Here is a 115343-nt window from a genome sequence, read left to right as displayed (position 1 = left end):
AAAGCATGAGCACAGCTATCCGTTTTGCTGGAGATGCGACTCGCCGCTTCTTTATTACGCAAATGAAAGCTGGTTTATCCAAACGACGGCGTTAAAAGAACAGTTTTTGAAAAACAATGAAAGCGTAACGTGGTACCCGGATCATATCAAGCACGGCCGCTTTGGCAACTTTTTAGAAAATATGGTGGACTGGAACATCAGCAGAAAACGCTACTGGGGAACGCCGCTGAACGTATGGGAATGCGGGGGATGTCCGCATCAAGTAGCGCCAAAAAGCATCAAAGAGCTTCAGAAACATGCGTCTCATTCCTTTGATGACAGCATTGAACTGCATAAGCCTTATGTAGATGATGTGCAGCTGATGTGTCCGGTCTGCAGCGGAGAAATGAAGCGAACGCCGGAAGTCATTGACGTTTGGTTTGACAGCGGGTCAATGCCGTTTGCCCAGTATCACTATCCTTTTGAAAACAGCGAGCTGTTTCAAAAGCAGTTTCCAGCAGACGTTATCGCAGAAGGAATTGATCAAACGCGCGGCTGGTTTTACAGCTTGATGGCAGTTTCAACGCTGTTTACAGGAAAAGCACCGTATAAGCACGTTTTGTCTCTTGGCCACGTCTTAGATGAAAACGGTCAAAAGATGTCTAAAAGTAAAGGAAATGCGCTGGACCCGGTGGATCTTATTCATACATTTGGTGCCGATGCGCTTAGATGGGCGCTTTTAGCAGACAGTGCGCCTTGGAATCCGAAGAAATTTTCAGAGCGCGTCGTGCAAGAAGCGAAGTCAAAAGTGATTGATACGCTCGTGAACGTGTATGGTTTTTATGTGTTATACGCTAAGCTTGACGGCTATGACCGGGAGCAAACGTATGAATTGAAAAAAACAAAATTGGATGAGTGGATTCTTTCACGTTTGCATAGTACGGTTAAGCGTGCAACAGTACATCTTGAAGATTACGGGTTTACAAGCGCGGCTCGTGAAATCGCGGTATTCATTGAAGAGCTAAGCAACTGGTATGTACGACGTTCCCGCGACCGTTTTTGGTCAGAAGGGATGGACCGCGAAAAAGCAGCGGCTTACGATACGCTCCATGAAGTACTAGTGACGTTAAGTCAGCTGTTAGCACCGTTTACGCCGTTTGTTGCGGATGATATTCATGAAAATCTGACAGGAAAAAGCGTTCATTTGGCAGACTATCCTGTGTATGATCAAACCAAAGTGAATGAAAAGCTGGAAAAAGAAATGGCGGCGGTACTGAAAGTAGTTGAACTAGGCCGAAGCATCCGAAATACGCATGCGTTAAAAGTAAAGCAGCCTCTGCAAAGTCTTTCGCTTGTGGTAACGGAAGAAGATGTAGAGTGGGAAGCATACCATGATGTAATCAAAGATGAGCTTAATGTAAAGAACTTTAACGTAGAGCAAGACGACGACAAGCTTGTTTCGTACGTGTTAAAACTTGATTTTAAACAGGCTGGACCAAAGTTTGGAAAACAAGTAAATGAGGTCAATCAAGCGCTGAAAAACCTTTCAGAAGAGAAAGGAAAAGAGTTTGTTGAGCAAGGCAAGTTGAATGTAGCGCTTGCTTCAGGAGAAAACTTAACGCTTGAAACGGCAGACGTACTTGTTGAAAAAGTGCCAAAAGAAGGCTTTGCAGTTGCATCAAACGGCACGTACACCGCCGTGTTAGATACGGCGTTAACCGAAGAACTTGTGCAGGAAGGAGTCGCTCGTGAAGTAATTCGAGCGGTTCAAGACTATCGCAAAAAGCTGGATTTACCCGTGAATTTACGTATTGATTTGGAACTTAGCGGAGACGAGGAAGTGAAGGAAGCCGTCGCGAAGTTTGAAACATTGCTTCAAGAAAATCTTCTGCTGCACACTCTCAGTGTGAAAGAAACTATCAAAAACGGAGAGACGGTAAAAGTCGGAACAAAGCAAGTTACACTTCGCGTTTTAAATCAGAACTGATAAAGAGAGGCAAAGATAAGTTGAAGTAATGTACGAACGGTTTATTTGTTAACCGTTCGTTTTTTCTGTTTTTATAGTGAACGTAGTTGCTTCTAGCTGTGGATTGGAGGGCAAGACGAAGACTCCTGCGGGAAAAGCGGAACAGGTGAGACCCCGCAGGAGCGAAAGCGACGAGGAGGCTCACCGGCCGCCCGCGGAAAGCGAAGTCTTGCACGGAAATCAACAGCGGGGTAACAAGCAATTCATACTAATCATTCACCCGATTTGTTCGTCTTTAGGTGAGATGAATTTCGGTATTTTTAAATCTCTCTTTTTATCTTTAATCAAACTGCCCGAGAACATTCTTAAGGCTCGGCCAAACAATTTCAAAAGGAGCCGCTAACACATACTTTTTTCCGTTTTCATCTTTAAAGTGCTGAACAAAACGGTATTTTCCTACTTTGTAGTTAGGAGTTGAGATATCTTGTTTGAATGATTTCCCTGGCTTCAGCGAGACAGTTTTATCTGGAAACTCTAATCCGTTTAGCACAACTTTGTACCACTTGCCGTCTTTTAAGTGATCCGCCGTATTTTCGTAAGGAATCGTTAAGGTATGCGTCGAATTGTTTTGGATAACAAAAAAACCAAACTGCGTTTTATCGTATTTTTTACTCACAGCAGATAGCGTAATGGTCCCTGCTTTAGTGTTAATGGAAGAAGGAATGTTTTTTTCTTGTTTGGCTCCTAGCTCCATTTTTTGACCGTTATAATCGATATAGCCAAAGATACAAAACAATATAATAAAAATGCCTAGTATTAGTAAAAGTGTTCGTGCTATTTTCAAAAGTTTTACACCACCTTCTTTTTACTCTTCCATTATACGGAAAACTATCTATTGGAAATAGTATGAATTTCCATTCTTTATATCATCTTTTTGAAAGGAAGAATTGAAATGAGACAAATTATAGCCATGGGCGGCGGAGGGTTTTCGATGGAGCCGCGCTGCATTTTAAAGATGAGAAGCTATCCGTATCAGTTAGCTCAAGACCAACAGCAAAAGCGTATGCTGTTGATCGAAAAGAGGAGAAAGTAACTGAATGTGAGCTTCCGGTGACCTATTTAGGTAATCGTAAGCAATAAATGGCCCTTTCCATGTTTCTCTGTATAAAATGGAGCTTATTCGTACATACATAAGCAGAGACTCTATATAGGAGGTTACTTCAGTGAGTTATGAACGATACTGGGGAAACATACATGAACAAAGCGATAAGCTGCAGGAGTTATTATCGTCGTATTGGCATCAGTATTCAGATTTTGGAAACTGGCAGTTTTGGGTGGTGCTCGCTTCGCTCGTTCTTCCTCTTGTGTTGTTGTATTTTACCGTAGACCGGACGCGGATTTTTGAGGTGTTTTTCTTCGGTTACACAGTGCATATGCTTTGGGCATATATTGATATTGCACTTGGACGAAGCGGTTATTTGACGCATACATTTTTCTTAACGCCTCTGCTTCCGAACGCAACAAATATTACGGCTTCTATTTTGCCGGTAGGATTTCTGCTGATTTATCAATATTGTATAAATCATCAAAAGAATTTTTATCTGTATACAATTCTTTTGAGCGCCGTTTTTTCGTTTGGACTGGCGCCATTTGAACATCATTTTAAATTTATTGATTCAAGAAAAGGAATGAGTTTGTTTTATATTTTCCTTATTGATATAGGAATAACGCTAGTGGTGTACTGGGTTACAAGGCTGCTTGTCAAAGCAAAAGCCGCAGCATATCGTACAGCGGAAAAAGAACGCTGAAAAAATGTTTTAAAATGATTAATTAAGGGTATACATAACTTAAGACAAATCGAGGTGAAAAAATTGTATTACTATCGCATTTCAGAAGGACAAGACGAAATGTACTCTGAGACAATTGTTGTCCATGAAGAACAGTTTGATCAAGGTACATTCGAAGAAATGGTAAAAGAAGCGATGGTCGATAAGCCCGGCAAAATCGACCAGGTGGACATTGTGAAATATTTAATTGGACATTATCATTTCCAAGTTGCATATATTGAAGCAGCCTTTCATAGCACGTATATAGAGGAACAATAATGTTATGTATTCGTTAAGAAACCCCGTTGCATTGGCAGCGGGGTTTTTTTGTCTTTACCAATATCGATAGTGATAGGGGTTTTGAGGGGAGTAATAAGGATTCTGAGGCGGAGGATACGTATAAGGAGGCGCCTGGTGGTGAACGGGGCCTCCTTGGTTTTTCTTTTTATATTGTTCTTTTTCTTCGCATTCGTCCGTTGGTCCAATTACGATGGTTTGATTTTTTAATGGAGCCAGCGTTTTCTTTAGCTGCTCCGGATTTAAGCAGTACGTGTGAGCAAGTACTTCAATAGGCGTTTTATTTAAAATATCAGATCCAAAAATGTATTCCGGATACGGTGCGTCAAAAATGGCGAGTAAATGCGTATTGTCTTCAGACGCAATTTCCCAGTGCCACCAGCCTTGAGGGATATTAGCCACTTGACCTAGAGTAATCGGAATATTTGTGACTTCGTTGTTAAACGGATTGATTAATGAAACGACGGCTGAGCCTGAAATGCAGTAAACAAGCTCAGCGGCATTTTGATGGTAGTGGGGTTCGACCACACGGCTTTTGCTTAAGTAGATATCGAGTAACGATACGTTTCCAAGGGTATTTAGCACGTCTCTTCCTAGCCGATTGATATAGTTTTCATCATTGCGCGTATTAAGTCTGTTTTTATTCACATCAGAGAAGTATTGTACGTTCGGATTATTGTAATCCATATAGGACGTTGACAAGGGTCTCCAGCTCCTATCCTTGAATTTTTTATGATGCTGTATCGTATGTGAAGCGTTTTATTTCGTGACAGTAGCCTAGGAGGAAATGGAGGTAAAGGCCTCTTTTTGATAAGATGTACAATCATTTGACCGCTGATTTTCATACACTGTAACAGGTTCTTTTTTTATAGAGCCATGATCAATATCAGACGCATACGATAGATCATTTTAAGGAAAGTGAGTTGCAGAGCTGTTGCTTGATCAGTATGAGAAAATAAATAGTACGTATGAGAAGGTAGATGAACTTCAGCTGCCGTTTGACAAGCCGGTTTTAGTAGGAGTTGAGTGGAACGGAGTGCTGTTTGAGTTTTTAGTAAGGCTGAAAAAAGAGTCTTCTCATTTGCTTGTATTTGGCTCAGGAGGAGGGGCAAGTCAAGAAATGCCAGCAGGTCCTCCCTATTTTCAGCGGCATTCGTGGATGAATGAATTTGAAGATTCGATTATCTACTATAATGATCCCACGCTTTATCTAGGAAAGGTGTCGCTTGCGTGGGGACAAGGGACAAGCGACCGTTTTTATTTAAAAGATATTGCGGTTTTAATTGAAAAATTTATGAAAAAAGTGCAGGTGAATTCGTCTAACGTGCTGTTTTACGGATCTTCGGGCGGAGGGTTTATGTCAATGTTTTTAGCGGGGTACGTAAAAGGAGCAAAAGCGCTTGTCAATAATCCGCAGACGTGCTTGACAAAGTGGCTGAAAACGCCGGTTCGGCAAGTGTTTAATTTGTCTTATCCTAACCTGACGGAAGAGGAAGTGATAGCCTCATACGGTGAGCGAATTAACGTAGTGAAGTTTTTTCGCCATATTAACTACGTGCCAAAGGTGTATTATTTGCAAAACGGGGCGTTCCAATATGATATGAGCAATCACTTGCTGCCGTTTTTAACGGATTTGCAGGATATGCCAGACGACTGTGAAATTAATAATATAAAAGTGGAGCTCTATTATAACCCAAAGCTAAAGCATGCAGCTGTTAGTAAGCAAGAAACGATTGATTATGTGAATATGGCGAAGAAGATATAAGAAAAAAGGTAAGAGTTTATCCTTTAAGGAGCTCTTGCTTTTTTATGTCGAATTTTCTAACTCAATAGATACAAGTAGGAAGTTATGTTGCTTTTTCTTTTGAATATGATAGTGAAGATGAGGTGTAAGGAGGGAAAGTATGGCCGATCAAGATGAGAGAAAAAGATACTTGATGGAAGTTCAGACCTGGCTTGAACAAGTATGTGATCCTGTATTTGAAGAAGCCTTTACAGAAGTAGATATAACGTCATATATCACGCGCACGCAAGAAGACGTTCTTGAATATTTAAGCGAAGAAGATGTCAACGAATATACGTTAGAAGAAATCAATAATGCGGTGCGGCATATTGATAAAATCTTAAAAGAACGGCTTGGAGACGACGGCAGGGAGAGGGAATCGATAGCGCCGGGTCAGCACGAGCTGCCGCCGCTTGGCTATAGCTACTCAGCTCTTGAGCCGTATATTAACCGGGAAATTATGCGTCTTCACCACAGCAAGCATCATCAAAGCTATGTAGATGGATTAAATAAAGCAGAGCTCATGCTGCAGCAAGCCCGTAACACAAACAATTTTGACCTCATAAAACACTGGGAACGGGAAGCTTCTTTTCATGGCTCAGGTCATTACTTGCATACAATCTTTTGGGAAATTATGAGTCCAGAAGGAGGAGGAAAACCGAGACGACAGTTGCTGCAGCAGCTTCAAAAAGACTTTGGCAGCTATGAGAAATTTATGATGCACTTTTCTCAAGCTGCAAAAAAAGTGGAAGGTGTGGGCTGGGCTATCTTAGTATGGTCGCCGCGTTCGCGAAAGCTTGAAGTCTTGCAGGGTGAGCGCCATCAGCTTCTCACGCAGTGGGATACGATTCCGCTGCTCGTATTAGACGTATGGGAACACGCCTATTATTTGCAGTACAAAAATGAACGTGATCCGTACGTTGATAATTGGTGGAAAATAGTTTACTGGCCCAATGTAGAAAAAAGATTTGAGGCAGCCAGAATGCTTCAGTGGCAGCCATATTGACAATTAGTATAACCCTCATAATTTAAAGATAAAATAGGCTGAGACAAAAGTATTTAGTTGAAGAAAAATCCGGACGATGAATCGAGATTCTTGATAGAGAATCCAACTCGTTCGGATTTTTTCATTGTTATGGCAATTATGTATGTAGTGGCTTCTAGCTGTTGATTGGAGGGTAAGACGAAGACTCCTGCGGGAAAAGCGGAACAGATGAGACCCCGCAGGAGCGTAAGCGACGAGGAGGCTCATCGTCCGCCCGCGGAAAGCGAAGTCTTGCACGGAAATCAACAGCGCTGTAAAAAGTGATTTATATTAGATCCTTTATCTCATTTGTCCATTTTTTACATGAACTATGTTCTAAATAACTAATATGAAATAAAGTGTAAGCCTCTAGAACCAGTGAAATGTTACAAATGAAATAATCCAATATAAATGTGTGTAAAAGCACCGTTATATGCCTAAATATGTATGTTTTTGAAGAGTAAAGGTGATTAATTTACTAGTTTAAAAGGAAGAATCTTTATTTTTACTGTAACTAAACTATCAAACTATTGACATGCTACTGAAATATAACTGTAATATTCATGTGTTATTTTTTATGTATTGGTAGATAAAGGGGAAATCAATTACATGAAAAAGACAATGATTACGTTCAGTTTAGTTCTAATGTCACTGTTCGGAGTGGCAAGTGGTGCATCAGCTGCAACAAATACATATACAGTAAAAAGCGGAGATTCGCTATACAAAATTGCAAAGACATATAAAGTATCGGTTAGTCAGCTGAAACAGTGGAATAACTTAAAGTCAGACAGCATTCATCCGAAACAAGTATTAAAAGTATCTCAAACAAAATCAAGCACGCCTGCTAAAGCAGTGCCTGCGAAGTCTTCAAACGTTGTGAAAGAATTTAAAGTAACAGCAACAGCGTACACGGCGAACTGCAAAGGCTGCAGCGGAAAAACAGCGATTGGAATTGACTTGAAAAAGAATCCAAATCAAAAAGTGATTTCTGTCGATCCAAAAGTGATTAAACTTGGTTCAAAAGTATACGTAGAAGGTTACGGCACGGCAATTGCTGCTGATACAGGCGGCGCGATTAAAGGAAATAAAATTGACGTTCTTCTTCCTTCTCAAAAAGAAGCGTTAAAATGGGGAAGAAAAACAGTAAAAGTTCAAATCTTAAAATAAGTATTTCTTAAGGAAATGAGAGCCTTCGTTGAAGGGCTCTCATTTTTTTCTTCATTAAAGGGCATGCTACTTTATATATACTGATGGAAAAGTTTTACGAAAATGATCATATTTGTTGACAAATATTTCGGAAACGGATATATTTATCCGGTATATAATTAAGTTCATTAAATATTCGTGACATAAATTAATAGAATGAACACATAAAATATATTCTTAACCTGTTTGTCATCTGAAGATTTACATACAGATAATTTTAAAGGGAAAGGTCTTGTTAAAATGAATACACAAACACAACAGTCCGATCAAGCCCGAACTCGGTCTATTTTTGGCGTAATGATAATGGGAGCGCTCGTCGCTTTTTTAAATCAAACGCTGATTAACATTGCGCTTCCGCAAATGATGGATCATTTCCATGTAACGGCGGCTACGGGCAACTGGTTAACAACCATTTTTATGTTAGTAAACGGAATTGTTATTCCAATTACAGCATTTTTAATGAATCGATTTACTACAAGGCAGCTGTATATTACAGCAATGGGGCTGTTTACAGTAGGAACACTGCTTTGCGGTATCGCACCGACATTTTCCGTTATTTTAGTGGGACGCGTCGTGCAAGCAGCTGGAGCAGGGATTTTATTCCCGTTAATTACAAACGTTATTTTCACGCTATTTCCACCTGACCGACGCGGTTTTGCTATGGGGATTTTTGGTGTAGCGATGAACTTCGCACCGGCAGTAGGTCCGACGCTTTCTGGTTTAATAGTTGAGCACTACTCATGGCGCGTTTTATTCTTTATGATGTTTCCAATTGCACTTATTAACGTAATTGCGGCGATTATTTTAGTGAAAAACGTGACAGAAACAAGCCGACCAAAGCTAGACGTGCTTGGCGTTATTTTATCAACAATTGGATTTGGCGGCTTGCTGTATGCGTTCGCTACGGGCGGTACAAAGGGATGGACCAGTACCGAAGTATTAGCCATGTTCATTGTAGGCGGTATTTCAATTCTGTTCTTTATTTTCCGTCAGTTGAAAATCGATCAGCCGCTTCTTGAATTCCGTATTTTCCGTTATCGTATGTTCACTTTAACAACAATCATTAACGTTATTGTGACAATGGCAATGTTTTCAGGCATGATTTTAATGCCGATTTATATGCAAAACGTACGCGGTTTTTCACCGTTTCTTTCAGGCTTGCTGTTACTGCCAGGGGGAATTGTAATGGGGATTATGTCTCCGATTACAGGACGTCTGTTTGACAAGTTCGGCGCAAGATGGCTTGCTGTTATTGGTTTAGCGATTACCGTTGTGACAACATATGAATTAACAAAACTTGAAACGACAACAACATTTATGTATGTGATGATTGTCTATACTGTTCGTATGTTTGGTATGTCGCTGCTCATGATGCCAATCTTTACAGCAGGATTAAATGAGCTTGCGCTTAGTTTAAATAAATACGGAACGGCGATGGTTAATACGCTTCGAATGGTTGCCGGAGCTGTAGGAATGGCGTTCTTTGTATCTATTATGATGAATCAAGGTGAAAAACATCGTAACGAATCAGCAAATTTTGCCGACAGATAAAGGCAGTATGGCTGAAGCTGTGAATCAAGGTACGGCAATGGGCATTAACGATGCGTTTATGATTGCAACGATTTTAAGTGTGATCGCGTTTGTTTTAGCCTTCTTTATTCGCAAAACATCACCAAAAGAAGATACCATTACAAATCGTGTAAAAAAAGCAAGCTAATAAAAAATCCGTGCCTTTTGGTACGGATTTTTTTATGAGTTAAACTTGTCTTTTTTATAGTCAATATAAAGCGATCCGTCCCCGGTCGACCCGCGTATGCTGATGGATAGATCTAAAACGCTTACAGGCGGAGACTTATGGAACGTCCTTGTGTCATATGAAGAACGTAAAGTACGTTCACAGCAGCTGTTTGAGTGGATCAGTAAAGGTCAGCTTGTGCTAACCGATCCGTGGTGTTTGATTTAAAAGACGGAGCAAGTAAAAAAGCAGTATTCCGTTACCGTCCATTTTCGAAGTGATAAAAATAAAGTGCGAGAACTGCAAGAAGAATGGCATCAATATAAAGACAACGTACAGTTTGTAGAAGGAGATATAACGAATAAAGCAGATATTGAACATGTCGTTGCGCGAGCTACGGAGCGGTTTGGACGTATTGATGTTTTAATTAATAATGCAGGTCCGTATGTATTTGAAAGAAAAAAATTAATAGAGTACACAGACAGTGAATGGTATGAAATGCTGGAAGGGAATTTAAGCTCCGTTTTTCATTTTGTAAAAGCTGTTGTTCCAGTTATGAAAAAGCAGCATTTTGGAAGAATTATTACATACGGTTTTCAAGATGTAGAGCATACCCCTGGATGGATGCACCGCGCGGCTTTTAGTGCTGCTAAGTCAGGGCTGGCTTCTCTGACCAAATCGCTTGCTCTAGAAGTAGCCGAATACGGGATTACGGCCAATATGGTCTGTCCCGGAGATATTGTAGGAGACATGAAAGAAAGTGATATTATAAAAGCAAGATTACAAGAAGACAAGAAAACGCCTGTGGGCCGATCAGGTACGGGAGAAGACATTGCGCGTATTATTGAGTTTCTTTGTAATGAAAACTCAGATATGATTACAGGCAGCATTATATCTGCTTCGGGTGGAGTAGATGTTGTTCATAAAAGTAAAAAAACAAGCCCCTGACGTTGATGCAGGGGCTTGTACGTTACAGCAGTGATTCTCCGCCGTCGATAAACATTTCACTTCCGGTAATATGTTTGGACGCGTCAGAAGCTAAAAAGAAGATTAACTCTGCTACTTCTTCGGGCTTAGCTGAGCGATTAGCAAGCGGCTGGTTGCCATTTGGATATTCAATTGGAATTGCGACTTCTTTTAATTTGTCTTCTTGACGGAATGTATTGCTTTCAATATTTGTATCAACTGCTCCCGGACAAATGACGTTTACCCGTATTCCGTATGTAGAAAGTTCAAGAGCTGCCATTTTGCCGAAAGCCATTTGGCCAGCCTTTGAGGAACTGTATGCGCTCATGCCGATATTTGAAAATGTACGGTTGCCGTTAATCGAGCTAGTGATAATAATGCTTCCTCCCTGAGCTTTCAAATAAGGAATAGAATGCTTTACGGTTAAAAAAGTACTTGTTAAATTTGTATCAATTGTTTTTGTCCAATCTTCTGGTGATAGTTCTTCAATAGAAGAGAACGTACCGTTGATGCCTGCGTTAATAGAAACAATATGTAATTGACTCCATAAGCTGCTGATCGTTTCGATACTCTCTTTTATACTTTCAGAGTCAGATACGTCTGTTTTAATGGCTATACACTCTCCGCCGCTCGACATGATGGTCTCTTTTACTTCTTGTAATTTTTCTTCCTCTAAATCTAAAAGAGCAACGCGCGCTCCTTGTTCAGCTAATGTAATGGCTGAAGCGCGTCCAATTCCAGACGCCGCTCCCGTCACAAGTGCAACTTTCCCAGTTAATGCAATCATTTGTAACCCCTCCATATAAAAATGTTGTTTCCTTTCTTTAGCCTATACGAAGGAAATAAAAACCTCTTTTAAAATATTTGTAATTAAATTTGCTAAAAGATGCCAAAAGGAAAAGAGAAAACAGCGGCGAATTATTAATATGACGTCAGAACATGAAAAAGCTAATGTCAAATGGGCCTACTTGAGTAGCTAAAGATATACCCTGTCTTTTCAGAAGAATGTTTATATAAAATTTTACATCAGAGGGACTTGCAAATCGTTCCTTGAAAGCTTACACTAGTAAAGCACAGAAAAAGGACGGTGTTTTATGAAGAAGAAAGATAATGTGATTCCATTCCCGCAAAGAAGGGAAGCGGCTGCTTATGTTCCCGCTTCTATTAGCTTAGATAAGGATATTGTGGAATTTTTAGAAATTATGAATTTTGAAGATCGCAATGATTTTTTAAACGAAATGATTGATTCATTTTTTAAATATGTAAAAGGTGAAGAAGACGAAGTAAGATAAAAGATAACGTAAAGACATCCAAAGAGATGTTTTTTATTTTGTGACCAATTGCTTAAAAGGCATGCTTAAGTCTCGTATAGTTATTTATGGTATAGTATACATTAGATACTATCTAGCAGGTGCAAATGCGAGGAGTGATAAGATGAGTGGATTTAAAAAAGACATTCGTGCCGGATCTGAAGAAACACACTCACTAGAACAATTAAAGCATGAAATGGAGCAAAGCCTGTGGAATTTAAGAAAAGATTTGCGAAATGAAAATCGCTCGGAAACGGAAATGGCAATGATTAAAATTTCGCTGCTGTCACTATGTGAGGAACAGGCAAATAAATTGAGTGAAACTGAGCTCGTAGATTATTTTGCTGACTACCATAAAAGAGTCGAGCAGTTATTCGACAGGTATAGCTATAAATAAGACAAGCATCCTTGCGGGGATGCTTGTTTTTATTTGAGCAAAATTCGCTTGTATTCGTTGCGCTTCAGAGGTTTGGATACATATCCGTCAGCTTCTAGCTGATAAATAATGGTGGCAGCTGCATACACGCTAAAGGCATGATCAAGACCAAAGTAGTCTTGCAAAGCGGCGACGCTCACTTCCTCTTGAAAGATTTTACTGCGATTCGATAAGACAATAGGGTAGACGTTTTTAACGATTTGCTTTGAAATTTCGAGTGTTAACATATTAAATCCCTCCCGTGTGAGTGTACATAACTAAAGGTATTCAGCACGGTGTACATTCATGAAAAAGGGAGCGATTACATTTTAAAAGATAAAGAAAAGAGGAGTAAATGCCCACAAAATCAAATGTTTTATCTCTTTGTGGGCATGTTTGAAAAACGCAGTATTTTTAGTGTATGACAACCATTTTCAAAAGTTCTATGGAATTATTAGGAGCAATTTAACTAAATCCACATATCTTAAAGTATAGCAAATGGAGGTGAAACACATGGGATACTACGGAGGTTACGGATACGGTTGTGGTTATGGCGGCGGTGGCTTCGGCGGCGGTTTCGCTTTAATCATTGTACTTTTCATCTTATTAATCATCATCGGCGCTTCTTGCTTCGGCGGCGGCTGGTGCTAATTATTAAAAAATGATAACGATGCAACATCCACACTTTATTTCTTCAACTATTTCTTCCACAAAAGGTCTCTTCGGGATGAAGAGGCTTTTTTAGTTTATTATTTATAATAACGTGTACAAACTGCACGTTAAAAAGGTTTTATGCGTGGTTCTACATAAAAAAAAGACTCTGAAATCAGAGTCTTTTTCTACTTATGCTTTTTGAACGTTAGCAGCTTGAGGTCCGCGTTGACCTTCTTCAACGTCGAATGTTACAGCTTGACCTTCGTCTAAAGATTTGAATCCTTCGCTTTGGATTGCTGAGAAATGTACGAATACATCGTCGCCGTTTTCGCGCTCGATAAATCCGAAACCTTTTTCTGCGTTAAACCATTTTACTGTACCTTTTTCCATGAATGTTGCCTCCTCGTGTGCTATGCACACATTGTATTACTATCCTTGCTCATGATCAAAATCTTTAAGACGAAAGTATTCACCTATCGATTGTTGCCGAACAAAAATAATTCTTCTTATAGAATAGCAAAAGTTAATGATAATTGCAAGGAATGAAGAAAATTTAATGAAAGTAGTTCATTCGTTTAATGAAAGAAAACGAAAATTATACGAGTGAAAATAAGTAAGAAAGAGCGTATCAGGTCACACTATCTCTATATATAAGAAGAAAGGGGTCAGTCATATGTTTAAACAAAAAGCAGGGGAAAAACTGATTGAACTGTTAATTGAATGGGGCGTTGATCATATTTACGGCATGCCAGGAGACTCCATTAATTCAATTATTGAACCGCTTCGCAAAGCCCAGGATAAAATTAAATTTATTCAAGTGAGGCATGAAGAAGCGGGAGCTCTCGCAGCGGCTGCATATGCAAAGCTAACCGGTAAAATCGGTGTATGCACGGCTATTGCCGGACCGGGAGCGATTCATTTACTGAATGGTTTGTATGATGCAAAGTTAGACAAAGCTCCCGTGTTAGCACTTACAGGGCAAGTGGAGTCCGATCTCATCGGAAGCGATGCGTTTCAAGAGATTAATTTAGAGCGAATGTTCGATGACGTGGCTGTATATAATCAGCGAATCATGTCCGCTGAACAGCTTCCCACTGTTGTTAATCAAGCAATTCGAACAGCTTATGCTAAAAAAGGTGTGGCTGTGTTAACTATTCCCGATGATATCCCTCGTTTTGAAGTCGGATCAGAAGCACGAGAAACATCAAGCATAATCGTTAAACAAGACGTCTTTCCTCACAGAGAAGACCTTGAAAAAGCAAAAGATTTGATTGGTAAAGCAGAAAGTCCGGTTATTTTAGCTGGTCGAGGCACACATGAAATGAGAGAAGAACTGCTTGCGTTTGCCGAAAAAATCGCAGCACCTATTGTTCTTACGCTTCCTGGAAAAGGCGCAATACCGGATGAACATCCATATTGTCTCGGAGGACTTGGATTAATCGGGACAAAGCCAGCGTATGAAGCGATGCAAGAAGCGGATACGCTCATCATGATTGGAACGTCCTATCCGTTTACAGGCTTTTTGCCAGACCATGCGAAAACGATTCATATTGATATTGATCCTGCACAAATTGGCAAAAGGTATCCTGTAGATGCAGGGCTTGCCGGAGAAGCAAAAACAACCATTCAGTGGTTCTTAGAAAACGTTGGCCGCTCAGAGCATCGCCAGTTTTTAGAGCAAAGTCAAGAACGTATGAAAAAGTGGTGGAGTCAGCTTGATACCCAAGAAGCAAAAGAAAGTCTACCTATCAAGCCTCAGCGAGTAATTCGAGCGCTTCAGCACGTAGCGGCTGATAACGCTGTCTTGTCCGTAGATGTAGGAAACGTCACAGTATGGATGGCGCGTCATTTTCGTATGACAAATCAGCAGTTTGTGATTTCAAGCTGGCTAGCGACTCTTGGATGCGGGCTGCCGGGCGCACTTGCTGGAAAAATTGCTTATCCGGAGAAGCAGGTGTTTGCGGTCTGTGGAGACGGCGGCTTTGCGATGACGATGGCAGATTTTATTACAGCTGTTAAATACAATCTTCCGTTAGTTGTGGTGCTATTTAATAACCATAAAATCGGTATGATTAAATTTGAACAAGAAGTAATGGGAAATGCTGAATTCGGAACAGACTTAACAAATCCGAACTTTGCTAGATATGCAGATATTTGCGGAGGTGTTGGCTACCGAGTAGAAAAAGAAGAAGAGCTGCTGCCGGCTTTTGAAAGTGCTGTTAGACAAAACAAGCCGTGTATTATTGATGTAATCGTTGATGCGAACGAAGCCCCTATGCCAGCTAAGATTACACTAGGGCAAGCAACGGGTTATGCCAAGCATATGGTGAAAGAATTATTTCAAGAAGGCAAGCTAGATTTACCTCCTCTATAAAAAAGAGGCCGTGACAAAAGTATTTTAGTAAAGATCCGAACGATGAATCGAGACTCTTAATAGAGAATCAACTTCGTTTGGATTTTTTTGTTGTGAGGGTGAATGTATTTTAATTAACTATAAAATTATTATGTAAACTTAAATACCAACAAATGAAAAGTAGTGATATTATATTTATTTTATAAAGTGGATGAGCAAAAAAACACCAGATTGGATGGTCTTTTTTTATAAAACTGCTTTAAGATAAGAGAGATAAAGGATAAACTACTAATAAGAAAGTTTAAATGTAAGGACTGACGCCGCATGAACTGGAGACCAGATCGCGCTAGCAAAAAAGCGATTTATAAACAAATTGCAGAATATATTGAAAGCTGTATTTCATCGGGAGCATTTCCGCCGGATTCTATGCTGCCATCAGAACGAACGCTTGCTGCTGAGCTAAACGTGAACAGAAGCACGGTAGTAGCTGCTTATGAAGAGCTGCAGGCACTTGGAATCGTAGAACGTAAAAAAGGAAGCGGCACGCGAGTTAGTTCGAGCATCTGGGGAATTTCCCGTAAACGTATTCCAAACTGGGGGAGATATGTAGAAGACGGTTCGTTTTTGCCTAATTTACCGCTCGTACAGCGAATTAGAAGCGAAGCTTTGCGAACAGATTTTGTGAACTTAGCCAGCGGAGAGTTAGCTCCTAGCTTATTTCCAAGTGACGATTTTCAGCGAATATTAGCGGGCATGCCGTTTAATGAGCATTTAGGCTATGATCATCCTCACGGCAATGAACGTCTGCGTGATGCCATTGCTGCTCATGTTCATGAGTACCGGAAAATCTCCACCGATGCTAATTCCATTTTAATTACATCAGGTGCACAGCAAGCACTTCATTTGATTGTGCAGTGTTTGTTAAAACCAGGAGATGCAGTAGCGATTGAAGATCCGTCCTATAGCTATTCACTGCCGCTTTTTCAATCAGCAGGTTTACGAACGTTTTTGCTGCCTGTAGACAAAAATGGAGCCAACCCGGACGACTTAGTAGAATTACATAAAAAGCATCGCATTCGTATGGTTTTTTTAAATCCGTATTATCAAAACCCGACCGGTATTGTTTTATCAGAAGCGCGTCGAAAGCGGTTTTTAGAGCTTTCTTCAGAATACGGCATTCCGCTTATTGAAGATGATCCTTATTCACTCACGGCATTTGACGGAAATGTACATCAAACGCTGAAATCGATGGACGAGAACGGAAATGTCCTCTATATCAGCTCGCTTTCTAAAATTGTGGCATCGGGCCTTCGAATTGGCTGGATAGTGGGGCCGGAGCAAGTGATTCAGCGCCTGGCAGATGCTAAGCAGCAAATTGACTTTGGCCACAGCATCTTTCCGCAGTGGATTGCTTATCAATTCTTAGATTCTCCTACGTTTTCTTCGCATATCGAAAAGCTTAGACAAGAGCTCAAAAAGCAAGAGTATGCCCTGTCGTCGAGTCTGAACGAATTGCTCGGATCAAAAGTATCTTTCGATTCGCCTCAAGGCGGGATTCACTTATGGTGCAAAGTGAATCAGCCGGTCGATGACTATCGTCTATTGGAAGAATCGCTTAAAAGAGGAGTGGCTTTTGTCCCAGGAAGCGTGCTGAGTTCTCAAAGTGGAGCTATTCGCTTTACGTTTGGCAGAGGAGAAGAAGAGGTCATTCGAGAAGGAATTAAACGATTTGCGAGCGCTCTAGAGAGTCTGGAATAGCTATAAACATAGGTAAACGTGCCGGATGAAAGTTTTATTTTATTATTTCGTATAGATTGCTATGATCTTGTGCTATACTAAGAGTACCATTAACTTTACTTCTGTATTTGTACCGACTGGCCCTGTTGAAAAACAGGGCTTTTTTTTATGTTTGTACACAAAAAAACAGATCCTTTAAAGGATCTGTTTCTGATATGTTGTGTTTCTTATGCTTTTTGAACGTTAGCAGCTTGAGGTCCGCGTTGACCTTGTTCTACGTCAAATGTTACAGCTTGACCTTCGTCTAAAGATTTGAAGCCTTCGCTTTGGATTGCTGAGAAGTGTACGAATACATCGTCTCCACCTTCGCGCTCGATGAATCCAAAACCTTTTTCTGCGTTAAACCATTTTACTTTACCTTGTTCCATAATTGTTGCCTCCTCGTGCGGACTCGCACATTGTGGTACTATTCTTGCTCAAATCTAAAGACGAAAAGTGACAATACTCATACATCCCCACCGAACAAAAATAATTCTCTTACATCTTAGCAGAAATTTCCTATGTTTGCAAGCGCTTTATTTAAAAACCATTCGTATTTTTTTGCAATTTTTTCATAAATAATGTCTAAAAAATGTCACATTTTGAACATTATAGAAAGGCTATTCTTTGTATTCGCTTTTACTGTAGTTATATAATAATGAAAATATGCTTTTTCTAAAGATAGACGACAAGCATAAGAAACGTACATACTGAGTGCTGAAATGGAGTGGTAAAGATGAAGGTGGGTTTAATTGGTTTAGGAAATATGGGATTACCGATGGCGGAAAATATGATAAAGGCGGGTCATGAACTTGTTATTTATAACCGTACTGCTTCCAAGGCGGAAAGTCTTGTGAAAAAAGGAGCAAAGGTTGTGGAGACACCTGCCCAAGCAGCACAAGAAGCGAATCTTGTCTTTACGATTCTTTCAAATGATGAGGCTTTAGAAGAAGTAACGCTTTCAGAAGCCGGTGTACTTGCAGGCCTTCAAGAAGGTGGTATTCACGTCTCAGTGAGTACTATTAGCGTAGATTTGTCGGAAAAATTAACAAGCGCACATGCTGCATCAGGACAGCATTTTGTTGCAGCGACTGTTTTAGGTCGCCCCGACGCAGCAGCTGCTGCGGCTCTCAAAGTAATAGTTGCTGGTAATAAAGAAGCAAGAGAGCAAGTTTGGCCGCTGTTTGAAGCGATTGGTCACACTATTTTTACTGTAGGAGACGAGCCTTACTTATCAAATGTAGCTAAGCTTGGCAATAATTTTTTATTAGTATCGATGTTAGAAGCTGTTTCTGAAGCAGTGGTCATGGTAGAGCAGTATGGCATGCAAACGGAGGAGTTTCTTGAAGTGGTTAATAGCTTATTTGCATCTCCTGTGTATAAAAATTACGGCAATCTAATTGCTAAAAGAGACTTTGATCCAGCCGGGTTCAAGCTGGAGCTTGGACTAAAAGATGTAAACTTGGCTATTGATGCAGCCAAAAAAGTGTCCGCTCCGCTTCCGTTAGGAGAGCTTGTGAAAGGTCATTATGAACAAGGAATCGAAAATGGCTGGGGTCATTTAGACTGGTCCGCTTTACTAAAAACAGTTGAAGCTCTAAAAAAAGATAACTAAAAAGACGAAAAGGAGTGCAGCCAGTGAAAGCGAAAGGAAAGTGGGTATGGATTGTATCCTTTATTTCGATTATTTCGTGTCTGCTGTTTGCAGCGGGGCTTGGAATGTCTATTTATGATTATGTTAGCGCCTCAAAATCCGCTGCAAAAGAAATGCCAAAGCCAAAGCAGGAAACAAGCAGCAGTAACAAAAGTACAAAGAATTATACGATTGTCGCTTTAGGAGATTCACTGACAAGAGGAACAGGAGATGCAGCGGGAAAAGGATACGTTGGGTATTTAAAAGATAATCTTGAAGAAAAAACGAAGAAGAAAATTCTCTTAAGTAACTTTGGAATAAAAGGTCAAACGTCTTCGCAGCTGGCAAGTCAAGTAAAGCAGCAGCAAATTCAGCGGCAGATGAAGTCTGCAGATACCGTGTTGATCACCATTGGAGGAAATGACTTATTTCAAGGCGGACAAACACTGCAAAACTTAAATAAAAACAATATTCAAAAGCTAGAAAATGACTATTTAAAAAACGTAGACAGCATCTTAAAAAGCATCCGGTCGGCAAATAAAGACGCGACGATATTTTTAATTGGTTTATACAATCCGTTTAGTAACCTGCAAGATGCAAAAACGACAACGGCTATTGTACGAGAATGGAATTACAAAAGCAGTGAATTAAGTGCTAATTATAAGCAAACTGTTTTTGTTCCGACCTTTGATTTGTTTCAGCTAAAGGTAGATGACTACTTATATACTGATAAGTTTCATCCTAATGCAAAAGGCTACAAGCTGATCGCAGAACGTGTAGCATCGCTTATTACGTGGTAAGGGAGGGAATGCTATGAGCGAAGTAACGCTTTCAGTAAAAGGACTGAAAAAAGTAATAGGAAAACGAGAAATTATCAAAAATATTGATTTTGAATTAAAAAGAGGCGAAGTATTTGGGTTTTTAGGACCCAATGGAGCCGGTAAAACGACAACGATTCGAATGCTTGTCGGCTTGATTCGCCCGACGGCTGGTTCCATTTCTATTTGTGGATACAGCGTATCGAAGCAGTTTACAAAAGCGATGGAGCATATCGGCTGTATTGTTGAAAACCCTGAGCTGTATCCATACTTAAGCGGCTGGGAAAATCTGCAGCACTTTTCACGCATGATTCCTTCTATGACGGAAGAACGCATTCATGAAGTGGTGAAATTAGTTGGCTTGCAAGAGCGTATCCACGATTTAGTTCGCACGTATTCGTTAGGTATGAGGCAGCGTTTAGGAATTGCACAAGCGCTTCTCGGAAAACCAAAAGTGCTTATTTTAGACGAGCCAACGAACGGACTAGACCCTTCTGGGATTCGGGATATGCGTAAATTTATTCGCTTTTTAGCTGAAAGTGAAGGTCTAAGCGTCTTAGTATCGAGTCATTTGCTGAGCGAGATTCAGCTAATGTGTGACCGAGTAGCGATTATTGCAAAAGGAGAAGTTATTCACACAGAATCGGTGAAGACCCTGTTAACTCAGCAAGAGCGCTTACTGTGGAAGCTAGATCCGCAGCCTGCAGGAATAGACGTTTTAAAACAAGTGACGGACTTTGTGCAAGTGCAGGGGGAGTATGTCACTACGTTTTATGAAGAAGCTGAAGTGGGAGAGTGGAACAAACAGCTCATTCAAGCAGGAGTAACGGTAAAAGAAATGAATCGAAAGCTTCCAACTCTTGAAGATTTATTTATCGAAATGACAGGAGGCGAATCGATTGATTAGTTTGGTTCAAAATGAAATGATCAAGCTCGTTCGAAAAAAGCGCCTGTTAATTGTTACCCTTATTATGGGCGTTTTGATTTCCATGTTCACCTATGCTCAGCTTCGCGAAACACAGCGCCTTCAAGAAAAGCTAGGAACGACCGATTGGCGCAGTACGCTGCAGCAAGAAATTATCGATACGCAAAACCGGCTGAGCGGAAGCCAAATTTCAGATGATTGGCGCAAGCAGCTTGAAATTCGCGTGGCGCAGCAACAGTATTATTTAGATAATGATATCAATCCTTCGGAACCAGGGGCACCAACGTTTGTGCGAGGGTTCATTGAAAACGCCATTCAGCTTTTGCTGCCGCTGATGATTATGATTATTGCAGCGGATTTAGTGTCTTCAGAGTACAGCTTGGGATCCATCAAGGTATTGTTGACGAGGCCTGTGAAACGGTGGAAAATCCTGCTTAGTAAATATATCACGCTCGTCATGTCCGTATCGTTTTTAATTTTAATGTTTGGCGTTTTGTCGTATCTCATTTCTGGCGTTGTATTTGGATTTAAAGGCTGGACAGCCCCGATTCTTACGGGGTTTAGCGTGCAGGGAAATGACTTAAATACAGCGGACGTCCATTTAATTTCGCAGTGGAGATATATTTTAATGGAGTTTGGTCTTGCTTGGTTTGTATCACTTGTTGTTGGAACGCTTGCTTTTATGCTGTCTGTTTTAATTAAAAGTACAGCGGCTGGTATGGGTGTGATGCTTGCTTGTTTGATTGCAGGTACAATTTTAAGCAGCATGGTTTCTTCATGGCATTCGGCTAAGTATTTGTTTATGGTTAATTTAAATTTAACTTCTTATCTGCAAGGCACAGCTCCTCCGACTGAAGGAATGACCTTAGGGTTTTCCTTGGGTGTTTTAACCATTTGGGGACTTGCCGGGCTGCTCGTGTCATTTCTGGTATTTACCAAAAAAGATGTGTACTAATTTCATATAAGTTGACGATAATCAGGAACGTGCGTTATGATTGTGTTAACAAAAAATGCTGTTTTGCTCAAAGGGGAGTAGCTCTTGCAGTAAAGTCGTCATTTCGAGATTATTATCTCCGGCTTTATTGACAATGCAAATTGTTAGCGAGACCTTTGCCAATGTTGCCATTGGTAAAGGTCTGGATACAAACACCTTTACCACATGGGGTAAAGGTGTTTTTTGTTATTTCAAAATGAGAGAGGAGCTTAAAAATGTCAAAACTATCGAGACTGTTAAAAAGCCCCGCTGTAAAAAAAGGAATAAAAAAAGCTGTACCCATTATTATGAAAGAGTTAAAGAAACGAAAATCGAAAAGAAGATAGCAGAAAAGAAAACAAGAAAGGTTGAGTGCTAAGTGAAAAAGTGGATGCTAGTCATATCAACTGCTGTTCTTTTTATGGTCGGCGGCTGTTCTTTTCTTGAAGATACAAGCAGTACGTTGAACTACGCAAACGCTGCGAAAGATTACGTGAGTGAAGCACAAAAGTTTGCTGAAGAAATACCGCCTCTAGCGGAAAAAGCTGTTAATGACGACGAGGCAATAAAGAAGCTAGAGCAAAAGCTGCAGCAAATGAAAGGGAAAGCTGAAGAATTTAATCAAACAAAAGCTCCTGATATCGCTTCTGATGTGCACGATCAGCTTGTTCAACAAAACGAAAAAATCATTAGTGGAATTGAAGCGTATGAAGCCAATATAAAGGATGGCAGCTTCAATCCGGAAGCGCTAAAAAACAGTGAGTTGTTTCAATCAATTCAAGATGTATCGAGTATTATGAAACAAATTAAAGAATTAGGTCAGTAAGAAAACGCGGCTGAGAAAAAAGTATGTTAACTAAAAAAAATCCGAACGATGAATCAAGATTCTTGATGGAGAATCAACTTCGTTCGGATTTTTTTATTTGTAGGGTGAACGTAGGTTTCATATAGTTATGTCTTATGACTCAACCTCGTTTTCTTGTTGCAAATGTAAAATTATATAAATATATCTATTTATTAGAAGACAAAAACCTTCTCTTTCTTTTTTATATCTACGAAATTTTGTTAGAAGCTGTGACAAACATAATGTCTGCTTTTCATATCCTATGTATAGTACATATATGCACACCGCTTGAAATAAATTTTTTTTGAATTAAAAGAGGGCGTGGGAAGGTTGATGCATTAGGTAATAAGACTCATTTGAAAAGGAGAGTTCATCCAATTAATAAAAACTATAGTCCTTGTTTTTAAAGAGAGAAACTAAAAAAAATTTTTCGGTTTACAAAAAGTTAATAAAACGCATACAAATGTTTTACCAAAAAATCAAAAAATTTACATCCTTTATAAATCTTTTCTGCTATACTATTTTTGAACAGTTGCTAGATTTATAGCGATGATAACTTACTTGAAAGGTGAATGGTAGATGAAAAAGAACAAAAGTAGTAAAACGAAAAAAATCCTATCCACATCACTGGCACTTTCTCTATTATCTATGCCTCTTTTAACTACACAGGTAGGAGCGGAAGAACGTCATTCTGGACAAAGCTCACAGCAAAGCAAGCATCAAGGCCATAATAAAAAAGATGCGCTTGTGAACATACGCCTGATGGAAACAACCGATGTTCATACGAATCTATTAAACTATGATTATTTCAAAGATGCCTCTTACGAGAAAGTGGGTTTAGCCAAAACCGCTACCTTAATCAAAAACGCTCGAAAAGAAGTAAAAAACAGCTTATTAGTAGATAACGGAGACCTCATTCAAGGAACGCCTCTAGGCACGTATAAAGCTAAGATTGACCCGCTGAAAAAAGGCGAAGTTCATCCTGTATTTAAAGCAATGAATCAGCTGGATTATGATATTGCAACACTTGGAAATCATGAGTTCAACTATGGGTTAGACTTCTTAACAGAAGCGTATAACGACGCGAACTTTCCTTACATAAATGCTAATGTCTACGTTGATGATCATGACAACAACCCGAAAAACGATAAAAATAAATTTACGCCGTATAAAATTATGAATAAAAAAGTCGTCGATGAAAATGGAAAGAAACGAACGATTAAAGTTGGTTCCATTGGCTTTGTTCCTCCTCAAATTAACGATTGGGATAAAGCAAACCTTGATGGAAAAGTCATTACAAAAGGCATTGTGGAAACAGCCAACAAATACATTCCAGAAATGAAGAAAAAAGGTGCGGACGTAGTTGTTGCAATGGCTCACTCTGGGTTTAGCGGCAACAAGCAAAACACGGAAGATGTGATTTACTCATTAAGTGAAGTAAAAGGCATTGACGCTATTACGTTTTCACACACGCATAAAGTCTTCCCTGCTAAAACGGAAGCTTCGCTAGACGGTTTGTTCCTCGGAGCAGATAAAAAGCCTCTTCCTGGAGTTGATAATGCAAAAGGAACGATCAACGGCGTTCCGGCTGTTCAAGCAGGTTACGGCGGAGGGTCACTTGGTTTAATTGACTTAACGTTAAAAGAAGAAAAAGGAAAATGGAAAGTGGTAAGCTCTCAATCGTCCACACGTGAAACGTATAAAGACGTAAAAGACGCGTCAGGGAAAACGGTTACGCAAAGTACGGTAGAACCGGATAAAGGTGTTGTTAAAGCAGTTCAAAAAGATCACGATGCAACGGTCAAATATGTGAATACACCAATCGGTAAAACGACCGATGATATTCACAGCTACTTTTCTCTTGTAAAAGATGACCCCTCTATTCAAGTTGTGACAAACGCACAAAAAGATTACGTAGAAAAATATGTTTCTCAAAACAAGCCGGAATACAAAGACCTTCCAATTTTATCAGTCGGAGCACCTTTTAAAGCAGGAAGAAACGGCGTTGATGAATATACGGAAATTAAAAAAGGGGATTTAACGATCCGAAGCGCTGGCGACCTGTATCTATATGACAACACATTAAAAGCGGTTAAAGTAAAAGGTTCTGTTGTAAAAGACTGGATTGATATGTCTGCGGGTAAGTTTAATCAAATTACACCGAACAAAACAGAAGAGCAGGAATTATTAAACCCAAGCTTCCCTGTTTATAACTTCGACGTTATTGATGGCGTTCAATACCAAATCGACGTCACAAAACCAGCAAAATACGATGTGAATGGAAACGTGATTCACGGAGATTCAAGCCGCGTTGTTAACTTAACGTATAACGGCAAGCCGGTTGATCCGAACCAAGAGTTTATCGTTGTGACAAATAACTACCGAGCTGGCGGAGGCGGAAACTTCCCTGGTCTAAAAGGAAGCGAGCTTGTGGTGGATTCAGCGGATGAAAACCGTCAAATTCTAATGGACTACATCACCGAGCAAAAAGAAATTACGCCAACAGCTGACGATAACTGGTCCATTGCACCGATTAACGGAACGGCTAACGTGACGTTCACAAGCTCACCGCGCGGAGAAAGCTATTTAACTGAAGGAAGCAACATTACGTATACAAATAAAACGGATGACAAAGGATTCGGCATTTACAAAATTAATTTAAACGGCGAATCAAAAGATAATTCAAAGGTTCAGCTTTTAGGCATGAACGACCTGCACGGTCAGCTCGATACAGATACAAAAATCAATTCAAATGGCCAAGCGCTTTTAGCTGGAAATATGAAATATACAGCAGCAGCTATTCGTAAACAAGAAGCTGAAAATCCGAATACGCTTTTAGTTCATGCTGGAGATATGATTGGCGGAAGCCCGTTAGTTTCAGCGTTGTTTCAAGATGAGCCAACGGTTGAAGTGATGGAATCACTTGAATTTGATGTAGGTACGCTTGGAAATCATGAGTTTGATGAAGGCATTGCTGAGCTTCACCGTATGATTGAAGGCGGAGACCATCCAAAAGGAACAAAAGGATACGACGGCATGAATTTCCCGGTTGTAGCGGCAAATGCTTATGACACTTCAACTAATAAATTAATTACGGAGCCTTACGCAATAAAAGAAGTAGGCGGCAAGAAAATCGGATTCATCGGCGTTGTGACACAAGAAACGCCAAGCATGATTGTTCGTAAAGGAAATGAAAACTTAAAAATTACGGACGAAGCAGAAGCGATTGATAAATATACGGTAGAGCTGAAAAAGCAAGGTATCAAAGCCATTGTCGTACTTGCTCATAATCCATCTAATCAAAATGGAACTTCTACCGAGTTTGATGCAGCAGATATTGCTAAAAAAGTTGACGATGAAGTTGACGTTATCTTTTCAGCTCACAATCACGTATACAACAACAAAGTAGTAGATAACAAACTAATTGTTCAAGCTTATTCATACGGCTCAGCGTTTTCTGACGTAGACGTTGAAATTGATAATATGGGTGACATCGTGAAAAAGGATGCAAAAATTGTGACGGTATATCAAAAAGACTATACGCCAGATTCTGAAGTTTCAAGCATTATGAAAAAGTATGAAGACTTAGCAGCACCTATTAAAGCAGAAGTGGTTGGGAATTCATCTAGCACTCTAGCAAAAGGCTATCCTTCTAGCGGGCCAACAGGCGATATCGCGCTTGGAAACTTAATTGCTGACGGTATGAAAGCAGAAATGAAAGCCGACTTTGCTTTAATGAATGGCGGAGGGGTTCGTTCACAGCTTGATGCTGGCGACGTGACATATGGTGATTTGTTTGCGATTCAGCCGTTTGGCAACGTCTTAAATAAAGTAAAGCTAAGCGGAGCGGATTTAGAAACTGTGTTAAACAATCAAATTACATCATCCGGACTGGATTTCCATATTGCAGGCTTTAACTATACGTGGGATGGAAGCACGAATAAAGTAGTCGATATCACGCTTCCAGATGGAAGTAAAATTGACAAAGAAAAAGAATATACAGTAGTAGTCAATAATTATATGTACGGAAATGAAAAATACGGTATTGGCGCACTTTCTTCAGATATGGAAGTGGGACCAGAAGATTTACAGGCAACCGTAAACTATATTAAAACACTTAACAGCCCGTTTGAATACACAACTGAAGGCCGTATTCGAAACGTGGCGGCTGCTAAAACAGCTGAACAGCAAGAACCTACTTTAAAAATAGCTCAATAAGCCAAAAAGACTGTCTCATAACTCGGGTTTCCGGTTTAGAGACAGTCTTTTTTTAGTAGATTATTTTCACTTTCAAACTTTAAATCAATTAATTTACGCCATAACAGACAGCTTAATTTTTGAAACAATCACCAAATTGTGGTATTCTTTCCATGGAAAGAAGGTTTACGTAAACGTTAAAAGTGGTATAAAAATTTCACTATTTTTTCATTTATCTGCGCTATGATATAGAGCTATATAGAACCTAAAAAAGAATGTGTTCGTTACAGTAAAGGAGTAAATATAAGTGGCTATTAATCTACAAAAAGGTCAAAAAATTGATTTAACAAAAGGAAGAGAAGGCCTATCTTCTATTACAGTTGGATTAGGATGGGATCCTGTAAAAAAACGCAGCTTTTTTGGTTTCGGAGGAAACGGACCAAGTATCGACTGTGATGCATCTGTTCTTATGCTCAATTCGAACGATAAGCTTGTAAGTAACTCAGCCGTTGTGTATTTTGGAAATCGTCACAGTAACTGCGGAAGCGTTAAGCATTCAGGCGATAACCTTACCGGAGCAGGTGAAGGAGACGATGAACAAATTTTTGTTGATTTAAAAAAGGTTCCTGGAAACGTACATAAACTTGTGTTTGTGGTCAACATCTATCAGTGTGTTGAGCGAAACCAAGATTTCGGTATGATTAAAAATGCGTTTATTCGCGTTATAGACAGCGCTAAAAACGAAGAGCTTGTCTACTTTAATCTATCTGAAGACCATTCAGGAGCAACCGCTCTATTTGCAGGTGAAATTTACCGAGATGGGAATGAATGGAATTTTTTAGCAGCTGGAGATGCAACGAGAGATACTGGATTAGGAGAAATTGCAAATAAATATACAAAATAAACAACTTGAAAAGAGGGAAACGAAATGGCTATTAATCTTTCAAAAGGACAAAAAGTAGATTTAACAAAAACGAATCCAGGATTAACAAACGTAGTAGTAGGTCTTGGATGGGATGTAAATAAGTATGACGGTGGAAACGATTTTGATTTAGATTCATCTGTCTTTTTATTAAACAGCGCAGGAAAATGCGCTTCAGAATCTGATTTTATTTTTTACAATAATACGACGGGTGCAAACGGAGCGGTTGAGCATACCGGAGATAACCGTACAGGCGTAGGTGAAGGAGACGATGAGCAGGTTCAAGTAGATTTGAAAAATGTGCCTCAATCTATTGAACGTATCGCGTTTACCATTACGATTCATGAAGCGGCAGCGCGTGGTCAAAACTTTGGCCAAGTAAGCAATGCCTACGTTCGTATTTTAAATGCAACAAATAACGAAGAGTTAATTCGCTATGATTTAGGTGAAGATTTCTCGATTGAAACAGCTGTTGTGGTAGGCGAGCTGTACCGACACGGTGGAGAATGGAAGTTCAATGCTATTGGCAGCGGTTATCAAGGCGGCTTAGCGGCACTTGTCAACGACTTTGGTTTAAACGCCTAATCATTAAAGTAAGAAAACGTACGGAGGATGTTTTTATGTCAATTTCTTTATCAAAAGGTCAGCGCATTGACCTAACGAAAACCAACCCAGGATTAACAAAAGTAATAGTAGGTCTTGGATGGGATACAAACAAATATGCTGGATCTCAGGATTTCGATTTAGATGCATGTGCATTTTTAGCCAATAAATCAAGTCAGGTTGTAAATGACGAGGAGTTTGTTTTTTACAACAATTTAAAAAGTCCAAATGGAGCTGTGGAGCATACTGGTGACAACCGTACGGGTGCAGGAGATGGAGACGATGAGCAAATAGCCGTTGATTTTTCTCTTCTTCCTGACCACGTTGAAAAAATCGGAATTAGCGTCACAATTCACGACGCAGATGCTCGCGGACAAAACTTTGGACAAGTATCCAACGCGTTTGTTCGTCTGATTGACGCTGAAACAAATGAAGAAGTACTGCGATATGATTTAGGTGAAGATTTTTCAATTGAAACAGCTGTTGTTGTATGCGAGCTATACAAGCACGGAAACGACTGGAAGTTTAATGCCATTGGCAGCGGATTTTCCGGTGGCTTGGCCGACCTTTGCCGCAACTACGGATTATCCGTATAAAAAAGGCATGGAATAAATGAAAAAGAAAGGGTGCTTTAACGAGTACCCTTTCTTTTTAGCATGTATATGTCTGAAAAGAAAGGAGCTGTCAGGCGTGAGTAAACTAATTGATCCTCATATCATTAATCTTAACAAGCAAAATGGAACTTCTCTTTTTTCTAAAGATGTTTCTCTGCGAGGTGACTTTATACAAAATGAGCAGCAAACTTCCTATAAACAAGTGGCAGGAAGGTATTTAGGCACCCATCTTGATGCGGACGAGTACGCAGCTTTTCTTTATGAACTTGCACATTCATCATCATCGATCCTTGTCCTGCACGATAAGCTTGATAAGTCCATTTCAAATGATAGATTAAAAGAAGTACAAACGATTCTTAAAATTAATCAAGAAGAACGCGGCCTTTCTGTCAATCGACTGTTTGCTTTTTTAGAAGGAAAAAAGCTGATCGTGAAGTCAGAAAATCCCGCTATACATAGAAGAGTACGTGAAAAATTTATTGAAACGTTAACGTGTTTTAAAGAACAGCATGCAGAGGGCTTTATGGACGGACATTTTCAACGCGTATTAATCGATTTAATAAAGTGGCAGTGGAATCATGTGAAATCTTGGATGGTCGATAAAGCATTTCCTGAGCACGCGCCTCGCATCATGTGGTACGGAGAGGCGAATAAAAGCGAGCAGTATTTTCTCTATTATTTAATTTTACTAGGTTTTGACGTCCTTACCTTTCATCCAGAGGGAGAGGATAATTTAAAAGAAGTAGATAAGAATCAACATTTAACAACGGTTTATACGTTTCCTTCTACTAGCTCGTTTTTTCCTTTTCCAACGGATAAACCGGTTCGAAAAGGTACGGTAGCATTTAGAGCTTCTCAAGAAATTGAGCAAGTGCTTCATTCAGAGGAGTCCATGCTGTATAAACCGTGGCAATTTCGTTCGTATTTTCCAACTTCAGTTACTCTTAAAACAACGTATGATGAGATTTTTTTATTAATGAGAGAACGGGCGTTTATTCGTCCTAATTTTGAAGTGTCAAAGCCATATCTACACGTGCCGGTCCTGTTTTCAAAAGTACTTGGGATTTCTAAAAACCGAAAAGAGTACTGGAGTAAAGTGCATGAGCTCATCCAAACAGAAAATGAGCTAGCTCTGACTGTTGATTCTGTTCCTTTTGCCAAAAAAATAGAAGGAAATAATCACTTTCACTACCAAGGCGCTCTCGGAAGTGATGGGACGCTCAGTCCTGATAAAATGATTGAAAGCAACTGGTGGCGCTATAAAGAACTGCCTATCGGGCTTCAGCAAGGGCTAGCTGCAGCCATTTCCAGATACTGTGCACATTCAAAGCTCCTTCGGTTGGATCATGAAGATGCGTATCAGCATCAAATGTACTTATTTAATCAGTCTTTGAAGCTTCCAAACAACGTGCTTCGCATGCTTCAAAAATTTGATTATACGCAGCACGTTCCTCGGGTAATTATTTATCACGGAAATGAACATGAAACGTTTACGCGTGAAGATGCAGCTTTACTGCTTCTATTAAATGAATTTGGCGTTGATATTGTTCTTTTTAATCCGACCGGTCAAATAGATATAGAAGCGTTTGTCGAAGAAAAATATTTCGATATACATTGGCTAGAAGATATTAGCTTTAATGAAGAATTCAAAGAGCCGTCGCTTATTCAAAAATGGTTAAAACGAATCTTTTAAAGAAAGAAGGGTTTTTAAATGGCAACAAACGAATTACAGCCTTTAGATTTAAACCTAGCCGAAGAAGTTTTAGAAACAAAGCCTAATGAAGTAAAAGCAAAACTGCGAGAAGAGCCGGAAGTACGTCGCTTAGCAGAACAAATTGATTATAAAAATCAGCTGGCTCTACTTGAGTATGGGAAAGAAACAGCCAATGAAATTTCCTCGTTTTCGGGAAAAGTGCTTAGTACAATTAAATCGTCTAGCATGGAAGAGTCAAGTCAATTATTAAAGCAGCTTGGAAAGATTATGGATAAATTTGACGCAAAGGATTTTGTTGAAGATAAAGGGTTTTTCTCTAAGCTTTTTAAACGCGGTCAAAAAATAGTGGATAAGCTGTTTCAAAAATATGAAACGATGGGCTCTGAAATTGATAAAGTATATGTTGAAATTACAAAATATGAAACTGAAATGAAGCACTCAACCACGACGCTTGAGCAGCTTTACGAGCAAAACTATCAGTATTATATGGAGCTTGAAAAATACATTGTAGCGGGCGAAATGAAAGTAGAAGAGTTAAAACAAGAGCTAAAGGTGCTTGAAGAAAGAGCGTCGAGTGGAAATCAGCTGGCGGCAATGGAGCTTCAAACCTTAAAAAATGCGGTTGAGCTGATGGAGCAGCGATTATATGATTTAGAAGTGGCAAAACAAGTATCTTATCAATCCGCTCCTCAAATCCGTATGCTGCAGCGAGGAAATACAAAGCTGATCGGCAAAATCAATTCTGCGTTTATTACAACGATTCCTATTTTTAAAAATGGACTTATTAACGCAATTGCAGCAAAACGTCAAAATTTAGTAGCGGAGTCTATGAATGAATTAGACAAACGCACAAATGAGCTGCTCATTCGAAATGCAGAAAATATTTCACAGCAAAGCGTTAAAATTGCCAAAATGTCGGGTGCGCCCAGCGTAAAAGTAGAAACGATGGAACAAACGTGGAATATTATTATGAAAGGAATGCAGGAAACAAAAGCAATTGAAGAGGAAAATAAACGCCTTCGTGAAGAAGGACTTGTTCGCTTGGAGCAATTTCAAGAAAACTTCAAGGCGCTTGAACATAAGATGTAACGAAAAAGCGGGAATCGTAAAGATTCCCGCTTTTTTTTGCATATACGTTTGCTAGAAGTCTGAACCATAAGCGATTAGTGAAAAGCGGGAAAGGGTATGAGATATAAAAGAAGTATTATCCAAAATAAGATAGTTATTTCCAGAAAGCGTTTGTACACTTTTATGCTTTTTTTCGAATTTGTTTAAACAATCTTTTATAATTTAAGTTAAAAACTTAAAAAAATTAATCTTTTTAAGTTTTTTAGTGGTTTTTAGTTTTTCTTTGCGCTACAATTAGCTCATATTAAAGTAAAAAAGGAGGGTATTTCAATGTATCAAGAACAGCGCATGAGTGCGATTGTTGAATACCTTCATACACACCGTACGATTACGTTAGACGAAATTTGCGATATGTTTACTGTTTCAAAAGATACGGCGAGGCGTGATTTAGTCAAGCTTGAAGAAAACGGCGAGGTTATGAGAGTTAAAGGCGGAGCGACGCTATCGTCAAGTCATATCATTGATTACAGTGAGCGAACGCCTACCAAAGCCAAAGAACAAATTGCTAAAGAAGCAGCTTCGTTAATGTCGGAGGGGTATGACGTGCTTTTAGATACGTCTTCTACCATCGCACTGATGGCGAAGTATATGGATGTAAAGCATGTAACCGTTATTACAAATTCCATTGATAATGTGGATTTGCTCGATCAATATACGACGTGTGATACGTTTTTGCTGCCGGGCAAGTTTAACGGGAAAAACCGTAACGTCACCGGGCCAAGAACGATTTCTACGTTGCAGGAATACAAAGTAGATCAGCTGTTTTTAGGTACGTGCGGCGTTGGTGCAGATGGTATTACATCTCCAAGTGAAGAAGAAGCGTTTTTAAAAAGACAGATGATTCAATGCGCAAGACAAGTTATTATGCTTGCGGATCATACAAAGTTTGAACGTGAATTTTTACATCGAGTATGTGATATGAGCGACATTGATATTCTAATTACAAATAAAGCGCCAGAAGCGGATGTAAAAGAAAAAATAGAACAAAATCAAGTGCGGCTTATCGTAACAGATTTTGATAAAGGAGAGGAAACACAATGAAGAAAATAAAAGTAGGATTAGTAGGATACGGATTTTCAGCAACGGTCTTTCACACGCCGCTTTTAAGCGTGTTAGAAGAATTTCATATTTCAAAGGTAATGAGTTCAAATCCTGAAAAAGTAAAGAGTGACTTAGAGGATGTTGAAGTAGTGAGCACTCTATCTGAACTTCTAGAAGATGACAGCATTGATTTAGTTATTATTACAACGCCTAGCGGCATGCACTATGAAATGGTGAAAGACGCACTACGCGCAGGCAAGCATGTAATTGTTGAAAAGCCGATGGTCGTATCAGAAAAAGAAGCAAATGAATTAATTCAATTAGCAAAAGAACAAGATGTTCAACTAAGCGTCTATCATAACCGCAGATGGGATAATGATTATTTGACGGTGAAACAGCTGATTGAAGAAGGGAAATTAGGCGACGTTAAAATGTATGAAGCGCATTTTGACCGCTATCGTCCGGCTGTTCGAGACCGCTGGAGAGAAAATGAAGGACCTGGATCAGGAGCGCTTTACGATTTAGGCTCTCATTTAATAGACCAAGCCTTACACCTTTTTGGAATGCCTGAATTTGTTCAAGCTGATGTATTTGGTCAGCGAGATCATGCACGTACGGATGATTACTTCCACGTAGTGCTTGGATACGGTTCTCTTCGCGTTATTTTACATTCAAGTGCCATTGTGCCAAGCAACGGGCCGCGCTTTCAAGTTCACGGAACAAAAGCAAGCTATATTAAATACGGCATTGACGGCCAAGAAGATATGCTAAGAGCCGGCAAGAAGCCTGTGGACGATACGTGGGGAGCCGACAGCCCTGAACACTACGGTAAGCTGACAACGGGCGAAGGCGAAACGAAAGAAATTGAAACGCTGCACGGTTCTTATGTGACGTATTATCAAAAAATAGCCGACAGCCTGCTTCGAGGAGAAGAGCTTCCGGTTTCAGCAGAAGAAGCTCGTGACGTAGTTAAAGTTATCGAAGCGGCATTTGAAAGCAGCAAAGAAAAACGAGCGGTTTATTTTAACTAAGGAGCGAGAAACAGTGAGTAATCATTTGGTAGAGGCGCTGCTTGAAAAAGTAGTTCAACAGGAAAAAGAACTGATCTTTCATCAATTTACAAATGACCAGGCGTTACAGATCGGAACAGCACTTATTAAAGAAGCAAAAAATAAGGGAAAAGCCGTTACAGTAAACATTAAACGAAATGGTCAAACTCTCTTTCATCATGCAATGGAAGGGGCCATTCCCGACCATGAAGAATGGATTAAACGAAAATCAAATACCGTTCTTCGCCACCATCACAGCTCGTATTATATGAAGCTGTACTGTGAGTTAAAAGATCGTTCTTACGCGCAGTTTTATGCAGCGAATCCTCAGGAATTCGAAGCGGTAGGAGGGGCATTTCCAATTTCGGTCAAAAACGTCGGCGTAATTGGAACCATTACCGTATCAGGCATGTCGCAAGAAGAAGATCATGCACTTGTGACCGATACGATTCGCAGCTTTTTGCAATGAAAATAAGCGGACTTCGTTGGAAGTCCGCTTATTTAATTAAAAGATGAGTGGCGATAAGGCGTGTGTTTTTTCTACATAAATAAAAGCATCATATCGTTTTGACAAGCGAGAAGGAACATAATTTCCGTATTGTTCAATCTCTGGGTCGTAGACAACACCAATGGCGCGGTGGCCTATCGTTGAATGAAAAAATGTTCGGTTTTCCTCTGTGAACATGAGGTATTGATCAAAAGCACCTGCTCGGTGAATGGCATCTTCCCAGCTTCCTTCTATAGCTGGAGGAACGGTTAATTCCTGATGAGGATTACCCCAGCTATCAGAAGCAATGACCGTGCCGTGATGAGTTCCGAATCCGACGGCGTAAACATGCTTCTGTCCGTATTCTTCACGGGTAAGCTGACCTACATTCACCATGCCGCTGCTTTTCATGTCCGTTGCTCTTGCATCTCCGATGTGAGTGTTATGCTCCCATACAATTCCTTTAGCGCTATCTTTGTAGTAAGCTTGAATATATTTTAAAGCTTCTACCATATGACGATCGCGAATATTCCACGATTCATTGTCGTTGGTAATCATCGTATGATAATAAGCTTCAGCATTGCTTGCTACCAGCGCATTTACCTGCATACTAAGCGCCGCCTCAGGCTCATGAGTATAGGTATCTTTTTTTTGCTGAATGGTTTGTAAAAGCTCTAAGATTTCTACCATGCAGTTTTTTCCGTAAAGGGCAGAAGAAATTCCGTACATCTGTGCTTCGCGATGAAAAGGTTCAAAGCATTCAAAGGCTTTTTTCGCTTTCTTTGCATCGGAAGCGTGGTTGTTTTCTAAGTACTCAATAATAGCTTCCATCGATTCCCACAGGCTGTATACATCTAAGCCGTAAAAACCTACTTTCGGCTGATGTGCTGGCAAGTTGTTGTTATAATCACGAAGCCATTCAATCAATTCTTTTATTTCTTGATTGGCCCACATCCATGAAGGCCAGCGGCTAAAAGATTTTAAGACATCTTCGGCATTCGCGTACTGAGTTGTATATCCTTTAATATAGCGATTAACTTCAAAACACGAAGGCCAGTCTCCTTCCACTGCTATAAAGGAAAAATCATGATGATGAATTAATTCTTTCGTAATAGCTGCTCGAATTTCGTAAAATTCAGATGTGCCGTGAGATGCTTCTCCGAGAAGTACGTATTGAGCGCGGCTTGCTGTGTTAATAAGCGGCAGTAAGTCATCGACATCAGCAAAAGGCATAGAATGTTTTTTAATGGCTTCTATCATTTGAATGGTTTTTAGCATATGATCACCTTATTTTTAAGAAATGGATAGCAAGAGCTTCGTACAACAAGTCTTGCTACCAGTTAACGGGTTCTTATTTTTATGAATTACCTGCTAAAGTGCTTAATGGCAGAATCATTTAAAGAAAAATCTTCTTTAGTAAGCGCCGTTTGATTCTGTGTTTCGCATTCTTTAGTAGGGTGCTCTTCTTTTTTAGAAACAGCAGAAAGTCCTGTGTTGTTGTCATATCGATTGTTTGTTGACATTATTGTTCACCTCTTATATCTAGTGTTTGAAGTACAGAAAATAAAATAAGAAGAAATATCAGGAATACCTTAAAAAGAAGTGTACCCTTTAAATTATTTGAACTCATGCAAGAAATTGTCTACACTAAACACTGATACATAAATCAAGTGAGGAGAACGTGGAAAGTTTATGAAGTTGATTTCGTGGAACGTAAATGGCATTCGCGCGTGTGTGCGAAAAGGATTTTTAGATTATTTTCAAGAAGTGACTGCAGATGTATTTTGTATTCAAGAAACGAAGCTGCAGGAAGGACAAATTGATTTGCAGCTAGAAGGATATTATCAGCACTGGAATTACGCTGTAAAAAAAGGCTATTCCGGAACGGCTGTTTTTACAAAGCAGAAGCCTTTATCCGTTTCATACGGTGTGGATAAAGAATCGGAAGACGAAGGACGTATCATTACGCTTGAATTTGAACAATGCTATGTAGTAAATGTGTATACGCCAAATTCTAAAAGAGATTTAGCAAGGCTTGAAGAAAGGCTTCAATGGGAAGATAATCTGCTCGTGTACTTAAACAAATTAAATAGCCGTAAATCGGTGATTTTGTGCGGAGACTTAAACGTAGCCCACGAAGAAATTGACTTGCGTAATCCAAAGCCAAACCGAGGCAATTCTGGTTTTACAATAGAAGAGCGAGGGAAAATGACGACGCTTCTTGCTAGCGGATTTCTTGATACATTTCGTTATCTATATCCGAATCGAGAAGGCGCCTATACGTGGTGGTCGTATATGAACAAAGTGCGAGAACGAAATATCGGATGGCGCATTGATTACTTTATCGTATCAGAGAGAATGAAAGACGTTATTCAAGAAGCTGCTATTCATCCGCATGTAATGGGAAGCGACCACTGTCCTGTGATGCTAGAATTAAATGTACCCCATCTATGATTTCTTTCTATATAATAGAAGAAAAACGGAAAAAAGGTTGGTTCATGCGAACGGTTGCGGTATAGTAAACATATCAAAAAGTACAGAATGTTTTATGAGATAAAGGGGGAGACAGAGGTGAAGCGAGACTCGCTGCAAACCATTGAGCACGAAATTGCGCTGCTTGTTCGTCTAACAACGACGCACAGTCCGAAGCTTGGAAGCTTGGACCGGTCTGAATATTTACTGTTAAGCGAGCTAGATCAGCGCAGTCCGCTCGGGATTAATGCATTAGCTGAAAATTTAAAGCTGAGCTTATCTACAGCTAGCCGGCAAGTATCTGCGCTTGAAACCAAACAGTTTGTTCGCCGCTTTCCAAGTCCAGAAAACGGACGGATTAGTTTAATTGAAATGACGGATTCAGGAAAAGATATTTTGCAGCATGTACAAAACAAGCGTAAACAAGCCTATGCTGAAGTATTGGAAGACTGGTCGGAAGAAGAGATTTCAGCACTGGAAAAAAGCTTATCCCGCTTGAATCTCGATTTTAAAAAATGGCGCAGTAATGGATGTTAAAGCGAATACATATAGATGAACAAAAAGGCTATTGAAAAATAGTCTTTTTAAGTTGAAACAAAGAAGTTGATTTCTTCTTTAAAAGATGTATAATATGTAGTGCTGCTATAACTTGCATGATACAACTTGTACAATAAAATATGTAAGGAATTGTTAGTCATATGAAAAGAATTTAATAAAAGGAGGAATAAATATGAGTCAGAATAATCCAGCAGTAGCCTCCGACAAACAAGGTTTAAGCGTACCTAAATACTTGATTATGGCGATTTTAACGCTATTTTCAATTGGCCCTCAGTATTTTTTGAATTTATCTTACACGGTCAATCAAGTATTGATTCAAAATCGATTTGATGCGAGTACACAAAGCTTACTATTGCCATCTATTATTTCTAACTTGGCATTTGGACTTGGGGTACCGATTGGTCCGATGCTCACGAAAAAATATGGCGTGCGTAAAGCATACTTAACGTTCGTTTTAGTCTTTTTAGCAGGTTCGATTATCAACGTTTTTTCCGAAAACGTTGCGTTTTTATCCCTTGGTCGTCTGATTCAAGGCTTAAGTTCAGGAATGCTGTTTTTAACCATTATTCCAGCTGCGCTGATCTCGTTTCCGAATAAAATCCGAAACTTCTTTTTAGTGTTAGCGATCGGCGGACTGTTCGGTTCAACGGCGATTGGAGCCTTTTTAGGTGCTGTATCTCTTAGTATGGATAATTGGCGCTGGGTTTTTGTTTTAGGAATACTTGCTTCTCTTGTCTGTCTGTTTATCGGATATAAGGTATTGCCTGCTCATGATCCAACTCAGCAAGAAGATCGTCCAGTGGACAAGAAAAGTATCTTTATCCTTAGTCTTATTATGATTTTATTAGTGTATCCACTGTATGAACTAAGATATGAAGGATTCGCTTCTATTCAAGTGTGGCCGTTCTTATTGGCTGCAGCAGGATTAGTTATCATTTTTGTGTTAGTTGATTTAGCGGCTGAAAATCCGTTAGTACCATTAAAATCACTGCTAGCCGTAAAACCAGTTGCAGGTACAATTATGGCAATTGGCGGTCATATGGCGTATATTCTAGCCATTGCAGGTATTAATGGCGTCATGCAAAATGTGCAAAATGCATCGTACACCACGCTTTCTTATTTTTATTTATACTTTTTTGTTGGAGTACTGATTTCAGCATTTGCAACGACATTCTTGTATGACAAATTTGGTCCAGGTTATCTTGGAGCGATTGGATCCCTTCTGATTGTCAGTGTAGGATTTAGCTGGGTAAACGTATCAGCCGATACATCACTAGTGAGCTTGTATGTTCACATTATGCTCTTTGGTATGGGTGTTAGTATGGCACTGGTATCTGGTGCGCTAGGAGCGGCACTAGCCGGAGATTTACATCAAGCTTCGATGCGTTCCATTTCACTGCACTCCATTCGAAATTTATTAGGAGCGATTGTAGCACCTGTGATTGGGTGGTTTGTTGTTCGACAAAACGCGATTTATTATGAAGATTTTCGAGGTCAAATTAGCTCAGTAGATCCTCAGGTGAAGCTGCAGCTGTCTGAAATAATCAAACGCTATATGGGTATGGGAATGAGCCAAGCGGACGCAAAAACATCGGCTGTGACGGCTGTTGTAGCAAGCGCTAAAAAAGCGTCGATTTTACATGCGTATCACAACTTATTTTTCATGCTTGGTATTTTAGGCGTAATCATGCTCATTGCTTCACTAAGTAAAGCGTGGAGCGGTCAAAATAGAATTCTTGTTCAAAAAGAAGAGGTGCAAGAAAAAGCTGAGCCGCAAGAAGAAAGAAAAATGCTGCCGGCGCCTCACACAGAAGAAACATCTGTATAATATACTAACTATAGAAAGAAGGAATTCCGATGAATAAAAGTCGTTTATTGGTTACTAACATTGTTGGAATCATTGTGATTTTATTACTAGTAGGTTTTGGTGGATATTATTTCTACGAAAAAGCAAATTATGTTAAAACCGATGAAGCGCAGGTAGAAGCACCGCTTTCACAAGTTATGGCTTCAGCTAACGGTCAGTTAAGCGAATGGAATGTAAAAGAAGGAGATAGCGTTTCTCAAGGTGACTCTGTTGGAAGCTTAAAAGAAGGCGACAAATCAACAGACGTAACGTCTATGATCGACGGAACAATCATTAAAAACAACGCATCTCAAAATCAATTAGTAAAAGCCGGCGATGTATTAGCACAAACAGCTGATTTATCTAAAATCTATATCAATGCAAACATTAAAGAAACAGACCTAGGTGATATCGAAGAAGGAGACAGCGTCGATATTACAGTGGACGGAGACTCAGGTAAAGTTTTTAAAGGCCATGTTGAAGCAATCGGCCGCGCAACAAACTCAGTGTCTTCTATGCTTCCTGCTCAAAATACAGGAAACTACACAAAAGTAACGCAAAAAGTACCGGTGAAAATTTCAATTGATGATGCATCAGATAAAGTTCTTCCAGGTATGAACGCGGAAGTGAAAATTTCAATTTAATAACGGAAAAAAAGCTGCTTCCTTTAAGGGAACGGCTTTTTTTATGCCTAAACAAATAAAATAAAAAATGTGCTAAAAAGGGGATGTATACAAAGGAAATGTGTGGTAAGATACTTCTTGTTTGAAATTGGATATCGGTAAAGAAGGTGATGGGATGACCGCGGTCGAAACAAAAAAAGGGCCAAAAGAAAAGCTGAATTTGTTTTTCTTAACGTGGCCGATCTTTTTAGAAGTGTTTCTTTTTATGTTAATGGGGATTGCTGATACCTTTATGCTAAGTGCGCTGTCGGACGATGCCGTATCAGGAGTCGGAGCAGCCAATCAATACCTTCACATTGCGATTTTGGTGTTAGAGGTCATTGGCAACGGAGCGGCAATTGTTGTCTCTCAGTATTTAGGATCAAAACGGTATATGGAAGCGTCAAAGATTTCTGCTTTGGCCGTTACGTTAAATTTAGGAGTCGGGCTAGTCATTAGCGCGGGTTTTCTTTTGTTTTCAAGGCATATGATGGAAGCGATGAACTTACAAGGTGACGTGCTGATGTATGCACAAAGCTATTTATCCATCGTCGGAGGAGCTATTTTTCTTCAAGCGATTATTAATTCTCTTGCAGCGATTATTCGCGTACACGGCTTTACGAAGCAGGCGATGTTTGTTTCACTTGGAATGAACATTTTTCATATTGCAGGAAACTATGCTTTAATCTTCGGGAAGTTCGGCTTTCCCGAAATGGGCGTGCAAGGAGCAGCGATTTCATCTGCGTTCAGCCGATTTGTTGCGCTGATTGTGTTCTTTTGGCTGCTGTATCAAGTGATGGAATATAGAGTGAAATTTCAGTACTACATTACGCTTTCAAAAGAATATATCGGTAAAATTTTAAAAATCGGTATTCCGTCTGCGTTTGAACAAGTGATGTATCAAGGCTGTCAAATTGTCTTTTTATACTATGCAACCTACCTAGGAGCAGAATCACTTGCTGCGAGACAGTACGCGATGAACATTTCGATGTTCATTTACTTGTTTGCCATTGCGATTGGAATGGGCACAGCAATTATTGTCGGCCGTTTAGTAGGCGGAAACGAAAAAGATGAGGCGTACCATCGCGTATGGAAAAGCGTCAAATGGGCCAGTGCCGTAACGATGATGATGGTTGTTCTTGTGATGACATTCAGAACACAGCTGATCAGCGTTTTTACAGACAATCCGCATATTATTGAGCTTGGGGCGACGGTGCTGCTGCTGAGCATTGTGCTTGAAACGGGAAGAACGATGAATATTGTGCTGATTAACTCACTGCGGGCAGCGGGTGATGCCAAATATCCGGTGTTAATTGGTGCGATGTCGATGGTCATGATGAGCTTGCCGCTTGGCTATTTCTTTGTTTTCCATTTAGACATGGGGCTCGCTGGCATTTGGCTTGCCATCGCAGCCGATGAATGGACGCGCGCAGTTATTATGTTTTTCCGCTGGAAAAGCCGAGCGTGGGAAAACTACGGACTTGTGCAGCACGAACAAACAGCTGAAGAACCAACGCCGGTTCAAGTATAAAACAAAACCTCTGCAGAATGTGCAGAGGTTTTTTGCTGTGTAAAAAAACGAAGTGAAGTTGGTTTTTTTACGCAAAAAGCTTTAATTTGTGGGAAAAAACGGGTACGGGTACAAAGGAATGGTTTTATTCTACTTATTCTTTGTTTTAGATAACGGTATATGGTTGGATAACGTATTTAGACATGAGTCTTTTTTCTCTTATTTTTCATTTTTATCTCAATTCATGAAACTAGAAGCATAAAAAAGAGAGTTTTTTCCTATTTAGCTATAATGAGACAAATTTTATACTTATAATTATTGGATTAAACTCGAAATGTGCGGAACAGGAGGAACGATATGGGGTTAGGAAGCGTATTAGACGGACTGCTGGGTGAAGTATCTGGAAGAGTCTCAGATGTAGAAGCGGAAATTTCTAAGCTAAGAACGGCTAAAAGTAAAATTGAGCATGAACAAGCTGTTTCATTAAAAGAAATTGAACACATCAAAAAGCCTGAGCTGGGAGACAAATGGACGGGTACGTTATCGGATGATTTTGACGAAAAACGTACGGCAGCCTACGACAACATAAAAGGCATTTTAGACGGTGATTACGATGGATACATTCGTGAAATTGAAACAAAGATATGGGCGCTAGAAGCTGAAAAAGGAGCTTTGAGTGGCTTGAACGCGGCTATTGGAGAAGCGGATTCTTTATTAGCTAAAGGTGAAGAAGCCTATGACGCAGTAGAAAACAAGATTAGTGAAATTAGAAGGGGGCTGTTTTCATGACAATTAAGCTTGATCACGCTGACGTTATCAAAAAGCTTGAAGCAGTCAGCACAGCGATTGGAAATTTATCCATTAGCAAAATGCCTGACCTTGGAAAAAACAGCCTTGATACTACAGAGAAATGGGAAGCGCGCGAAGAAGAAATTCAAACGCTTATTTCTACTTATATAAAAGCACTAAACAAAAACGTAAAAGATACAAAATCTAATGTAGACTTACTAAAAGAACAAGACGAATCTATTATCCATTCGTAGCAGCAAAGGGGGATGACTGTGGGAAAGGTATACGATGCAAAAGCGCTGTTTGATGTAGCAAAAGACAGGGAAAAAGCCTACGATGAGTTACTCAGCCAGCTGGGTGAACTGAAAAAAGCGCTGCAGGGCGTAGCGGACTTAGAAGGCAGCTTAGAAGGAAAAGGCGCTGATAATATAAAATCTTTTTATAAGCAGCACGCCGATACGGCCGGACAGTGGGAAAACTTAATTAAAATGCAGCAAAGCTATTTTTCAACGCTTCACGTTAAAGCTGAAAAAGCAAAGCTATCAGGAAGCACGATTGTAAATGAATCATTTTTAGAAACGGAGCTAAAAAACGCCAACAGCAATGCTAAAGAAATGGTTGCGCAGCAGCACGACGATCTGCAGAGTATTTTAAACAGCATTGACGACATCGTCTCTATTTCAGCGTTTTCAACGAGTGAGTTTAACGATAAAATAGAAGAAGCAGAGAAAAAACGCACCGATACAATTGAGGCAGTGAACCAGCTTGACGCTGAATGGTCAAAAGAATACAGCGAAATGGACGATTTCTATGCGGTAGTGGATACGCTAGTAAGCGGCTTAGAGCTTGCTACGAGTCAAGGAGGAAGTGTCTATCAGCTTGCCTTTGACGAAAAAGCCTATCACGACAGCGAGCTGTATAAAGTTCAAACAAAGTTAAACGACTATGCAACTTCATATGTTGACTACAACAAGCAGCAAGAAGAAGTATACGAACTGGAAAAAAAGCAAGAAGAAGAAGCAAACAAGCCGTGGTATGAAAAAACGTGGGACGCGGTTTCTACCTTTACAGGAGAGGTCAGCGGATATTATGATTATAAACGAGCAGCGGAAGGCGTGGATCCTGTTACGGGTGAAAAACTTTCCACCTCACAGCGCGTCGCAGCGGGAGCCATGGCAGCAGCCGGCTTCATTCCGGTTGTCGGCTGGGTAGGAAGAGCCGCAAAAGGCGGAAAAGCCATCTACAAAACGGCTAAAGGCCTAAGCGCAGCGGATCACGCCCTAGACGCTTACAAATCCCCCAAATCCTTCAAAGTCCTGGAGCAAACCGAAAAAGGCCTCTACGGTCTTGTGGCTGCAAACGGGCTAGGCGAATACATGACCGGACGCGACATGTTCGGGAATAAAATCAGTGAAGAGCAGCGTAAAGCAAGTCTTCTGCAAGCCTTAGGAATTGCTGGAGCTGGGGCGCTTTCTACGAAGGTAGCGGGGAAAATGGGACAAAGCCTTGCGACCAAAGGAACCGAAAAGCTCAACAACATGCGCAACACGCTTCGCACAAGCGCCGTTGCCAACGTCACAAAGCAAGCCTACCAAAGCGTCAAAAATGCACCGGCCTCCTGGACACAGTCGCTACATAAAACGTATAACAACATCCTAGACAGCAGTATGCCAAGACTCATGCCAGATCTTGTGCCGGCTGGTCCAGCACTTGCCCAGCAGACCGTAAGGGAGACCTTGCAGAATGTGAAGCAGCAGACGATGCAGATGATTGGTAAGGTGACCTACGATCCTGTTCATAATCGCTATCGCAGAGCTGATGGAAGGTTTATATCCAAGCGTGATGTGGAGAAGCTGGGTGATTCGGTTAAGGTAGAGACGGTTCGGAGAGTTGATAAGCCTGTAAAAGTAGAGCGTGTGAGTGAGCCTCAAATCTCAAAGGCTACAAGCCAACGTATTCCTAGGTCTAGTGGATCTAAAAGGTTAATTGCATCAGGAGAACATTTTACAAATGGGAGAAGAAATAGGTTAAAGCCCGACGTTAGGTATAAAACGGGAGAGCATGACTACTTTTACGAAACAGATAGCATGGGTAGAATTGTAAAATTCGAAACAGAAAATTTACAGTTAACAACAAGAACCGAGAGGTTATCACATAGTAAAAACACACCAGGTAAAATAAAAGGCCAAGACCACGCAGGACATTTGGCAGCAGATAGGTTTGGTGGTTCACCTAAAATCGATAATTTGGTTTCGCAGTTGTCTGATGTAAATTTAATTGAATATAAGAAAATTGAAGAGGAATGGGCCACAGCTTTGAAGAAAAACCCTCCCCAAAAAGTAACAGTTGATGTTGAAGTTATTTATGCGGAAAACGATATGCGCCCAGATAAATTTGTAGTGAGGTATACTATTGATGGTGACCTCGTTTCTAAAACGATTAAAAATGAACCTAAGGAGTAAAAAATGCGATGAAAGAATTTGAAGATTTATTTAGTGAATTGCAGGCAGATATGATTTCCATCTGTATGGAATATGTTGAGGACAGAGCAGACAAAGTTTATGTGTATGCTTCGTGTGAAGGAAATATTATTTCAAGTAAGTTCTTTTATCTCATCAACAATCAGTACGTAAAATCTCATCAAGTGAACGATGCATTGGAGGATGGAGAGGAAAGGTATGATGCATCCCCGCAAAGAGGATTTATGGTATTAGATATTTTAAATGAAGACATTGAAAAAATCGAAGCGTTGTGTGAAGAATATAAGCGAGACATGCCGACAGAGATGAAATTAATTTATGATGTGAAGAGTGGTCATTTTAAAGCTGAATATAATTACGAGTTGATTTACACAAATGATGATAGTAAAACATCTAATTATATTGCTAATGAATGGTATGAAGAAGTGAAAAATAATAAGCTTTAATTTAGTATGGATGTGTGAGTTTAGTAGAATTCAGTTTGATTTAAACCAGTAAATCATCATGTTTTAGATTCCCTCGAAGTTTTTCAGATATATAGTTATAGGTGCAGAAGAAAGTGACGAGGTTCATAAAAGTGCAAGTATCTCCATGAAAAATACGGAGGGTACTTGCATTTTTTTATGTGAGATTGTGAAATGAATTAACACAATATCTGATCACGCTTTGCACAAGCGCCGTTGCCAACGTCACAAAGCAAGCCTACCAAAGCGTCAAAAACGCACCGGCCTCTTGGACACAGTCGCTACATAAAACGTATAACAACATCCTAGACAGCAGTATGCCAAGACTCGGGCCAGAACTAGCACCAGCAGGTCCGGCATTTGCCCAGCAGACGGTGAGGGAGACCTTGCAGAATGTGAAGCAGCAGACGATGCAGATGGTAGCGAAGGTGAAATATTATCCGGATCGCAAAAGCTACCGTGGACTTGGCGGCAGATTTATGTCCGAGAGGGATGTTAAAAAGCTGGGTGACGAGGTTGAGGTTGAGACGGTTTGTAAGGTTGACGAACCTGTAAAAGCAGAGTGGGTGAGTGGACGTTAAATTCAAAAGGGTACGGGTGAAGTCAAGCATTTAGATAATATACCTAGAACAAAAGAAATTGAAGTGAAATTTAAATACAAAACTAAATTCGATTCAGAAGAATTTGCAAGACAGTTAAAGGATCAAGAAAAAGGTATGAATGAATTAACCGTACATGAATACCAGGAAAATCGAGAGCGATTTAATGATAAAGGTAGAGCGAAAGAAGGAAATGCAGCTCAAAAAATTGCTCGACAAAAAGCTTATGCACAAAAGGTAAATGAACTTCAAGGCGAAGGGATAACGTTATCGCAAGCAAAGAAAAAAGCTCAGGAATGGTTAGATACTCAAGCAGCACTTCATAACCCTGACCAGATAGCAGGTGGAAAAGCTGAAATAATAGGGGGAATGGGAGATAAGAGGGTTAATTTCTCTATAGGTAGTCAATGGAGGTCTAGAATCAAAATTGTTGATAAACAAATCGAGGAAATGGCAAACAACATGACAACAGAACAACTAAAAAATACGTATTTGAATGTAAAGTTAACACATTAAAGGAGGAGTTTAGATGGAGCAATATTTAAAAGATTTTAAGTTGCATAGTAAAGTTCCGAGTGAAATCATTGAAAAGTATAAAGAATTAGTACCAAATGAAGTAATAAATTTTTGGAGTAATTATGGATTTGGTACATTTATGCAAGGGTATTTTAAAAGCGTAAATCCAGAGGAATTTATAGAAATCTTGGAGGAGAGTTGTCCAAGATTTAAGGGTTCAATCGTATTGTTTGCTACAGGTATGGGAGACTTGGTTATTTGGTCGGATGGATATGTTGGATTACTTAATTACAGGTATGGTATAGTAAAAATCATTATGTTTACATTTGAATTTTTCTTTCAAAATATTGCTGATTTAGAATTCAGGGATGAAGATTTATCTTGGCAGCCTTATCCCGAAGCGCTTAAACAATACAATGAGTTAGAGTATGATGAGTGCTTTGGTTATACACCTCTATTAGGGTTAGGTGGAGCAGAAAAAGTAGAGAACTTAAAAAAGGTCAAATTGAAGGAACATATTCTTATTATTACTGGTTTTATGGGGCCAGTAGAGGTATAAGGTTCGTTCAAATGAATTAGACTTACTACTTATTTTATATTTTACAAGCAGATATTATAATGAAACACGTTAACACATATATAAATAAATGAAAAACAAAATATATGTGAAGTGGATAGAAAAAATAATAGGGTATTTGAAAATAGATATCCCATGATGGTTGTACCATCATGGAGTAATGTGTGTAATGATAGAATAGAAAACGAAGTACGAGTTTAGGCGAAATGACATTTTACATGGCGGTGAATATAAACACATGGAATGAGCATGAAACTAACGAACTCGTACAAACTTGTAAGTTTTAAAGTAGTAGTTGTCATGACATGTAAAGGGTATCATACTGTTACTACAAAACTTACAAATTTACGCTACTTAAAAAAAGATGAACTTAAAGCACTTGATTGTCACTTATGGCAACGAGTGCTTTTTTACATTTTAACCTAGAAGTATTATTGAGGAATTGTGTAACAATATTTTGTTGGGAAAATAGGTATACTTACTAGGCCGAATGGAATTTTAAATTCTAAAATTATTCGTTACATGGAGCATACCAAAACTTATGACTTATTTTATATAGCTAACTATAAAGAACTTGATTGTCTACAATAGGCAGCAAATGTTTTCTTTTATCTGAGGGTATATAATTTCAAAGAGTTTTTATTTTCAATTATTTCAATGGAAGCTTAGTCTGATTAGCTAAAGGCCTAAGCCTTGCGACCAAAGGAACCGAGAAAAGCTCAACAACATGCGCAACACGCTTCGCACAAGCGCCGTTGCCAACGGCACAAAGCAAGCCTACCAAAGCGTCAAAAACGCACCGGCCTCTTGGACACAGTCGCTACATAAAACGTATAACAACATCCTAGACAGCAGTATGCCAAGACTCGTGCCAGAACTAGCACCAGCAGGTCCGGCATTTGCCCAGCAGACGGTGAGGGAGACCTTGCAGAATGTGAAGCAGCAGACGATGCAGATGGTAACGAAGGTGAAATATGATCCAGTTCATAATCGCTATCGTGGACCTGGCGGAAGATTTATGTCCAAGCGTGATGTGGAGAAGCTGGGTGATTCGGTTAAGGTAGAGACGGTTCGGAAAGTTGATAAGCCTGTAAAAGTAGAGCGTGTGAGTGAGCCTCAAATTCGAAAGAATACTAAGGGTACGGGTAATCGTTTAGCTGGAGAAAGTGAAGTTAAAACATTCGTGGGAAGAGGAGAACAGTATACAAATGGAAGAAAAAATAGATTAAAGCCTAATATAAGATATATAACAGGAGAGTATGACTACTTCTATGAAACAGATAATGCAGGTAGACTTGTGAAATTTGAAACAGAAAATTTACAATTAACAAACAGAGAAGAAAGATTACCACACAGTAAAAATACACCTGGTAAAGTTAAAGGGCAAGATCATGCAGGTCATTTGGCAGGTGATAGATTTGGTGGATCGCCTAAAATTGATAATCTAGTTTCACAGTTATCGGATGTTAATCTAAAACAATATAAAAAGATAGAAGAAGAATGGGCTACAGCCTTAAAAGAGACTCCTCCTAAAGAAGTAAAAGTTAATGTTGAAATTAAATACGAGGGAAATAATAAAAGGCCATCAGAATTTATCGTTGAATATGAGATAGACGGAAGATATGAGGGAATAAATATACTAAACTAGGAGTGAATATATTGGGAAAAGTATTTGAGGATTACTTTAGTGAATTGCAGGCGGATATGGTTTCGATATGTTTAGAGTATGTTTTCGATAGAGCAAATAAAATATATATATATTGTTCTTATGAAGAAGGTCTTATTTCAAATGATTTTTTTTATAATATCAATGGTAAAATTGTCGAGAGACATAAACTTAATGATGCATTGATCAATGTAGAGAATAAAGACGATTTTTCTTATGATACTTCTGTAGTCCGTCAAAAAGCAGTTGTTAAAATAATCAATGAAGATATTAAAGAAATGATTAAATTATGCAAAGAATACAATCGTGAAATGCCAACAGAGATTAAACTGGTTTACGATGTTAAAGCAAATAAATTAACCGCAGATTATAAGTATGAGCTTGTGTATACAATTGATTCTAACGAAACTGCAAGTTCCGTTGCTAGGCGGTGGTTTGAGCAAGTTAAGAGGGAACATATTTAATAATAAAATAGCTTTTTACTTATTAAGAACCCTTGATTGAGTGTCAGTTACTCGTTAAAGGGTTTCTTTTTATAAAAGGCAGTTTCGCTACTGAGAGAAGGCGTAAATTTTGAGGAGGCTCCTAAGGGTACGTTTGAAGTTGCGCAGAAGAGCCCAGCTAGAACCTTTAACAATACGTATGGAGAAAGACTTGCACAAATACCGGTGAATAATGGAAAATAGAATGAAGAACGTGGTGACTCCACATTTGCTTATAAGAATGAGAGGGTCAATGAAACCCTAAGTGGAGTTTTTAAGGCAGGTAAAGTAAAAAAACAAGTAGAGGGTGGCAGCAATGAAGACCATTCAACATAAAATGTTTGGAGAATTAGCCTACTACCATGGTTGGAAGAGGGCTATGAACATTACCTTGTTTGGACATGAAAAGACTGTAACATTAAATATTGAAGCGGAAGATGATGCAGAATTTGAAGATGCACAGGTTAATGCTCATCATACATTTTTTGGTGACAAAAAAACATCTTTTGAACTTGGCAGAGGATGCTATATTTAACTATTATTTAAAAGTTTGCGAAGATTACAGACAGCGGTCGGTGAGAAACTCGCTAATAAGATGGTTCCGGTTATATCCGCAAAGAAAGAGATAGCTACTATTGTTGAACCTAAGCAGCTGATATTTCCCACGATCTTTGATAAAGACGTGAGACAAGTTGGTTTGTTGCTTGAATGCAGGTGGGAGCCTGAGCATGGTCTTGCGGTAAAACTTGAAGATGGAGAAATAGTGGAGGTTAGTTTTTAAGATATTGTTTTATAATTTTGAGGGCTCCCCAGTTCTGAATGAAACCGACGGCTTTTGTGAGATGTTTATCCTTTAGCTACAATTATGATGAGATTCATAGTTCATTAATGTAGTGCCTTTAAGACGTATTAATTTTGCATTTGAATTTTGAGAAAAGCAGTACATAGACATAGCTTGAAGTAATAGGAAAATGGTAAAGCATACTGTGAAGAGAATAACTTAAACTTGATACATATGTTCAGAGATAGTGGTGTCCAACTAAATGAAAAAGCATTGACGTTGAACTTAAATTTAGAGCGGTTAAAGGAGTAAAGGTAGTATGAAAGAATTTGAAGATAAGTTTAGTGAGTTACAAGCCGATATGATATCTATATGTATGGAGTATGTTGAAGATAGAGCAGATAAAGTGTATGTTTATGCTTCTCGTGAAGAAGGAGTTACCTCAAGTGACTTTTTTTATTTGATTAATGGTAAATACGTAGAACCCCATAAATTGAATGATGCTTTGGAAGAGGCGGAGGAAAGCTACGATACATCCGCAGCACGAAATTTTATGGTATTAGATATTTTTTAAATGAGGATATCGGGAAAATTAAAGTATTGTGTCAAGAGCATCAAAGAGATATGCCTACTGAGATGAAATTAATCTATGATGTAAGAAGCAGAAAATTTAAAGCTGAATACAAGTATGACTTAGTTTATACGCATGACGATATTAAAACAGCCAGTCATATTGCTGATGAGTGGTTTGAAGAAGTGAAAAACAATAAGCTTTAATTTCGTATTGATATGTGTGCTTAACAGAATGCAGTTTGGTTGGCACTGACAAATCATCTTTAAACCAATTCTTGATTAGTAATAAAAACAGCACTGTTAGTAGAAATATTATGGGAAGGTGTACAAGTGACTATGGAAATGTATTATTGTGACGAATGGTCAGATATCAAAAAGAAGCCTTGGAACATTCTTGATGAGCATACTGCATACACATACCACCAAAAACATAAACCCTATACGGTCGTACTAAGGGAAGATGAGAAGCACAAGTATATTATAAATATTACAAATGAATGGGTTTCGGTAGGGTTTTATGATGAACTAATTCGTAAATATTTAAATTATGATTTCGAAGTTATGAGTGAAGGTAAGCTTTTTTTAAGAACAGCCATGTATTGGGAATATGATGATGAAACTGATACAGAAGTAAGTAGTTTGATTTTGAATTTCCGAGAAGATGGTTACATAGCAATGGAAAAGCGAGATTTAAAGAATGGTTCAGTCGAGGAGCGGGAAACAAACAATACCTTTGAAAAAAACTGGGATGTGTTTCCTGAATTTGGCCAATACTTATATTTGTGCAAAGAAGAGCGCTAATTCTTTTGGAAAGCTAGAGTTCATAAGATGTGTCAGCTTAATAGTTGCTACGATATATATAAGTATCATAGTGACTTTTTTTAGTTGTCTGACATGGATTTGAAGAAACATAAAAAAGTTAAAGATAAACAGTTAGAATAACATACCAAATTGAAGATGAAGAACTAGGGATGGTAACAGTTGGAAACCAGTCAGGAGGATAAATTCTATGCAAATGGAAAGCCAGTTACAGGAATTGTATCAAGAAATAGCAGAAACGGTTAATAATATGATTCCAGAAGAATGGGAAAGATTTTATTTTTATGCACAGATTGATGAATCCGGGGGGCGAGTTTACTTTTTTTATAAATCAATTAAAGATAATAGCTACACGTATAGTCTAGATATACCGAAACAATTTAATCTATCGGAACTAGAATTTAATAATAAAGAAGATAAGCTTTTTGATCTTAGTGAACAGCTCAGAGAAATCTTTAAAGAAAATAACCAGGAATTATGGTATTCTTTTACGCTAATGTTAGATCAAACAGGGAAGTTCTCTGTATCATTTGATTATACAGATTGGTTGAATACAGATTACGGATTTGTAGCACAGAAAAAGATTTGGAAGTATAAATATTTAGATGAAGCACCAGCGGATGAAAAAACTAAAAGTTTACTAAATCAATATTTAAAAAAGTATCCAAATAATCCTATTTAAATACTGATTAAGGCTATACAAATGAAGGAGGCAGTAAACATAAATTGAAAATACAGGACTTAATAGCTGGACTTTAGAAGAATAGGGAGTGGGTAGAAATGATGCTTCAAGATAAGTTGAATTTCTTAAATAAATATACATTAAGTGAAGAACTATCTGTAAGCTTAATAGAGTCTAATGACATTGATTATATCCAAAAGGATTTAATTCCTGATGAATGGAGAGAAATTTTTAAAGAGAAAAATAAATCTAGTAAGATAAGTAGGGTATTAAATATATGGAAAAGATATGTAAGTAATGAAATGAGCAACACCATATCTTTTTTAAAGGAATGTTTGATAGATGTTGAATTAATGGCTATTGGTGATCGGTATTCGATATTATATTCGGTGAAAAATGCCAGAGGGAAAATTTTATATTATGAAGGCCGAAACCCTAAAGAGTACTTTAATAACGAACAACTTGAAGAAGATTGGAGTAAAATTCCAGATAAAATTAGAAGCTTTTATGAAAATGTTCATAGTGGGTTTTACTACTATCCAAGTAAGTCAATGGGGTTAGAGTCCCTAGAAGATATTACATATTTAGACGATTATGAATGGGGAATTGTTGATGAAATTGGAGAACATAATTTAAAAATTGACTTCGCATCTTCATATGGATTTTTCAGTAATGGAATGGGAACTTATGTAGTAGTGGATTATAAAAACAGTTTGGGTGACAACGCCACTTTGTGGTCTTCAAAAGAAGAGCCAGAGTATAATCTAAACTTTTGGGATGTAGTAGATGAATGGATGGTTATAGGATTTGAATAAGTATATAAGCGTAGAGAAAGAAAGTAACAAGTAGTGAAAAAATAGGAAAGTAGATAGTAATACCATTGTTTTACCTTTGCCAAATGATGAACTATTAAATACCGTTTGAGGTCATAAGTATAAACGGAGGAGGTAGTGATTAAATGGATCTTAATAAAGCCGATTTTGGGACTGTTATAAAATTTGGAAATCTCGAAGATTTTTTAAAGAAGTTGAATATTGAAAATAAATGTGTGGAAGAAGTAGTAAAATTCCTGGATAAAAATGATAAAATTTTACTTGAGACATCATTGATTAGTAGAAAGTTTGATACAGCAAAAATTTTACTAGACAACAATGCACAGGTTAATGTTATTTCAAGTGAAGGACGTAATGAATTGCACTATGTAGCAGCAAATATTAATTGTATAGGCGCTGTTGATGTAGCTTATAGGTTGGTTGAAATGGGCGTGGATTTAAATTTAAAAGATAAAAAATTTGCTAATTCTGCAATATTGTCTCTATGTCAAGAAGTATTAAAAAGAACGGACACAAGATGGAAATCATTTAGTTGTACATTGCTTAGAAAAACGACCGAATTTTAATGATTCCAATAAATTTGGTTATTCATTAAAACAAGTAATTGAAGAACGTGGAACTGAGGATATGAAAAAAGTCATGAAGTCGTTAGAAGAAAAAAGTAGTTTTTAATAAAACTAGGACAGATAAGGATTACATAATAAGTTATTTGTAGATGATAATGAAGGAGTTTGCATAGTGGACCGAAACCATAGTAAGAAATTGATAAGAAATGCCATTAAAACTGGCGATATCAATGCAGTGAAAAAACTAATAGGTGATGATATAGAGACTTTGAATACCGTGACTGTATTTGGTACGTGGTTACATGTAGCGGTTAAAAAGGAGAACCTTCAAATCGTCCGGTATTTAGTTGAAAAAGGAATAGATGTTAATGCGAAAGGCGGGACATTTGATGCTTCTGCGTTAAATCTAGCATCTGGATCTGACAATTTAGAGATAGTAAAGTATTTAATAGAATCTGGAGCAGAACTAGATGTGAGCTTAGCGAAGAGAAATCCGCTGTTTGGAGCAATTTATGGGGGGCATCAAGAAGTAGTTAAATATTTAGTACAAAAAGGAATAGATGTGTCCATTAGATACACAGGAGAAAATATCAAAAATATGAATGCTTATGAATATGCAAAGGAGTTTGGGCAGACTGAGATTGCTGAATATTTAAAGCAAAGGATGACTGGAAATTGATTGGGTTTAGATTGTCTCTCATGAAGGTGGTACAAATTGCTTAAGAGCAAAAAAATGAGGAGAGAAGTTGTTAAATTAGGAAAAGAATTCGAAAACAGTCGAATTCTTTTTTATGTTGGAGTAAAAAGTTAGTATTTGAAGTGTAAAGAATGCAATGCAGGAAGTAGAGAGAAAGTATTTAGTACTTTAGTGTTTTATGATAAGAGTAATGATGAGTTTATTGTAGTGTTTTATAATAGTTATAGAGAAACATTACTGGATTGTACAGTAAGGAACGCGTTATAAACTGGAAAAACAGTTAGGTGGTCGAACATATTGAGTATGGAAACAGAAATAAATCAATTTTATAGAGAAATTTCTGAAACAGTGAATGAAATGATTCCTACACAATGGACAAAGATTTATTTTTACGCTCAAATATCCGAAACGGGAGGAGGAACTTGCTTTTTTTATAATACCCTTGAGAATGAAAAGAACTATAAATATAGTTTAGAAATTCCTTATGAATACGATATTGATAAAGAATTTTATAAAATGAAGGATCGAGCTTTATTTGAGTTAAGTAATAGATTAAGAAACGTTTTTAAAGATAATCAGCAAGAACTTTGGTACTCTTTTACACTATCTGTTAATAGCGATGGCAAATTGAAGGTGCATTATGATTATACAAATTGGTTTGACACGGATTACAGCTTTGATGACCAGCTAGTGATTTGGGAATATAAATATTTAGGAACAGAACCAGATGATAGCGAAAGCAAGACTTTAATCAATAAGTATTTAAATGAGTATCCCAATAATCCAATTTAGCATAAATCCAGTATTTGTGGTTAAATTCCCACATCATGAAGGTACTAAATTAACCCTGGAAAAATTACATCAAGAGGACTTTTTATAAGTGTAGAAATAAATATTTATTACCAATCTTTATTTTATTTGCAGGAGATTTTGTGTGTTTAGATTATAGAGGTTCAAGAGATAACCCTAGCGTTTGCGTAGTGGTCACGGTCAAATAGTAAATGTTGATTCAATTAATTATAAAAGGGTGATACGAATGCAGAAAATCGTAGAATTATTTCATGATATAGATTGTACGTTGTCTCCCATGATAAGTTTTTATAGCGCTTTATCAGATCAAAAATTTTTAAAAGTCTTACACTATTTTTCAGAGGAAACTGGTTATGGAAATGAGTACTACACTTGTACATTTTCAGGAGATTTAGAGCCGTGGGAAGAGGGCTATGTGGAAAACGGCATTGAATTTCTAGACGGTACGGGTGACACTGACAAAAGTGTTATTGTCGATTATGAAACGTTTTTAACTTACTTGCACAAAATTTGCCACGTATATATGGAAGATCATGCCCATGATAAAGAAAAAGTGATGGCTCTTTTACATAAAATCAAACAAAATTATAGTATCGAAGACTAGTAGGAGTACATAAAGAAGCCACGAATCGAGTCTTGCTATAGACAATAAGCTCCCCACACTACAGCGCATCACACCAAGCAGAGAGGCGATATATTTTTGAGAGAATTCTATAAGGTAGAAAGTAGAGGGAAAACGAAAAATGGAAATAACTCAAATGACAAAAGCTATTAGAGGTGCTATAAAAGGTGGTCACTTAAATAAGGTGAGAGACTTACTTGAGAAAGAGCCAGAAATGTTAACATGGGTTACACCTTTTGGCACATGGCTACATGTAGCGACAGCTCATGGTCATTTAGAAATTGTACAATACCTTATTCGTGCTGGAATAGATGTTAATGCACAAGGAGGAACTTTTTCTACCAATGCCTTAGAAAGAGCGGCTGCAAAAGGACATATAGATATTGCTAAGTATCTTATTAACCATAATATTGAAATTGATATCAGTGAACCAGATAGAAATCCGCTGTTTGCTGCCATATATAACGGTCATTTTGAGATGGTTAAACTGTTAGTTGAGAATCATATTAATATATCGATTACATACTCTGGTGAAAATATGAAAGAGATGGATGCCTATGAATTTGCGATTGAACGAGGACAAATAGAAATTGCTGAATATTTAAAGCAGAAGGTGGACAGTAAATGGAATTAAAGCTTAATGATATTTATGAAAAGGTGGCCGATAATTTAAAGGAAATAATACAAGAAGACTGGCGAGAAATCTATTTGTATGCAGAGTTAGAAGAGGGTTCTTAAGTACTTAGGGATTATTTCAGAAGATGAATATGATAAAAAGACCATAAAAAAATTTCTTTCATAATCATAGAAGAGCAAAAGATATATGGACGGAGGCGTTAAGCTCATCATAGTGAGGGAAATGGGAACGGAGTTTAAGAATGACTAATGCTAACTTTAATAGTTTAACAGAGCATGATAAAGTCATATTTTTTCTGGGGCTTTCAGAAAAAGTTGTGCCTGTACTTTCTCGTACGGAAGATCAAATTTTAGCTCAGGAAGTTCTATGTAAATGCTGGGAATGGTTAAAAGACAAAGAAAATAGTGGAGATACTCTTTATGAATTATTAGATCACGAGGAAAATGGTATCACAATAATTCAAGAGACGTCAGATAATAAAACAGATGTTATAGCCTGGGACTGTATTATTGATGCAGTTGCCTATACTAGTAGAAAAGCATTTGAAAGAGAAGGCGTCGAATATTACCCCGAACCCATTGCTTTAGTTGATGATACATTAGTAGAGCATTTTATGAATGGTTTTGAAAGGTGTATAGAGAATGCGAATAGTTACATAGGAAGATTAACTTCTTTATTAAATGATGATACGAATAGGAAAACAGTGAATGATCTGCGAACAAAAGTGTTAAAAGAACTACAAATACGACAGTGAATTTCACTGACCACAACTATTTAAAAGTAAAAACGGTAGAAACAGCTAAATTATTGAGGGAGATGTCTATATTAAAAAACGGCAATAATGGGCAACTAAATGAAGGGGGATATGATTTGGAGAAAAACAGCGTCAATAAAGCAATAAGAAATGCAATTAAACGTGGTGACATTAACTCAGTCAAAGAATTAATAGGTAGTAATAAAGAAATTCTACACACCATGACTCCGTTTGGTAGCTGGTTACATATAGCAGCAAAAAAAGGACAGATGGAAATAGTAGAGTATCTAGTGCATAAAGGAATCGATGTAAATACAAAAGGTGATATATTTGATGCTTCTCCTTTACGAGTGGCAGCAGGTGAGGGGCATGTAGAAATAGTACAGTATTTAATCCAATCTGGAGCAGAATTAGATGTAAGCTCGGCAAAAAGAAATCCATTGTTTGCAGCAATTTACGGTGGTCATAAAGAAGTAGTTGAACATCTAGTTGATCAAGGTATAGATATTTCCGTTCAATATACCGGAGAGAATATTGAGGATATGGATGCGTACCGATATGCTAAGGAATTTGGACAAATAGAAATTGCTGAATATTTAAAGCGAAAGCTGAATAAAAAAGTACAAAAGAGAGTGCTTAAAGATTAATTAAATCGTATATAACAGGTCATAAAGCTAATAAAAGCAAGGAGGTCCATCTCATGCTAGAACCTATATATGCTGAAAACGTAATTGTTGGAGTGGTACATAAAAAGCAGTTTCAATGGTATGTGACCGATCGAGAGCTATGGTATTTGAATTATGTGAAGTTTGCACAAGCTTTTGAAAATGAAGGTGATTCAGCAGTTGATGAATATATTGAACCTGAACGAAAAGGAATCGAGGTTCTTAGCAGTGAAAATGCTGAGCTTTTTTTAAAACGTATAGAGTCGTATAAAGCAGATTCGTCAACTCTTTTAAAGTTGTTTGAAGATAAAATAGAAAGCGTAGATGAAGAAGATTTATTAGACTTTAGCCCTTCGTTTTTGGTGGACTTTGATCAAAAGACGTTCTACTCACTGTTTCCTGAGCCGGCTTCATTTGAAGAATATATTCCAAGGGATTGGAAAGGAACGTATGAAGACTTTACAGCTTTGGTTCCGGAAATAGAAAAGTATTGGGTAAATAAGGACGGAGAAAGTTTATTTGAGGTGTGAAGACAAAAAGAAGCGTTGGTTTTAGAAAAAGTGAAAAGCGAACCATTAATCAACATGTTTGATTAGTGGTTCGTCTTTAAATTGAATTCATTTCGTTATGTTTCAACCTCTTTTTTAAAAAAATTTACAATGTCTTTTCAGCAGCTTTTTGATGTGCAAGAGAGGAAGATTTCGTTATTTCCTCTTCCTCGAAGTCCATTTCTGGAGGAGAAAGCTTAAATCCTTTTGTAAGAAAAGTTAAGTATACAAGTCCTATGGCAGTCCAGATGCTTCCTAGCACTAAGGCGTGTTTATCCAAATTAATAAAGAGATAGAAATCAAGGGCTGCTCCGATAGCTGGTATAAGAAAGTAAAGAAGAAAACGATTCTTTTTTTCATTTTTTAACGTGAAGTAATAGTGAAAAATGACCGATAGATTTACAAAAATAAACGTTAAAAATGCTCCAAAGTTAATAAATGAAGTAGATGTACTTACATCAAGCTTAACGGCCAGTAGTGAAATGCCTCCTATGAATAAAATATTCAATAGGGGTGTGTTTGACTTTCGATGAAGATAACCAAATATCTTAGCGGGAAGTACGCCGTCTCTTCCCATTGCAAATAATAAACGGGCTCCGCTTGTTTGAGCAGATAAGCCAGATGCGAATTGAGCAATAATTAATCCAGCTAGAAAAATAGAGCTAAATAAATTGCCGCCGATCTGTACGGCAATTTCAAATGCTGCTGAATCAATATTTTTAAAAGATGTATAGTCAGGATGAACAAGCTGTAGAAAATAAGAAGCTCCAATAAAAATGATGCCTCCAATTAGTGTAATAAGAAAGATAGCTTTTGGCATTGTTTTTTCAGGATTAATGGTTTCTTCAGATAGAGTTGTAACAGCATCAAATCCTAAAAAAGAATAACAAGCAATGGAAGCTCCAGCGGCTACAAACGAAAATGTAAGATGCTCGTTCAAGAATGGGTTAAAGCTAAAGAGTGCAAAAGGTGATGAGCCTTTTATAAGGTATATAATGCTTAGTGAAATAAAAATACCGACTACGAGCAATTGAAAAATCATCATTAATGTATTGACGCTCGCCGCTGCTTTTAAGCCAATTATATTGATAACAGTTGTAATAAAAATAAAGGCTAGTACAAATGTCCAAAGAGGAATGTTAGGGAAAGCTGTATGTAAATAAACAGCTCCGATAAGCCAAATAACCATAGGAAGAAACAGGTAGTCTAGTAAAACAGCCCATCCAATCATAAATCCGACATATGGATTTATGGATTTTCTTGTATACGTATAAGCAGACCCTGCAATAGGAAAAGCTTTAGTCATTTTACCGTAGCTATAAGCCGTAAATAGCATAGCAGCTAAAGCCACTATATAAGCAGTGGAAACTAGTCCATGGGTGGTTTCAGCCAACAAGCCGTAAATACCAAATACAATCATTGGTGTCATATAGGCAAGTCCAAACAAAACAATATGTGACAACTTCAAAGTTGGAACTGCTTGGTTTCTTTTTGTTTCCATCTTTGCGCCTCCCTTAAAAATTGTTTTTAATCTTCCTATATCTATTTGTACAAATCCGCTCTTCTGTGCATAAGGTAATTAAGCTTCTGATCTTTTGATTCCTCTAAAGAAATAGCTACTGTCGATATTTGTTCCTTGCTACCCATTTTTAGAAGAACTTTTCCTTTACTGTTGACGACTGCGCTATGTCCAAAAAAGAACGTATCTTCTTCAGAGCCAATTCGATTGCATAGAGCAATTGGAAGTTCATTTTCCATAGCACGGCTTTTTAAATACGTTATTTGATAATCTTCGTAAGGGCTCATGTTAGCAAGCGGGATGATGAGTAAATCCGCTCCTTTTATTTTTAAAGTTCGGGCCACTTCAGGGAATTCAAGGTCATAGCAGATCATTAATCCAATGTTTCCGAATTTGGTTTTGAAAACAGGTAAAGTGTTGCCTGGGCGGAAGATTTCAGCTTCCCTGTCAAAAAGATGTGTTTTTTGATACGTACCAATTACAGTTCCGGTATCATCTATAAGAGCGGATGTAATATGATAGTGCCCGTTAGCTGTTACTTCAGGAAAAGATATAACGGCGTGGATGCTGTAATCCCTGCAGCTTTGTTGTAAAAGCTGTAAGCTTTCACCACTAACGGATTCAGCTAGCTCCTTAATATCATCCCAAATAAAATAACCTGTTAAACAAAGTTCCGGAAAGACAACAAGGTCAGCTTGTTCGCTTACAGCTTGCTTGATACAGTCATTTATTTTTCGAATGTTTTCTTTTTTATTGCCTAGTACAGGACAAAACTGAGCAATTGTAATATTCACTGTAAAATACCTCCTCATAATCGTTTTCACTATAAATACAAGCAAGAAGTGTGCCAACGCATTTTTTCATTCAATTCTGATTTTTAATCTTTAAAAAGATGAATTTTTTCATTATACTAATAGGGATAAAAAGAAAATAAGTCATATTCTGCTTATATAGTTATTTGGAAAGTTAAGATGATGATTTTTATCATCAATGATGCGATTTTTCATTAGAAACAATTGAAAGGAGGAAATGGATAATGAGGAATTCTTCAATAGGTACCTGCGAATCAATAGTAGTCATCATAAATCATGAAGGACGTATTGATACCGTATCTATCAATAATAAACAAACCAGTCACTTATCGTTGTTTCAAGAAAATATGTTATTTGAAGAAGTTCAGTGGAAAAAGGTCTTTACTGCTGCTCCAAGTGGCTCTACTCAGTTATTAAGCACCTATGAGGGAAGAACTTATCTATTTGCCCTCCACCTTGTCCAAGCGAACTCTTGCATAAATCAAATCGTGACATTAGCGAATATATCTCAAAGCATGTTTAACCCTTATTCGAATGAAGATCAGCATAAAACCGATGAGTTGATTATGGAATCATCTGCTATGAAACGAATTGCTAAAATTATTGAAACAATTGCTCATGTAGGCTCTACTGTTCTTCTACTAGGTGAATCGGGAGTAGGCAAAAGTCAAATTGCTAAATTTATTCATAGTACTAGTACACGTTCAACGCACCCTTTTATTCCTGTCAATTGTGGTGCTATTCCAGAGAATTTAATCGAATCAGAGCTATTTGGGTATGAAGAAGGAACTTTTACAGGCGGAAAAAAAGGAGGAAAGGTCGGCTTATTTGAAGCTGCTCATAAAGGAACAATTTTTCTAGATGAAATTGCGGAATTTCCTTTAAACCTACAAGCAAAACTGCTAGGTGTTTTGCAAGAAAACGCGGTGCGAAAAGTAGGAAGTACAGAGGAAAAGAAAGTAGATGTACGAGTAATTGCTGCAACAAATAAAAATCTACAGGAACTTGTTGAGAAAAAATTATTTCGTGAAGATTTGTTCTATAGGCTTAATGTCGTACCGCTCACTATTCCACCTCTTAGAGAGCGAGAAAAGGACATACATATCTTAATTGATCATTTTCTTTTTAAATATAATACAAAATATCATCTTCGAAAAGAAATTAATGATGAAGTAAAACAAGAGCTTATCCAATATAAATGGCCTGGGAACATAAGGGAATTGGAAAACACGATAGAAAGAATTGTCGTCACAAATATGACTGAAAAAGAAGTTCTAGAAGAAAAAAATATACGTGAAAAAGGTTGGTCATTTTCTCCTAAAGCACCAATGTCTTTGAAAGAAGCTAAAAGACAAGTAGAAAAAGAATTAATTTTAAAAGCTTACGGTGAATACAACAGTACTTACAAAGTAGCAGAAGTATTGCAGGTTGATCAGTCTACTATTTCAAAAAAATTAAAAGTATACAAAAAAGAAGGTTTTTAAAGAGGTGAAGGGATGCGTCAATTAAAAATTGCATTAGCCCAGCTTAGAAGCAATTTGCATGATAAAGATAAAAATTTAAAGAGAGTTTTTGGAACGATGGAAGCGGCTAAAGATCAAGGTGCGGATTTTGTGTTATTCCCTGAATTATTTTTGACTGGTTTTTTGTTAAATGAACAGGTGGAGGAATTAGCTGAATCAGTAGAAGGAGAATTAATCACGAAAGTTAAAAAATGTGCTAAAGAATTACAAATAGGAGTTATTCTTGGTTTTCCGGAAAGACACCGCTTTAAAATATATAATTCCGCTGTATTTATTAATAAGAAAGGTGAGATAGTAGGAACTTATCGTAAAATTCACCTTTTTGATCATGAAAATTCATATTTTACTTCTGGAGATAGTATACCAGTCTTTGATACACCTCAAGGAAAGTTTGGAGTAATGATTACATATGATATGGAATTTCCTGAAGTGGCGCGAATTCTAGCATTAAAAGGAGCCGAAGTCGTCTTTGTTCTTTGTGCGAACATGATTCCTTACGAGCATCATCAGCACGTTTATTTGAGGTCAAGAGCTTTAGAAAATCATATTTTTATTGCAGCTGCTAATAAAGTTGGATTAGAAGACGACTATGTCTATTTTGGTGAAAGTGAAGTTATTAATCCTAATGGGCACTGTGTGTTTAAATCTCTTAATAATGAGGACCTTGCAATTGTTGACATAGACCTATCGTCTTCGGCAAATTCAAAGGAAATCTTAAACTATTTAAATAATCGAAAGTCAGATTTATACAGGAGAGAAGGGTTATAAGAGCTCTTTATTAAAGAAAGCTGCTATTACTTTTTTACACCAATTAAGCGAGCAGTGTGGCTCGCGGAGCTTGCGTGAATGGTTTTGCCTATTTTTGTTGATGTTTGCACCCAATTCACTTCATCGGGATAATTCGTAATCACTCCGTCACTTTTTGTTTTCCACAAAAATGAAGCGGGAAGCCGCTTGGTTCCAGACCACGGCGATATTTTCATTCCGGCAGAATGGACTTGGTGGATAAGAGCAGGCGTTAGGATGTCATAGGACGGGTTAAAGTAAGTGGCAAAAGCGGCGAATTGCTGAATTGAGTTTCGGTTTACGTCTCGTTCTGAAGAAGTTAGTATGCCTATAGGAACATTTGGGAGAAGCTCATGCATTTCTTTCATGGATGAAACGTTAAAAGACTGAATGATAACGTGATCGAGCTGTCGCTTGTTGATTTCAAAAGCTACTTTTCTTTCAATTCCAGGATAAAGTTCCGGCGCTTTTAACTCTATTAATATACCGATTTTCCCTTGAAATTCATCTAACACTTGTGAAAGAGTTGGAATTTTTTCATTCGCAAAAGAATCGTCTTTCCAGCTTCCTGCGTCCAAGCGCTGAAGCTTCGCGTACGTTAAATCTCGAACGTGTCCGCTTCCGTTTGTCGTTCGGTCTACGGTACGGTCATGCATAATAACGAGTACACCGTCTTTGCTTTGCTGCACGTCAAGTTCAATGTAATCCGCATTCATTTCTAGCGCTTGGTGAAAAGCAGCCATTGTATTTTCAGGTGCGTAAGCGGAGGCTCCTCGGTGCGCGATATTTGTGAGTTTTTCTTCCGTGCGTGCAAAAGCAGAAGAGGCGATTGAACAGCATAATAAGGCGACTGCGCTTAGACCAGCTAAATATTTTTTCATCACGTTTCTCTCCTATGCGGTGGTATAGAAATAGCGTAACGAAAAAATGTGATGCTGATATAGAGAAAGTGTGTAGAAAGTGTTGACATTTCGTAAAGAAAACTAGGGATTTTTTCATGGTGATGTTTACAAAAAATGCGTAAAAGAATAGGAATTTTAATTAAATATTAAGGAAACAGCGCTATAATAAAAGGGGTGAAAAAAAAATAGGAATTTCTTAGAAAATAGTTGTATAATAGGTGAGTCAGTCAATGAAAGGAATGGAACATGGATATTCAGTACATACATACGTTTACGATGCAAACAAAAGAGGAGTGCCGGACGCTTCAGCAAAAGCTAAAAGCACAAATTGATTTAACATCACGCGTCAAAATGACGCATATACATAACTGTGCTGGTGTTGATGTTGCGTATTGGGAAGAAAACGGCGTATCTTACGGAGCGTGCAGCATTGTAGTGGTTGATTATCAGACGAAAAACGTTGTGGAAAAAGTGCACAGTGTAGGAGAAGTAACCGTTCCTTATCTTCCTGGGTTTCTAGCTTTTCGAGAGCTTCCTTTAATTCTTGAAGCGGCTAAAAAACTTCAAGTAAAGCCCGACGTGTTTTTATTTGATGGCAACGGATATTTGCACTATGAGCACATGGGAGTAGCTACACATGCTTCATTTTTTCTCAATAAACCTACCGTTGGAATTGGGAAAAGCTATTTAAAGATCAAGGGATATGACTACGTTATGCCTGAAGATACAGAGGGCGCTTATGAAGATATTGTGATTGATAGCGAAGTTTATGGTAGAGTAGTAAGGACAGCCAAAGGGGTAAAGCCTATTTTTCTGTCGTGCGGAAACTATATTAATTTGGACATGTCGTATCAGCTCATGATGCATTTTATTTCAAAAGAAAGTAAGCTTCCAATTCCGGTCCGCCTAGCAGATCTGCATACGCATGAGCTGCGGAAAAGGTACCGGCAGTCAATAGGGAAGTAAGCTGTTCATAATGAGTTCATAGTTTCCTTTTATACTGATGGTTGGAATATAGTAGTAGTGTAAAATTATTAAAGAATGAGTAAGGTGATTAAAGGTGAGTTCATTTATTACGAGTATTTTGGATTTTTTAACGAGCCTTGGCTATTTAGGTATTGCGCTCGGCTTAATGATTGAAATCATTCCAAGTGAAATTGTACTAGCTTACGGAGGGTATATGATTTCTCAAGGTATGATTAGTTTTCCTGGAGCAGTCATTGCCGGAATTATTGGCGGAACGATTGCACAGTGGTTTTTATATTGGATTGGAGCCTACGGAGGACGTCCGTTTCTTCAAAAATACGGCAAGTACTTATTTATTCATGATAAGCATATTGATCTTGCGGAAAACTGGTTTAATAAATACGGCGCGGGTGTTGTTTTCTCCGCTCGTTTTGTCCCGGTTGTTCGACATGCAATTTCGATTCCTGCAGGTATTGCTAAAATGCCGTTTTGGAAGTTTACGTCTTTAACCGTGTTAGCGATGATTCCTTGGTCGATTTTATTTATTTACTTAGGCGGAAAGCTAGGCGAGAACTGGGCGAACATTGAAGACGTAGCAAGCAAATATACGCTTCCGTTTGTGGTTGCGGCATTTGTTATTATTGTTCTTTATTTCGTATTCAAACGCACGCGTACAAAGCGCGTATAAGATCATTTTTGGACTGAAAGCATGGCAGAAAGCCATGCTTTTTTTGCATGCGCAACCAGAAGCTCTTTTATTTGCTCATGACTTCTTCAAGTGCTATTATTTTTCATACGCACTAAAAAAGGAGACGATTTAACGTGGTACAAGAAATTGTATTAAATGATATACCTATTCAAATTTACAGCTATGAACAAGAAATTGTAAAAGGCAAAACAAAAATTTCAGTTGATTTTAAAGTAACAAGTGAGGAATATCATGATATTACTACACTGTTATATAAAGGCACCTTTCATGTAAATGTCCCGGAAGAAGATCTGGATTTCCAAGGAACGATTCATCAGTACTCCACGTCTTTTACAAATTTATATGAAAAAGGACAGGTAGGGGATTTTTCATTAAGTTTAATTGAAGTGAACGAATAAGGAGCAGATGCGTGATGAAAGTAAGTATACTCGACCAATCGCCCGTTTCATCCCATCAGACCCCAGCAGAAGCGTTAGAAGCATCAATGCAGCTGGCTAAGGCTGGTGACAAGCTTGGCTATGAGCGCTACTGGATAGCAGAGCATCATGATTTGTCTGGACTTGCCTGTCCGGCTCCTGAAGTGATGCTTGGCTATATCGGCGCACAGACTAATACGATTCGAATTGGGTCGGGAGCGGTGCTGCTGCCTCACTACAAGCCGTATAAAGTAGCGGAAACGTATAACATGCTGGCAACCTTGTTTCCAGGGCGCATTGATTTAGGAATTGGGCGCGCACCGGGTGGATCGGCTGAAGCAACAAATGCGCTGTCGGATAATTTTTTACAGCAAGTATTTAAAATGCCTGAACTTGTTGAAGAGCTCCTTCAGTTTTTAGACGATAAGTTTCCGGCTGAACATGAATACGCAAAGCTTTCAGCTTCGCCACTGCCGCCTGTCTCTCCAGAACCGTGGCTGCTTGGCACAAGTAAAAAAAGTGCCGAGCTCGCCGCTAGAAACGGAATGGCCTATACGTTTGGACAGTTTATGAGTGAACAAGACGGTTCAGCTATTATTGATCAGTACAAACAGGCATTTCAGCCAAGACGGAGCGGAGATCAGCCCTATGCGATTGTCACTGTATCGGTCATTTGCGCTGAAACAACCGAGCAAGCGCACCGCATCGCAACGAGCTCACTCGTATGGAAAATTCAGCAGGATAAAATGGAAGCAAAAGGCGTGCCTTCTATTAAAGAAGCGGCTAGCTATCTGCTTACAGAAGAAGAAAAGAAAAAAATCAAGAAAATGAAAGAAGCCATGATTATCGGAAATCCAGAAGAAGTACATGAGCGTCTTCAAGAAGTTCAAGCACGCTACGGAGCGGATGAACTCATGCTTGTGACCATTACGCACGATCCGGCTGACCGATTAAAATCGTATGAGCTTGTAGCAAAGAAATGTAAAAAATAAGAGCCTTGATTAGGCTCTTATTTTTTGTATCCGTAATAGCGTTCATATAAGTGCTGAAATGCTTCTATAGCACGTGAAAAAGAAGCGGCGTCTTGGCGGTCTTCTATTAACCAGCACATTGCTAGTACAGAATGAGCGTATCCCCACAGTAAGATGCGTTTTTTACTTACGTTCAGTTCTTGTACAAATATATTAATTCGATGGTCAATTGTCTCTGTCACGTTTGTCTTAGGCAGATGATTTAAAAGAAAAGGGATGATTTCGTACTCTTTTTCTCCAATTAACCCTTTTGGATCAATTATTTTCCACGCTTCACCAGACTGTAAGATGTTATCATGATGCAAGTCGCTATGAAGCAGAAAAAGCTGCGGAGAAGTGCGGTTTAATTCAGAGAAAACGGCTAGTGCGTGTTGAAGCGTTTCAGAAGAAAGAAAATCAATACCGTTTAGATACATTTGTGTATACTCTTGAAGCTGTTTCTCTCTTTTAACCGCTGTGTCGATAGTGGAGTCTGAGTGAGGCATGCGCCATAGAGATTTCATGAGCCTAGCAGCGATTAACGCAGCTTCGTCTTTAGTGGATAAAGAGGAAAGCGGACATCCGGGAGACAGCTTTTCGAGCAGTAAAATGCCTTTTTCAGCATCACTGTCCACTATTTTTACCGTGTTCTCACCAGCTAGTGCTGTCAGTGCTTCTTGCTCATGAAGCAGCTCTGAAGGCTCTACAAAAAGTTTGACAACTAGTTCGCTTCCATCTGCTTTACGAGCAGGAGCAACAAAGTGGTAAGAAAGGGGAAAGTGACTGTGAATGGTGATACACCAGCGCTGTTCGCAGTAGCTAAGCAGCTGAGGGAAATCAGCGAGCCACTTTTTGCCTTTATGAGGGTGAAGGTGAGTAATCGTATCACAAAATGTTTGAGGCAGCGTATGCATGCGTTCGTCTCCTTTGTCGTTTCCAATTTTTTCTGATAAACTCATCATATACAGCCTACATACAATCTGTAAAGAAAGAGGTGATTGTACATATGAAGAAAGCGAAGGTAAAATCGCCTTGGGCTCTCGTGGGGTTTCCTCTTTATATCATTGGATTTGCCATTTTACTCGCTGGAAGCGCACCGGAGTGGCTAGAAACAGTGAGTAAAATCATCATTGCTCTTGGAGTCATTTTGCTTGTTATTGCAGGAATTGATCTTAAAAAACGAAAAAAATCAGTACAGGTCTAAAAAAACTGCCGTTTGGCAGTTTTTTTATTTGGAGAAAGGGTAACAGGATAACTAGATAAAAATGTTGAATTATTATTCTTTTTGATGTATAAATATAATATAAGAAGCAACGGTATTGAGAGGAGAATGAACGTGTCCTACGTAATAAAAAAAGAGGTTCCGCCATTTGAGCAGTTTGCTGCTTTGCATGAAGCGAGCGGATTACATAAAAGTAAAAAAGGCAATTATACAAAAGAACAGCTGTTTGAAGCTGCAGCCAACAGCTGGTTTAGAGTCGGTATTTATGACAATGAACGATTAATTGCATTCGGCCGTATGATTTCAGACGGAATTTACCAAGCCCTTATTTGCGATGTGATGGTGGATCCCTCATACCAAAACAAAGGGCTTGGAAAGCAAATTATTCAAGAGCTGTTGACGAAATGCCAAGAAAGCGGAATTGAATCGATTCAGCTGTTTGCAGCAAAAGGAAAGCATCATTTTTATAAAAAATTAGGGTTTCAAGAAAGAGAAGAAGACGCGCCAGGCATGTCGCTTGTTATGTAAAAAAGCTCAGTGATCAATCATACTCACTGAGCTTTTTGTATTATGCCGTTTTTAAAACCGTACTTTTTTGGACTAAATTCCAAGCAACTTTTACTAAATAAACAACAAGCAAAACGTTTAGCATAGACGTAGCAAACATAGAAAACGGGTATGACGTGCTGTTTTGCATGTTGCTGTCACCGTATAAAACAAAAAAAGTGTTCATAAAAATACTGATGCTAAATCCAAGGGATAAGTAAAGCAAGTTTTTGTCTTTTAGATAAATATAAGCGAGCAAAGCAAGCGCTGCTGCTGGAAATAAGTAGCGTTCATGCATGCTTGAAGAAAACGTAAATACCCCGGAAATTTGAATAAGCGCTGCAAGAGCGGCGTATTTAAAGCTGCGCCCTTTTATATAAATAAGCCATGAAAAAATAGTTGTCGCGACGATAAAAATAAGTCCCCACGTATGATAGCTGAAAAACAGCAGCGTTGCAGAGCTGTCTTTATAGTTTGCGCCTATTAAACTATAAAAGTTGTAGGCGTTAACAGAGGCATACGGGTATTCTCCAATGGTTGATGAAAATAAATCAATAATCCACGTTGGACTTTTTCCAATTGAAAAAGGCAATAAAATCACCGCAGCAGTGAAAGCAGCCGTTAAAGCAATGCCGAAGAAATGCTTCACTTGCTTCAGGCGAAGGAGCTCGAAAAACAAAATGGGCAGGATAATAATCGCCTGCGGCTTCATTAAGACCGCTGCTGTAAAAATAACGGCTGACGCGTAAATTCTTTTTTCCGTAATCATTACAATCGCTAGGACAATAAGCAAAGTGAAAAATGAATCGACTTGTCCCCAAAACGTTGAATTAACTAAAATGGCCGGATTAAATAAATACCCAATTACTAACAGATATGCAAAAGAAGGTGCCAAGTATTTACGAGCTAAACGATAGAGTAAATAAGATGTGACGACATCTGCTAAAATAGGCGGGATTTTAATCAACAGAGAAAAATACTGCTGAAAATCCGGTAAACTGCCAACTTTCCCAACGATAAACAAGATATAAATATAAAACGGCGGATAATCGCTTCCGCTTTTAGCGTAGAAATTTGAAAAATGATTGGCCGCAACCGATGCCCAGTTTTTGAAAAGAGATGCATCCATATGAGAGCCTACCCACGGAATCAGCGCAATCCGGATAAATAGTCCAGTGCCAAGTAATGACCATAAAATAACGCGAGAATGCCCTATCGAATGCTGCCATTTCTTTTTCTTTAATAATCCGTAAACGAAAGCTGCTGCTATAAAAAAGCCCACCGTATAAAGAGCGAGCGGCGTTTCATAGTCTTTATTAGCTCCTTGACTTCCGGCACCGTTATCCATAGATAGATTATGAAAAGGCGTTACGTGTTCTCCGGAATTGCTGGGTGAAGCGGAACCGTTTCCTGAAGGAAGACGATGATCCCTCGAATTATTATCAGGAGCAGATATACCATTAGTAATCTTTTTTAACTGATGACTTTCTTGAATCGAAAATAAATGTTCTTCTCCTTTATAGTGTGATAGTGAAACGATACTGAAAACAAATGCTAAAAGAAAAGCAGCCATTACGATAAAAGCCGTTCTTTTTTGTAGTATGTTCATATAAAATCCTCCGATGACAATGTATCGAATAAGTAGTAGTGTGTCTCCATACTATAAGGGGAGTTGGTGAAAATAAAGTGAAACTTCTTTAATAAAGATCGGAAGAGAGAACATAAAAAAACAAGGCCTTAGAAGACCTTGTTTTTTATATTGCTTATAGTACAGCATCAAACTTATTTACTTTCCACTGTGAACCAGATTTATAAAATGTAACGGTGCGTTTTACACTTCCTCCGTCAACTGTTGGAACCGTAAATTGATAAGAGCGGACATCGGCACGTTGATAAGTTAGTTTTGCTTTTGCTTTGTTCCACTCTAGCATGCTGAATCCGTCACCGACAGGACGAGCAAGCTTTCCGTTATATGTGATGTAGCGATAATTTGTTAATCCTTTTTGAATAGCACTGTTTGTAAAAGTTTCAGATAAGTAGCTTACTAGTTTGCTTTTTGTATTAAAATCTTGACAAAGATATGAGTACTGAGTGCCTTTATAATTAAATGTTTTTTGAGTACATAAATTACCTTTAGATCCATGAAGTGCATTCCAGAAATGGTTGCTTGCGTTTGCTGCAATTTTTACCGCATTAGTTGTTGATAGATTTTGTGATGCTGCTTGAGCTGTAACTCCTGTGCTTAGTGAAAAGAAAAGAGCAAGTGATGCTAAGATTATTCCGAATTTTTTCATTTCCATTTCCCTCCTACTCATTCATTGAAATATATGTAACATTCATGCTGTTAATATTACAATTGTTACATTTATATTACAATACTTCTTTAAAGAAATAAAGAGTATTTCTTATATATGTTTGAATTATTCCCGTATTTTCTTAAATAAAACGTAGAATTAAAAGAAAACATATAAACAGTATGTCAATTATGTGTCACATATTTCGTCGCTTTACAAGTTCGTATATAATAGGAATAAACCGACCAGTATGCTGATGTAGGTAAATAGGTCAGGCACAAAAGGAGAACGTAGACTAATGGGTGTTTCAGAAGTAACATCAGGAATTATTATTACCACTGCTGTAATTGCTATTGTGATTATTACAGTCGGTGTTTTGGCTACAATGATTGCGATTGCGAAGAAAGCAAATAAAAAGTAAGTATGTAGAGGAGAGTTAGTATAATAACTAATTCTCTTTTTTTTGAAAAAAACCTATCGCTATTTTTATAATAAAAATGCATAAATAACGCGTGCATTATTCATAGAAAAAAGCAGGAAATTTACGTTTTGGAGCTAATAGATACATAAGGCAAACTGCGCACTTTCATTATAAAAATAATGGAAGGGGTTCTAACAGACTTCAAGTGATATCGCCTATTTTATGTCATAATGAATGATATTCATTAACACAGCATCTTAGACGCACTTTATAACCAAATAATGAGGAGAGTGGTTGAGTTGCAACGACAAAAAGTAGCAGTGAATGGAGAAAGGTTAAAAAATACGCTTGAACGATTTGCCGATTATGGACGAACACCTAATAACGGTGTAACCCGCCTAGCGCTGTCAGAAGAAGATCGCCTAGCACGAGATTATTTTTGCTCATGCTGCCGGGATCTTGGAATGGATATTAAAATCGATGACCTTGGATGTATTTACGCCACGCTTGAAGGACTAGAAGATAAGCCGCCTGTTGTGATTGGCTCACACATGGACAGCGTGAAAAAAGGCGGAAGGTTTGACGGAATACTTGGTGTAGTTGCAGGGTTAGAGTTAGTAAGAACGCTGGTTGAACATAATATTAAGCCGAAGGTGCCGATTACCATTGTTAACTTTACGAATGAAGAAGGAGCGCGTTTTGAGCCTTCTATGATGGCTTCAGGTATTTTATCGGGCAAATTTCAAAAAGACGTTATGATGAAGAAGACAGATGTTGACGGCGTGACGTTTAAGCAAGCCCTTCAATCATGCGGATATGAAGGCGATACGAGTAGCCGTCTTACTGAAGCATCGGCATTTGTAGAATTACATATTGAGCAAGGGCCTATTTTAGAAAGAGAAGCCAAATCAATCGGTGTAGTCGAGTGCGTGCTCGGAATGGTATGCTATGAAATTGAAGTTACCGGGGAGTCAGATCACGCCGGGACGACGCCGATGGATATGCGGAAAGATGCTCTTTTTACAACTAATAATTTAATTGCTGAAGCTCGTCATGTGCTCGGCAGATTAGATTCAAATTTAGTCTATACAATGGGTCGTATGAACGTACTGCCTAATATTCATACCGTTATTCCAAATAAAGTTATTTTTTCGCTTGAAGCGAGACATAAGGATGAAGACGTCATTGCATCTGTGGAAAAGATCATTCAGTCACTGCCTGATCAAGCGGAGCTGTTAGAAGGCTGCGAAGTGCGGGTGACCAAGCTTTGGGGACGTGATACCGTGTGGTTTGATAAAACGGTTTGCGATGAAGTGGAAGAATCGGTTCGTTCGCTTGGGTATTCCTACAAGCGAATGGTAAGCGGAGCTGGACATGACGCACAGTTTTTAGCTAGCTATATTCCGACGGCTATGATTTTTATTCCGAGCGTAAACGGAAAAAGTCATTGTGAGGAAGAGTTCACTCCTTGGGAAGAATGCGAAAAAGGTGTAAATGTACTTTTAGAGACGGTGATTAAGTTAGCTCAGAAGTAATGGACAAAAGAGTAAACCTGCGGAGGTTTGCTCTTTTTTAGTGCTTAGAAAGACTGCGAACTATCGCATTGAACTTTTGGTTTATTATGGCTACAATAAATGAGAAGCATGCGGATGGATGTGAAAAAAGGATGTGAAAAAAAGTGAGATGTTCTCACTTGCAGAAATGAAAATTACTATTATTATTGCAGATGATAATTCGTTTATTCGAGAAGGAATGAAAATTATATTAAATACATACGAGGAATTCGACGTCGTGGCTACTTTAAAAGATGGTCAGGAAGCCGTTCAATATTGCAAAAATCATTCTGTTGATATTGCATTGTTAGATGTAAGAATGCCCGTTATGGACGGTGTGGAAGCTACAAAGCTTATTTCGGAATCAACCAAAGCAAAGCTGCTTATTTTAACTACGTTTGATGACGACGAATATATTATTGATGCTGTAAAAAACGGAGCTAAAGGCTACTTGTTAAAAAATACAGAACCAGAGCGCATTCGCGACGCAATCAAAAGTGTCTTCAACGGGCATACGGTGCTGCAAGATGTTGTGCTTGATAAGATTAAATCAAGTTTAAATGCTGCAACTGAACGTGAGTCAAAAGCGGATATGACACAGTTTACAGAGCGTGAAACGAGCATTATGACGCTGATTGCCAAGGGGCTTTCGAATAAAGAAATTTCTAAAACGCTTTTTATTTCAGAAGGTACCGTAGCAAACTATATTAGTTCGATTTTAAGTAAAACGGGACTTGAGCATCGCACTCAAATTGCTATTTATTATTTAACCGGTAAAGGGAAGTAGGGCTATGGAAGTCGGATTAATGATGACTAAGCTCATCCTTATACTGTTTTTGGCTATTACGTACATTCAGTTTAATTACGTACACTCGATTTCAGCTATTGTGTTAGCACTGCTTCTTTACAGCTGTGTTAATATTGCAGCGTCCATTGTGAAAAAGAGCGCGTTCAAGCGCATGTTTATTGTTATTTCAATTGTCCTTATTCTATATTGTGCGTATAAACTTCATCCTTTGTTTTTTCTTCTTTTGCCGCTAAACCTTTGTGAGCTTGTTGGAGAATCAGTCGCAAAAAAATGGATGGTGCTGCTGATTGTTTTGCTTCCAATGCTGCTTGTTCCCTCTGATATTAGCGCGCTGTATGTGTTGGTCGCTGCGTTTACTTTCTTTATTTATACAGGAGTAGCTCTCTATCAAAAGCGGACAATCAATTATGAACAAAAGCTTGATGAAATGAGAGTAAGTATGCAAAAGCTGCAAAAGCACGTGAATGAAAATAAAGAGTATGTGAGACAGTCTCAATATGCTTCAAAATTAGAAGAGCGAAATCGATTATCGCAGGAAATTCATGATAAGATTGGTCATTCAATGACAGGAGCGCTTATTCAAATGGAGGCAGCAAAGCATGTAATGAAGCAAGATGAAGAAAAAGCGCTGTCTCTTCTTCAAAATGCGATTACGATTTCGAAAGAAGGCATTGAAGAAATCAGGTTAACGTTAAAAAGTATAAAGCCTCCCGCTGAGCAAATAGGAATCAGCAGGCTCAAGTTATTTATTGGTGAATTTGAGGCCAAACATAGTATCGCAATGCCTCTTGTATACAAAGGGAATTTGGATCTTATCACCCCTCTTCAGTGGAAAATTATCCATGAAAATATAACGGAAGCTATTACAAATGCCTTAAAATATGCAGAAGCAACGATCATTGCCATTGAGCTTCATGTACTAAATAAAATGGTTAAAGTAAAAATCAAAGACAATGGAAAAGGGGCTCACTTGTTTCAAAAAGGTCTTGGCATAGCAGGAATGGAAGAGCGAGCTGCTTCCATTAACGGTACGATCATTGTTGACGGGGCAAACGGATTTTCTGTTACCACACTGCTGCCGATAGGTGAGAAACTTCATACATAAATAATGAGATTTCTCATGTGAAAAAGGTGAACTTATGCACTGACGTAAGTTTGCCTTTTTTTCATAAAATAAGGATATACCAACACACTAGAGGTGAAATGATGAACGTATTATCAATTCAAAAATTAACAAAGAAATTTGGAGATTTTATTGCGGTAGATAATTTGTCTTTACAAGTAGAAGAAGGAGATATATTCGGCTTTTTAGGAACAAACGGAGCAGGAAAAAGCACAACGATTCACATGGTGGCTAGTCTGCTTCAAAGCAACAGCGGCGATATTGAAGTACTTGGGAAAAATATAAAGAAACACCGAAATTTCGCAAAGATGAACATTGGAATTGTTCCGCAGGACTTAGCGATTTATGAAGATTTGACAGCCTATGAAAATGTGAAGTTTTTTGCAGGTCTCTACGGATTAAGAGGATCACTTCTTAACGAACGAGTCGAAGAAGCTTTAGCGTTTGTAGGGCTTTTAGATAAACAAAAGGCGTATCCGAAAAGCTTTTCAGGAGGAATGAAAAGAAGGTTAAATATCGCATGCGCAATTGCTCATCGCCCAAAGCTTATCATTATGGATGAACCGACGGTTGGCATTGATCCTCAGTCGCGAAATTATATTCTAACATCTGTAAAAAAGCTAAATGAAATGGGAAGCACAATCATTTATACGAGTCACTATATGGAAGAAGTAGAAGAGGTATGTACAAAGATTGCGATTATTGATCACGGCAAAATTATTGCTGAAGGAACAAAAGAGCAGCTGAAAGCTATTATCACCGATACAAAAGATATTTGGATTGAAGTAAAGGCAGCGGATGATATAGATTGCAGCGGTCTAAAAGAAATTCCAGGCGTAACAGCCGTTACGTATGAAGATGGAATCATTAAAATTAATTCAAGCGCAGAAGTGAATAACTTGAACAAAGTCATTCATTATTTAATGACGCATCATATCGAAATTAAAGCAGTTAAAGAACAAGCCCCAAATTTAGAGACGGTCTTCCTAACACTCACTGGGCGCAGTCTGAGAGATTTATAAAAGAAAGGAGGAATGAGAAATGAATATTATTGCAATTGCTTTGAAAGAAATGAAAAGTGATCTGCGGGATAAGCGTGCATTTATCTTTATGATTCTCTTTCCGCTAGCTCTTGTCCTTATTTTAGGAACAGCTTTGTCTCAAGCCTTTAATAACGACATGAAGATAGACGACAGTTATGTTCTCTATAAAATCGACACAAGTAATGAAGAATCTGCTGCTTTTAAGCAGTTTGCTGCCCATGCAGAAAAATCGGGCATTCATTTTAAAGCGCTGAAAAAAAATCAGGATGGAAAAAAAGAAATAAAAGAGCAGCGCTATACAGCTTATGTAGAAGTGAAAGACCAAGGCATTCATCTCTACGGAAATGAAGAAAACAGCATTGAATTCAACGTGGTCCAAGGTATGTTAAGCACCTTTGTTGATAAGTACAATGTGGCTATGGAAGTGGCCAAAGTAAACCCTCAGCAAGTGGATAATCTGCTCCGTGCGTCTAAGCATGACTATATTCAAGAAACATCTCTTCATTCTCAAAAACAGCCAAATTCAATAGACTACTACGCCATTTCAATGACAACTATGATTGTTTTGTACGGATCTATCTCAGCGAGTTATTTAATTAGAGGAGAGCGTATGCGAAATACAGCTAGTCGATTAGTAGCCGCGCCGATTAAAACTGCTGAAATTTTTGTCGGGAAAATTTTAGGTACTGTTTTGGTTCACGCCATTTGTGTGTTAGTCGTCATTATGTCGACTAAATATTTTTTTGATGCCAACTGGGGAGATCATTTACTCTTAGTACTCGTAATGTTAGTATCACAGATTCTTTTTGCCATTAGCTTTGGATTAGGAGTTAGCTACCTTACGAAAACAGAAGCGGCGTCAAGAGCAATTATTATGGTTGTTATTCAAGTGTCGTGTATTGTGGGAGGAACCTATTTTCAAAATGGATCTGGAGAGGGCTTCGTCAATGTATCACCTTTAACCTGGATGAATAATGGACTTATTAAATTGATTTATACAAATGATATCGGCGCTTCTCTTTCAGTTATTGGGTTGAACGTAGGCTTCTCTATTTTATTCTTGGGCATAGCAATTGTGCTTTTGAGAAAAAGAGAGGGGTTATAACATGAAAAATATCATATGGCTTGTCACAAATATGCTAAGAAATATGCTGCTTAGAAACAAAAGGACGCTTGTGCTTGTTATTGGTTTGCCTATTGCAGGGGTTTTAATGTCCGTTCTTATTTATGGAAATGCAGGAGGGACTTCGGTAAATATCGGAGTTGTCAATCACGACTCAACGGATATTACAAAAGATACCGTTCAGTTTTTAAAAGGGCTGCATAAAACAAATGTTAAAATGCTCACGGACAAAGAAGCGGATCATGAGATTACGTCAAAGAAAGTTGATGCGGTTATTGCCTTTGAAAAAGGGTTTTCTGACAGCGTCAAAGCGAACAAACCAGATCATATTACGATTACTTCAATAAAAGGAGCAGAAGTAACGAGCTTTATTAAGTCTTATTTGTATCAATATATTGATAATGTTTCTGCGCTGAATCAAGCTGCTGAAGGCGACGATGCTGCGTTTAAACAAATGTATGAGAATTATCAAAAAGCGCCATTCCACGTCTCTACGCATGCCCTTGAAGACAAAGGAACCGATCAAAACATTGTCAAGCAGACAATTGGGTATTTAATTATGTTTATGCTTTTTTCTGCGGTGAATTTATCTGCTCTTATTACAAAAGAAAAAGAGCAGCGAACGTATTTTAGACTGTTAGCTTCGCCAGTTAGCGCAAGACAATACGTGATATCCAATGTCATTACAAATATGATTTTATTAACTCTGCAAGTAATGATTACACTTGTTTGTATTACGACTCTTTTTCACGTAGATATGAACATTCCCGTATGGCAGCTGTTTTTTATTTTAGTTTTGTTTGGTCTAGTAGCCATCGGCTTGTCTCTTGTAATTATCGCTTTTACAGAAAGTTCAAAAGCGGCAAACGGTCTTCAAACGCTTATCATCACGCCAACTTGTTTACTGTCCGGCTGCTTTTTCCCGTCTGAATTTATGCCGGATGTGATGCAGAAAATAGCCGACTTCCTTCCTCAAACGTGGGTATTAAGTACGCTAAAAAGTGTTCAACAAGGAGCTGATTTAAGCAGCCTATGGCTAAATATCAGCATTTTACTAGCTTTTGCACTCGTTTTTTTCCTGCTGTCTATTTATAAATTAAATCGAAATAATACTGTTCAAAAGTTTATTTAAATGGTAAAGTCAGAGAATACCTCTGGCTTTTTTTGTAATTTTTAAAAAGTTACAAAAAAAGATTGAAAAATATAAGATGAAATTTTAGAATGAAAGAGGAAAGGGGTATACAAAAAGAGAATAAATAGGGGAGAAAAACGAAGTTCATGTTGGTTTTTTGCACAAATAAATGAAATCGCTTACATAAGTCAGCATGAAAATACGGAAGGAGAGATTGTCAGCGAGATAACAAAGGGGGATAAACAGTGGGAATTTATGAACTACTTGTACCACGCACGGTTTTATATGGAGAAGGATCATTTTCTAAAATTGGAGAACAGGCTGCACTGCTTGGGACAAAGGCGTTGCTTATAAGTGATGACGTTATGGTGAAAGCAGGCAATGTAGAAACTTGCCGTCGTTACTTAGCCGAGGCTGGCATGGACTGTGCCGTGTATACAGGCGTAAATTCAGAGCCGACAGATATTCATCTAGATGAAGCGCTTGCTATATGTAAAACGCAGCATTGCGATGTGGTTATTGCCTTAGGGGGAGGCAGCTGTATCGATACTGGAAAAGCGGTTGCCATTATGATGACAAATGAAGGGCATCTACGAACGTATTTTCAAAACCAACAAGATTTTCAAGATAGTCCTCTTCCTTTGGTTGCCGTGCCTACGACTGCTGGAACAGGCTCAGAAGTGACTAAAGCGACGGTTATTACAGACACGGCGTACGATGTAAAAATGATGCTCGCAAGGCCTCAATTATTGCCTGATACAGCCATTGTTGATCCGTTATTAACTCTATCATGTCCGAAACACGTAACGGCAGCTACAGGAATTGATGCACTCAGTCATGCAGTAGAAGCGTATTTGTCTAAAAAAGCACATCCTTTTACAGATTCACTTGCGCTTCAAGCAATTGAGTTAATCATGAAAAATATTCGTCTTGTGTACAGAAATGGAGAAAATGTTCGAGCAAGAAACGAAATGGCCTATGCTTCTATGCTGGCGGGAATGGCGTTTTCAAATTCATCTGTTGCTCTAGTGCACGGTATGTCAAGACCTATTGGCGCGTTATTCCATGTTCCCCACGGTATTTCTAATGCGATGCTCCTGCCTGCGGTTTTGGACTATACAAAAGAGGCTTCAATCGATCGTTTAGGTGAAATAGGACAAGCTCTTTTTCCGAACGTATCATATACAAAAAAAGAAGGAGCAGATGTGTTAATTGAAGCCATCAAGCAGCTTTGTATCGACTTAGAGATTCCTAATCTTCAAGCGTGGGGCATTGATCGTCAGCTATTTTACGCGGCGGTTGAGAAAATGGCAGCGGATGCGATTCAAAGCGGAAGTCCTGCTAACCATCCAGTTGTACCGACGGCAGAAGAAATTATCCAGCTGTATTACACGTGCTATGAATATGAGTTTGAGTCTGCACTTTATAAAAAATAAGGTAAATTTAAGACAAATTGAATGAGGGATGAAAGGGGAAACGTTATGGATTTGCTGATTATTTTGCTGTCTCTGGGGCTTTTGATGCTGGTTGCTTACCGCGGGTTTTCAGTTATTTTGTTTGCTCCACTTTGTGCGCTGCTAGCCGTTATTTTAACGGAACCAAGCTATGCACTCCCGTTTTTCTCAAACGTTTTTATGGAGAAAATGGTTGGATTTATTAAAAACTACTTCCCTGTCTTTCTATTAGGAGCAGTCTTCGGGAAGATGGTAGAAATGTCTGGAGTCGCTGAATCGATTGCGAAAACAATTGTTAAAGTAGTAGGGGCTAAACGCGCCATCTTGGCTATTGTTTTAATGGGAGCAATCTTAACCTACAGCGGCGTAAGTTTATTCGTTGTTGCGTTTGCAGTTTATCCGTTTGCGGCTAACTTATTCCGCGAAGCGAATATTCCAAAACGATTAGTACCGGGAACGATTGCATTAGGAGCTATTTCGTTTACCATGGATGCACTTCCGGGTACACCGCAAATTCAAAACGTTATTCCAACAACTTTTTTTAAAACAGACATCTATGCTGCTCCGACACTGGGGATTATCGGATCGGTGATTGTCTTTAGCTTAGGTCTTTGGTATTTAGAAAGCCGAAGCAAAAAAGCAAGAAAAGCTGGAGAAGGCTACTACGGATTTAATAATGAACTAGCGGCTGCTGCAGAGCTAGAAAAAGAGTCTGTACCTTCTACAGAACCTAAATATGAACCTAGCGTAGCAAGACAAATTCTTGCATTTGTTCCGCTCGTGCTTGTAGGGGTTGCAAACAAATTTTTTACTGTTTCTATTCCAAAGTGGTACCCAGACGGTTTTGATTTTGCCAAAATTGGCCTTGAAGCGTTCGGAAAAGTAGATTTAACCGCAGTTGTTGGTATTTGGTCAGTGGAATTGGCACTTGTTATTGGAATTATCACAACGATTGCGTATGACTGGAAGAGAGTGACCACCGGTTTCCAAGCTGGTCTGAACGCAAGTATTGGCGGAGCGCTTCTTGCTGCGATGAACACGGGAGCTGAGTATGGCTTTGGAGGCGTTATTTCATCTCTTCCTGGCTTTGCAACCGTTCGTGATGGTATTTCACATACCTTTACAAATCCGCTTGTCAATGGAGCCGTTACGACAAACATTTTAGCCGGTATTACAGGCTCTGCTTCTGGAGGTATGGGAATTGCGCTTAGTGCGATGGGAGATAAGTATGTAGAAGCTATTAATCAGTACAACATTCCTCCTGAAGTTATGCACAGAGTTGTAGCGATGGCATCAGGCGGTATGGATACGCTTCCTCATAACGGAGCCGTTATTACCCTGCTTGCTATTACCGGGTTAACACACAAACAGTCTTACCGAGATATTTTTGCGATCACTGTTATAAAAACGCTTGCATGTTTCTTAATCATTGGAATCTACAGCTTAACTGGCCTCGTATAACAAATAAAGAGGCTGAGTTTAGTTGAAGAAAGATCCGAACGATGAATCGTTCGGATTTTTTTATTGGTGTGGTGAACATAGATTTCATGTATATAGGTGCTTTTAGCGGTTGATTGGAGGGCAAGGCGAAGACTCCCGCGGAAAGCGGAGCCTTGCACGGAAATCAACAGCGGTTTCACAAGGAATCTTATTTCCTTTGTTCGTCTATAGGTTGCAGTGATTTAGCTGTATATCAAGCTTTTGGCTATAAAACAGATTCTTTGACTTTCTAAACTGTAAGTATTATGATTACACTACTTTCTAGAATACTATATGCCGTTACATTAACTTTTAGCGTGTTTATGAAGAAAGGAGAATGACTGTGAAGCTATTTGAAGAAAATTTAAAAGTAGGCGACTGGGTCAAAGGAAAGTCTCGCGACGGTGAACTTATATACGGATATATTAAAACGATTAATCCATCTAAAAAAGCTGCACTAATCAATGTTGTGAAAAGTGATGATGAAAAAATGGTGGGAACAACCATTGGCATGATGGATGAAAAAATAGAGAAGCTGCCCCTTCAAAAAACGGCGCACGAAGAGCAAATTCTTTCATTAATTGATCTCGCGCTGCTAACGAAAGACGAAGCTTGGTTTATTGAATTAACAGCTGAATTAAAAAGATTACAAGATAAAAAGCAAGGCTGACATTCCTAATAAGGAATGAAGGCCCTGCTTTTTTTATTATTCCTAGGGGGAAAAGCAGGAATGGAAAGCAGCTTGCGAGAAGAAGTAAATGACTACATTAAAAGAAAAGGTGATAAAAGATGAGTAAACGTGTCTTGATTTTAACAGGAGATGCCGTGGAGGCTTTAGAAGTTTTTTATCCGTATTATCGCTGTTTAGAAGAAGATATTCAGTGTACCATTGCTTCTCCAGTGAAAAAGAAGCTTCAAACGGTTGTTCATGATTTTCTTCCAGAAATGGAAACATTCACAGAAAAAACGGGATATAAAATTGATTCTCACGCTTCTGTAGATGAAGTGGATCCCGCTGATTTTGACGGACTTATTATTCCTGGAGGACGAGCGCCTGAATATATTCGAATGAACACAAAAGTTCAGGAAATTGCCGCTCATTTTTTAAAAGAAAACAAACCTTTAGGCGTTATTTGTCATGGTCAGCTCGTGTTAACAACGGTTAGAGAGTATCTGCAAGACAGAGAAGTGACAGCGTATCCTGCTTGCCGTCCGGAAGTAGAAGCGGCGGGTGCAGTATTTGTTGAACAGACGCTTCATGTAGACAGAAACTTAGTAACCGGACAAGCTTGGCCAGATTTACCTAAATTTATGAAAGAATTTTTTAACGTGCTAAAAAAAGCTGAAAAAGTGAACGCATAATAAAAAAGCGGGCTGAGAGAAAAGAATTCTTTCAGCTCTTTTAAATGATGATAGGTGAGGTGTAAACAACGTGCAGCTTGTGTCTGAACTTTCGAAGAAAATTATAAAAGAAGTGCAGCTGGTGATGAAAGAACATGTAATTGTAACAGATCCAAGTGGAATTATTATTGCGTCAACAGAAGAAAAACGGGTTGGTTTTTTTCACGAAGGCGCGTGGAACGTGATGCAAAGAAAGCAAAAATTATATATATCCAAAAAAGAAGCAGCGGATTTAAAAGGAGTTAAGCCTGGTATTAACTTGCCTATCAGTTATCAAGGAGAGATTATTGGGGTTATTGGCATTACAGGTACTCCAGAAGCCGTTGAGCCTTTTGCAGATATTATTCGAAGATTAACAGAGTTAATTATTCGCGAAGCATACTACATAGAAACAAAGGAATGGGAAAATAAAGGAGTAGAAGCTTTTTTTCGTGAATGGATTTATAGCCAGCAGGTAGATGCAGAATTTATTGAACGAGGTCATATTTTAGGAGTACAAGTAGACAGTCCTTATTGCTGCACGCTGTTTCAAATTGACTCATCTCTTTCGAAAAAGAAGCAGCAGCAGGTACAAGAAACAATTCGCTACTGGTTTGAAAGTCATAAAGGTGAAGGAGATTATATCGCAAATTGGGGATACGATCGCTTGCTTTTACTGAAAGAGGCTGTAGATGAAAAGGCAAGGCAAGGATTTAAAGAAGAATTAAAAAAATGTCAGCAGTACATTCAAGCAAATAATCAAGTTATGATCACTATTGGCGTAGGAAAGTCAGCGGAGCAATTTGATTTGCATCCTTCATATGAAGAAGCAAAAAAAGCGCTTAAAGTGGCTTCAAAACGTCAAACCGTTGTTTTTTATGAGGAGCTGCTGATGGACATGATTTTAGAAGACGTTTCTGAACCTGTAAAAAAGGAATTCTTGAGTCGAGTGCTTTCTTCCATTCAAAAAGAAAAAGAGCTTCTCGAAACGCTGAAATCCTATTTAGCCAACGATCAATCGTTAAAAAAAACGGCGTTTGATTTACATATTCATATTAATACGCTTCATTACCGCTTGAAGCAAATGAAAGAACTAACAGCCATTGATCCAAAAAGCGTAAAGGGTATCACGCTTTTTTACCTTGCACTGTCTCTATTAGAGTAAGTGCGCCCTTCGTTAGATAAACATACAAAAAATGAGTTTTTAAAGCGCTCTTTTTTAGTTTTTTATCCATAGTCCCTCGTGGCTTCTGCAACTATAATAAGATTAAGAGATATATAGGGAGGAACGTTATGCTTAATGAACGAACAAAAGAAAAGCTCATTGAAGTTGTAGGATCAGCCAACTTTCAAGATAGCAGTGAAGCAAGACTCGTGTACTCTTACGATGCAACACCTAACTTTCAGTCGCTTCCTGATGCGGTTATTATGCCTGAAAACAAAGATCAAGTGAAAAGAATTTTAACGATATGCAACGAAGATCATGTTCCTATTGTGCCAAGAGGTTCAGGTACAAATCTAAGCGCAGGAACGTGTCCAACGCAAGGCGGAATTGTTCTTACCTTTAACCGAATGAATAAAATTTTGGAAATTGATGAAGAAAATTTAACCGCTACCGTGCAGCCAGGTGTTATCACACTAGATTTAATTAATGCTGTGGAGGCAAAAGGTTTATTTTACCCTCCTGATCCAAGCTCTATGAAAATATCAACCATCGGAGGAAACATCAATGAATGCTCAGGAGGATTACGAGGCTTAAAATACGGCGTAACAAAAGATTACGTTCTTGGTCTTGAAGTAGTTCTTGCAAACGGCGACTGCATTAAGACGGGAGGCAAGCTGGCTAAAGATGTAGCTGGATACGATTTAACGAACTTGTTTGTCGGTTCTGAAGGAACGCTTGGCGTTGTGACAGAAGCAATTTTAAAGCTCATTCCAATACCTGAAACAAAACAAACTCTGCTCGCGCTGTTTGAAGACATGGACGCAGCCGCTAAGACCGTTTCAGCTATTATTGCACATAAAATTATTCCAGCCACGCTTGAATTTTTAGATCAGCCGACGTGCGAGGTAGTAGAAGATTTTGCGCAAGTTGGTCTCCCAACAGATGTAAACGCTATCTTATTGATTGAACAAGACGGTCCTCCAGAAGTAGTGAATCGCGATATTGAAATGATCTCACGCATCTGCAGCGAAGGAAACGCTGTATCGGTAAAGGTAGCGGCTTCGCAAGCAGAAGCAGAAGCGTTAAGTACAGCAAGAAGATCAGCCCTTTCTGCTTTAGCACGGATGAAGCCAACGACGATTTTAGAAGATGCAACCGTCCCGCGGTCTAAAATTAGTGAAATGGTCAAAGCGATTAATGAAATTGCTGTAACATATAACGTTAAGATCTGTACGTTTGGTCATGCGGGAGACGGAAATCTGCATCCGACTTGTTTAACAGATGCGCGTGACGAAGAAGAGCTTCACCGCGTCGAACAAGCTTTTGAAGCGATTTTTCATAAAGCCATTGAGCTTGGAGGAACGATTACAGGTGAACACGGAGTCGGAGAAATGAAAGCACCGTATTTGGCATTGAAGATGGGCGGAGAAGGAGTAGCTGCGATGAAAGCAATTAAGTATGCTTTGGACCCGCAAGGAATTATGAATCCAGGGAAAATTTTTGCTAAAGACACGAGAAAAAGAGTGGTGGTTCGTTCATGACGGCAACAAAAGACATTCAGCAAGCGTTCAAGGAACGCTTAGATTATGACGAGTTAATGAATTGTATGAGATGCGGCTTTTGTTTGCCAAGCTGTCCGACGTATGGACAAACGAATCAATATGAAGCAGCGTCACCGCGCGGAAGAATTGCTTTGATGAAAGGAGTGGTAGACGGACTTATTGAACCTGATGAATCCGTTGAAAAGCAATTGAATCTTTGCCTTGGCTGCCGAGCGTGTGAGCCTGTTTGTCCTTCGGGTGTGAAGTACGGACATTTATTAGAAGAAGCACGTGATATTATTCAGCAGAAAAAACGACATAAATGGCCGGTAAAAGCGCTCAGGCATATGGTGTTTGAACAGCTTTTTCCGTATAAAGAACGATTAAAAAATGTACATTCCCTGCTTGCTTTCTATCAAAGAAGCGGCTTGCAAAAAGCTGTTCAAAAAACAAACATACTAAACGTCCTTCCTGGTAATCTATCGCAAATGGAAAAAACGCTTCCGCCTGTACTAACAAAAAAAGAAATGAAGAAACGTCCTTTTTTATTTGAAGCAGAAGGAACAAGAGAGCGTACGGTTGCTTTTTTTACAGGGTGTTTAATGGATACGATGTTTATGGAAACAAACAACGCCACGATTGCACTTTTACAAAAAGCGGGGTGTAAGGTCGTCATACCAGAGGTGCAGACGTGCTGTGGCGCGCTGCATGCGCACGGAGGAGAAAAAGATCAGGCAAAGAAGTTAGCGAAGCAAAATATTATGGCGTTTGAATCCATGCAAGCGGATGATATTGTTCTTAATGCAGGAGGCTGCGGTGCGCTGTTAGTGGAATACGATCATTTATTAAAAGAGGAACCGGAATGGAAAGAAAGAGCAGCGGCTTTTTCTGCCAAAGTCAAAGATTTTTCAGAGATTTTATTACAGCAGCAGTTTGTGGAAAAACAAAAGTTATCGCTTCCAAGTCAAGTTATTACGTATCAAGACTCGTGTCATTTAAGAAACGTGATGAAAACGTCCAGCGCACCGAGAAAACTGATCCAAGCGATTAACGGAACGATATTTAATGAAATGGAAAATGCGGATCATTGCTGCGGCTCAGCCGGTATTTATAACTTAACGGAACAAGAGATGTCTATGCAAATTTTAGATTATAAAATGGAAAAAGTGAAAGAAGCCCATGCACATACGATTGTAACAGCAAACCCGGGCTGTCTCATTCAAATGAAGCTAGGCGTAGTCAGAGAAGGAGTAGAAGAAAGTGTAAGGGCCGTTCATCTTGCAGATTTACTTCTTGAAGCACTAGAAAGCAAATAAAAAGGCCGGACGTGTCCGGCCTTTTTATTATTTGAACAGCTGAGAAACAATTTCGTACGAACGAAGGCGAGCTTTGTGATCGTAAATTTGAGCGTTAATCATCAGTTCATCTGCTTCTGTTTCTTCAATAAACTGTTCAAGCTTGACTTTAATCGTCTCAGGGCTTCCGACAATAGAAGAGCCCAGCTGCTGTTGAAGAGAAGCTTTTTCAAAGTCAGTCCATAGTTCGTCCATATTATCCACAGGAGCTTTTAGTTTACCCGGTGTGTTTCGAATTAAATTTAGAAACTGCTGCTGCATAGAAGTAGCCAAACGTTCAGCTTCTCTATCTGTATCAGCAGCGATTACGTTTACACCTAACATTGCATATGGTTTCTCTAACACGTCGGACGGCTTAAAATAACGGCGATACATGTTAAGAGCTGTCATTGTATTATTAGGTGAGAAGTGACTTGCAAATGAAAATGGCAAACCTAGCTGTGCAGAAAGCTGTGCGCTAAAACCGCTTGAGCCAAGCAGCCAAATCGGAATATTTAAACCTTGACCGGGAACAGCTTTAACGCGCATCTGACTTTCTGAAGCCGGTTTAAAGTATTCTTGCAGTTCAGCCAGCTGTTCTGGGAAGTCACTGCCGTCGCTTCTGCGGTCGCGTCGCAGCGCCTGTGCTGTCAGCTGATCTGTCCCTGGGGCTCTTCCTAAGCCTAAATCAATACGTCCTGGAAATAGTGATTCAAGCGTGCCAAAATGCTCAGCAATAACAAGCGGAGAATGGTTAGGAAGCATAATACCTCCAGAGCCTACGCGAATGCGTGACGTGCCTGCAGCTACATGACCAATTACAACGGATGTAGCAGAGCTTGCGATACCTGTCATATTATGATGTTCAGCTAGCCAGTAGCGGTTATACCCCCATTTTTCAGCGTGCTGAGCTAAATCTAATGTATTTCTAAGTGAGTCAGATACAGTTCCCCCTTCAACTACAGGAGAAAGATCCAATACGGAAATCGGAATATCTTTTAATGCTTTACTCATCAATTTCATCTTCTTTCTTTAAAGACTTCATAGGCCTTGTTATTTCAATGGAATACAAGTATTTTAACAATAATCTTTCGAGTTCCAAAATATTTTGCTTCGGTTATTTTCCTTTACGTTATTGCTCTTTATTTACACAAGCTTTTGAGAAACAAAAAGCTTGTACGGTATAAGGCAGAAGCCGCCTCTTTCTATAAAACGCTGTCATATTTTATAGTAGAAGGGAGGATGAATATGGTTACTTTAAATGAACTAAAAAGCAAGCAGTACGATATGATATACAGTTTAGGCTATAACTGTTTTCCAGGGATATACATGAAAAAATATTCTTTGCGAAAACAAGCCGGCGTGATTGATTGGTGTATTAGCATTTCTCTTTCTCATGTCAATCAGCTGTTGAAAAATCGCTGTAAAGACTTATTTGTATATGAACACTTAACCTATATCAGTTCTTTCGGAGATGGTTCCACGCTTAGACTGCGTGATAAGGTGTATCAAATTGATTCTGCTCATGATTTTCCATCGTCTATTAATACGGAGACTAACTGGCTTTCATATAATGAAGTCAAAGAAAAATATGAACGGAGAACGGAGCGGTTTTTAACGTCGATGGAGACCAGTTCTTGTATATTGTTTATTCGCATGGGCGGAACGTATGAAGAAGCGAAAGAATTAGAGCATATTTTAAAGGGAATGGTCAAAAACGATTTCTATATACTGCTGCTGACAAACAGTGAAAAAGAACTTTTGTCCGAGGCTAACTGGGACTTGCCTTGTACATGTGTCTTACATGCACCTATTTTTTCAATGGACGTGCTGCGCGATGATACAGTATGGGAAGAGCTCTTAAGCGGGCTTGTTATAAAATAAAAGAAACTCTTTTTGTTTAATACGGGAATGAAAAAGCTCGTTTTTTTCATAGACTTTGTTATATCTGTGTATCAAAGGAGATGAAAAGATGGAGTCCAATGTGCGGAAGGCGATAAAAGAAATTGTATGGCTGCTGCTAGAACAAGACCAGCGCTGGAATGAGTATCTAGTACAGCTGGAGGATTTGAAAATACAAGTGGATTTGAATAGTTCCGCATATGAAGTTCTGAGAAAGATGACGGGTAATTACGAAGTGCTGCTTGAACATATGGATCTCATTCAGCAGTTTGAAAATCATTCTAAAAGTGAAACAGCGCTGAATGACTTAGTTACTATCGTTATGAAGCATTACTCATTAAAAAATTCATAAGCCTGCTTTGTGCAGGTTTATGGAGTTTAAGCTCTCAATGGAATTCGGTAGAGATAATCGTTTATAATAAGTACATATGGTGATGAAAGGGTGATCGATATGGAAGAGAAACAAGAAATTGTACCCGTTCGTACGGAGGAAACAGCCAAATATTATTCGGAAGAAAAATTTTGGGACAAGCTTAAAAAGTTTGGTAAAAAAGCGGGAGCAAACGTTGTTTATGCCGTATTGCTTTTATACTACACGCTGCAAAAACCTGATATTCCTCCAAAAGCAAAAGCAGTCATTATAGGAGCGTTAGGTTATTTTATTCTTCCTTTAGATTTAATTCCGGACTTTGCAGCAGGAGTTGGATTTACAGATGATTTAGGAGCTCTGGGGCTTGCATTGATTCAAGTTGCCATGTACATTGATGAAGGGGTTAAACTGAAAGCAAAAGAAAAAATTAAAACGTGGTTTTCAGAAGAACACAATTTTTCCATTATTGATGCTAAAATAAAGTAACGTTATGATCGAAAGGTAATTATTAAATAAAGTGAGCAAAAGAAGGTGATAGATGAATCATCTTCTTTTTAACCGATAATATATAGGTCTTTATAACTATTTTAATCCGTTTTATGTAAAAAAAGCAGGATTAAAATATTTTTTTCATTAAAATTTTAAGCAATGTAATTGAATAATTGCCCTACAAATGTTAAGTTAAAACATGTTCATAAATTCGTCACAGAAAGCAGTATACAAATAAGTAAGATTGTTTGTAAAAACTTTGTGAAATTATGGAACTTTTTAACTGAGAGTTTCAAACTCTTAGAGATTCTTCCTCATCAATCAGAAGTCGCTTTCTTTCGTTCCAAAATTAAGCATCTTTCATTTGAAGGTGTTTTTTTTCAGCCTAAGTAAGCCAACAACATGATTGTATGACAAGTTTTTGCTAAGGTTGTATAGTTACTGTATTGTATGACAAGTTTTGTGTGATTTGATGTTAAATAAATGAACAGCTTCGAAGTAAATAAATGATTGCAGAAAAACAAAGTCCATGCGTTTTCATGAACCATTATACGTTACTTCATATTTGTAGAGATGTTTAGCAAAAGGGAGATGAATGGCCTGACGTAAACAATATCCATAGAAAAGCCTTAGAAGATAATTATCTTTCTAAGAAAGCAAATTTATATGATTGATTCTAATCTAAACAATGGAGTGTTCAAAAATGGAAATTAGTCAAATCTTTATTATTTTAACCCCAATCTTTTTTGTTATTTTGCTAGGTTATTTAGCAGGGTACTTTAAAAAGTTTGATGCAACAACATCTAAAGGGTTAAATACGCTTGTAACAAAATTTGCGTTACCTGCACATCTATTCGTTGGTATTACCACAACATCAAAACAAACGCTTATTGAAAAATGGCCGTTTTTACTAGCATTAGTTCTTGGTATTATTGGATTTTATGTTCTTTTCTTACTTGTTGCAAAATATGTATTCAAATACTCACTAACAGGCGCGTCTATGTTCTCTTTAAACTCTACGCAGCCAACGTTTGCGTTTATGGGTATTCCAGTATTAGGTAGCTTGTTTGGCGCGGATGTAGTAGCAATTCCAATCGCCATTACTGGTATCGTAGTAAATGCGATGCTTGATCCTTTAGCAACTATTATTGGTACGGTTGGACAGCGCGAAAGAAGTGAAGGCGATTCAGAAGAAAGCTTATTTAAAGTAACGATTAAATCAATCTTACACGGTCTTTCTGAGCCGTTAGCCTGTGTTCCTTTAATCGCAGTAGTATTAGTATTATGTGGGTTCCAATCTCCAGATTTACTATCAAGCAGCTTAGACCAAATTGGTTCAATTACATCTGGTGCGGCACTATTCGCAGTTGGGGTAACAATTGGTATCCGTAAAATTCAATTTAGCCCAGCGGCATTTGGTATTGCGATTTTAAAAGTGGCTATTCAGCCGCTTGTAATGTTAGGAATTGCAACAGCAATGGGTCTATCATCAGCTGATATCGTAAAATTAGTATTATTAGTAGCGTTCCCAGGTTCAGCTGTAGCAGCGATGATTTCAGTTCGCTTTGACAGCTTAGCTGGTGAAACAGCTTCAGCATTTGTACTTAGTGCCATTATGTCACTTGTTACATTACCGCTGTTAATTTCTTGGTTAATGTAATCACATATATGGATATAGAACAAAAAAGGCTTTGCTATTTTAGCAAAGTCTTTTTTTTGTACATCTATATTTAAAAAAGCTTTAAAAATTCTTGAGCGATTTTGGGAAGATAACTGTCGGTACGCCACGTAACTAAAGGCTCAATCACAAATGGATTATCTTCTATGTTTAAAATTTTAATATGTTCTAGTGAAAAAGAGGAAAGCATTGAATAAGGAACAATAGCAGCACCAAGGCCACGACATACTAAATTAAGAAGCATCGCTGAGTCATGGCATTCGCATAAAATATTAGGTGTTATATCCATCTTTTCAAATTCCTTTATAATGCGATTGTATATGCTTATTTCCCGATTTGAACGAAGAAGAATAAGAGGGAGAGAAGCAATTTCAGCGACTGAAATCTTTTCTGTTGCATAACCACTTTCTTTGGGAATGGCTACAACAAAAACATCTGGTGCAAGTGTTTTTGTTTTGACATGTTTATAAGGTAAGTCGGTAGTAGTGACTGCTACATCGATTTTTCCTTCCGTTAATAATTCGTTTAAGTGAGCTGGTTCGTTTTCATAGATGTTAAATGTGCTGTTTGGATACTGTTTTTGAATAAGAGTTAGCTTATCGAGAACCGTTGATGCACAGTAGATCGTACATCCGATTTCAAGCTTTTCATTTGTTACGTTTTTACATTCCTGTACTTCCAATACTGATTTTTCAACCCTTTGCACAATTTCTTTCGCTCGTTTTAAAAAAAGCTCTCCTTCTACCGTTAACAATAAGCGCTTGTTATTATTTCGTTCAAAAAGCAAAAGGCCTAGCTCATTTTCGAGCTGTTTTAGCTGCCTGCTTAAAGGAGGCTGAGCCATATGCAGGCGCTTTGCTGCTTTGGTCACATTTAATTCTTCAGCTATGACAATAAAATAATGCAGCTGTCTTAATTCCACTGTATTCAACTCCATACTTTAAAGGTATTATTATATATTTTATCAATATTTTAATTGTATGGAAAATGAGTGTAAAGTTAAATGTGTAACCAAAGCAGAGAGGAGGAAGAGAAATGAAAATAGCTGTAGGAATCACAGGAGCCACGGGAGCTATTCTAGGTATTCGAATTTTAGAGCTTTTGAAGAAGGCTTCTGTTGAAACGCATTTAGTCATGTCGCCTTGGGCTCATGCCACCATTAAGTTGGAAACACCGTATAGCGTTCAGCAAGTAGAAGCGCTAGCAGATTATTGTTATTCATATCAAGACCAAGCAGCAAAAATTTCGAGCGGTTCTTTTCGTATAGATGGAATGATTGTTAGTCCTTGCAGTATGAAAACATTAGCATCTATTCGAATGGGACTAGCAGATAACTTAATAGCGAGAACGGCAGATGTGATGTTAAAAGAAAGAAAGCCACTTGTGCTACTTCCTCGAGAAACGCCTTTGAATACGATTCATTTAGAAAACATGCTGGATCTTTCAAAAATGGGCGCTATCCTTGTGCCTCCTATGCCAGCATTTTATAACAAGCCTGAGACGATTGATGATATTGTCACTCATATTGCTGTTCGAACGTTAGATCAATTAGGAATTGAGCTTCCTGAGGCAAAAAGATGGAATGGAATTAAACATTTATCACAAGGAGGAAAATAAACATGGCTTATAAAGACTTTAGAGATTTCCTTAATACGCTACATAAAGAAGGGCAGCTACTGACGATTACAGATGAAGTGCAGCCTGATCCAGATTTAGGTTCAGCAGGTCAAGCCATCAGTAATTTAGGAGACCAAACGCCGGGATTATTATTTAACAATATTTATGGGTACAACGATGCAAAGGTAGCTCTAAACGTAATGGGTTCCTGGTCAAATCATGCGTTAATGATGGGAATGCCTAAATCAACTCCTGTAAAAGAACAGTTCTTTGAGTTTGCTCGGAGATATGAAAAATTTCCTGTCAAAGTAAAAAGAGAAGAAACGGCGCCATTTCATGAGTGTGAAATAACAGATGATATTAACTTATTCGACCTTTTGCCGTTGTTTCGCTTGAATCAAGGAGACGGAGGCTACTATCTAGATAAAGCGTGCGTTATTTCTCGTGATCAGCATGATAAGGAGAACTTTGGCAAGCAAAACGTAGGTATATATCGTATGCAGGTCAAAGGGAAAGACCGTCTAGGCATTCAACCTGTGCCACAGCATGATATTGCCATTCACTTGAAACAAGCCGAAGAAAGAGGTGAAAACCTTCCTGTATCAATTGCTTTAGGATGTGAACCTGCGATTGTCACAGCAGCCGCTACGCCGCTTCATTACGATCAATCAGAGTATGAAATGGCAGGAGCTATTCAAGGTGAGCCATACAGAATTGTGAAGTCTCAGCTCTCTGATTTAGATGTACCTTGGGGAGCAGAAGTGATTTTAGAGGGAGAAATTTTGGCTGGTGAACGTGAATATGAAGGTCCTTTTGGCGAATTTACAGGTCATTACTCCGGTGGAAGAAGCATGCCTGTTATCAAAATCAATCGTGTATACCATCGGAAAGATCCTATTTTTGAAAGTCTATATATCGGTATGCCTTGGACAGAAACAGATTATTTAATTGGAATCAATACAAGCGTTCCTTTATATCAGCAGCTAAAAGAAGCATATCCTGAAGAGATTGAAGCTGTGAATGCGATGTATACTCATGGTCTCGTTGCTATCATTTCAACGAAAAGCCGATACGGAGGATTTGCTAAGGCGGTTGGTATGAGGGCATTGACTACGCCGCATGGATTAGGATATTGCAAGCTAGTTATTTTAGTAGACGAAGATGTGGATCCGTTTAATTTACCGCAAGTCATGTGGGCGCTATCGACAAAAATGCACCCAAAACATGATGTTATAACAGTGCCTAATCTTTCAGTTCTGCCACTTGATCCAGGATCTGAGCCGGCTGGTATTACAGATAAAATGATTTTGGATGCTACAACACCAGTTGCACCGGAAACAAGAGGCCACTATTCTCAGCCTTTAGATACACCACTTGAAACTGAAAAATGGGAAAAAATCTTAACGAATATGATGCAAAAATAAACAAGGAGGAATCGACATGCATACTTGTCCAAGATGTGAAGCCAAACAAGCGAACTTAGTATCTAAATCACCAGTTGAAGGAGCCTGGGAGATTTACTTATGCAACGTGTGTTTGTTTACCTGGCGTTCTTCTGAACCTGAGACCATTACCAATCCTGAAAAATACCCTCGACCATTTAAAGTCAATCCAAAAGACGTACCGCTGGCAACGCACGTGCCTCCTGTGCCACCCCGATCTTAATCAGCAAAGGTGGTAAGTAAAATGAATAAAGCAGAGCTGCCAAAAGTCGTGCGCGTATTTTTAAATGGAAAAGACTTAGAAAGAAAACAGTATGATGCGATACTGCTATCTACAGTGACATCCGAGGGTTTTCCTCATGTAGCAATGATTAGCGCAGGAGAGCTGGTAGCTATTAGCTCTTCACGCGTCAAGCTGTTAGTATGGAAAGATACCACGTCTTCAAAAAACATGATACAGAATCATAAGGCAACCGTTACATTAGTTGTTGAAGGAAAAGCTTATTACATTAAATTTTGGCTGAAAAAAGAAGCTCCTGTGTTATCAGGCTATGAGTTATTTACGGGAGAAGTAGCCGCTGTTAAAGAAGATTACGCAAAATATGCAGTTTTAACATCAGGAATTCAATTTCAGCTTCATGATTCCAAAGAGGTACTGAGCCGCTGGAAGCAATCAATTAAGGCTGTTCTTTCTACTGAAAAAACCGATTCTTAAAAATAAGAATCGGTTTTTTAGCTGTAGTGAAATTTTTTCAAATAGCATGCTAGCTGAACTTTTAATAGGTGTTCACTGTTTGTAAATGATATGTTCATTTTTTCTTCAATTTTTTTCAACCGCTGATAGAGTGTATTAACATGAATATGAAGCTGCTTAGCTGTAAGTGAAGCAGAGCGGTTATTATCAAAATACGCTTCTAGCGTTTGCTCTAAAGGTTCATCGTTTGAATGAATGTTCTTAAGAGGGAGAAATACTTCATCAATAAAGGTTTTTACTTCTTCTTTCGATTGATTAATAAATAGCCGGTTAATTCCTATTTCCTCATATAATATGCATCCATCTTGCTGCTGAGACAGATGGTAAGAGATAGCTTTTTCAGCTTCACTATAACTTTTTCCTATTTGAGTAAAGTGAGAATACCGACTTCCAATCCCTGTTTTTACATGACATTCATTGTAGTAACGCCATTTTGAGAGTAAATCTTCTAATTGTTTGATAATAGCATGATGTTTTTCATAAGGGTCAAGCGTGAATACAATGGTTACTTTGGTATCGAATCCGTATACGACCGGTGCTTTTGAGCTGAAAATCGATTTGATGTCAGATACAAGGCGATGAAGGTGTAAGTTTAAGAGCTGCAGGTCCGCTTGTGAACGAATGGTAATGAGAGCGACCAGAATATGCTTTTTTGTATCAATGTTTAGCTCAGCTGCTTTTTGATACAGCAAAGTGGTGGCATAACACGATAAGTACTCACTAAATAATTCATGTGTTCGCTTGTAAAATAAATCGACTAACGTTTGTTTTTTCAGCATTTATATGTTTGAACATATGATAGATGAAGCGTGCGTACACTATGCCATTACAAACAGCGGAGGTATCTCTCCTAATGTTGTTCAAGCAGAAGCGGAAGTGATGTACTTAATTCGTGCTCCGAAGCCATCTCAAGTAAAAGAACTTTATGAACGGGTTGTAAAAATTGCAAAGGGAGCGGCTTTAATGACTGAAACACAAATGGAACAGTAAATTCAAGGAGCCTGCGCTAATCTAATTCCAAATCAAACAATGGAGCAGCTGATGCATAAGCAAATGATGCAGATAAATTTGGCTGAAGTGAAAGACTCGTAAATAGCTTTTGCCAAAGCTATTTACGAGTCTATATCCGCTGAAGATAAAGAAGCAGCAAAAAAACAAGTGGGTTCACTGCTAGACAGAGCTTTAGCGGATCATCCAGTCTTCAACCAAATTGCTCCTATGTCTAAAAATGTTTCCTTCATGACAGGATCAACTGATGTCGCAGACGTTAGCTGGAATGTTCCAACTGCACAGTGCGTGACCGCAACGTGGGCTTATGCTACGCCGTTTCATACGTGGCAAGCTGTTGCTCAAGGGAAAACGGAGTATGCTCATGATGCGATGTTATTGGCTGGAAAAGCCATCGCGGCTACGGCGATTGAAATGTTAGAAAATCAAGAGCTGATTAGTCAAGCAAAACAAGAGCTGGAGGATAGGCTAGAAGGGGAAAGCTATGAATGTCTTGTGCCTTCACATATACAGCCACCTAATTACTCAGAAAGTGAGCAGGAAGACTATAGCGTGGTATAAAAAACGAGGCGTGAAAAACGTATTTTCGTTTAAGGAAGATCCGAACGATGAATCGTTCGGATTTTTTTATTGTTAGGTTGAACGTAAGTTTCATTTATCCCGTTTGTTCGTCTTTAGATTGGATTGATGTAGTTATGGCTCAATCTCTTTTTTGTTTTCATTAAAAATAAATGGTTAAAAATATATCTCTTTGCTGAACCTAACCCTATCTAATTGTTTAGGAAAAGAGGTAAGAAACATGAGAGCATACAAAGTAGAAAAAGATGGGTCAATTTCAACTTCACTAAAAGGAAAATCAGTTTTATCCACTTCTTATTTAAATAAAGGTTCTGCTTTTACTGAAGAAGAAAGAGAAAACCTTCATCTGCAGGGACTTCTTCCTCCAACGGTTTTAACGTTAGAAGAACAGGTGAAAAGAGCATATGAGCAGTTCAAAAAAGCACCGAATGATCTTCAAAAAAATAATTCGTTGAATGATCTACATAACCGGAACGTCGTCTTATTTTATCGTTTGTTAACCGATCATTTAAGTGAAATGCTTCCTATTATTTACACGCCTACTGTAGGTCAATCCATCCAAGAATACAGCCATGAATACCATCGACCTGACGGACTATATTTATCCGTAAATGAAGCGGATCGATTAAGTGATGCGATTGAAAACTTAGGACTCGACAGCGAAGATATTGATTTGCTTGTTGTAACGGATTCAGAAAGTATTCTCGGCATCGGGGACTGGGGTGTAGGAGGGATAAATATTGCAGTTGGAAAGTTAGCGGTCTACACAGCTGCAGCAGGAATTGACCCAAGCCGCGTACTGCCTGTCGTTCTTGACATGGGGACCAATAACAAAAAGCTTCTTGAAGATCCTTTGTATTTAGGAAATCGTCATGAACGAGTAAAAGGAGAAGACTATAATCGTTTTATTGCTCAATTTGTAAAAGAAATAACGACCAAGTTTCCTAAAGCGCTTCTTCATTGGGAGGATCTTGGGAATATTAACGCGCGTCACATTATGAAAGAATACGGCGATAAAATTTTAACGTTTAATGATGATATTCAAGGAACGGGAGTAATTACTCTTGCAGCCGTTTTAACAGCGGTGCGCATTACAGGAACGCCTTTAAAAGATCAGAGGGTTGTTGTATTTGGACCGGGATCTGCTGGAATTGGGAATGCTGATCGTATTCATAGTACGATGATGCTTGAAGGGCTGTCTGAAGAAGAAGCATATGCTCGTTTTTGGGCATATGATTACAGAGGTCTGTTAACCGAAGATATGGAAGATTTAGCTCCTTTTCAACAACCGTATGTTCGCCAAAATGAAGAGATTAAAGAATGGGAAAAAGACGATGAAAATAAAATTTCACTGTTGGAGCTTGTCAAGCAAGTGAAGCCAACGATTTTAATTGGAACGTCAGGCGTCACGGATGCTTTTACCGAAGAAATTATTAAAGAAATGGCAAAACATGTAGAGCGCCCGGTGATTATGCCGCTTTCAAACCCAACTAAACTTGCTGAAGCTGTTCCGGAAAATATTATAAAATGGACGGAAGGAAAAGCCCTTATTGCAACGGGAAGTCCATTTGAGCCCGTTGAATATAACGGGCATACCTATGAAATCGGACAGGCTAATAATGCATTTGTGTTTCCGGGTCTTGGTTTAGGTGCAATTGTGGTTCGTGCTCAAAAGTTTACTGAATCTATGTTTGCAGAAGCAGCCAATGCAGTAGCGCGTATAGCAGAAACAGACACAAAAGGAGATACGCTTCTTCCCAACATTAAAGATCTTCAAAAAGTATCAAAGGCGGTTGCTGTAGCAGTTGCCGATGCTGCTGTAAAAGATAACGTAGCAACTGTTGCCGAGCAAAATGTAAATGAACTTGTAGAAGCAGCGGTATGGCAGCCTGTTTATAAACCGGTTAAGGCAAAAAATGAATGAGGTGAATGATAAATGAGCATAGGTCAAATTTTTCTCATTCTCGCGCCTATCTTTTTTGTCATTTTGCTTGGTTATTTAGCAGGGCACTTTAAAAAATTTGATAAGCAAACGTCTAAGGGGCTCAACACATTAGTAACGAAGTTTGCGCTTCCTGCACACTTATTTGTAGGTGTAACGACAACGCCAAGAAAAACACTCATAGACGAATGGCCGTTTTTAGTAGCGCTGATTTTAGGAATCGTCGGGTTTTACCTCATTATATTGCTCGTCGTGAAGTATGCAGGGAAGCATACGTTAACTGCCTCTTCTATGTTTGCCCTAAACTCAGCTCAGCCAACGTTTGCTTTTATGGGCATCCCAGTACTCGGAGGATTGTTCGGTGCAGGCGCAGTAGCGATTCCAATTGCCATAACAGGAATCGTGGTGAATGCGATTTTAGATCCGCTGGCAACGATTTTAGGAACCGTTGGACAACGGGGGCGGAAAGAAGGGGAAGAGAAAACAAGTTTATTTAAAGTAACGGTTCATTCCATTTTGCATGGTTTATCTGAGCCTTTGGCATGTGTACCGTTAATTGGAGTGATTTTAACGCTTTGCGGCTTTCAGTCACCTAAACTTTTACAGGATATGCTTGATCAAATCGGGAGTATCACATCGGGAGCGGCTTTGTTTGCGGTAGGAGTAACGATTGGAATTGGAAAAATTAACTTCAGTAAAGGCGCGCTTGGGATCGCTGTCTTAAAAGTAGCGGTTCAACCGATCGTTATGCTTGGAATCGTAGTATGGATAGGGTTGTCTTCAGATGAAGTGACAAAAGCTATTTTACTGGTAGCTTTTCCTGGGTCTGCTGTAGCTGCGATGATTGCTTTGCGGTTTGAAAGCTTGGAAAACGAAACGGCATCTGCTTTTGTTATTAGTGCTATTTTATCGTTGGTTACGCTGCCGCTTCTTATTTCTTGGCTTATGTAAATAAAAAAACGAAAGAGGAGAATTCCTCTTTCGTTTTAAGACGGATTAATAAGCTAATGCAAATAATCCTTTGATATGAGATAAGTAACGAACGTTACTTGCTTCTTTCATAAGTGATGCTGGTAAACCTTTTAATTGCGTTTTGTTTCCGCCGATTGTACCAATTGCATCTTTGCGTCCAAGACTTCCTAGTGTACCAGAGAAAACAGGAACGAATGATTCCATTGCTCCGCCGCGAATAGCTACTGCTAAGTTCACGCCTACAACTTCACCCATTTGCCAAGCTAATTGAGCAGTAGGTGGGTAAGGGCGACCTTCTGGACCCATTACAACCGCTGAGTCACCAGCAAGGAATACATCTTTATGAGATGTAGATTGTAAGAATTCATTTACAAGTGCACGACCGCGGTTTACTTCGATACCTGAGTTAGCAACTACAGAGTTACCTTGAACTCCGCCAGTCCATACCATTGTTTTTGTTTCAATTTTGCTTCCGTCTTTAAGTTCAACAGTTGTAGCATCCATTTTTGTTACAGGTGTACCAGTAACGAATGTAACGCCACGTTTTGTTAAGCTTGATTGAGCGCGCTCTACTAATTCAGCAGGGAAGCCTGGAAGAACTGTAGGAGCTGCTTCTACACAGTATAGAGAAATTTCTTTTGGATCAACACCGTGTTTTAGACATAGGCTTGGCATTAAGTCAGCGTATTCACCAACAAGTTCGATACCTGTTAATCCGCCGCCGCCAACTACGATTGTACCGTCAGCTTTATTTTTTGTTTTGCTGTATTCAGCGATACAAGCTTCTACGTGTGCACGTAAACGGTTTGCATCATTTACTGATTTAAGAACGAAGCTGTGCTCTTCTAAACCAGGGATACCGAAGTAAGCAGTTTCACTACCTAAAGCTGTAACAAGGTAGTCGTAGCTTAATTTTGTACCATCTTCAAGAGATACTTCACGTTGATCTGGTGAGATTTCTTTTACCGTTGCAATTTTTAAATCAACGTTGTAGTTTTTAAGTAATTTATCAAGTGGTAAAGCTACCGCTTGTTCAGAAACGCCGCCTACAGCTAGACGGTGTAATTCTGTAATGATTTGGTGAGTAGCAAAACGGTTCACTACTGTAATTTTTGCTTCATCCGCACTTAGGTGTTGGCGAGCTGTCATTGCAGTTAATAAACCACCGTAACCGCCGCCTAAAATTAAAATATGTTTTGACATAGTCGATCCTCCGTCCACACTTTTTAATGAAGATTATTTTTGTTTTTCGTTTGTAATGTCTAAATACGCTTGTGCAAAGCGGAATAGTTTTTGAGCTTGTGGATCTTTAAGCATGCGTAATAAACCGAATAAACCGATTGAATTAGAAGCATTTGCTTCTGCACGATCGTTTGCTTCGATTGCAGTAGCTGCAAGACCTTTTACTGTTCCTTCTACTGGCTCGATAAATTCTTTTACTCCACCAAGTAGATCTTCTTTTAATACGTCGTCAGTTAATAATGATTGCGCAACGTCGTAAGTTTTTGTAAGCACCGTTACCATTTCAGATAATTTTGGTAAATTATCTACAAGAACAGTAAGAGCTTCTTGTACTTCAGGCTTTAACAATTGATCTAACACATCCGCTTGACCTTTGTTAACTGCCGCTTCTGTTTGTACAGCAGCATTTTCCTCTGCAGCTGATTTTTGAATAGTTGATTGAGACATGAAAAGTCCTCCTTTGCTGGATACTGTTGCATATGTAGTTCCTAGTTATCTGCTAGACTTTCAAACTACATTGTGAAGTTGTGAAATCTTGCACATAATTCTATTTTAATTTTAATACGAGATAAAATCAACTCATTTCGTTGAAAAAATAAGTGAAGAACCTCGTAACCCTTTGTTTAATAAAAGTTTATAAAAAATAAAGCGAATAATTGCCTAGGTAAATAAAATTAAAATAGGGAACTAACATGATTCCTATTCCTACGATAAAACAAATAACGTCATATTTCAACACATACGAACTTAATATTCTATAAGTAGTAAAAAGATAGGGCGCATTTACTATTTAAAGAGTTTTCAAAAAATTACATTGACTTACTATGGTGTTCTACATATAATCTAAATATAACATCTTATGTAAGGAGATATAACATGGTTATAGTGGATGAACTTTATCATAATGTGGTCATTACATTGCCTCAATTAAAATTAATTGAATTTATAATGAAGTTAAAAGAAGCTAAAGCACAAGAAATAGAAGATATAAAGACGAAAATTAGTAAATATGAAGAGAAGAAACGTGCTGAAGAAGCTTGGTATCAATCACTATCACCGTTTCGTAAATTTTTTACCGGGCGTCCCTTAAGTCAGCACCAAGCGGTTGAGTATATGGTATACGTAAAGGAGCGCTTTAAAAAAATTGATCACCTTAAAGCTCAAATGCGAGAGCTTCATGAAGTTCTCGAACTAATAAAAGCAGAAAATGAAGAAACAAGTGAAATTACGCTTTCGCCTGCTATTGTACAAGAAATAAAGCGGCTAAAAAGCAGTGGAGGCGTGGTTATATGAGCGTTAATGAACTAAGTTTAGGTGTAAATACAACGTGGGTCGTGTTAACAGCGGCGATGATTTTGTTAATGGAAGGCGGCTTTGCCTTGCTAGAGGCAGGTTTTGTCCGCTATAAAAATAGCGTGAATATCATTATGAAAGTATTCGCCGATATTACAATAGGAACGCTTTGTTTCTATTTAATTGGTTTTGGATTAATGTACGGTGATGATTTAGGTGGAGTTGTCGGTAAAAGCGGTTTTGCGCTATCAGGTAATTTATCGCACCTTGACATTCCAATTGGACTTGAAACGTTTTGGTTGTTTCAATGTGCTTTTGTCATTGCTGTCATTTCTATTGTTTCTGGAGCAGTAGCAGAACGAATTAATTTCCGTGCGTACCTTTTATATGCGATTTTGATGACTACATTTATTTATCCTATAGCCGGACACTGGATTTGGGGAGGCGGATGGATTAGTAAGTTAGGGATGCTTGATTTTGCCGGTTCGGCAGTTATCCATGCTCTTGGCGGTTTTTCAGCTTTAGCAGCTGCAATCATGATTGGACCAAGAAAAGGGAAGTTCACGAAAAATGGAATTAGTTCTGTTTCTCTTCCAAGCAATTTGCCGCTTGCATCAGTGGGTGCCTTTTTATTATGGTTTGGATGGTTCGGGTTTAATGCAGGAAGTACGCTAAGTGCCACTGACGTTAGAATTGGTCACATTGCTATTGTCACAATGTTATCAGCAGCAGCAGGCGGAGCAGCTACTTTATTTTATACTTTATTTCGCTACAACCGTTCAGATGCACCTTCTGTAATAAATGGATCGCTTGCCGGACTGGTTGGCATTACGGCCGGGTGCGCTTTTGTTAACACACCATCTGCTATTTTTATTGGAGCTGTATCTGGCTTATTAATGATGGCAGCTACAAACTGGCTCGAAGCACGTCAAATCGACGATCCTGTAGGAGCTTTTCCTGTACACGCTGCTTCGGGAATATGGGGCACGTTGGCTGTGGGCTTGTTTTCTACAGACGGCGGTGTGTTTACAGGAGGAGGCTGGACGTTACTTGGCGTTCAACTTCTTGGGTTAATCGCTCTATGCGCTTGGGGATTTGTTACGACGTGGATAGGGTTAAAGGTTATTTCCTTGGTGGTTCCGCTTCGATCTACGGAAGAAGAAGAAGAAGTGGGCTTAGATATCAGTTACCATGGTATCATGGCAGCTCATCAAGCTCCTGAATTTATTGAATATGAAAACTACTATGCGGAAGTAAAAGAAAAAGCCGCAGATTCGTAATAAAAGGCCGCTCTTTATAACAAATGGGCGGCCTTTTTATGTAAAAAAAAATAGATTTAAAATACTTGGTTTAAATGATTGAAAAGTCAGAATATTTGTGTTATATTATAAAAAAGCCAAGGAGTTGATTTCTTATGAAAAAGAATTTACTTAATTCACCGCAAAAATCCAACGGAAAGGTGCTTGATGCATTATTCGCTGAGATGATTTTAGACAAGGCGATTGCAGAATTTCGTAAAGCACAGCTAAAAGAAGAAATCGACCGCACGCTATTGATGAAAAATAAAGAAGAGTTTTTAAAACTCTCATCAGAACTTAAACAAATTTCTTAATTACTTACTATACTTCACACACCATCTATTTTTAGGTGGTGTGTTTTATTTTTGAGACCTGCTAAAAGGGATTAATTAGTGATAATTATGAATATATTCCTATTTAAAACTTTATTTACATTAATTGTATTGACTTCTTTTATGGATTTTTTTAACATAAACAAGAATTAAAGAGGAGGGGTTTGGTTGGGACATCTATTATTAGTAGATAGCTTGATTGCAGGTATTGTTTGCATTGTGTTAGGAATTTTATTTAGAGCTCATAAAACAAGCAAATTTTTGTATGGCATAGGGATTGTGTTTGGGCTTATTTTTGTCATTGGGACGGTCACCCATTCTCCATCTAATACGGAAACTTCATCAGTTACAGCTGAGAAAGTAGAAGCAAATCAAAAAGACAGTAAAGACACGTCAGAACTTAAAGCTCTCGTTACTAAGGGAATGACAGATAAGGAATTTCAAAAAGAAAAAGAGAAAGCCGCTTTTCAACAGTCAGACTTAATTGCGTTAGGTAACGGAGAAGTCGGATATGTGATCAAGGCTGAAGACGGTTACGTTGTAGCTGATACGAATGGCGAAACCATTTCAAGCGTTGAAACGTTTAAAACGGCTGATGAAGTAGAACAGTATGAATTAAATGAAGTTAAAAAAGTACATAAAGATGTAAGAACAGTTGATGCTCATTATACGGCTTCAGATTTAGAAAGCTTAGAAGATTTTGATCAAAAAATTAATGAAGTGCTGAAGCGCGTTAATCTTACAAAAAAAGAGTTTAATGAACTAAAATTAAAGGATGTTAAGACATTAACTTCTCATGAAATAGAAGTAATGAAGGCTATACGTGATTCTGTTTCTCCCCTTACAAAAGATACGCTGCTGCAAAAAACGATCCCTGCTAAAGATATTGAAAAGTATGTAGATGGATCTTATACGGCAGTGGGAGGATATGTAGCTAAAGCTGAAGATGTTCACGATATTACTTCGTACAAAGATTTTGTTGAAAGCTTACGTTTAGATTACACCGATGGTTCAGGCAAAAGGCCGTTTCCTGAAGAAGGATCGACGTACGGTGTAATCAAATTTAAATCGCAAGCGGTAAGTCACGTTGATATTCCCTACGGAACTGTGTTCGGAGGGAAAACAACAGATGGACCTCCATGTACGCTTAATGGGTTTACAGGATCTCGAAACGGGGAAACCGTTCCAGAGTTCAAATTTGATAACTATTATCCACCAGCAAACGGAGCGGAACTATACCAAGTGGTAAATGGGGAAGAAGTACTTTTAGCTACCTATGTGGCAGAAGAAAAACGATTTGTACCAGCGGTTGCTAACCCAATGTAAAGGACTGGTTTTTTGTGATTCGAAAAGGTTTGTATGCAGCATATAATGAACGAGATTACGAATGTTATGAAACGGAAAACGGGTGTGTAAAGCTGATTAGCTATGATAAAGGCGATGTAGCAAATGGATTCATTCCATACAATGACACGACTTTTACAAAAGAAGTTCCTCGTGATGCTGTTGAAGAAGTGTTTTTTGTAGCTCCGTATGCTACTTATCAAAATGAAACGTTTGGTGTGTCAGATGCTTCTGATCGTCGAGTGCTTTTGACCACATCTGAAAAAGAAAAAGCTGATAAATATCATTTTCAACGAACGGATAAATATCTATACGAAAAACATGTGTTAAAAGAAGAAGTGAGGTTAATGGAGAAAAAAACTCCTTACTCATAAGACGCCATAATAAAAAGAGGATGCACTCGCATCCTCTTTTTATTTAATCAATTTTCTTGAAGTGTTTCTGTTCGTATTATCATTTGTACGAAGGAAGGTAATGCCAAGACCGATTAATCCTCCTACAATAGCAGGAACTACCCAGCCGAGACCCACTCCATACATAGGTAGAATCGATGTAAACAGATCGTTTACTGCCGCAATTTTGAATCCAGCAGCATTTAAGCCATCAAATAAACTAACGATAAACGTGAACAGAAGGCTTACTTGGTAGACTTCAGAACGTCCTTTAAATAAAGGATGTAAAAATGTTAAAGCAATTAACACAATAGCTAACGGATAAATAGCTGTTAAGACCGGAACCGAAATAGCGATTAATTCCGTTAAACCAAAGTTTGCTACAACGGCGCTGAATGCTGATAAAATGACAGCAATCAACTTATAAGAAACACTTGGAAACAGCTTATGGAAAAAGGAAGAACAAGATGTTACAAGGCCTACACTCGTCGTTAAACAAGCAACGGTAATCATCAGACCTAAAAGAATTCCTCCGTAAGAGCCAAAGTAGTAATTCGATACTTCAGCCAAAACCGTGCCTCCGTTATCAAGACGTCCAAGCTCTGATACGCTTGAAGCACCCATATAGGACAATGCGCTATAAATAAGAGCTAAAATAACGGCAGCGATAGCCGTAGCTTTTGCACAAATTGAGATAATTTGTCGGTTTGTTTTTGCGCCTTTTTCTTTAATTGCATTAATAATAATAATTCCAAAAACAAATGATGCGAGTGTATCCATTGTTAAGTAGCCTTCTTGAAAGCCTTTAAAAAATGCGTGTGTTGTATAAGCTTCGCTTGGCGCTTCGAATTTTCCAATCGGGTTCACAACGGCTACAATTACCAATATTCCAATAAACGTTAATTTAATAGGTGTTAAAACTTTTCCTACTAAATCGACAATTTTCGCGGGATTTAGCGAAAAAAAGCACGTAATTGTAAAGAAAATTACTGTGAAAATGATAAGAGGAAGGTGACCTGAATTTTCTGATAAAAAAGGCTTAACGCCAATTTCAAAAGAAACACTTCCCGTTCTTGGCATCGCAAAAAGCGGTCCGATTGCCAAGTATAAAATCGTAGTAAAGATAATACCGAAAGCCGGATGTACGCGACTAGCTAAAGACTGTAGATCCTCTTTTCCGGAAAAACCAAATGCGAGAACGCCTAGAAGAGGCAGACCTACACCCGTTACTAAAAATCCAGCGTTTGCTGACCAAATATTGCTTCCAGCAGATTGACCTAACATCGCAGGGAAAATTAAATTACCTGCACCGAAGAATAGGGCAAAAAGCATAAAGCCAATAACCACTATAAATGAAAAAGGAACTTTGTTTGACACGTTAAAACCTCCAAAATTATAAATGCTTTTTATTATCGTGTTGAATAATTAAAATTTTCAGAATTTTATATTCGAATAATAAAAATAAACATGTATCGTATTATACTAACCTAAAATGCATATTTCAATATAAAATTTTATTTTTTTAATTTATTCGCTGAAATAGCAAAAATAGAAAAATAAGCAGCGAAAAAATCTCGGTATACAACAATCATTTGATATGATAAAACAGAACTGTAAGTTTTAAAAATTTGCATGTGCGTTCTTACATTTTTTTAGTAAAGAGCTGTTTACATAAGATGCTGTAAGGGTGTATATTTATACACGGTTCGTTGAACCGCATATGCTCAATGGGTGAAAGTCAACTGTGCGAAAGGAGCAAGAAAGTGAAAAGGTTAGGTCTAGCAACTCAGATTCTAATTGGACTGATTTTAGGCGTAGCTGTAGGTGCTATCTTTTACGGAAGCGATACGGCCATTTCTATTTTACAGCCGGTTGGAGACATATTTATTCATTTAATTAAGATGATTGTCGTACCGATTGTGATTTCAGCATTAATCGTAGCGGTCGCAGGAGTGGGCGACATCAAAAAATTAGGTAAGCTTGGCGGAAAAACAATTCTTTATTTTGAAATTGTTACAACCATTGCGATTGTAGTGGGGATTATTGCCGCGAACTTATTCCACCCTGGTGCAGGGGTTGATATAGGACATATTGAAAAAAGCGATATTTCTCAATATGAGGCAACGGCAAAAACGTCTGAAAGTACAGGGGTTGCTCAGGAGCTTCTTCATATTGTTCCGACAAACGTCTTTCAATCGGTAGCAGAAGGCGATCTTTTACCAATCATTTTATTTTCCGTACTGTTTGGTGTAGGCGTAGCTTCGATTGGAGAGAGAGGAAAACCTGTTTTAGCCTTTTTTGAAGGCGTCTTGGATGCAATGTTTTGGGTAACTAATTTGGTGATGAAATTTGCTCCAGTAGGTGTATTTGCACTTATTGGTGTTAATATTATAAAGTTTGGTGTCGGATCACTTCTTCCATTAGGAAAATTAGTGTTCGCCGTTTACTTCACCATGATTTTCTTTGTGCTTGTGGTTCTTGGAATTATTGCTAAAATGGCTGGAACAAGCATGTTTACGCTGCTAAAAGTGTTAAAAGACGAGCTGCTTCTTGCTTTTACAACGGCAAGTTCAGAAGCGGTTTTACCATCTCTTATCAAAAAGATGGAAGACTTCGGTTGTTCTAAGTCGGTTACATCGTTTGTCATTCCAACAGGCTACACGTTTAACTTAGATGGTTCAACCATTTATCAGGCGCTGGCATCGCTGTTTATTGCTCAAATGTACGGCATCGACCTTTCCATTATGGATCAAATTCAGCTCCTTCTTGTGCTAATGTTAACCTCAAAAGGAATGGCTGGTGTACCAGGGGCATCGTTTGTAGTTGTACTTGCTACACTTGAATCTATGGGCTTCCCTCTTGAAGGCATGGCATTTATTGCAGGAATTGACCGCATTCTTGATATGATGCGTACCACAGTTAACGTAGTAGGAAATGCTTTAGCTGCAATTGTAATGTCCAAGTCAGAAGGCGAGTTTGATAAGCAAAAATCATTAAATTATATAAATGAATTAAAGAAATCAAACATAGCTTAAAACAAAAAAGCCGGGCAGCTGCCCGGCTTTTTTGTTTGGAGCTGCCTGTTATCTTTTTTGAAACATATGGTAAAATAAAAGAAATGAGAGACAAAGGAAGTGTCATAATGACGGAAACTGTTCAGTTAATTAAAAAGCTTGTTTCGATTCCCAGTCCTTCTGGAAATACAGAAAAGGTGATTTCATTTGTCGAAGACTATGTAAAAGAGCTAAATATTCAAACGTATCGCAATCGAAAAGGAGGCTTAGTCGCTACTATTCCCGGTAAAGATACAGATCACCACCGCATGCTGACGGCTCATGTCGATACATTAGGTGCTATGGTAAAAGAAATCAAACCGAGTGGGCGTCTGAAAATCGACTTGATTGGAGGATTTCGCTACAATTCTATTGAAGGAGAATATTGTGAAATTGAAACTTCATCAGGAGAAGTATTTACAGGAACCATCCTGATGCATCAAACATCTGTTCATGTGTATAAAGATGCAGGGAAAGCTGAGCGAAATCAAGAAAATATAGAAATTCGACTGGATGAAAAAGTACATAGCGCAGAAGATGTTCGCAGCCTTGGAATTGAAGTCGGCGACTTTGTTTCGTTTGATCCTCGTATAGAAATAACAAAAAGAGGTTTTATTAAATCTCGTCATCTCGATGATAAAGCAAGCGTAGCTTTATTGCTTCAGCTCATGAAAACAATTCAAGAAGAACAGATCGAACTGCCATACACTACGCACTTTCTCATTTCAAATAATGAAGAAATTGGATACGGAGGAAATTCGAACATTACGCCTCAAACAGTAGAATACTTAGCTGTTGATATGGGTGCTATGGGAGATGGACAATCTACCGATGAATACACCGTATCTATTTGTGTAAAAGATTCAAGTGGCCCTTATCATTATGGTTTGAGAAAGCATTTGGTGGAGCTAGCTAAGCAGCATGATATTCAGTACAAATTAGATATTTATCCGTTTTACGGATCAGACGCTTCTGCTGCTATTCGTGCCGGACACGATATCGTACACGGCTTAATTGGTCCAGGAATTGATTCTTCTCATGCGTTTGAGAGAACGCATCAAGATTCATTGAACCATACGTATAAGCTTCTTTATCACTATGTGCAGTCGAACATGGTTCTACTTTAAGAGAGGAATATTTAATTAGTGTATTTTTATGCAAAATAAAGAGCAGGACGGGATTGTGATGTCTGTACTTTCTTTTTTTAATAAATACTATATATTTTTTTACTGGTGAAGCAACAGTTGGTTAAAAAAGCACCCTTTTTAAAGAGGACTGCTTAAACCTTTTGTACATTGTGTTCATTTACAGAAGTTAAAATGTTTTTAAATTTTAAAAAGTTTCTTGTGACAAGTTTTGTAGAATGGGTTTTCAAAAGGAAATGGTTTCGGCATAATGTGGATATAGCGATCACTACAATAATCGGAGGCGAATCTTTTCATGTGGGTACTGACGGTATATGCTGGAAAAGAAATGAAAATGTTTGAATTTGAAACTGAAAAGCAGGCGAGAGAAGCGTTTGCTAAAACAAATGGCTGTAAAGTCCTTTCAGAAGTTGTGTATTATAATGATCCTCATTTAACATTAGTAGCTATATAATGAAAAAACAAGAGCTGATTTTATGCTCTTGTTTTTTTATAGATGCTTGTATCTTCCGAAAAGAATAGAGTTGAAATAAAAAAAAATGTACGCTATGATATGGTAGTTACTTCTATTATTCTGATAGTTTAAAAGGTTCATATATATCAAACAGCAACAGTAAAGATGCCAAGAAGGCTTAATAGGGAAACTGGTGAAAGGCCAGTACTGTCCCCGCAACTGTAAGTGTGGACGAACGAGTATAACCACTGTGAAGAAATCACGGGAAGGTTCTCAAGTAGAATGATACACAAGTCAGGAGACCTGTCTTTATTGTGAAGTTTCTATTTCTCCGGGGAGCGGGAAGGAAGACGTTGGCTTAAAGTGGCATTCGTGTACACTCTTATTCTGACGTTTTACCCGCTCGCATATTAGCGAAGCGGGTTTTTCTCGTAGCGTAAAACTACATATCGTGCAAAAAAGGTGCGCAATGTTCACATTGCGTTAAATGGGAAGTCTGGTGTGAAGCCAGCGCGGTACCCGCCACTGTGAAGAGGAGCTGATTGCATATGCCACTGTATTCGGGAAGGCGCAATCAAGTGATGAATCGAAGTCAGGAAACCGGCCTTTTTCTAATGCGAAGCTTACCCTACGGGATATAGGTGGAAGTGCAAAAACTTAGTTTGAATTTTCTGCGCCTCTATCATTGATAGAGGCGCTTTTTTTAGTAAAGGAGCGATGAGTGTGACGACGTGGAACTTAAATGGAACAAAACATCACGTATTGATTTGTAATGGAAGCAGCTGTATGAGAAAAGGTGGAGAAGAAGCCACGCAAGCTATTCGAAATAAGGTGACGGAACTGGATTTGGATGAAACGGTTCATACAACGCGTACGCGCTGTAACGGACGATGCAAAGATGCTCCAGTAGCTATCGTGTATCCTTCAGGAGATTGGTACAAGCAGGTCACTGAAACCGTCGCTCACCGAATTGTCGAAGAGCATTTAGCAGGAGGCTGCAGTATAAGGGAATCGCTTATCTATGAATATGATCAAAACGGTTTCGTTTCTCCGGAAAACAGTGACTCCATAGAAGGAATTGACAAAGTAAAAAGTAACGCATAAAGGAGGAGCTAGCATGAAAGGTAAACTGTTAGTTATTGGATTTGGGCCAGGAAGCTTTGAACATATTACACAGCGAGCAAGAGAAGCCATTCAAGAAAGTGATATGATCATCGGTTATAAAACCTATGTGGAACTAATTCAAGGACTGTTAACGAATCAGCAAATTATTAGTACGGGAATGACCGAAGAAGTAAGCCGTGCACAAGAAGCTGTAAAGCAAGCTGAAGCAGGAAAAACCGTAGCTGTTATTTCAAGCGGAGATGCAGGAGTATACGGAATGGCAGGCCTTGTGTATGAAGTGTTGATTGAAAAAGGCTGGAAAAAAGAAACGGGCGTAGAGCTGGAAGTAATTCCTGGCATTTCGGCTATTAATTCATGCGCATCTCTCCTTGGAGCGCCCGTGATGCACGATGCTTGTACGATTAGTTTAAGTGACCACCTTACGCCTTGGGAGCTAATCGAAAAAAGAATTGAAGCAGCTGCACAAGCAGATTTTGTAGTGGCTTTTTACAACCCAAAAAGCGGAAGACGAACAAGACAAATTGTTGAAGCACAAAGAATTCTATTAAAGTACCGTTCCCCTGATACGCCTGTTGGCCTTGTGAAAAGCGCTTATCGTGACCGTGAAGAAGTCGTAATGACTAACTTAAAAGACATGTTAAACCACGAAATAGGCATGCTGACTACCGTTGTTGTCGGAAATTCATCTACGTTCTTTTACGACGATTTAATGATTACACCGCGAGGATATCAGCGGAAATATACCCTCAACCAAACAGAGCAGCCGCTAAGACCGCATCAGCGACTTCGAAAAGAAGCAGAACCATGGGCTCTCGATCAAGAAGAGACTGTAGAGCAAACAGCTTCAGCTATTGAAGCAGTTCAGGACACAAGAGAAGAAAAAGCAACTTCACGAGCTCTTGCAGAAGAAGCGCTTCAAGCAATTTTAGGTGAAACCACTTCTGCGGTCGTACACCAGTCAATACAGTCTATTTTCGAAGTGGCGGTTAGTCCAGGACTTGCAAATAAGAAATTCACGCCTGTTCAAATGACCACACTAGCAGAAGTTGTTGGTGAAAAAGGTACGATGGAGTATACACCTGACCATCAAATCAAACTGCAAATTCCAACGGCTCAGCCAGACGTGATTATTAAAAAGCTCCAAGCAGCTTCCTTTTTACTATCTCCGGTCGGAGACGTGTTCACAATCAAAGCGTGTGATTTTTGTGACGGAGAAAAAAGCGATGCTATTCCACATACGGAAGAATTACAAAAACGCCTTGGGGGAATGGACATGCCAAAAGAGCTGAAGCTTGGTATTAATGGATGCGGTATGGCCTGTTATGGTGCTGTTCAAGAAGATATCGGCATTGTCTATAGAAAAGGTGCTTTTGATTTATTTTTAGGAGCTAAAACGGTTGGACGCAATGCGCATTCAGGTCAAATTGTGGCGGAAGGCATAGCGCCCGATGACATTGTTGAAATAGTGGAGAACATTGTCCATGAATATAAAGAAAAAGGTCATCCTAATGAGCGATTTCATAAATTTTTTAAGCGTGTGAAGAACGTTTATGGATTCGACTATCAAGATATAACACCAAAAATAAAAGTAGAACCAGCTCCGTGTGGAGATTAAAAAATGGGAGGGCATTATATGAAATCAGTTTTATTTGTCGGTCATGGAAGCAGAGATCCTGAAGGGAACGATCAAATTCGCGAATTTATTTCGACTATGAAGCATGATTGGGACGCATCTATTTTAGTAGAAACGTGTTTTCTAGAGTTTGAACGCCCAAATGTAAGTCAAGGTATTGATACATGTGTGGCAAAAGGAGCACAAGATGTAGTTGTAATTCCAATTATGCTCTTGCCTGCTGGCCACTCTAAAATACATATTCCGGCGGCTATAGATGAAGCTAAGGAAAAATATCCACACGTAAACTTCGTATACGGACGTCCCATTGGCGTTCATGAAGAAGCCCTTGAAATTTTAAAAACGAGATTACAAGAATCAGGAGAGAATTTAGAAACTCCAGCTGAAGACACGGCTGTTATCGTCTTAGGGCGAGGAGGAAGTGATCCTGATGCAAACAGTGATTTATATAAAATTACGCGCCTTCTTTGGGAAAAAACAAATTATAAAATCGTCGAAACTTCTTTTATGGGCGTGACCGCTCCACTGATTGATGAAGGCGTGGAGCGATGTTTGAAATTGGGCGCTAAAAAAGTGGTTATTCTCCCGTATTTCTTATTTACAGGAGTATTAATTAAGCGATTAGAAGAAATGGTGAAGCAGTATAAATTGCAGCATGAAAACATTGAGTTTAAGCTAGCCGGCTATTTCGGTTTTCACCCAAAACTGCAGACAATTTTAAAAGAACGTGCTGAAGAAGGATTAGAAGGTGAAGTGAAAATGAACTGCGATACGTGTCAATATCGCCTCGGCATTATGGAGCATATTGATCACCACCATCATCACGATCATGACCATGATCACGGACACCATCACCACGATCACCATCATGACCACGACCACCATGAAGATAAGGTCGGCGAGCTAAAATGATTTTATTGTTAGCAGGAACTAGCGATGCACGTGCATTAGCCGTTCAAGTGAAAAAAGCAGGTCATGAGGTTACGGCAACGGTTGTAACCGAAAACGCAGCTATCGAATTACAGCGAGCAGAAGTGAAAGTGAAAATTGGACGTCTCACAAAAGAAGATATGACGGATTTTGTAAACGAACATCGTGTAAAAGCTATTGTGGATGCAAGTCATCCTTTTGCGGAAGAAGCATCTAAAAATGCTATCGGCGCGGCTGCTGAAACAGCGATTCCTTACATACGCTATGAGCGGGCTTCGCAGGCTTTTACCTATGATAATATGACGATGGTTTCCACGTATGAAGAAGCAGCAGAAGTAGCTGCTGAGAAAAAAGGAGTTATTATGCTGACAACAGGCAGCAAAACGCTGCAGGTTTTTACAGAAAAGCTGCTTCCTCTTTCAGATGTACGGCTTGTTGCTCGTATGCTTCCAAGGCTGGATAATATGGAAAAGTGCCAGCAATTAGGATTTCCGCAAAAAAATATTATTGCTATTCAAGGGCCGTTTACAAAAGAGTTTGATCGAGCGCTGTATAAGCAATACGGAGTGACGGTCATGGTCACAAAAGAAAGCGGAAAAGTTGGATCTGTGGATGAAAAAGTGGAAGCAGCCAAAGAGTTAGGCTTAGATATTATTATGATTGGGCGACCGAAAATTGAGTATGGGACCGTGTATTCCACGTTTGAAGAAGTGGTTCATGCTTTAGTAAACCAAACTAGGAGTTGATTGAGATGGATTTTCGTACAGAATTTAAACCGTTAACTGTTCAGCCTCAGCAAATTGAAGGGAAAAGTTTTGAAATGATTACAGAAGAGCTTGGGCCTCATCCGTTTACAGACGAACAATACCCAATTGTTCAGCGCGTAATTCATGCGTCTGCAGACTTTGAGCTTGGACGCAGCATGCTGTTTCATCCGGATGCGATTCAAGCAGGAATTAAAGCCATTCGCAGCGGCAAGCAAGTGGTTGCAGATGTACAAATGGTGCAAGTAGGAACAAACAAGCAGCGAATTGAAAAACACGGCGGTGAAATCAAAGTTTATATTTCAGATCCGGACGTAATGGAAGAAGCAAAGCGCTTAAATACAACGCGTGCAATTATTTCTATGCGAAAAGCCATCAAAGAAGCAGACGGAGGAATTTTTGCAATTGGGAACGCACCCACAGCTTTACTTGAATTAATTCGTTTGATTAAAGAAGGAGAAGCGAAGCCTGGGCTTGTTATTGGTCTGCCGGTAGGATTTGTTTCAGCAGCTGAATCTAAAGAAGAACTTGCAAAACTTGACGTGCCGTTTATTACAAACATCGGGCGAAAAGGCGGCAGTACGGTAACGGTTGCTGCATTAAATGCAATTTCAATTCTTGCAGATCAGGTGTAACGCATGAAGGAAGTACCAAAAGAACCTAAGAAACTCAGAGAAGGCTATACGACGGGCGCTTGTGCAACGGCAGCTACGAGAGCAGCTCTGCTTACGCTAATTTCAGGAGAAGTGCAAGATGAGTCAACGATTTACTTACCTGTCGGCCGCTTTGCTACGTTTCATCTTGAAGAATGCGAGTATCGAACAAGCAGCGCTGTAGCCAGCATCATTAAAGATGCTGGAGACGATCCCGATGCCACGCACGGAGCGCTGATTATTTCTGAAGTTTCGTGGTGTAATGGTGCAGACATTATCATTGATGGAGGAGTGGGAGTAGGGCGTGTGACAAAGCCCGGCCTCCCAGTTCCTGTCGGTGAAGCAGCCATTAACCCTGTTCCAAGAAAGATGCTGAAAGAAACGGCTGAACAGCTTCTAGCCCAATATAATATTCAAAAAGGCGTTAAAATTGTCATCTCTGTTCCTGAAGGAGAAGAAATGGCAAAAAAGACATTAAATGCGCGTCTAGGCATTTTAGGAGGCATTTCGATACTGGGGACAAGAGGAATTGTCGTTCCGTTCTCAACAGCTGCTTATAAAGCAAGTATCGTGCAGGCAATCAGCGTTGCTAAAGCGAGTAATTGTGAGCACGTTGTCATTACTACAGGGGGACGAAGCGAAAAGTATGGAATGAAACAGTTCCCTGAACTTCCGGAAGAAGCATTTATCGAAATGGGAGATTTTGTTGGATTTACTTTAAAACAATGTAAAAAGCAAGGAATGAAAAAAGTGTCGCTCGTAGGCATGATGGGAAAGTTTTCAAAAGTCGCGCAAGGCGTTATGATGGTTCATTCAAAAAGTGCA

Annotated in this window: 120 protein-coding genes, 5 pseudogenes and 2 riboswitches (2 of these 127 running past the window's edge); of the genes and pseudogenes, 105 read left to right on the top strand and 20 right to left on the bottom strand. The window is 38.7% G+C overall.

The genetic code is table 11. From position 1 onward, the window contains the following. On the top strand, positions 1-1966 hold the 3' portion of the coding sequence (gene ileS / locus ACN6NE_RS25815; RefSeq protein WP_474328117.1) for an isoleucine--tRNA ligase. 1133 nt of this gene lie to the left of the window's left edge; only the last 1966 of its 3099 coding nucleotides appear in the window; its start codon lies off the left edge, out of view; its stop codon occupies positions 1964-1966. A 319-nt stretch (positions 1967-2285) separates the two neighbouring features. Here ileS and ACN6NE_RS25810 read toward each other — a convergent pair whose 3' ends face one another. Beyond that, positions 2286-2789: an immunoglobulin-like domain-containing protein gene (locus ACN6NE_RS25810; RefSeq protein ID WP_129710086.1), complete on the bottom strand. Its 504-nt coding sequence runs from the start codon at positions 2787-2789 to the stop codon at positions 2286-2288. A gap of 108 nt (positions 2790-2897) precedes the next feature. Here ACN6NE_RS25810 and ACN6NE_RS25805 point away from each other — a divergent pair, with 108 nt between their 5' ends. The 3 genes from ACN6NE_RS25805 to ACN6NE_RS25795 all read left to right on the top strand — a co-directional run bounded on the left by ACN6NE_RS25805 (position 2898) and on the right by ACN6NE_RS25795 (position 4050). Further along, a complete protein-coding gene (locus ACN6NE_RS25805; RefSeq protein ID WP_165351751.1) occupies positions 2898-3038 on the top strand; it encodes a hypothetical protein in 141 nt (46 codons plus the stop codon). A 130-nt stretch (positions 3039-3168) separates the two neighbouring features. After that, positions 3169-3753 carry a hypothetical protein gene (locus tag ACN6NE_RS25800; protein WP_474328114.1) on the top strand — a complete coding sequence of 195 codons (585 nt, stop codon included), beginning with the start codon at positions 3169-3171 and terminating at the stop codon, positions 3751-3753. Positions 3754-3816: 63 nt separating this feature from the next. After that, a complete protein-coding gene (locus tag ACN6NE_RS25795) occupies positions 3817-4050 on the top strand; it encodes a hypothetical protein (protein ID WP_013057425.1) in 234 nt (77 codons plus the stop codon). Between the two features lie 54 nt (positions 4051-4104). Here ACN6NE_RS25795 and ACN6NE_RS25790 read toward each other — a convergent pair whose 3' ends face one another. Continuing rightward, positions 4105-4770 (bottom strand): cupin domain-containing protein, encoded by a 666-nt coding sequence (locus tag ACN6NE_RS25790; RefSeq protein ID WP_474328111.1) that lies wholly within the window; start codon positions 4768-4770, stop codon positions 4105-4107. Between the two features lie 232 nt (positions 4771-5002). Between ACN6NE_RS25790 and ACN6NE_RS25785 the strand changes: the two genes are divergently transcribed. The 6 genes and pseudogenes from ACN6NE_RS25785 to ACN6NE_RS25760 form a co-directional block, all read left to right on the top strand. After that, positions 5003-5833 (top strand): glycosyl transferase family 2, encoded by an 831-nt coding sequence (locus ACN6NE_RS25785; protein WP_129710080.1) that lies wholly within the window; start codon positions 5003-5005, stop codon positions 5831-5833. Positions 5834-5972: 139 nt separating this feature from the next. Continuing rightward, entirely contained in the window at positions 5973-6857 is an 885-nt protein-coding gene (locus tag ACN6NE_RS25780) for a superoxide dismutase (RefSeq protein ID WP_129710078.1), read from the top strand. 627 nt (positions 6858-7484) lie between these two features. Further along, positions 7485-8042 carry a 3D domain-containing protein gene (locus tag ACN6NE_RS25775; RefSeq protein WP_129710076.1) on the top strand — a complete coding sequence of 186 codons (558 nt, stop codon included), beginning with the start codon at positions 7485-7487 and terminating at the stop codon, positions 8040-8042. Between the two features lie 279 nt (positions 8043-8321). Continuing rightward, positions 8322-9798, top strand: a pseudogene (locus ACN6NE_RS25770) (DHA2 family efflux MFS transporter permease subunit). A 72-nt stretch (positions 9799-9870) separates the two neighbouring features. Continuing rightward, positions 9871-10097, top strand: a pseudogene (locus ACN6NE_RS25765) (quinone oxidoreductase); the annotation flags it as partial. Beyond that, positions 10057-10764 (top strand): annotated as a pseudogene (locus ACN6NE_RS25760) (SDR family oxidoreductase); the annotation flags it as partial. The pseudogenes ACN6NE_RS25765 and ACN6NE_RS25760, both read left to right, overlap by 41 nt. A gap of 22 nt (positions 10765-10786) precedes the next feature. On the opposite strand, the gene ACN6NE_RS25755 reads toward ACN6NE_RS25760, so the two are convergent. Further along, entirely contained in the window at positions 10787-11569 is a 783-nt protein-coding gene (locus ACN6NE_RS25755; protein ID WP_129710074.1) for an SDR family oxidoreductase, read from the bottom strand. A gap of 307 nt (positions 11570-11876) precedes the next feature. Between ACN6NE_RS25755 and ACN6NE_RS25750 the strand changes: the two genes are divergently transcribed. Further along, positions 11877-12074, top strand: a complete 198-nt coding sequence (locus tag ACN6NE_RS25750) for a hypothetical protein (RefSeq protein ID WP_014459743.1) — start codon at positions 11877-11879, stop codon at positions 12072-12074. 142 nt (positions 12075-12216) lie between these two features. Then, positions 12217-12489 (top strand): hypothetical protein, encoded by a 273-nt coding sequence (locus tag ACN6NE_RS25745; protein ID WP_474328107.1) that lies wholly within the window; start codon positions 12217-12219, stop codon positions 12487-12489. 29 nt (positions 12490-12518) lie between these two features. Here the strand turns inward: ACN6NE_RS25745 and ACN6NE_RS25740 are convergent, their stop codons facing one another. Further along, positions 12519-12755 (bottom strand): hypothetical protein, encoded by a 237-nt coding sequence (locus ACN6NE_RS25740; protein ID WP_013057410.1) that lies wholly within the window; start codon positions 12753-12755, stop codon positions 12519-12521. Between the two features lie 265 nt (positions 12756-13020). Here ACN6NE_RS25740 and ACN6NE_RS25735 point away from each other — a divergent pair, with 265 nt between their 5' ends. Beyond that, the gene (locus ACN6NE_RS25735; protein ID WP_074680697.1) at positions 13021-13158 is read left to right on the top strand and encodes a YjcZ family sporulation protein; all 138 of its coding nucleotides are present in this window, start codon (positions 13021-13023) and stop codon (positions 13156-13158) included. Positions 13159-13350: 192 nt separating this feature from the next. On the opposite strand, the gene ACN6NE_RS25730 is transcribed toward ACN6NE_RS25735, so the two are convergent. Continuing rightward, complete coding sequence (locus ACN6NE_RS25730; protein ID WP_013057408.1) at positions 13351-13551, bottom strand: cold-shock protein; 201 nt, start codon at positions 13549-13551, stop codon at positions 13351-13353. A gap of 283 nt (positions 13552-13834) precedes the next feature. Between ACN6NE_RS25730 and ACN6NE_RS25725 the strand changes: the two genes are divergently transcribed. Together ACN6NE_RS25725 and pdxR are read left to right on the top strand one after the other, a co-directional pair. Next, the gene (locus ACN6NE_RS25725; protein WP_025751607.1) at positions 13835-15535 is read left to right on the top strand and encodes a pyruvate oxidase; all 1701 of its coding nucleotides are present in this window, start codon (positions 13835-13837) and stop codon (positions 15533-15535) included. A 303-nt stretch (positions 15536-15838) separates the two neighbouring features. After that, positions 15839-17272 (top strand): MocR-like pyridoxine biosynthesis transcription factor PdxR, encoded by a 1434-nt coding sequence (gene pdxR / locus ACN6NE_RS25720; protein WP_057235965.1) that lies wholly within the window; start codon positions 15839-15841, stop codon positions 17270-17272. 206 nt (positions 17273-17478) lie between these two features. Here pdxR and ACN6NE_RS25715 read toward each other — a convergent pair whose 3' ends face one another. Next, positions 17479-17679 carry a cold-shock protein gene (locus tag ACN6NE_RS25715; RefSeq protein WP_013057405.1) on the bottom strand — a complete coding sequence of 67 codons (201 nt, stop codon included), beginning with the start codon at positions 17677-17679 and terminating at the stop codon, positions 17479-17481. 347 nt (positions 17680-18026) lie between these two features. Here ACN6NE_RS25715 and ACN6NE_RS25710 point away from each other — a divergent pair, with 347 nt between their 5' ends. From ACN6NE_RS25710 to ACN6NE_RS25645, 14 genes are all read left to right on the top strand, one after another. Next, positions 18027-18905 carry an NAD(P)-dependent oxidoreductase gene (locus ACN6NE_RS25710; RefSeq protein ID WP_129710070.1) on the top strand — a complete coding sequence of 293 codons (879 nt, stop codon included), beginning with the start codon at positions 18027-18029 and terminating at the stop codon, positions 18903-18905. Between the two features lie 23 nt (positions 18906-18928). After that, positions 18929-19723, top strand: a complete 795-nt coding sequence (locus ACN6NE_RS25705) for a GDSL-type esterase/lipase family protein (RefSeq protein ID WP_474328102.1) — start codon at positions 18929-18931, stop codon at positions 19721-19723. Between the two features lie 13 nt (positions 19724-19736). Continuing rightward, positions 19737-20648, top strand: coding sequence for an ABC transporter ATP-binding protein (locus ACN6NE_RS25700; protein WP_129710062.1), 912 nt, complete (start codon positions 19737-19739; stop codon positions 20646-20648). After that, positions 20641-21621, top strand: a complete 981-nt coding sequence (locus ACN6NE_RS25695; RefSeq protein WP_013057401.1) for an ABC transporter permease — start codon at positions 20641-20643, stop codon at positions 21619-21621. The genes ACN6NE_RS25700 and ACN6NE_RS25695 overlap by 8 nt, the downstream gene beginning before the upstream one ends. A 397-nt stretch (positions 21622-22018) precedes the next feature. Next, on the top strand, positions 22019-22465 hold the full coding sequence (locus tag ACN6NE_RS25690; RefSeq protein ID WP_474328099.1) for a DUF6376 family protein: 447 nt from the start codon (positions 22019-22021) through the stop codon (positions 22463-22465). 597 nt (positions 22466-23062) lie between these two features. Further along, on the top strand, positions 23063-26701 hold the full coding sequence (locus ACN6NE_RS25685) for a multifunctional 2',3'-cyclic-nucleotide 2'-phosphodiesterase/3'-nucleotidase/5'-nucleotidase (protein ID WP_474328097.1): 3639 nt from the start codon (positions 23063-23065) through the stop codon (positions 26699-26701). A 286-nt stretch (positions 26702-26987) separates the two neighbouring features. Then, positions 26988-27584, top strand: a complete 597-nt coding sequence (locus ACN6NE_RS25680) for a TerD family protein (RefSeq protein ID WP_474328095.1) — start codon at positions 26988-26990, stop codon at positions 27582-27584. Positions 27585-27608: 24 nt separating this feature from the next. Continuing rightward, entirely contained in the window at positions 27609-28187 is a 579-nt protein-coding gene (locus ACN6NE_RS25675; RefSeq protein ID WP_474328093.1) for a TerD family protein, read from the top strand. Between the two features lie 35 nt (positions 28188-28222). Next, on the top strand, positions 28223-28801 hold the full coding sequence (locus ACN6NE_RS25670) for a TerD family protein (protein ID WP_013057395.1): 579 nt from the start codon (positions 28223-28225) through the stop codon (positions 28799-28801). Between the two features lie 94 nt (positions 28802-28895). Beyond that, complete coding sequence (locus ACN6NE_RS25665) at positions 28896-30512, top strand: YceG family protein (RefSeq protein WP_474328091.1); 1617 nt, start codon at positions 28896-28898, stop codon at positions 30510-30512. An 18-nt stretch (positions 30513-30530) separates the two neighbouring features. After that, the gene (locus ACN6NE_RS25660; protein WP_474328089.1) at positions 30531-31622 is read left to right on the top strand and encodes a toxic anion resistance protein; all 1092 of its coding nucleotides are present in this window, start codon (positions 30531-30533) and stop codon (positions 31620-31622) included. Positions 31623-31931: 309 nt separating this feature from the next. Continuing rightward, complete coding sequence (locus ACN6NE_RS25655) at positions 31932-32702, top strand: DeoR/GlpR family DNA-binding transcription regulator (protein WP_474328087.1); 771 nt, start codon at positions 31932-31934, stop codon at positions 32700-32702. Further along, the gene (locus tag ACN6NE_RS25650; protein ID WP_474328085.1) at positions 32699-33733 is read left to right on the top strand and encodes an oxidoreductase; all 1035 of its coding nucleotides are present in this window, start codon (positions 32699-32701) and stop codon (positions 33731-33733) included. The genes ACN6NE_RS25655 and ACN6NE_RS25650 overlap by 4 nt, the downstream gene beginning before the upstream one ends. A gap of 13 nt (positions 33734-33746) precedes the next feature. After that, positions 33747-34220, top strand: coding sequence for a heme-degrading domain-containing protein (locus tag ACN6NE_RS25645; protein ID WP_129710039.1), 474 nt, complete (start codon positions 33747-33749; stop codon positions 34218-34220). Between the two features lie 36 nt (positions 34221-34256). Here ACN6NE_RS25645 and ACN6NE_RS25640 read toward each other — a convergent pair whose 3' ends face one another. Together ACN6NE_RS25640 and ACN6NE_RS25635 are read right to left on the bottom strand one after the other, a co-directional pair. Further along, entirely contained in the window at positions 34257-35516 is a 1260-nt protein-coding gene (locus ACN6NE_RS25640; RefSeq protein ID WP_474328083.1) for an erythromycin esterase family protein, read from the bottom strand. Positions 35517-35602: 86 nt separating this feature from the next. Continuing rightward, positions 35603-35761, bottom strand: coding sequence for a hypothetical protein (locus ACN6NE_RS25635; RefSeq protein ID WP_165351750.1), 159 nt, complete (start codon positions 35759-35761; stop codon positions 35603-35605). A 169-nt stretch (positions 35762-35930) separates the two neighbouring features. Between ACN6NE_RS25635 and ACN6NE_RS25630 the strand changes: the two genes are divergently transcribed. The 28 genes and pseudogenes from ACN6NE_RS25630 to ACN6NE_RS25495 all read left to right on the top strand — a co-directional run bounded on the left by ACN6NE_RS25630 (position 35931) and on the right by ACN6NE_RS25495 (position 57828). Then, the gene (locus ACN6NE_RS25630) at positions 35931-36692 is read left to right on the top strand and encodes an exodeoxyribonuclease III (RefSeq protein ID WP_129710035.1); all 762 of its coding nucleotides are present in this window, start codon (positions 35931-35933) and stop codon (positions 36690-36692) included. A gap of 117 nt (positions 36693-36809) precedes the next feature. After that, positions 36810-37247 (top strand): MarR family winged helix-turn-helix transcriptional regulator, encoded by a 438-nt coding sequence (locus ACN6NE_RS25625; RefSeq protein WP_129710033.1) that lies wholly within the window; start codon positions 36810-36812, stop codon positions 37245-37247. Positions 37248-37440: 193 nt separating this feature from the next. Beyond that, positions 37441-39096, top strand: a complete 1656-nt coding sequence (locus tag ACN6NE_RS25620; protein ID WP_474328081.1) for an MFS transporter — start codon at positions 37441-37443, stop codon at positions 39094-39096. Positions 39097-39125: 29 nt separating this feature from the next. After that, positions 39126-39758, top strand: coding sequence for an HlyD family secretion protein (locus tag ACN6NE_RS25615; RefSeq protein WP_474328079.1), 633 nt, complete (start codon positions 39126-39128; stop codon positions 39756-39758). 154 nt (positions 39759-39912) lie between these two features. Further along, positions 39913-41307 carry an MATE family efflux transporter gene (locus tag ACN6NE_RS25610; protein ID WP_034651412.1) on the top strand — a complete coding sequence of 465 codons (1395 nt, stop codon included), beginning with the start codon at positions 39913-39915 and terminating at the stop codon, positions 41305-41307. A gap of 336 nt (positions 41308-41643) precedes the next feature. Continuing rightward, on the top strand, positions 41644-42075 hold the full coding sequence (locus ACN6NE_RS25605) for a YwqH-like family protein (RefSeq protein WP_129710029.1): 432 nt from the start codon (positions 41644-41646) through the stop codon (positions 42073-42075). Then, entirely contained in the window at positions 42072-42329 is a 258-nt protein-coding gene (locus tag ACN6NE_RS25600; RefSeq protein ID WP_013083474.1) for a YwqI/YxiC family protein, read from the top strand. The genes ACN6NE_RS25605 and ACN6NE_RS25600 overlap by 4 nt, the downstream gene beginning before the upstream one ends. Before the next feature lie 18 nt (positions 42330-42347). Then, on the top strand, positions 42348-44537 hold the full coding sequence (locus ACN6NE_RS25595; protein WP_474328076.1) for a T7SS effector LXG polymorphic toxin: 2190 nt from the start codon (positions 42348-42350) through the stop codon (positions 44535-44537). Positions 44538-44545: 8 nt separating this feature from the next. Beyond that, positions 44546-45001, top strand: coding sequence for an immunity protein YezG family protein (locus tag ACN6NE_RS25590; protein ID WP_129710027.1), 456 nt, complete (start codon positions 44546-44548; stop codon positions 44999-45001). A 413-nt stretch (positions 45002-45414) separates the two neighbouring features. Beyond that, positions 45415-45600 (top strand): hypothetical protein, encoded by a 186-nt coding sequence (locus ACN6NE_RS25585; protein ID WP_129710025.1) that lies wholly within the window; start codon positions 45415-45417, stop codon positions 45598-45600. Positions 45601-45663: 63 nt separating this feature from the next. After that, positions 45664-46134: a polymorphic toxin type 15 domain-containing protein gene (locus tag ACN6NE_RS25580; protein WP_129710023.1), complete on the top strand. Its 471-nt coding sequence runs from the start codon at positions 45664-45666 to the stop codon at positions 46132-46134. 13 nt (positions 46135-46147) lie between these two features. Then, positions 46148-46693 carry a T6SS immunity protein Tdi1 domain-containing protein gene (locus tag ACN6NE_RS25575; protein WP_028413061.1) on the top strand — a complete coding sequence of 182 codons (546 nt, stop codon included), beginning with the start codon at positions 46148-46150 and terminating at the stop codon, positions 46691-46693. A 745-nt stretch (positions 46694-47438) separates the two neighbouring features. Beyond that, positions 47439-48359, top strand: a complete 921-nt coding sequence (locus tag ACN6NE_RS25570; RefSeq protein ID WP_240702714.1) for a DNA/RNA non-specific endonuclease — start codon at positions 47439-47441, stop codon at positions 48357-48359. A gap of 56 nt (positions 48360-48415) precedes the next feature. Continuing rightward, positions 48416-48841, top strand: coding sequence for a DUF600 domain-containing protein (locus ACN6NE_RS25565; RefSeq protein WP_129710640.1), 426 nt, complete (start codon positions 48416-48418; stop codon positions 48839-48841). A 334-nt stretch (positions 48842-49175) separates the two neighbouring features. Continuing rightward, positions 49176-49640: pseudogene (locus tag ACN6NE_RS25560) on the top strand (DUF6985 domain-containing protein). 319 nt (positions 49641-49959) lie between these two features. After that, positions 49960-50417 (top strand): annotated as a pseudogene (locus tag ACN6NE_RS25555) (DUF600 family protein). Between the two features lie 132 nt (positions 50418-50549). Next, positions 50550-51014 carry a hypothetical protein gene (locus tag ACN6NE_RS25550; RefSeq protein WP_129710019.1) on the top strand — a complete coding sequence of 155 codons (465 nt, stop codon included), beginning with the start codon at positions 50550-50552 and terminating at the stop codon, positions 51012-51014. A 214-nt stretch (positions 51015-51228) separates the two neighbouring features. Beyond that, on the top strand, positions 51229-51714 hold the full coding sequence (locus ACN6NE_RS25545; RefSeq protein ID WP_116740558.1) for an antitoxin YezG family protein: 486 nt from the start codon (positions 51229-51231) through the stop codon (positions 51712-51714). A 98-nt stretch (positions 51715-51812) separates the two neighbouring features. Then, the gene (locus tag ACN6NE_RS25540; protein WP_116740446.1) at positions 51813-52529 is read left to right on the top strand and encodes an SMI1/KNR4 family protein; all 717 of its coding nucleotides are present in this window, start codon (positions 51813-51815) and stop codon (positions 52527-52529) included. Between the two features lie 143 nt (positions 52530-52672). Then, complete coding sequence (locus tag ACN6NE_RS25535; RefSeq protein ID WP_223260241.1) at positions 52673-53113, top strand: ankyrin repeat domain-containing protein; 441 nt, start codon at positions 52673-52675, stop codon at positions 53111-53113. Between the two features lie 172 nt (positions 53114-53285). After that, positions 53286-53792, top strand: coding sequence for an ankyrin repeat domain-containing protein (locus ACN6NE_RS25530; protein WP_474328073.1), 507 nt, complete (start codon positions 53286-53288; stop codon positions 53790-53792). 321 nt (positions 53793-54113) lie between these two features. Further along, entirely contained in the window at positions 54114-54602 is a 489-nt protein-coding gene (locus ACN6NE_RS25525; protein WP_034655124.1) for an immunity protein YezG family protein, read from the top strand. A 244-nt stretch (positions 54603-54846) separates the two neighbouring features. After that, a complete protein-coding gene (gene cdiI / locus ACN6NE_RS25520) occupies positions 54847-55224 on the top strand; it encodes a ribonuclease toxin immunity protein CdiI (RefSeq protein WP_129710017.1) in 378 nt (125 codons plus the stop codon). Positions 55225-55363: 139 nt separating this feature from the next. Then, positions 55364-55876, top strand: coding sequence for an ankyrin repeat domain-containing protein (locus tag ACN6NE_RS25515; RefSeq protein ID WP_013083469.1), 513 nt, complete (start codon positions 55364-55366; stop codon positions 55874-55876). Then, positions 55867-55980 carry an immunity protein YezG family protein gene (locus ACN6NE_RS25510; protein WP_240702712.1) on the top strand — a complete coding sequence of 38 codons (114 nt, stop codon included), beginning with the start codon at positions 55867-55869 and terminating at the stop codon, positions 55978-55980. The genes ACN6NE_RS25515 and ACN6NE_RS25510 overlap by 10 nt, the downstream gene beginning before the upstream one ends. A gap of 140 nt (positions 55981-56120) precedes the next feature. Then, a complete protein-coding gene (locus ACN6NE_RS25505; RefSeq protein WP_129710015.1) occupies positions 56121-56633 on the top strand; it encodes an Imm6 family immunity protein in 513 nt (170 codons plus the stop codon). A 116-nt stretch (positions 56634-56749) separates the two neighbouring features. Then, on the top strand, positions 56750-57280 hold the full coding sequence (locus tag ACN6NE_RS25500; protein WP_129710013.1) for an ankyrin repeat domain-containing protein: 531 nt from the start codon (positions 56750-56752) through the stop codon (positions 57278-57280). A gap of 53 nt (positions 57281-57333) precedes the next feature. Beyond that, positions 57334-57828, top strand: coding sequence for a hypothetical protein (locus tag ACN6NE_RS25495; protein ID WP_129710011.1), 495 nt, complete (start codon positions 57334-57336; stop codon positions 57826-57828). Positions 57829-57952: 124 nt separating this feature from the next. Here ACN6NE_RS25495 and ACN6NE_RS25490 read toward each other — a convergent pair whose 3' ends face one another. Together ACN6NE_RS25490 and ACN6NE_RS25485 are read right to left on the bottom strand one after the other, a co-directional pair. Continuing rightward, positions 57953-59347 carry an APC family permease gene (locus ACN6NE_RS25490; protein WP_128820534.1) on the bottom strand — a complete coding sequence of 465 codons (1395 nt, stop codon included), beginning with the start codon at positions 59345-59347 and terminating at the stop codon, positions 57953-57955. 41 nt (positions 59348-59388) lie between these two features. Further along, positions 59389-60159: a carbon-nitrogen hydrolase family protein gene (locus tag ACN6NE_RS25485; RefSeq protein WP_129710009.1), complete on the bottom strand. Its 771-nt coding sequence runs from the start codon at positions 60157-60159 to the stop codon at positions 59389-59391. Between the two features lie 242 nt (positions 60160-60401). Here ACN6NE_RS25485 and ACN6NE_RS25480 point away from each other — a divergent pair, with 242 nt between their 5' ends. Both ACN6NE_RS25480 and ACN6NE_RS25475 read left to right on the top strand, forming a co-directional pair. Continuing rightward, entirely contained in the window at positions 60402-61661 is a 1260-nt protein-coding gene (locus tag ACN6NE_RS25480; protein WP_129710007.1) for a sigma-54 interaction domain-containing protein, read from the top strand. Positions 61662-61673: 12 nt separating this feature from the next. Beyond that, the gene (locus ACN6NE_RS25475; protein WP_016764412.1) at positions 61674-62468 is read left to right on the top strand and encodes a carbon-nitrogen hydrolase family protein; all 795 of its coding nucleotides are present in this window, start codon (positions 61674-61676) and stop codon (positions 62466-62468) included. Between the two features lie 26 nt (positions 62469-62494). Here ACN6NE_RS25475 and ACN6NE_RS25470 read toward each other — a convergent pair whose 3' ends face one another. Then, positions 62495-63367: a glycerophosphodiester phosphodiesterase gene (locus tag ACN6NE_RS25470; protein WP_474328069.1), complete on the bottom strand. Its 873-nt coding sequence runs from the start codon at positions 63365-63367 to the stop codon at positions 62495-62497. 267 nt (positions 63368-63634) lie between these two features. Between ACN6NE_RS25470 and ACN6NE_RS25465 the strand changes: the two genes are divergently transcribed. From ACN6NE_RS25465 to ACN6NE_RS25450, 4 genes are all read left to right on the top strand, one after another. Beyond that, complete coding sequence (locus ACN6NE_RS25465) at positions 63635-64354, top strand: endonuclease V (protein ID WP_474328067.1); 720 nt, start codon at positions 63635-63637, stop codon at positions 64352-64354. A gap of 94 nt (positions 64355-64448) precedes the next feature. Beyond that, positions 64449-65042, top strand: a complete 594-nt coding sequence (gene uptA / locus ACN6NE_RS25460) for an undecaprenyl phosphate transporter UptA (RefSeq protein WP_014459791.1) — start codon at positions 64449-64451, stop codon at positions 65040-65042. A 134-nt stretch (positions 65043-65176) separates the two neighbouring features. Next, positions 65177-65461 carry a DUF3219 family protein gene (locus ACN6NE_RS25455; protein ID WP_129710001.1) on the top strand — a complete coding sequence of 95 codons (285 nt, stop codon included), beginning with the start codon at positions 65177-65179 and terminating at the stop codon, positions 65459-65461. A gap of 14 nt (positions 65462-65475) precedes the next feature. Continuing rightward, positions 65476-66471 (top strand): LLM class flavin-dependent oxidoreductase, encoded by a 996-nt coding sequence (locus tag ACN6NE_RS25450; RefSeq protein ID WP_474328065.1) that lies wholly within the window; start codon positions 65476-65478, stop codon positions 66469-66471. A 17-nt stretch (positions 66472-66488) separates the two neighbouring features. Here ACN6NE_RS25450 and ACN6NE_RS25445 read toward each other — a convergent pair whose 3' ends face one another. Next, a complete protein-coding gene (locus ACN6NE_RS25445) occupies positions 66489-67451 on the bottom strand; it encodes an aminoglycoside phosphotransferase family protein (RefSeq protein WP_474328063.1) in 963 nt (320 codons plus the stop codon). A 44-nt stretch (positions 67452-67495) separates the two neighbouring features. On the opposite strand from ACN6NE_RS25445, the gene ACN6NE_RS25440 reads away from it, so the two are divergent. Both ACN6NE_RS25440 and ACN6NE_RS25435 read left to right on the top strand, forming a co-directional pair. After that, positions 67496-67693 (top strand): hypothetical protein, encoded by a 198-nt coding sequence (locus ACN6NE_RS25440; protein ID WP_129709997.1) that lies wholly within the window; start codon positions 67496-67498, stop codon positions 67691-67693. Between the two features lie 132 nt (positions 67694-67825). Beyond that, positions 67826-68239 carry a GNAT family N-acetyltransferase gene (locus ACN6NE_RS25435; protein ID WP_129709995.1) on the top strand — a complete coding sequence of 138 codons (414 nt, stop codon included), beginning with the start codon at positions 67826-67828 and terminating at the stop codon, positions 68237-68239. Between the two features lie 40 nt (positions 68240-68279). Here the strand turns inward: ACN6NE_RS25435 and ACN6NE_RS25430 are convergent, their stop codons facing one another. Continuing rightward, positions 68280-69866, bottom strand: a complete 1587-nt coding sequence (locus ACN6NE_RS25430) for an MptA/MptB family glycosyltransferase (protein WP_474328061.1) — start codon at positions 69864-69866, stop codon at positions 68280-68282. Positions 69867-70020: 154 nt separating this feature from the next. Beyond that, a complete protein-coding gene (locus ACN6NE_RS25425; RefSeq protein WP_014459798.1) occupies positions 70021-70557 on the bottom strand; it encodes an IseA DL-endopeptidase inhibitor family protein in 537 nt (178 codons plus the stop codon). 292 nt (positions 70558-70849) lie between these two features. On the opposite strand from ACN6NE_RS25425, the gene ACN6NE_RS25420 reads away from it, so the two are divergent. The 14 genes from ACN6NE_RS25420 to ACN6NE_RS25355 all read left to right on the top strand — a co-directional run bounded on the left by ACN6NE_RS25420 (position 70850) and on the right by ACN6NE_RS25355 (position 86089). Then, complete coding sequence (locus ACN6NE_RS25420; protein ID WP_013057357.1) at positions 70850-70972, top strand: hypothetical protein; 123 nt, start codon at positions 70850-70852, stop codon at positions 70970-70972. Between the two features lie 299 nt (positions 70973-71271). Further along, positions 71272-72507 (top strand): allantoate amidohydrolase, encoded by a 1236-nt coding sequence (locus ACN6NE_RS25415; RefSeq protein ID WP_474328059.1) that lies wholly within the window; start codon positions 71272-71274, stop codon positions 72505-72507. Between the two features lie 166 nt (positions 72508-72673). Next, positions 72674-73312, top strand: a complete 639-nt coding sequence (locus ACN6NE_RS25410; RefSeq protein ID WP_474328507.1) for a response regulator — start codon at positions 72674-72676, stop codon at positions 73310-73312. 4 nt (positions 73313-73316) lie between these two features. After that, on the top strand, positions 73317-74438 hold the full coding sequence (locus tag ACN6NE_RS25405) for a sensor histidine kinase (RefSeq protein WP_474328057.1): 1122 nt from the start codon (positions 73317-73319) through the stop codon (positions 74436-74438). A 101-nt stretch (positions 74439-74539) separates the two neighbouring features. Continuing rightward, on the top strand, positions 74540-75478 hold the full coding sequence (locus ACN6NE_RS25400; protein ID WP_029322178.1) for an ABC transporter ATP-binding protein: 939 nt from the start codon (positions 74540-74542) through the stop codon (positions 75476-75478). Positions 75479-75497: 19 nt separating this feature from the next. After that, positions 75498-76604 carry an ABC transporter permease gene (locus tag ACN6NE_RS25395; RefSeq protein WP_474328055.1) on the top strand — a complete coding sequence of 369 codons (1107 nt, stop codon included), beginning with the start codon at positions 75498-75500 and terminating at the stop codon, positions 76602-76604. Between the two features lies 1 nt (position 76605). After that, positions 76606-77754 carry an ABC transporter permease gene (locus ACN6NE_RS25390; RefSeq protein WP_474328053.1) on the top strand — a complete coding sequence of 383 codons (1149 nt, stop codon included), beginning with the start codon at positions 76606-76608 and terminating at the stop codon, positions 77752-77754. 245 nt (positions 77755-77999) lie between these two features. After that, the gene (locus tag ACN6NE_RS25385; RefSeq protein WP_474328051.1) at positions 78000-79190 is read left to right on the top strand and encodes an iron-containing alcohol dehydrogenase; all 1191 of its coding nucleotides are present in this window, start codon (positions 78000-78002) and stop codon (positions 79188-79190) included. A 45-nt stretch (positions 79191-79235) separates the two neighbouring features. Beyond that, positions 79236-80669, top strand: a complete 1434-nt coding sequence (locus ACN6NE_RS25380; protein ID WP_013083445.1) for a GntP family permease — start codon at positions 79236-79238, stop codon at positions 80667-80669. A gap of 361 nt (positions 80670-81030) precedes the next feature. Continuing rightward, positions 81031-81357, top strand: coding sequence for an IDEAL domain-containing protein (locus ACN6NE_RS25375; protein ID WP_474328049.1), 327 nt, complete (start codon positions 81031-81033; stop codon positions 81355-81357). A gap of 119 nt (positions 81358-81476) precedes the next feature. Then, positions 81477-82049 carry a DJ-1/PfpI family protein gene (locus tag ACN6NE_RS25370; protein ID WP_013057347.1) on the top strand — a complete coding sequence of 191 codons (573 nt, stop codon included), beginning with the start codon at positions 81477-81479 and terminating at the stop codon, positions 82047-82049. A 70-nt stretch (positions 82050-82119) separates the two neighbouring features. Further along, positions 82120-83232: a CdaR family transcriptional regulator gene (locus tag ACN6NE_RS25365; protein WP_129709983.1), complete on the top strand. Its 1113-nt coding sequence runs from the start codon at positions 82120-82122 to the stop codon at positions 83230-83232. A gap of 128 nt (positions 83233-83360) precedes the next feature. Continuing rightward, positions 83361-84773, top strand: a complete 1413-nt coding sequence (gene glcD / locus ACN6NE_RS25360; RefSeq protein WP_129709982.1) for a glycolate oxidase subunit GlcD — start codon at positions 83361-83363, stop codon at positions 84771-84773. Continuing rightward, the gene (locus ACN6NE_RS25355; protein WP_474328046.1) at positions 84770-86089 is read left to right on the top strand and encodes a (Fe-S)-binding protein; all 1320 of its coding nucleotides are present in this window, start codon (positions 84770-84772) and stop codon (positions 86087-86089) included. The genes glcD and ACN6NE_RS25355 overlap by 4 nt, the downstream gene beginning before the upstream one ends. A 27-nt stretch (positions 86090-86116) precedes the next feature. Here the strand turns inward: ACN6NE_RS25355 and ACN6NE_RS25350 are convergent, their stop codons facing one another. Then, entirely contained in the window at positions 86117-87121 is a 1005-nt protein-coding gene (locus ACN6NE_RS25350; RefSeq protein ID WP_074680799.1) for an LLM class flavin-dependent oxidoreductase, read from the bottom strand. A gap of 234 nt (positions 87122-87355) precedes the next feature. Here ACN6NE_RS25350 and ACN6NE_RS25345 point away from each other — a divergent pair, with 234 nt between their 5' ends. The 4 genes from ACN6NE_RS25345 to ACN6NE_RS25330 all read left to right on the top strand — a co-directional run bounded on the left by ACN6NE_RS25345 (position 87356) and on the right by ACN6NE_RS25330 (position 90528). Continuing rightward, a complete protein-coding gene (locus ACN6NE_RS25345) occupies positions 87356-87991 on the top strand; it encodes a DUF1796 family putative cysteine peptidase (protein WP_474328044.1) in 636 nt (211 codons plus the stop codon). Positions 87992-88079: 88 nt separating this feature from the next. Then, positions 88080-88361, top strand: a complete 282-nt coding sequence (locus ACN6NE_RS25340; RefSeq protein ID WP_013083437.1) for a hypothetical protein — start codon at positions 88080-88082, stop codon at positions 88359-88361. A gap of 99 nt (positions 88362-88460) precedes the next feature. After that, positions 88461-88865, top strand: coding sequence for a YkvA family protein (locus tag ACN6NE_RS25335; protein WP_013057340.1), 405 nt, complete (start codon positions 88461-88463; stop codon positions 88863-88865). A gap of 706 nt (positions 88866-89571) precedes the next feature. Further along, positions 89572-90528: an AEC family transporter gene (locus ACN6NE_RS25330; protein WP_028408284.1), complete on the top strand. Its 957-nt coding sequence runs from the start codon at positions 89572-89574 to the stop codon at positions 90526-90528. A gap of 70 nt (positions 90529-90598) precedes the next feature. On the opposite strand, the gene ACN6NE_RS25325 is transcribed toward ACN6NE_RS25330, so the two are convergent. Further along, positions 90599-91468: a LysR family transcriptional regulator gene (locus ACN6NE_RS25325; protein WP_075421703.1), complete on the bottom strand. Its 870-nt coding sequence runs from the start codon at positions 91466-91468 to the stop codon at positions 90599-90601. Positions 91469-91581: 113 nt separating this feature from the next. On the opposite strand from ACN6NE_RS25325, the gene ACN6NE_RS25320 reads away from it, so the two are divergent. The 4 genes from ACN6NE_RS25320 to ACN6NE_RS25305 are packed head-to-tail and all read left to right on the top strand — an operon-like array spanning position 91582 to position 94320. Next, complete coding sequence (locus ACN6NE_RS25320; RefSeq protein WP_074896569.1) at positions 91582-92163, top strand: non-oxidative hydroxyarylic acid decarboxylases subunit B; 582 nt, start codon at positions 91582-91584, stop codon at positions 92161-92163. Positions 92164-92165: 2 nt separating this feature from the next. Continuing rightward, the gene (locus tag ACN6NE_RS25315) at positions 92166-93587 is read left to right on the top strand and encodes a non-oxidative hydroxyarylic acid decarboxylases subunit C (RefSeq protein ID WP_474328041.1); all 1422 of its coding nucleotides are present in this window, start codon (positions 92166-92168) and stop codon (positions 93585-93587) included. Between the two features lie 16 nt (positions 93588-93603). Continuing rightward, complete coding sequence (locus ACN6NE_RS25310) at positions 93604-93828, top strand: non-oxidative hydroxyarylic acid decarboxylases subunit D (protein WP_013083432.1); 225 nt, start codon at positions 93604-93606, stop codon at positions 93826-93828. A 21-nt stretch (positions 93829-93849) separates the two neighbouring features. Further along, a complete protein-coding gene (locus ACN6NE_RS25305) occupies positions 93850-94320 on the top strand; it encodes a hypothetical protein (protein ID WP_474328039.1) in 471 nt (156 codons plus the stop codon). 17 nt (positions 94321-94337) lie between these two features. On the opposite strand, the gene ACN6NE_RS25300 is transcribed toward ACN6NE_RS25305, so the two are convergent. After that, on the bottom strand, positions 94338-95138 hold the full coding sequence (locus ACN6NE_RS25300) for a PucR family transcriptional regulator (RefSeq protein WP_129709968.1): 801 nt from the start codon (positions 95136-95138) through the stop codon (positions 94338-94340). 4 nt (positions 95139-95142) lie between these two features. Here ACN6NE_RS25300 and ACN6NE_RS25295 point away from each other — a divergent pair, with 4 nt between their 5' ends. From ACN6NE_RS25295 to ACN6NE_RS25280, 4 genes are all read left to right on the top strand, one after another. Further along, a complete protein-coding gene (locus ACN6NE_RS25295) occupies positions 95143-95349 on the top strand; it encodes a hypothetical protein (RefSeq protein ID WP_240702710.1) in 207 nt (68 codons plus the stop codon). 168 nt (positions 95350-95517) lie between these two features. Continuing rightward, complete coding sequence (locus ACN6NE_RS25290) at positions 95518-95928, top strand: hypothetical protein (RefSeq protein WP_240702709.1); 411 nt, start codon at positions 95518-95520, stop codon at positions 95926-95928. Between the two features lie 238 nt (positions 95929-96166). Continuing rightward, positions 96167-97870 carry an NAD-dependent malic enzyme gene (locus ACN6NE_RS25285; protein WP_129709966.1) on the top strand — a complete coding sequence of 568 codons (1704 nt, stop codon included), beginning with the start codon at positions 96167-96169 and terminating at the stop codon, positions 97868-97870. Positions 97871-97882: 12 nt separating this feature from the next. Beyond that, complete coding sequence (locus tag ACN6NE_RS25280; protein WP_129709964.1) at positions 97883-98839, top strand: AEC family transporter; 957 nt, start codon at positions 97883-97885, stop codon at positions 98837-98839. A 45-nt stretch (positions 98840-98884) separates the two neighbouring features. Here ACN6NE_RS25280 and ACN6NE_RS25275 read toward each other — a convergent pair whose 3' ends face one another. Both ACN6NE_RS25275 and ACN6NE_RS25270 read right to left on the bottom strand, forming a co-directional pair. Further along, positions 98885-100063: an NAD(P)/FAD-dependent oxidoreductase gene (locus ACN6NE_RS25275; protein ID WP_013057328.1), complete on the bottom strand. Its 1179-nt coding sequence runs from the start codon at positions 100061-100063 to the stop codon at positions 98885-98887. Between the two features lie 33 nt (positions 100064-100096). Next, the gene (locus ACN6NE_RS25270) at positions 100097-100549 is read right to left on the bottom strand and encodes a DUF1641 domain-containing protein (RefSeq protein WP_013057327.1); all 453 of its coding nucleotides are present in this window, start codon (positions 100547-100549) and stop codon (positions 100097-100099) included. 429 nt (positions 100550-100978) lie between these two features. Between ACN6NE_RS25270 and ACN6NE_RS25265 the strand changes: the two genes are divergently transcribed. The 5 genes from ACN6NE_RS25265 (at position 100979) to ACN6NE_RS25245 (ending at position 104743) form a co-directional block, all read left to right on the top strand. After that, entirely contained in the window at positions 100979-101395 is a 417-nt protein-coding gene (locus ACN6NE_RS25265; RefSeq protein ID WP_129709962.1) for a hypothetical protein, read from the top strand. Next, entirely contained in the window at positions 101392-102675 is a 1284-nt protein-coding gene (locus tag ACN6NE_RS25260; RefSeq protein ID WP_474328035.1) for an ammonium transporter, read from the top strand. The genes ACN6NE_RS25265 and ACN6NE_RS25260 overlap by 4 nt, the downstream gene beginning before the upstream one ends. A 134-nt stretch (positions 102676-102809) precedes the next feature. Then, entirely contained in the window at positions 102810-103007 is a 198-nt protein-coding gene (locus tag ACN6NE_RS25255; RefSeq protein WP_013057324.1) for an IDEAL domain-containing protein, read from the top strand. Positions 103008-103193: 186 nt separating this feature from the next. Continuing rightward, on the top strand, positions 103194-104351 hold the full coding sequence (locus ACN6NE_RS25250; RefSeq protein ID WP_043982907.1) for a hypothetical protein: 1158 nt from the start codon (positions 103194-103196) through the stop codon (positions 104349-104351). 14 nt (positions 104352-104365) lie between these two features. Further along, entirely contained in the window at positions 104366-104743 is a 378-nt protein-coding gene (locus ACN6NE_RS25245) for a hypothetical protein (RefSeq protein WP_474328033.1), read from the top strand. A 39-nt stretch (positions 104744-104782) separates the two neighbouring features. Here the strand turns inward: ACN6NE_RS25245 and brnQ are convergent, their stop codons facing one another. After that, positions 104783-106138 (bottom strand): branched-chain amino acid transport system II carrier protein, encoded by a 1356-nt coding sequence (brnQ, locus tag ACN6NE_RS25240; protein ID WP_129709954.1) that lies wholly within the window; start codon positions 106136-106138, stop codon positions 104783-104785. A 386-nt stretch (positions 106139-106524) separates the two neighbouring features. Between brnQ and ACN6NE_RS25235 the strand changes: the two genes are divergently transcribed. The 9 genes from ACN6NE_RS25235 to ACN6NE_RS25195 all read left to right on the top strand — a co-directional run. Then, entirely contained in the window at positions 106525-107796 is a 1272-nt protein-coding gene (locus tag ACN6NE_RS25235) for a cation:dicarboxylate symporter family transporter (protein ID WP_474328031.1), read from the top strand. A 107-nt stretch (positions 107797-107903) separates the two neighbouring features. Beyond that, positions 107904-108941: a M42 family metallopeptidase gene (locus ACN6NE_RS25230; protein ID WP_129709950.1), complete on the top strand. Its 1038-nt coding sequence runs from the start codon at positions 107904-107906 to the stop codon at positions 108939-108941. A 313-nt stretch (positions 108942-109254) separates the two neighbouring features. Further along, complete coding sequence (locus ACN6NE_RS25225; RefSeq protein WP_013057318.1) at positions 109255-109413, top strand: hypothetical protein; 159 nt, start codon at positions 109255-109257, stop codon at positions 109411-109413. A 146-nt stretch (positions 109414-109559) separates the two neighbouring features. Further along, positions 109560-109738, top strand: a riboswitch (cobalamin riboswitch). 118 nt (positions 109739-109856) lie between these two features. Continuing rightward, positions 109857-110036: riboswitch (cobalamin riboswitch) on the top strand. 100 nt (positions 110037-110136) lie between these two features. Next, the gene (locus tag ACN6NE_RS25220; RefSeq protein ID WP_129709948.1) at positions 110137-110517 is read left to right on the top strand and encodes a (2Fe-2S) ferredoxin domain-containing protein; all 381 of its coding nucleotides are present in this window, start codon (positions 110137-110139) and stop codon (positions 110515-110517) included. A 13-nt stretch (positions 110518-110530) separates the two neighbouring features. Further along, positions 110531-112153 carry a precorrin-3B C(17)-methyltransferase gene (gene cobJ / locus ACN6NE_RS25215; RefSeq protein ID WP_129709946.1) on the top strand — a complete coding sequence of 541 codons (1623 nt, stop codon included), beginning with the start codon at positions 110531-110533 and terminating at the stop codon, positions 112151-112153. A gap of 18 nt (positions 112154-112171) precedes the next feature. Beyond that, positions 112172-113083: a sirohydrochlorin chelatase gene (locus ACN6NE_RS25210; protein ID WP_129709944.1), complete on the top strand. Its 912-nt coding sequence runs from the start codon at positions 112172-112174 to the stop codon at positions 113081-113083. Further along, on the top strand, positions 113080-113847 hold the full coding sequence (gene cobK / locus ACN6NE_RS25205) for a precorrin-6A reductase (RefSeq protein ID WP_013057314.1): 768 nt from the start codon (positions 113080-113082) through the stop codon (positions 113845-113847). The genes ACN6NE_RS25210 and cobK overlap by 4 nt, the downstream gene beginning before the upstream one ends. A gap of 5 nt (positions 113848-113852) precedes the next feature. Beyond that, positions 113853-114500: a precorrin-8X methylmutase gene (locus tag ACN6NE_RS25200; protein WP_013083415.1), complete on the top strand. Its 648-nt coding sequence runs from the start codon at positions 113853-113855 to the stop codon at positions 114498-114500. Positions 114501-114503: 3 nt separating this feature from the next. Continuing rightward, a protein-coding gene (locus ACN6NE_RS25195; RefSeq protein WP_028408304.1) for a cobalt-precorrin-5B (C(1))-methyltransferase crosses the window boundary here: on the top strand, positions 114504-115343 show its 5' portion. The gene runs 264 nt beyond the window's last position; 840 of the gene's 1104 nt are visible here — the first part of the coding sequence; its start codon is at positions 114504-114506; its stop codon lies off the right edge, out of view.

It is taken from the genome of Priestia sp. 53B2 (assembly GCF_056099005.1).
The sequence above is the reverse complement of the archived record's forward strand: the minus strand, read 5'-3'. Positions and strand labels throughout refer to the sequence as shown.

Excerpts from the sequence above, each read along its gene's own strand:
- ACN6NE_RS25380 (WP_013083445.1), top strand. The coding sequence starts at position 79,236 with ATGGATTTGCTGATTATTTTGCTGTCTCTGGGGCTTTTGATGCTGGTT.
- ACN6NE_RS25295 (WP_240702710.1), top strand. The coding sequence starts at position 95,143 with ATGTTTGAACATATGATAGATGAAGCGTGCGTACACTATGCCATTACA.
- ACN6NE_RS25225 (WP_013057318.1), top strand. The coding sequence starts at position 109,255 with ATGTGGGTACTGACGGTATATGCTGGAAAAGAAATGAAAATGTTTGAA.
- ACN6NE_RS25300 (WP_129709968.1), bottom strand. The coding sequence starts at position 95,138 with ATGCTGAAAAAACAAACGTTAGTCGATTTATTTTACAAGCGAACACAT.
- ACN6NE_RS25635 (WP_165351750.1), bottom strand. The coding sequence starts at position 35,761 with ATGTCAACAAACAATCGATATGACAACAACACAGGACTTTCTGCTGTT.
- ACN6NE_RS25260 (WP_474328035.1), top strand. The coding sequence starts at position 101,392 with ATGAGCGTTAATGAACTAAGTTTAGGTGTAAATACAACGTGGGTCGTG.
- ACN6NE_RS25740 (WP_013057410.1), bottom strand. The coding sequence starts at position 12,755 with ATGTTAACACTCGAAATTTCAAAGCAAATCGTTAAAAACGTCTACCCT.
- ACN6NE_RS25510 (WP_240702712.1), top strand. The coding sequence starts at position 55,867 with ATGGAATTAAAGCTTAATGATATTTATGAAAAGGTGGCCGATAATTTA.
- ACN6NE_RS25715 (WP_013057405.1), bottom strand. The coding sequence starts at position 17,679 with ATGGAACAAGGTAAAGTAAAATGGTTTAACGCAGAAAAAGGTTTTGGA.
- ACN6NE_RS25275 (WP_013057328.1), bottom strand. The coding sequence starts at position 100,063 with ATGTCAAAACATATTTTAATTTTAGGCGGCGGTTACGGTGGTTTATTA.
- ACN6NE_RS25390 (WP_474328053.1), top strand. The coding sequence starts at position 76,606 with ATGAAAAATATCATATGGCTTGTCACAAATATGCTAAGAAATATGCTG.
- ACN6NE_RS25545 (WP_116740558.1), top strand. The coding sequence starts at position 51,229 with ATGGAAAGCCAGTTACAGGAATTGTATCAAGAAATAGCAGAAACGGTT.
- ACN6NE_RS25345 (WP_474328044.1), top strand. The coding sequence starts at position 87,356 with ATGGTTACTTTAAATGAACTAAAAAGCAAGCAGTACGATATGATATAC.
- ACN6NE_RS25615 (WP_474328079.1), top strand. The coding sequence starts at position 39,126 with ATGAATAAAAGTCGTTTATTGGTTACTAACATTGTTGGAATCATTGTG.
- ACN6NE_RS25685 (WP_474328097.1), top strand. The coding sequence starts at position 23,063 with ATGAAAAAGAACAAAAGTAGTAAAACGAAAAAAATCCTATCCACATCA.
- ACN6NE_RS25660 (WP_474328089.1), top strand. The coding sequence starts at position 30,531 with ATGGCAACAAACGAATTACAGCCTTTAGATTTAAACCTAGCCGAAGAA.
- ACN6NE_RS25350 (WP_074680799.1), bottom strand. The coding sequence starts at position 87,121 with ATGAGTAAAGCATTAAAAGATATTCCGATTTCCGTATTGGATCTTTCT.
- ACN6NE_RS25445 (WP_474328063.1), bottom strand. The coding sequence starts at position 67,451 with ATGATGAGTTTATCAGAAAAAATTGGAAACGACAAAGGAGACGAACGC.
- ACN6NE_RS25590 (WP_129710027.1), top strand. The coding sequence starts at position 44,546 with ATGAAAGAATTTGAAGATTTATTTAGTGAATTGCAGGCAGATATGATT.
- ACN6NE_RS25270 (WP_013057327.1), bottom strand. The coding sequence starts at position 100,549 with ATGTCTCAATCAACTATTCAAAAATCAGCTGCAGAGGAAAATGCTGCT.
- ACN6NE_RS25725 (WP_025751607.1), top strand. The coding sequence starts at position 13,835 with ATGTTTAAACAAAAAGCAGGGGAAAAACTGATTGAACTGTTAATTGAA.
- ACN6NE_RS25410 (WP_474328507.1), top strand. The coding sequence starts at position 72,674 with ATGAAAATTACTATTATTATTGCAGATGATAATTCGTTTATTCGAGAA.
- glcD (WP_129709982.1), top strand. The coding sequence starts at position 83,361 with ATGCTTAATGAACGAACAAAAGAAAAGCTCATTGAAGTTGTAGGATCA.
- ACN6NE_RS25780 (WP_129710078.1), top strand. The coding sequence starts at position 5,973 with ATGGCCGATCAAGATGAGAGAAAAAGATACTTGATGGAAGTTCAGACC.
- ACN6NE_RS25475 (WP_016764412.1), top strand. The coding sequence starts at position 61,674 with ATGCGTCAATTAAAAATTGCATTAGCCCAGCTTAGAAGCAATTTGCAT.
- ACN6NE_RS25210 (WP_129709944.1), top strand. The coding sequence starts at position 112,172 with ATGAAATCAGTTTTATTTGTCGGTCATGGAAGCAGAGATCCTGAAGGG.
- ACN6NE_RS25490 (WP_128820534.1), bottom strand. The coding sequence starts at position 59,347 with ATGGAAACAAAAAGAAACCAAGCAGTTCCAACTTTGAAGTTGTCACAT.
- ACN6NE_RS25525 (WP_034655124.1), top strand. The coding sequence starts at position 54,114 with ATGGAAACAGAAATAAATCAATTTTATAGAGAAATTTCTGAAACAGTG.
- ACN6NE_RS25465 (WP_474328067.1), top strand. The coding sequence starts at position 63,635 with ATGGATATTCAGTACATACATACGTTTACGATGCAAACAAAAGAGGAG.
- ACN6NE_RS25515 (WP_013083469.1), top strand. The coding sequence starts at position 55,364 with ATGGAAATAACTCAAATGACAAAAGCTATTAGAGGTGCTATAAAAGGT.
- ACN6NE_RS25670 (WP_013057395.1), top strand. The coding sequence starts at position 28,223 with ATGTCAATTTCTTTATCAAAAGGTCAGCGCATTGACCTAACGAAAACC.
- ACN6NE_RS25745 (WP_474328107.1), top strand. The coding sequence starts at position 12,217 with ATGAGTGGATTTAAAAAAGACATTCGTGCCGGATCTGAAGAAACACAC.
- ACN6NE_RS25280 (WP_129709964.1), top strand. The coding sequence starts at position 97,883 with ATGAGCATAGGTCAAATTTTTCTCATTCTCGCGCCTATCTTTTTTGTC.
- ACN6NE_RS25340 (WP_013083437.1), top strand. The coding sequence starts at position 88,080 with ATGGAGTCCAATGTGCGGAAGGCGATAAAAGAAATTGTATGGCTGCTG.
- ACN6NE_RS25735 (WP_074680697.1), top strand. The coding sequence starts at position 13,021 with ATGGGATACTACGGAGGTTACGGATACGGTTGTGGTTATGGCGGCGGT.
- ACN6NE_RS25200 (WP_013083415.1), top strand. The coding sequence starts at position 113,853 with ATGGATTTTCGTACAGAATTTAAACCGTTAACTGTTCAGCCTCAGCAA.
- ACN6NE_RS25650 (WP_474328085.1), top strand. The coding sequence starts at position 32,699 with ATGAAGAAAATAAAAGTAGGATTAGTAGGATACGGATTTTCAGCAACG.
- ACN6NE_RS25630 (WP_129710035.1), top strand. The coding sequence starts at position 35,931 with ATGAAGTTGATTTCGTGGAACGTAAATGGCATTCGCGCGTGTGTGCGA.
- ACN6NE_RS25230 (WP_129709950.1), top strand. The coding sequence starts at position 107,904 with ATGACGGAAACTGTTCAGTTAATTAAAAAGCTTGTTTCGATTCCCAGT.
- cobJ (WP_129709946.1), top strand. The coding sequence starts at position 110,531 with ATGAAAGGTAAACTGTTAGTTATTGGATTTGGGCCAGGAAGCTTTGAA.
- ACN6NE_RS25450 (WP_474328065.1), top strand. The coding sequence starts at position 65,476 with ATGAAAGTAAGTATACTCGACCAATCGCCCGTTTCATCCCATCAGACC.
- ACN6NE_RS25565 (WP_129710640.1), top strand. The coding sequence starts at position 48,416 with ATGGTTTCGATATGTTTAGAGTATGTTTTCGATAGAGCAAATAAAATA.
- ACN6NE_RS25335 (WP_013057340.1), top strand. The coding sequence starts at position 88,461 with ATGGAAGAGAAACAAGAAATTGTACCCGTTCGTACGGAGGAAACAGCC.
- ACN6NE_RS25285 (WP_129709966.1), top strand. The coding sequence starts at position 96,167 with ATGAGAGCATACAAAGTAGAAAAAGATGGGTCAATTTCAACTTCACTA.
- ACN6NE_RS25505 (WP_129710015.1), top strand. The coding sequence starts at position 56,121 with ATGACTAATGCTAACTTTAATAGTTTAACAGAGCATGATAAAGTCATA.
- ACN6NE_RS25305 (WP_474328039.1), top strand. The coding sequence starts at position 93,850 with ATGAATAAAGCAGAGCTGCCAAAAGTCGTGCGCGTATTTTTAAATGGA.
- ACN6NE_RS25570 (WP_240702714.1), top strand. The coding sequence starts at position 47,439 with ATGCGCAACACGCTTCGCACAAGCGCCGTTGCCAACGGCACAAAGCAA.
- ACN6NE_RS25775 (WP_129710076.1), top strand. The coding sequence starts at position 7,485 with ATGAAAAAGACAATGATTACGTTCAGTTTAGTTCTAATGTCACTGTTC.
- ACN6NE_RS25805 (WP_165351751.1), top strand. The coding sequence starts at position 2,898 with ATGAGACAAATTATAGCCATGGGCGGCGGAGGGTTTTCGATGGAGCCG.
- ACN6NE_RS25430 (WP_474328061.1), bottom strand. The coding sequence starts at position 69,866 with ATGAACATACTACAAAAAAGAACGGCTTTTATCGTAATGGCTGCTTTT.
- ACN6NE_RS25755 (WP_129710074.1), bottom strand. The coding sequence starts at position 11,569 with ATGATTGCATTAACTGGGAAAGTTGCACTTGTGACGGGAGCGGCGTCT.
- ACN6NE_RS25480 (WP_129710007.1), top strand. The coding sequence starts at position 60,402 with ATGAGGAATTCTTCAATAGGTACCTGCGAATCAATAGTAGTCATCATA.
- ACN6NE_RS25370 (WP_013057347.1), top strand. The coding sequence starts at position 81,477 with ATGAGTAAACGTGTCTTGATTTTAACAGGAGATGCCGTGGAGGCTTTA.
- ACN6NE_RS25550 (WP_129710019.1), top strand. The coding sequence starts at position 50,550 with ATGGAAATGTATTATTGTGACGAATGGTCAGATATCAAAAAGAAGCCT.
- ACN6NE_RS25675 (WP_474328093.1), top strand. The coding sequence starts at position 27,609 with ATGGCTATTAATCTTTCAAAAGGACAAAAAGTAGATTTAACAAAAACG.
- ACN6NE_RS25750 (WP_014459743.1), top strand. The coding sequence starts at position 11,877 with ATGAAGAAGAAAGATAATGTGATTCCATTCCCGCAAAGAAGGGAAGCG.
- cobK (WP_013057314.1), top strand. The coding sequence starts at position 113,080 with ATGATTTTATTGTTAGCAGGAACTAGCGATGCACGTGCATTAGCCGTT.
- ACN6NE_RS25420 (WP_013057357.1), top strand. The coding sequence starts at position 70,850 with ATGGGTGTTTCAGAAGTAACATCAGGAATTATTATTACCACTGCTGTA.
- ACN6NE_RS25600 (WP_013083474.1), top strand. The coding sequence starts at position 42,072 with ATGACAATTAAGCTTGATCACGCTGACGTTATCAAAAAGCTTGAAGCA.
- ACN6NE_RS25540 (WP_116740446.1), top strand. The coding sequence starts at position 51,813 with ATGATGCTTCAAGATAAGTTGAATTTCTTAAATAAATATACATTAAGT.
- ACN6NE_RS25405 (WP_474328057.1), top strand. The coding sequence starts at position 73,317 with ATGGAAGTCGGATTAATGATGACTAAGCTCATCCTTATACTGTTTTTG.
- ACN6NE_RS25470 (WP_474328069.1), bottom strand. The coding sequence starts at position 63,367 with ATGAAAAAATATTTAGCTGGTCTAAGCGCAGTCGCCTTATTATGCTGT.
- pdxR (WP_057235965.1), top strand. The coding sequence starts at position 15,839 with ATGAACTGGAGACCAGATCGCGCTAGCAAAAAAGCGATTTATAAACAA.
- ACN6NE_RS25640 (WP_474328083.1), bottom strand. The coding sequence starts at position 35,516 with ATGCTAAAAACCATTCAAATGATAGAAGCCATTAAAAAACATTCTATG.
- ACN6NE_RS25400 (WP_029322178.1), top strand. The coding sequence starts at position 74,540 with ATGAACGTATTATCAATTCAAAAATTAACAAAGAAATTTGGAGATTTT.
- ACN6NE_RS25330 (WP_028408284.1), top strand. The coding sequence starts at position 89,572 with ATGGAAATTAGTCAAATCTTTATTATTTTAACCCCAATCTTTTTTGTT.
- ACN6NE_RS25575 (WP_028413061.1), top strand. The coding sequence starts at position 46,148 with ATGGAGCAATATTTAAAAGATTTTAAGTTGCATAGTAAAGTTCCGAGT.
- ACN6NE_RS25425 (WP_014459798.1), bottom strand. The coding sequence starts at position 70,557 with ATGGAAATGAAAAAATTCGGAATAATCTTAGCATCACTTGCTCTTTTC.
- ACN6NE_RS25440 (WP_129709997.1), top strand. The coding sequence starts at position 67,496 with ATGAAGAAAGCGAAGGTAAAATCGCCTTGGGCTCTCGTGGGGTTTCCT.
- ACN6NE_RS25265 (WP_129709962.1), top strand. The coding sequence starts at position 100,979 with ATGGTTATAGTGGATGAACTTTATCATAATGTGGTCATTACATTGCCT.
- ACN6NE_RS25320 (WP_074896569.1), top strand. The coding sequence starts at position 91,582 with ATGAAAATAGCTGTAGGAATCACAGGAGCCACGGGAGCTATTCTAGGT.
- ACN6NE_RS25355 (WP_474328046.1), top strand. The coding sequence starts at position 84,770 with ATGACGGCAACAAAAGACATTCAGCAAGCGTTCAAGGAACGCTTAGAT.
- cdiI (WP_129710017.1), top strand. The coding sequence starts at position 54,847 with ATGCAGAAAATCGTAGAATTATTTCATGATATAGATTGTACGTTGTCT.
- ACN6NE_RS25255 (WP_013057324.1), top strand. The coding sequence starts at position 102,810 with ATGAAAAAGAATTTACTTAATTCACCGCAAAAATCCAACGGAAAGGTG.
- ACN6NE_RS25495 (WP_129710011.1), top strand. The coding sequence starts at position 57,334 with ATGCTAGAACCTATATATGCTGAAAACGTAATTGTTGGAGTGGTACAT.
- ACN6NE_RS25710 (WP_129710070.1), top strand. The coding sequence starts at position 18,027 with ATGAAGGTGGGTTTAATTGGTTTAGGAAATATGGGATTACCGATGGCG.
- ACN6NE_RS25310 (WP_013083432.1), top strand. The coding sequence starts at position 93,604 with ATGCATACTTGTCCAAGATGTGAAGCCAAACAAGCGAACTTAGTATCT.
- ACN6NE_RS25605 (WP_129710029.1), top strand. The coding sequence starts at position 41,644 with ATGGGGTTAGGAAGCGTATTAGACGGACTGCTGGGTGAAGTATCTGGA.
- ACN6NE_RS25535 (WP_223260241.1), top strand. The coding sequence starts at position 52,673 with ATGGATCTTAATAAAGCCGATTTTGGGACTGTTATAAAATTTGGAAAT.
- ACN6NE_RS25395 (WP_474328055.1), top strand. The coding sequence starts at position 75,498 with ATGAATATTATTGCAATTGCTTTGAAAGAAATGAAAAGTGATCTGCGG.
- ACN6NE_RS25610 (WP_034651412.1), top strand. The coding sequence starts at position 39,913 with ATGACCGCGGTCGAAACAAAAAAAGGGCCAAAAGAAAAGCTGAATTTG.
- ACN6NE_RS25655 (WP_474328087.1), top strand. The coding sequence starts at position 31,932 with ATGTATCAAGAACAGCGCATGAGTGCGATTGTTGAATACCTTCATACA.
- ACN6NE_RS25315 (WP_474328041.1), top strand. The coding sequence starts at position 92,166 with ATGGCTTATAAAGACTTTAGAGATTTCCTTAATACGCTACATAAAGAA.
- ACN6NE_RS25700 (WP_129710062.1), top strand. The coding sequence starts at position 19,737 with ATGAGCGAAGTAACGCTTTCAGTAAAAGGACTGAAAAAAGTAATAGGA.
- ACN6NE_RS25620 (WP_474328081.1), top strand. The coding sequence starts at position 37,441 with ATGAGTCAGAATAATCCAGCAGTAGCCTCCGACAAACAAGGTTTAAGC.
- ACN6NE_RS25730 (WP_013057408.1), bottom strand. The coding sequence starts at position 13,551 with ATGGAAAAAGGTACAGTAAAATGGTTTAACGCAGAAAAAGGTTTCGGA.